The sequence below is a fragment of the Paracoccus sp. BR5-17 genome (assembly GCF_055693925.1).
Genome location: NZ_JBVFUV010000003.1, coordinates 1670482 through 1783366 on the forward strand (window position 1 = coordinate 1670482; position 112885 = coordinate 1783366).

A 112885-nucleotide genomic window follows, 5' to 3' on the forward strand; every position below is an offset into this window, starting at 1 on the left:
TGGGGCTGGCTTGCGCTTGGCGGGGTGCTGGGAATCCTGACGGGCCTCGTGGTGCTGGTGGCGCCTCTGGTGGCGACCATCGGGCTTGCGGTGTTCCTGTGGGTCAGCATCGCCTTCTGGTCGATTGCGTCCGGCATTGTGCAGATCGCGACGGCGATCCGGCTGCGCAAGGAGATCGAGGGCGAGGTCTGGCTGGGCCTGGGTGGGGCGCTGTCGGTGCTGCTGGGGATCGTGGTGCTGTGGTTCCTGATGGCCCGTCCCGTCGAAAGCCTGCTGGCCCTGGGCTGGCTGCTGGGGATCTATGCCGCGATCTTCGGCATCGCCATGATCCTGCTGGGGCTGAAGCTGCGCGGCCGCGCGGACAGCCGCACCGGCCTTCCGGCCTGATGTTCAGGAGGTGATGCCATGTCCCTGCAACGGACCCATAACCGCCCGCCGTTCCGGCCCCGGATCCCCGGCACCGGGCTGAGGTCGGATGACGTGCCGCAGGCGGTGATCTATCGCCCCGCGCGCCCGGTCAAGCAGAGCGGTCCGCGCCCGCGGCCCTGGGTCGTCGAGTTCGACGCCAGGCTGGCCCCCGAAATCGAGCCGCTGATGGGCTGGACCGCCAGTGCCGATCCCTACCGGCCGATCCGGCTGGGCTTCCCGGACCGCGAAAGCGCGGTGGCCTTTGCCGAGCAGAACGATTGGCCTTACCTGGTGCGCGACGACGCCCCCGTGCAACGCAGCGCCACTCCGAAGCCGTTCTGGTGGGAACAGACCGTCGCCAGGAAGTCTGCCGCCCCGCGGGGTGCCCGCCACGGCGATATCGCGCGCCCTGCGGCAGGCAGGCCGGTGTCGCAGGACGGCGCGGACGCTTCGGGGCGACAGGACGACCCGGACGATCCGCACGGCGATCTTGACGATCCGGTGTTCCTGGCGGGTCTTGAATCCTTTCCCGCCTCGGATCCGCCCGCTTGGACGGGCTCTGCCCTGCCGTCGCGCAGCAGGTGCTGATGCGGCAGGCTGACATCCCCCTCGGGGCAGGGGCGCGCCGTCTTCGGCCGGCTGCGGGTTGCCGATGAGCCGGCAGATCGACATCGCCATCATCGGCGCCGGCCTGTCGGGACTGGCGCTTGCCCGGGCGCTGCAGGCCGATGGACGCGACGTGACCCTGTTCGAGGCGCGCGACCGCCCGGGCGGCCGGATCCTGACGCAGCACGGCTTTGACCTGGGGCCGGCCTGGATCTGGCCCCACAACCGCCGGGCGCTGGGGCTGGCGCGGGCCCTGGGGCTGGAAACCTTTCCGCAATATGCCGAGGGGCGGCTGGTATTCGAGGATGCGGCCGGCGCCATCCGCCGGGATCTGGCCCTTGCCACGATGGGCGGTGCGCTGCGTCTTGCGGGCGGTTTGTCCCGCCTGACCGACGCCCTGGCCCAAGGGCTTGGCGCGGCGCTGCGCCTTGGTCATCCGGTTCAGCGCGTGGTTGAGGAGGACAGCCGCATCACCCTGATCGACGGCGGCGGTGCCGCCTGGCACGCGGACCGGGCGGTCTTGGCGCTGCCGCCGCGGGTGGCGGGGCCATTGGGGGTTTCCGTCCCGGACGTGCCGACCTGGATGGCGGGTCAGGCCAAGCTGGTCGCGGTCTATGACCGGCCGTTCTGGCGGGCGATGGGGCTGAACGGCGACGCCATCTCGCACCGGGGGCCGCTGGCGGAAATCCACGATGCCTCGCCTCTGGATCTGGCGCGGGGCGCGCTGTTCGGCTTTGTCCTGCCGGGCGCCGCGCGGCAGCCTGGCTTTCAGGCGCAGGCCCTGGCGCAGCTTGGACGGCTTTTCGGCCCCGAGGCGGCCCGCCCAAGCCAGGTTCTGATCAAGGACTGGAGCGTGGATCCCGCGACGGCCACGCCCGCCGACGCCAGGCCGCTTCCCGCCCATCCCGCCTATCGGCCGATCGCGCCGCGGCACCGCCTGGTCTTCGCAGGAACCGAGACGGCTGCCACCGAAGGCGGCTTTCTGGAAGGCGCGCTCGAGGCGGCCGAGGCCGCGCATCTGCACCTGTCCAGCGTCTCGGCCTGATCGCCACCGGGCGGGCAGGGCGCCGCCCGGGTCTTGCTGGCTCAGTTCTCGGTGGGCGCCGTCGCCTTGAAGGTGTCGTCGGCGGACAGGCTGTCCCACCAGTCCTGCATTCCCGGAACCGACAGAAGCCGCGGGCCGTCCGGGGTCATCGCCGCATAGGCGACCAGCGGCCCCAGCAGATAGTCGGGATAGCCCGGCGTCTCGCCGCCCAGGAACCGCGCGCGGCCCCTGATCTCCATCACCGCCTTTGCCAGCGTCACGGCTTGGTCCAGGCCTGACTGCCGGGCCTGGTCGTTCTTGCCGCCGACCAGATCGGGAAACAGGTGATAGGCGACGAAGCCGATGATCGCGCCATAGCCATAGCTGTTGATCATCGACGCCGCCTCGTCGGCCTTGGCCCGCGCCTTGGGATCGGCCGGCAGGACCGCCGGATCGGGGTTGCGCGCGTCGAGATAGCGCACGATGGCGTCCGTCTCGCGCAGGCGCATCCCGTCGATGTCCAGGACCGGCACCTTGCCGAAGGGGTGGCGGGCCAGATGATCCGGCGTGCGCGTCTCGCCCGCCAGCACGTTGACCGGCACCTGGTCGTAGCCGATGCCCTTGAGGGCCAGCACGCAGCGCACCGTGCGCACATAGGTCGAGCCGCTGAAGCCGTAGAGCGTCGCATCCGTCATGTGAAACCTCGCTTGTGGAAGGGTTGAAGCGTCCCGCCGGGGCAGGGGCGCGCGCGCCCCGCAGACCCCTGGCGGCACCGGCTTGACCGCCCCGGCGGCCTTGCCGGGGCGCGGCAGGCTACATCCAGGTCGCCGGGACATAGCGGAAGGCGTCGCCTTCGGGCAGGATGCGGCCGATGCCTGGGAAGTGGATGTGGCTGCCCGCGACCAGCATCCTGTCCGCCGCCACCATGTCGAAGATGCGCCGCCGCGACGCCGCCGCCTGGGCGGGATCGCTGTCGAAGCCGAAGCCCACATCCGGCAGCGCCGTGTGCACATCCGCCGAATGCAGCGTGTCGGCGATCATCAGCAGCTGCCTGTCGCCGCCGTCGATGCGCAGGACGGAGTGTCCCGGCGTATGGCCCGGCGACAGCATCAGGGTGATGCCGGGCGCGACCTCGGCCCCGTCCGCGATGCGCGTCATGCGATCGCCATAGGCGGCAAAGACCGCCTGCGCCAGCTGGAATGTCGGCTGCGCCTCGGCGGGGGCGCGGGCCATCATCGCGGCATCCGTCCAGAAGCCGGCCTCGACCTCTCCGACCGCAAGCTGGGCGTTTCCGAACACTGCGGTGTCGCCCTGGATCAGGCCGCCCATGTGATCGACATGGGCATGGGTCAGCACCACCAGATCGACATCGTCCGGCGCGACGCCTGCCGCCGCAAGGCCGGGCATCACCCGGCCGAAGCCCGGCCCGAAAGGGGCCTGCTCGCCCATGCCAGCGTCGATCAGGATGGTGCGGTCCGCCGATTGCAGAAGGAAGGCAGACACCGGCGCGGGCGCGGCATCGGGGCCGATGCCGGCCTCGGCCAGGACCCTGTCCACCTCCTCTCCACCCAGGAAGAAGTCCCGTCCCAGCGGAACGATGCCGTCCAGCAGGGCCGTGATGCGGTAATCGCCCAGAGAGGCGCCATAGAGCGCGGCGCCCGCGGGCGCGGCATGGCCCGCGGCCAGGGCCGGCCCGGAACCCGCCCCGACGGCGCCAGCGACCGGCAGCGCGGCGGCAGCTTTCAGCAACGTGCGGCGGTTCATTCGGTCCATCCGGTTTCCTTTCGTGCAAGAACAGTTCGTGTACGCACAGAATGAGACAAAAGGTTTGATTCGGCAACAGGCTTTGCTAGATGCACAGAAATGGAAAACGCGCTCGCCCTTGATGAGATGGTCTGCTTTCAGGCCTACAGGCTTCACCACGCCTTCGGGCGCCATTACCAGGCCGCCTTTGCGGGGATCGGGCTGACCTATGCGAAATACGTCGTGCTCAAGGCCCTGCAGGAACGCGAGAAGATGTCGCTGACCGAACTTTCCGCGCGGCTGGGGGTCGAGCCCAACACCCTGTCGCCCTTGTCCAGGAAGATGGCGGGCTGCGGAACCATCGAACGGGTGCGCGATCTCGAGGATGAGCGGCGCATCGTCCTGCGGCTGACGCCGCGCGGCCTTGACCTGCTGAAAGAGGCCGACGTGATCGCGTCGGACAAGTTCGCCGCCCTGGGCATTTCCGCCGAGGAGACGGCGCAGGCGGTCGCGCTGATGTCCCGCCTGCGGACGGCGCTTGAAGGTTCCGTCCCCTGACCGGAGGCCGCGGCCGCGCTAGGCTGCCAGCCAGCGGCGGGTGCGCCCGTTCCGGGACCGCGGAAGGCTGGCAGCCACCGGGCGGTTCATGCTGTCCGCCAGTGCGATGGCACTGGCGGTTCACTCACTTTTCGGGGGGCAGCAGCCGCAACCGGAGAGCAGCGGGTTTTCAGCTTGGCTGCGGGGTCATTCCGCAGGGCAGGCGGCGCCCGTCTCGATCCAGGCGAGGGTCAACTCGCCGAAGATCTCTTGCGTGCCGGGGGCCGGTTCGCGTCCGGTTCCGGGTTCCCAGCCCCAGCCCACCAAGCCATCCTCGGCGTTGTGTTCGTGCAGTTCCGCCAGGGTTCGCCCGCCGTTCCGCTCGGGGTCCTTGAGCTGCGTGCGGATCTCGGCCACCGTCTTGCCGATCCAGGCCTGCTCGATGGGTGCCAGCATCCAGGGCGAGTGGCCCGGGATCGAGCCTTCCCCGGAGGCGTAGTCCACGTTCCTTTCGCTGTGGCACACGTTGCAGGTCATCCCCGGCGCGCCGAAGTCGCTGTCGCCCCGGACGACCGGCGGTTCATGGATGTGCATGTCCATGCCCTGCCGGGGGGTGTTGTCGGCCGGATGGCAGTTCAGGCAGCGGGGGTGCTGGATGACCTTGGCCATTTCCTGAAACAGCGCCTGCGACCGGGCGGTCTCGTCCGCGACGCTGTCGAACTCGTCAACGGTGCGCAGGCCGTTGACCTCCTCGCTCCAGCCGGCCGATGCGGCGGACAGGGCCAGGATCAGCGCCACGGCCGAGGTTTGCCAGGATCTCATGCGTTCACTCCGGTAATGAAAGGCAGCCGCGTCACGACCTGCCCGGTCAGCGCCCTCCAGGCGTTTCCGACGGCAGGGCCGATGGGCGGCGTTCCCGGCTCGCCGACGCCGGTCGGATCATAGCCGCTGTCCAGGACCTCGACCTCGATCTCGGGCATCTCGGAGATGCGCAACATGCGGTAGCCGTCGAAGTTGTTTTCGGCCACGCGGCCGCCGGGCAGCAGCGTGATCTGGCTGTAGAGCAGCGCCGACAGGCCATAGCCGATGCCGCCCTCCATCTGGGCCCGGATCACGTCCGGGTTCACCGCCACGCCGCAATCGACGGCGCACCAGACCCGGTGGACCCGCGGCATCCCCCCTGGTTCGAGACCTCGGCGATCTGCGCGACATAGGTGTTGAAGCTCTCGTGCAGCGCGATGCCATAGCCGCGATCGCCCTTGACCTTCTGCCCGTCCCAGCCGGCCATCGCGGCCACCCGTTCCAGAACCGCCCGGTCGCGGGCCGCGTCGCCCCGCAGCAGATCCAGCCGTCCCTGCAGCGGATCCTTGCCCGCCGCCTCGAGCAGCATGTCCAGAAACACCTCGGTTGCATAGCCGGTATGGGTATGGCCGACCGACCGCCACCACAGCACCGGAACCCGGCTTTCCATCCGCACCCAAGCGGTGCGGAAGTTGGGAAGCGTGTAGGGCATCTTGGTCGCGCCTTCGTAGGCCGAGGGATCAAGCCCCTTGTCCATCATCTGCTCCATCGGGCCGCCAGCCATGATGGACTGGTTGGCCAGCACGTCCAGCCAGCCGACGATGTTGCCGTCCGCGTCGATCCCGCCGCGCATCCTGTGCACGGTCATCGGGCGGTAATATCCGCCGTGCAGGTCGTCCTCGCGCGTCCACAGCAGCTTCCACGCGCCGTCCCGGCCCGCGGCCTTGGCGATGGCCGCGATTTCCGCGGCCAGATGCGCGTCGGGCTGCGCCCTGCGCCCGAAGCTGCCGCCAGCGAACATGACGTTGATGGACACCTGCGCCAGGTCGATGCCCAGCGTCTTGGCGACGGTCGGCCGGTCGAGCCCCGGGAACTGCGACCCCATCCACAACTCGGCCGCGCCCTCGCGGACCTCGATCACCGCGTCCAGCGGCTCGAGCGGGGCATGGGCCAGGTAGGGGAAGCGGAACTCGGCCTCGATCACCTGCGCGGCGCCCTCGAGGGCGGCGTTGACGTCGCCCGCCTCCTCGGCCACCAGGCCCTCGGTCGCGGCCGCCTCGGCGAAGGCCTGCAACATTTTCTCGGATGACCGGGTCTCGGCCTCGCTATCGTCCCATTCGACCTGAAGGGCCTGCCGCCCCTTCAGCGCCGCCGCCGTCGAGGTGGCATAGACCGCTACGCCGAAGGGGATTTCGCGCACGGCGACGACGCCGGGCACCGCCATCGCCGGGGCCGGGTCGAAGCGCGCCACCCGCGCGCCGAAGACGGGGGGATGGCGGACGACGACGGTTTCCATGCCCTCGCGATAGACGTCCAGCGTGAACATCGCCTGGCCGGTGGACTTGGGCCGGCTGTCCAGCTTGGTGACCTTGGTCCCGATCAGGTTGAACTGCGCCGGATCCTTCAGCACCGGATCCTCGGGCGCGGTCATGGCCGCGGCGCGTTCGGCAAGCTGGCCGAACCGGGCGCTGCGGTCGCTCGCGGCGTGCCGCACGGTGCCCTTCGACACCTCGATCTCGGCCGCGGGGACGCCCCATTCCTCGGCCGCGGCAGCGACCAGCATCGCCCGCGCCGCAGCGCCGGCCTTGCGCATCTGCGAATAGGAATTGGCCATCGCGGTCGAGCCGCCGGTCCCCTGCATCCCGAAGAACAGGTTGGCGTAAAGCTGGTCGTTGGCCGGCGCCGCCTCGGCGCGCATCTGCGCCCAGTCGGCGTCCATTTCCTCGGCCACCAGCGTCGCCAGACCGGTATAGGGCCCTTGGCCGAACTCGATATGCTTGATGAGCACCGTCACCGTGTCGTCTGGCGCGACCCGGATGAAGGCATTGGGGGCGAAGGCGCCCTCGGACGGGGTGTCCTGTCCCAGGATGGCTGCGGCGCCCGATTGCGCCCGCAGCGGCACCGGCAGCGCCACGGCGATCACGAGCCCGGCCGAGGCGGAGAGGAACTGGCGGCGGCTTTGTCTGGTCATCGGATCATGCCTTCAATGCGCGGGCGGCTTCGTGGATCGCCTGCCGGATGCGGACATAGGTGGCGCAGCGGCAGATGTTGCCGGCCATCGCCCTGTCGATGTCCTCGTCCGTCGGCTCGGGGATCTGCATCAGCAGGGCGGTGGCGCTGACCACCTGGCCCGACTGGCACCAGCCACACTGCGGCACGTCGATGGCCGTCCAGGCCGCCTGCACCGCCTGCGATTCCGGCGTGTCCAGCCCCTCGACCGTCTCGACCGAGGCGCCGTCGGCCATCTCGATCGGGGTGACGCAGCTGCGCCGGGTCGTGCCGTCCACCATCACCGTGCAGGCGCCGCATTGCGCGACACCGCAGCCGAACTTGGTGCCGGTCAGCCGCAACTCGTCGCGCAGGACCCACAGAAGGGGCGTATCGCCCGGAACATCGACGGAAACCTCTCGGCCGTTCACGGTAAGGCTGAACATGTTGCTTATCCTTTCCCTTGTGGCAGGCACCCTGTGCCCCGGGGATTGTGAATCGATGCTAGCCCTCTGCCTGGGCGTGGGCAATCCCCGAAAACTGCGGGCCGGAGGGTCCGAAACTTTTTCGCCCTCCGCCTTGTTGTCCCGCGACAGCGAATAAGGAGAGACGCGGATGCAGACGCGCAAACTGGGGTCGCAGGGCCTCGAGGTGTCGGCCTTGGGCCTTGGGTGCATGGGGATGTCGGATTTCTACGGCGGCCGCGACGAGGCCGAGGCGACCGCCACAATCCACCGGGCGACGGAACTGGGGGTGACGTTCCTGGACACCGCCGACATGTACGGCCCCTTCACCAACGAGGTGCTGGTCGGCAAGGCGATCGCCGATCGCCGCGACCGCGTCGTGCTGGCCACCAAGTTCGCCAATGTGCGGGGCGAGAACGGCGAATATCTGGGCATCCGCGGCGACGCGGAATACGTCCGCCAGGCCTGCGACGCGTCGCTGAAGCGTCTGGGGGTGGATCACATCGACCTGTATTACCAGCACCGCGTCGATCCCAACACGCCGATCGAGGAAACCGTCGGCGCGATGGCCGATCTGGTGAAGGCCGGCAAGGTCCGTTACCTGGGCCTGTCCGAGGCCGGCCCCGCCACGATCCGCCGCGCCCATGCCGTCCATCCCATCACCGCCCTGCAGACCGAATATTCGCTGTGGAGCCGCGAGCCCGAGGACGAGATCCTGCCCACGGTGCGCGAACTGGGCATCGGCTATGTCGCCTACAGCCCGCTGGGGCGCGGCTTCCTGTCGGGGCAGATCCGCAGCCTCGACGATCTCGAGCCGGACGACTACCGCCGCTTCAGCCCGCGCTTCCAGGGCGAGAACTTCCAGAAGAACCTGGATCTGGTGGCCGAGATCGAGGGCATGGCCCGCGAAAAGGGCTGCACCCCGCGCAGCTTGCGCTGGCCTGGCTGCTGGCGCAGGGCGACGACATCGTGCCCATCCCCGGCACCAAGAAGCGCGCCCGGCTTGAGGAAAACGTGGGTGCCGTCGACGTGCGGATCTCGCCCGAGGATCTTGCCCGGATCGACCGCATCCTGCCGCCGGGCGCCGCAGCCGGGACGCGCTATGCCGAGCCGCAGATGCAGGCGCTGAACCGATGAGCGCGCCGACCCTGGAAGGCCGGGTCGCGATCGTCACCGGGGGCGGGCGCGGCCTTGGGCTGGCGATGGCGCGGGGCCTGCTGGACGCCGGCGCGCGCGTGGTGGCCACCGCGTCGCGAGAGGGCGCGGAACTGGACGCGCTTGCCGCCCAGGCCGGGTCCGACCGGCTGCGCACCGTCCAGGCCGACGTCACGCGCGAGGCCGACTGCGCGCGGGTGGTGGACCTTGCGATCGACGCCTTCGGGTCCGTCGATATCCTGGTCAACAACGCCGGTCGCGGGATGAAATACGTCAGCGACGACTTCCTGACCCGGCCGACGCGGTTCTGGGAAACCGCGCCCGATGTCTGGCGCATGGTCATCGACACGAATGTGAACGGCCCGTTCCTGATGGCGCGGGCAGCCGTCCCGCACATGATACGGGCGGGGCGGGGACGGATCGTCAACATCACGATGAACCATGCCACCATGCGGCGGCGCGGCTTTTCGCCCTATGGTCCGTCCAAGGCGGCGCTGGAATCCGAAACCGTGATCTGGGCGCAGGATCTGGACGGGACGGGCGTCACCGTGAACGGGCTGCTGCCCGGCGGGGCGACGGCCACCGGCATGATCCCGGCCGGCTTCCCGCAGGCCGAACGCGACAAGCTTCTGGATCCGCAGGTGATCGTGGCGCCGCTGATCTGGCTGGCCTCCGACGCCTCGGACGGGGTGACGGGCCGGCGGATCGACGCCTCTCGCTGGCGGACGGATCTGCCCGATGCCCAGGCCGCCGAGGCGGCGATGGACGATGCCGGATGGACCGCAGCCTAGCGTGCCTGACGCCTGCATGAGGCTGCCCGACCGGGGATCCGCCGAAGGCGACGGCCATGCTATCATCCGGGGGATTCGCCGTGAATCGGGGCCGCGATGGACGAGATCGAGTTGAAGCTGGACCTGCCGCCCGCGGCGGTCGCAGCGCTGAAGACGGCGGGCCTGCTTCCGGGAACGCCCCCGGCTGTCCGCCAGCGGTCCATCTACTTCGACACGCCCAATCACGACCTGGCCGCGGCGGGGCTGACGCTGCGCATCCGCCAGACGGCCGAGACGCGCGTCCAGACAGTCAAGGAGGCAACCACCAGGGCGGCCGGCCTGTTCGCGCGCCCCGAATGGGAAAAGCCCGTCGCCGCCGACCGCCCGAATCTTGACGGCACGCCCTTGCCTGCCCGGCTTGGCGCCAGGGCGCGCGCCTTGGCGCCGGCCTTCACGGTGTCGGTCAGGCGGCGGACCTGGCTGATCGACGAGGCCGGCGCGCGCATCGAACTGGTCATCGACCAGGGCGCGATTCTTGCTGCGGGCCGGCGGATCTCCGTCAGCGAATGCGAGCTTGAATTGAAGGCGGGGCCGCCCGAGGCCCTGTTTTCCCTGGCGCGCCGGCTGAACGACGCGGCCCCCCTGGCGCTTGGGGTGACGACCAAGGCGGAACGCGGCTATCGGCTGCTTGCGGCGGCGGCCGCGGCACACAAGGCCGAGCCGGTGGCGCTGGATGAGGGCATGACGGCGGGGCAGGCGTTCCAGGCCATCGCCCTGTCCTGCATCCGTCAGTTCCGCCTGAACGAGGATCTGGTCCTGGCCACGCGCGGGCCGGAACCTCTGCATCAGGCCCGGGTGGCGCTGCGGCGGTTGCGCTCGGCCTTCTCGATCCATCGGGCCCTGCTGGATGGGGACGCCGCCGCGCTGCGGGACGGCCTGCAATGGCTTGCCGCCACCCTGGGCGAGGTACGCGATCTGGACGTGCTTCTTGAGCGCGCGCCGGACGGCCCGCTGCTGGCGCAGATCCGCGCCGCCCGCGAGGCGGCCCACGACCGCGCCGCCGCCGCGCTTGGATCGCCGCGCGCCCGCACGCTGATGCTGGATCTGGCGGCCTGGCTGCATCACGGGGACTGGCTGACCGATCCGCGGACCCGGGCCGCCCGCGAGGCCCCGGGGCGGCTCTTTGCCTCGTCGGCGCTGGCGCGCTATCGCCGCAAGGTCGTCCGGGCCGGAAGCGGGCTTACCGCGATGGAGGACGAGGCGCGCCACGCCTTGCGCAAGGACGCCAAGAAGCTGCGCTACGCGGCGGATTTCTTTGCCCCCCTGTTCGCCGAGGAGGCGGTCTTCAAGCGGCGCAGGCGCTTTGCCGCGGCGCTTGAGGATCTGCAGGACCAGCTTGGCCGGCTCAACGACCTGTCGGCCGCCCCGGCGCTTCTGGACCGCATCGGCATCGACGCCGCCCCCGCCCGCGCGGCGCTGGTCCCCCAGCACGCCCGAGAGCCGTTGCTGAAGGCCGCAGGCCGCGCCTACCGGAACCTGGCAGCGGCCAAGCGGTTCTGGGACAAGCCTGCCTGATCCCTGCCCATGCCGCCACCCTGCCGGACCGGCGCGGGCGCGTCAGTCGCCCAGGGTGAAGGTCTGCTCGACCACCGCCTCCATCGACACATAGCTCGAGGTGTTGCTGATATGGGGAAGGCCCGACAGCTTCTCGGCCATGATGCGCCGGAAATCGGCCATGTCGCGCGAGCGGACCTTGATGAGATAGTCGAAGCCGCCGGCGATCATGTAGCATTCCTCGATCTCGGGGATGGCGCGGACGGCGGCGTTGAACTGTTGCAGCGCCGCCTCTCGGGTGTCGCTCATGCTGACCTCGACATAGGTGACATGGGTCAGGCCCAGCTTCAGCGGCGACAGGATCGCCCGATAGCCGGTGATAAGGCCGATCTGTTCCAGATGCCGGATGCGCAGTGCCACCGGGGTCTTGGACAGGCCGACCTTGCGGGCCAGTTCGGCCACGGGGATCCGCGCATTGCGGGTCAGTTCGGCCAGGATCCTGCGGTCATGCGCATCCAGCTTCACGGTCATCCCAGGCAGCCCTGCTATATTGTTCCATTCGGCCAGAAACCGTGGCATCTTCAGGCGCACAGCCTAGATCATCTCTGATAACTCCGGCGGATCAGTCAAGGAGTCAGGCATGTCCTCGTCCGTCAGCCCCAGCGTCTTTTCCACCCAGGCCAAGTTCGCGGACGAGGGCGCGCTTCTGCCGAACCTTGTGGCCGGGGCCGCCCTGTCCCCCCAGGCGCGCGCCGCCATCAGCGCCCGCGCCGCCGATCTGGTCCGCCGCATCCGCGCCGAGGCGCGGCCCAGCCTGATGGAGCATTTCCTGTCGGAATACGGGCTGTCCACCCGCGAAGGCGTCGCCCTGATGTGCCTGGCCGAGGCGATGCTGCGCGTGCCCGACAAGACTACCATCGACGCCCTGATCGAGGACAAGATCGCCCCGTCCGACTGGGGCAGGCACCTGGGCGAGGCCTCGTCGCCGCTGGTCAACGCCTCGACCTGGGCGCTGATGCTGACGGGCCGGGTGCTGGACGACGACCAGGCGGGCACCCTGCGCCGCATGGTGCGGCGGCTGGGGGAACCGGTGATCCGCACCGCGGTGGGCCGCGCCATGAAGGAAATGGGCCGGCAGTTCGTGCTGGGCCAGACCATCGCCGACGCCCTGGACCGGGCCAGGACGCGCGAAGCGCAGGGCTTCACCTACAGCTACGACATGCTGGGCGAGGCGGCGATGACCGCCGCCGATGCCGCGCGCTATGACCGTGCCTACGCCGACGCCATCGCCGCCATCGCCGGGGCCTGCGACAAGGGGTCGGTGGAACAGAACCCCGGCATCTCGATCAAGCTGTCGGCGCTGCATCCGCGATACGAGGTCGCGCAGGAGGGGCGCGTGATGCGCGAACTGGTGCCCGTGGTGCTGCGCCTGGCGCGGCAGGCCAAGGCCGCCGGAATGGGCATGAACATCGACGCCGAGGAACAGGACCGGCTGGTGCTGTCGCTGAAGGTGATCGAGGCGGTGCTGTCCGATCCCTCGCTGGCGGGCTGGGACGGCTTCGGCGTCGTCGTGCAGGCCTATGGCAAGCGCGCCGGCCAGACCATCGACTGGCTGCACGACCTGGCCGCCCGGCTGGACCGGCGCATCATGGTCAGGCTGGTCAAGGGCGCCTATTGGGACACCGAGATGAAGCGCGCCCAGGTCGAGGGGCATCCGGGCTTTCCGCTGTTCACCAGCAAGGCCGCCACCGACGTCAGCTATATCGCCAATGCCCGCAAGCTGATCGGCTACGCCGACCGCATCTATCCGCAATTCGCCACCCACAACGCCCATACCGTCGCGGCGATCCTGGAGATGGCCGGCGACATCCGCTTCGAGTTCCAGCGGCTGCACGGCATGGGCGAGCGGCTGCACGACATCGTGCTGCGCGAGACGGGCGGCCGCTGCCGCATCTATGCGCCGGTCGGCGCGCATCGCGACCTGCTGGCCTATCTGGTGCGGCGCCTGCTGGAAAACGGCGCCAACAGCAGCTTCGTGAACCAGATCGTCGATGAAAGCGTGACGCCCGAGGAGGTCGCGCGCGATCCGTTCGACGCTTTGGCGACGGCAAAGGCACCGGCGTCCCTGCTGGCGCCTGCGGATCTGTTCGGCGCCGGGCGCCGCAACTCGGCCGGGTTCGACCTGTCGGACGAACAGACGCTGGCGCGGATCCAGGCCGCCCGCGATGTGGCGCTGTCGGACGTGGCGCCGCTGACCGTCTCGCCCCCCACGGGCGAGACGCATGACGTGGTGAACCCGGCGACGGGGGTGCGGCTGGCCTCGGTCCTGATGGCGGATGCGGCGACCGCGCGCCGCGCCATCGGCGACGCCCGCCCCTGGGCCGTGCCCGCCGCCGAACGCGCCGCCGTCCTGCGCCGCGCCGCCGACCTCTACGAGGCAAGCTTCGGGCCGGTCTTCGCCCTTCTGGGGCGCGAGGCCGGCAAGACCCTGGCCGACGCGGTGGCCGAACTGCGCGAGGCGGTGGATTTCCTGCGCTACTACGCCGCCGAAGGCGAGGCCGATGCCGGCGCCCCGCGCGGCATCGTCGCCGCGATCAGCCCCTGGAACTTCCCGCTGGCGATCTTCACCGGCCAGATCGCGGCCGCCCTGATGGCAGGCAACGCCGTCATCGCCAAGCCCGCCGAGGCCACGCCCCTTGTTGCGGCCCTGGGTGTCGGGCTGATGCATCGGGCCGGCGTGCCGCTGTCGGCGCTGCAACTGCTGCCGGGCCAGGGCAGCGTGGTCGGCGCCGCCCTGTCGGCCGATCCGCGCGTGGCGGGGCTGGTCTTCACCGGCTCTACCGCGACCGCCCAGGGCATCGCGCGCAGCATGGCCGGCCATCTGGCCCCGGGCGCGCCCCTGATCGCCGAGACCGGCGGACTGAACGCGATGATCGTGGATTCGACCGCGCTGCCGGAACAGGCCGTCCGCGACATCGTCACCAGCGCCTTCCGGTCGGCCGGCCAGCGGTGTTCGGCGCTGCGGTGCCTCTACGTGCAGCAGGACATCGCCCCCCATCTGATCGAGATGATCCGGGGCGCGATGGACGAACTGGTGGTGGGCGATCCCTGGAACCTGTCCACCGATGTGGGTCCGGTGATCGACGCCCGCGCCCGCGACGGCATCGCCGATTACGTGGCCGCCAACGGCAACCGCGTGATCCACAGGCTGCACGCCCCCGCGCAAGGCACCTTCATCGGTCCCGTCATGCTGCGGGTAGAGGGGATCGGCGACCTGGAACGCGAGATCTTCGGCCCGGTCCTGCATGTCGCCACCTTCCGCGGGGATCAGCTGGACCGGGTCGTGGCCGACATCAACGCGCGCGGCTTCGGCCTGACCTTCGGATTGCACACCCGCATCGATTCCCGCGTGCAGGAGGTCAGCGAGGCCCTGCGGGTCGGCAACATCTATGTCAACCGCAACCAGATCGGCGCCGTGGTGGGCAGCCAGCCCTTTGGCGGAGAGGGCCTTTCGGGCACCGGACCCAAGGCGGGTGGTCCGCGCTACGTCCCGCGGTTCTTCGCGCCCCAGCCGCCGACCGCGCCGGGCGGCGCCTGGTCGGGGCAGGCGGACGAAGCCCGCCTCCGCGACCGGCTTGCGGGGCACGTCTCCCGCCGGATCGAGGAGCGCCTGATGCCCGGCCCGACCGGCGAACTGAACCGCCTGTCCGCCCACACCCGCCCGCCGGTGCTGTGCTTGGGTCCCGGCGCGGATGCGGTGGCGGCGCAGATGGCGGCCGTCGCGGCGCTGGGCGGCGACGCCCTGGGCGCGGACGGCGCCCTTCCGGCCCAGGCGCTGGCCCGCCTGCCGCCGATGGGCGCCGTGCTGTGGTGGGGGGACGAGGCTTCGGGCCGCGCCTATGCCCAGGCGCTGGCCGCGCGCGAGGGGCCGATCGTGCCGCTGGTCACCGGAATGCCCGACCTGGCCCATGTCGCGCACGAGCGGCATCTGTGCGTGGACACCACGGCGGCGGGCGGCAACGCCGCGCTGCTGGCCGGATAGACGAAACCCGCAGCCTCCGCGCCCTTTCCGGCGCCGGGTTGCGGGCGCTCTCCGGCACCTTCGCCCGGCCGGGGCTTCAGAGGCCCCAGCGCCGCCTGAGGGCGATCAGGTGCAGGGCCGCGGCCGCGGCGCCGCCGCCCTTGTTCTGGCCCTGCGGATCGGCCCGGACCTGGGCCTGGGTCATGTTTTCCACGGTCAGGATGCCGTTGCCGATGCAATGGCCCTGAAGGCCCAGCAGCGTCAGCCCCCGGGAACTGTCGCTGCAGACGGTATCGTAATGGGTCGTCTCGCCCCGGATCACGCAGCCCAGCGCAACATAGCCGTCGAAGCGGTCGCTGGCGGCGGCAAGCGCGATGGCGGTGGGGATTTCCAGGGCGCCGGGAACCTCGGCCAGTTCCACGGTGGCGCCGGCCTGGGCGGCGACGGCGCCTGCGCCCGCGACAAGATCGTTGGCGATGTCGCGGTAATAGGGCGCGACCACGACCAGCAGGCGCAGGCTGCCGTCGATCCGGGGCAGCGGCAGGTGGTGATGTTCGATGCTGGCGGCCATGACGTCACTCCTTGATCGGGCGGGTGGAATGGATCGACAGGCCATAGGCGTCCAGGCCGATCACCCGGACCGGGGCGGAATTGGTCAGCAGGATCAGTTCCGACAGCCCCAGCGCCGACAGGATCTGCGCGCCCAGCCCATAGTGGCGGATCACGTGCGACGACACCTCGTCCTGGCGGGGCAGGCGCGGCTCGATGTCGCGGAACAGCACCACGACGCCGGTGCCCTCGGCGGCGATCTGGCGCATCGCCTGGTCCAGGGTGCCGGCGCTTTCGCGGCCGACGCCCAGCACGTCGTGCAGCGGATCCAGGACGTGCATCCTGACCAGGACCGGGCCGGGCCGGGTCGGATCGCCCTTGGTCAGCACGATATGTTCAGCCCCGGTGGTCTGGTCGCCGAAGATCCGCATCGTCCAGTCGCCGCCGTGGACCGAATGCACCGGCATCCGGGCACGCTCGGTGATCAGGTTGTCGTGGCGGCGGCGATAGGCGATCAACTGGCTGATGGTGCCGATCTTCAGCCCGTGCCTGCGCGCGAAGCGCACAAGATCGGGCAGGCGCGCCATGGTGCCGTCGTCGTTCATGATCTCGCAGATCACGCCGGACGGGTTCAGCCCCGCCAGCCGCGCGACATCGACGGCGGCCTCGGTATGGCCGGCGCGCACCAGAACGCCGCCGTCCCGGGCGCGCAGCGGGAAGATGTGGCCCGGCGTGGCGATGTCGGCCGGCCCCTTGGCGGGGTCGATGGCCACCGCGATCGTGTGTGCCCGATCCTGGGCCGAGATGCCGGTGGTCACGCCCTCGCGGGCCTCGATCGACAGGGTGAAGGCGGTTTCGTGGCGGCTGGAGTTCTTGGCCGACATCAGCGGCAGGCCAAGCGCGTCGATGCGCGCGCCGGTCAGGGACAGGCAGATCAGCCCCCGCCCGTGGGTGGCCATGAAGTTGATCGCCTCGGGCGTGGCCATCTGCGCGGGGATGACCAGATCGCCCTCGTTTTCCCGATCCTCGTGATCGACCAGGATGAACATGCGGCCGTTGCGCGCCTCCTCGATGATGTCCTCGATGGGGGAAATCGCGGCGGACCAGTCGCGCTCGGCCGGGCCGGGGTCGCTGTCAGACATGCGCCGCTCCTGCAAGGGATTGCTTGGGTGACAAAAACCTTCCTCCAGCGTCGATCAGGATGTTCCCCCGGGCCGGTGTTCGGGGCTGCCTGCATCTGCACCGTCAGACCCGCCCAGCGCAAGCCCTGACCGCGACGAGGCCCGCAACGGGCCACGCCTGCAGGCCCCGAAGGGGAACTTGAAGCTGGGTCGGTTCGCGAACGGGGGCGGATCAGCCGCGGCGCGGGCCGGGGCAGGGGGCAGGGCCGATTCTGCCGCACCCGCCGGTTCCGGCGGCGCCAGCCGGGGTCGCGGGGGATTCCCGCATCAGGTCGCGGCCTGCGGGCGGGACGGATCGCGCAGCGCAAGTTCGGTCCTGTTGCGCACCTCGAGCTTGCGGAAGATCGTCGTCATGTAGTGCTTGACGGTCTTTTCCCCGATCTCCAGCCGCTTCGCGATTTCCTTGTTGCAGCAGCCCCGGCGGACAAGCTGGACGATCTCGGTCTCGCGCTTGCTCAGGCAGTCGTCGCGCCGGACGGGGTTGCGGCTGAGATCCGACAGAAGGCGCGCGCCCAGTTCGGGCGAGATGTAGCCTTCCGAGCGGTGGACGCGGCGCACCACGTCCTTGAGGTCCGAGCCGCTGATGCCCTTGAGGACATAGCCGCTTGCGCCCCGGCGCAGGGCCTCGAGGACATCGCTGCTGTCCTCGGAGACGGTGAGGACGATCACCTTCGTGGGGGACCGCATGGCCGTCATCTCGCCCAGGGCGGTCAGGCCGAGGCCGGGGATGCTCAGATCCAGCAGAAGGACGTCCGGCACCCGTTCGCGGACAAGGGCGACCGCCTCGGTGGCGGTGGCGCCTTCGCCCACCACTTCCATGTCGTCCGCCGCAGCGGCGATCACGTGAACGATGCCCTCCCGCACCAGCGGATGGTCATCGACGACGGCGACCCTGATTGACTGTAGCATCGCATACCTCAGAGATCTGTTGGGAAATATCCGGTCAGGGTCACGCCCCGACCGGCCGCACTGTCGATGTTGAGCTTGCCGCCAAGGCTGATGATCCGGTTGCGCAGACCGGTCAGCCCCAGTTGCTGCACGCCCTTGCCGGGGGCATCGGGCCGGATGCCGGGGCCTTCGTCGCTGACGCTGACCACGACGAACTGCCCCTCGCGGCGGATGGTGACCGACTGTCCCTTTCCGCCCGCGTGCTTGAAGGCGTTGTTCAGGCCTTCCTGCACCATCCGGCAGATGGCCAGCTTCACGGGGTTGCCGACCTCGTCCATGTCCGGCTGGATGGTGCAGTCCACCGCGGTCGAGGTCCGGTGGCGGTGCTTCAGGACGACCATGTGGACCGCATCGGCCAGGCCCTTTTCCAGGATGTGCGGCAAGGTCAGGCCCGACACCATGGCGCGGACCTCGGTCATGGCCTCCTCCAGCATCTCGCGCAGGATGCCGTAGTCGCGCGGCCGGTGGTCCTCGCAGGGGAACAGCTCCTCCAGCTTCAGCAGCGAGATCGTCAGCAGCTGCCCGATGCCGTCGTGAAGATCCGCCCCGATCCGACGCAGGTGAAGCTCGGCGTTCTCTGCGCTGAGCGACGAGGCGTGCTGGATGCCAAGGCGCAAGGCGCGGTTGTGTTCCAGCAGCCGCGTCAGCTTGTCCACCTTGGCGCGCAGTTCGGCCTTCTGGCGTTCGATCACGACATCGCCCTGCGAGACGATGACATGGATGCCGGCGACGATCGCCACCAGGATGACCGCCACGACGATCCAGGTCAGGCGCCGGGTCCACTGGAACATCGCCAGGATGGACGTGGTGTCGTAATACAGTTCCCCGACCGCAAGCACGGGTCCCGCCGCGCCGGCCCGAAGCGGCACGTAAACCTCCAGCACCTTCTGGCCGGGATAGGCCGAATGGCCGCCGGACCCGCTGTCGAATTCGACGGCGACGGTCCCGTCGACGGCGCGGGCAAGACCCTCGGTGACCGAAAAGCGGCTGGAGGGGGCGTGCGGGCCGGTGTCCAGCAGGATGCGCCCGTCCGGACCCCAGATCTTCGCGGCCAGAAGGTTCAATTCCGCAGCCGAGTCCGCGACCGCCTGGCCGATGGCCGCTATCGTCGCCTCCGAAAGGCGGCCGTCCTGTTCGAGATCCGGCAGATAGGGCGCGAAAAGCTGCCTGAAATAGGCGCTGGAGCGGTGCCCGATGTCCTGCTTTACGGCCGCTTCGACCCTGAGCGACGTCCATTGCCCCAGAAAGCCGACGCCGGGAATAAGAAGGAACACGCACAGCACATAGAATTGCCGCGACAGACTTAAAGATGTCCACCAAAGGGCCGCGCCAGAAACGCCCATCTTCAACCCGAACCAAAACTCGCAAAAGCCGGGGCCGAAGAACAGGTTCCGGCAAACTTATTCAGCCATGCTATCCGGGTTTTTCAGCAAAACAACGTCTTGTTTCAGGGCAGCTAATTTTTTATAGCTGGCCGGATCTCCTTTTAGTTGATTAATGCAGATTTTCTCTTATTATGATTGCATCTGTTATGTATATATTTTTATAAAAGATCATAGTCTTCCTAGGCTTGTCCGCGGGCCGGTCGTGCGGGCCTGAAACGGCGGCCAAGGTCTTAAGACCAAAGTCCGGTGTTCACCTGGCCTTTTGTCGTCATTGTCACCCGACCTTAATCATTCTTAACCTGCCCCATCAGGGAGAGCATTCCTCCAGACATCGCTGAAACGGACCCGGAACGGGCCATCCAACAGGGCGCCTGTCAGGCGCCGTGATCGCCTGCACCCGGCCGCCAGGACAACGTTGAACGGTTGCCGGAAGTTCCTCCCTGTTTGGTTCCAAGGAAGGGCTCCGCCATGTCAACGAGTTTCCATGTCAATGTTCACGACCTTCAATTCATCCTCAAGCAGATCGAGGTAGCCGAGCTTCATGCAGGCGGCATGACCACGATCGAGGCCATCCAGCAGGTCTACGGGGTTTCGGCCCAGGACGCAGCGCTGATGCCCGTGGGCTTGCGGACGGTGGACGGAAGCGACAACAACCTGCTGCCCGGGCAAGAGAATCTGGGGGCCGGCGGCACCCCGTTTCCGCGACTGACCGATCCGTTCTATCTGAACGATCAGGATGGCGACAGCATTCCGCTGGGACCTAACGCGCCCGAGTTGACGAACACCAATTACGGACTGCCCGGCAACGTGGTGGACGCCGATCCGCGCACGATTTCGAACCTGATCGTGGACCAGACCGCCGGCAACCCGGCGGCCCTTTATGCGGCCCTGAAGGTGCTTGGCACCACCGGGGAAGACGCAACGAAGGCCGTCAACGCCATCACCTCGGCCTATCAGGCGACGCTGGATGCGGCGTCCAGCAACAACGCTGCCACATCGGCTGTCGTCACGGCGCAGGGCAATCTCAATACCGCGGTGCTGGCCCAGAACGCCGCGGTGCAGGCCGATACCAGCGCGGATGCCGCCGTGGCGATGCTGACGAATGCAGCCGCCCAGGCGGATGAGGCAGCCGACGCCGCCCAGGCCGCGCAGGCCGCGGTGGACGCCCTGGCCGTGACCATCCTGGGCGCTCCGCAGGATCCGCAGATCCAGACGCTGTTCGAGACGGCCCGGGATGCGGCAAGCACCGCCGTCCTGCAGGCAGCCGAGGTCATCGACGTGCTGGGCAGCAATGCCTCGCAAGACGCGCTTGCCACCCACACGGCGGCGGTCGATCTGCTGGCGGCGCTTGACGGGCTGTTGGCGGATGATGGAACGGTGGACGGGCAGGACCTGTCTGCCGTCACCCAGGCAGCCAGCGCCTACAGACCCGTTTCGGCAAGCGACGGCACCGCCCGGGACAGCGCCGAGGCCCTGGAACAGGCCAAGACCGAAGCCCAGGCCCATGCCGCCGTGACCGAAGCCGCGCTGTCGCAGGCCAATGCCAATCTCGGCGCCGCCACCGAAGCCTACGACGATGCCCTGGCCGATGCCGGTGCAGCGACTGGCGGCTATCAGCAGGCGCAGGCTTTCCTGGAAACGCTTCTGGACGCCAACGGCCTTGAGGTCGGTCCCGAAGGCGGCATCCGCATCGAGAACGTGTCGCCGGATATCGGGCTGACGCCCTCGTTCAACAACCTGTTCACCATCTTCGGGCAGTTCTTCGATCACGGCCTGGATCTGGTCACCAAGGGCGGCAATGGAACCGTTTACATCCCGCTTGAGGACGACGATCCGCTGATCGCGGGCGCCGACAAGGTCTTCGGCACCGCGGACGATCTTCCATTGCAGCTTCGCTTCATGGCGATGACCCGGGCGACGCCCGACGGCACGTCGCACACCAACATGACCACGGCCTACGTGGACCAGAACCAGACCTATACCTCTCATGCCTCGCACCAGGTGTTCCTGCGCGAACAGGTCCGCGTGAACATCGACGCCGACGGCGACGGCGTCCTTGACGGCTTCAAGGCCTATTCCACCGGGCGCCTGATGGACGGGCAGATGCACGGCACCATCGGAACCTGGGCCGACGTGAAGAAGCAGGCCCTCGAGGTGCTGGGCATCCGGCTTGAGGACAGCGATGTCCACCGCGTGCCGCTGCTTGCCACCGACGCCTATGGCAACCTGCTGCTGGGGCCGAACGGCTATGCCCAGATGGTCATGGCGCCGGTGGGCGACATGACGACCACGTGGCTCAAGGAAGGCACGGCCGAAGGCATCACCACCCAGGGCAGCCTGGCCGCGGGGCCGGCTTTCCTGGACGACATCGCCCACAACGCCGTGCCGGTGGCCGTCGGGGGCGTCCTGCGGCCGGACGGTGACGATGCGGTAGGTTACAAGAACGAGGACGGAACGGCTGGCCCGACCAACTCCCGCGGCCAGAACACGGCCTATGACGACGAGATGCTGGATTCGCATTTCATCACCGGCGACGGGCGCGGAAACGAGAACCTGGCCCTGTCGGCGGTCCATTCGGTCTTCCATGCCGAACACAACCGCATCGTCGAGGAAAACAAGCACACGATACTGGACAGCGGCGACCTGGCCTTCATCAACGAATGGCTGCTGAAGGACATCGACAGGCTTCCCCAGACCCCGGCCGAGATCGATGCCCTGATCTGGGACGGCGCCAGGATGTTCCAGGCGGCGCGCTTCTCGACCGAGATGCAGTATCAGCACATGGTGTTCGAGGAATTCGCCCGGCGCATCCAGCCCGCCGTCGATCCCTTCGTGTTCACCAACACCGCCGACATCGACCCCTCGATCGTGGCCGAGTTCGCCCATGCCATCTACCGCTTCGGGCATTCGATGCTGACCGACACGGTTGACCGGATCGACAGCGACCTGCAGCCGATCAACGGCCCGGACGGCAAGCAGCTGTCGCTGATCGACGCCTTCCTGAACCCCCAGGGCTACATGGCCACGGCGGACAATTTCGACGACATCCAGGGCGCCATCCTGCGCGGCCTGTCGATGGACGTCGGGTCGGAAATCGACGAATTCATCGTCCCGGCGCTGCGCAGCAACCTGCTGGGCCTGCCGCTGGATCTTGCCGCCCTGAACCTGGCGCGGGCGCGCGAAGACCGGCGTCAAGACCCTGAACCAGGCGCGCGACGAACTTTACAACGACTTCGGCGTCGCCGACCTGAAGCCCTATGACAGCTGGAGCCACTTTGCCCAGCATCTGAAGAACCCCATCTCGCTCATCAACTTCGTGGCGGCCTACGGCACGCACGAGACGATCACCGAAGCCGACACGCTGGAAGCCAAGCGCGAGGCGGCCACCCTGCTGGTGCTGGGCGGCGCGGGGGCGCCCGCGGACCGGGTTGCCTTCCTGAACGCCACCGGCGCCTATGCCGGGTCGGCCAGCGATATCACGAAACGGGGCGGCCTGAACGCCGTCGATCTGTGGATCGGCGGCCTGGCCGAAAAACTGAACGAGTTCGGCGGGATGCTGGGATCGACGTTCAACTTCATCTTCGAATACCAGATGGAGCAGCTTCAGAACGGCGACCGCTTCTATTACCTGTCCCGTGTTCAGGGCCTGAACCTTCTGGACGCGCTGGAGGCCAACACCTTCGCCGACATCATGATGCGCAATTCGTCGTTGGGCGACAAATATGCCCCGCACATGTACGGCCACGCCTTCCTGACGCCGGACATGATCCTGGAACTGGATCGGGCCATCGCGCAGCGCGACTATGACGACGAAAGCGACGGCAAGGATCCGGTCTGGGCCGATCCGCTGCTTCAGACCATCGATCCCAAGGTCATCCGCCACTATGACGGCGCGACGCAGGTGCAGGACCGGGGCCGGATGCACGACGTGGGCGGCACCCTGATCTTCCGGGGCGGCGAGCATGTGGTGCTTGGCGGGACCGAAGGCAACGACACCCTCAAGGGCGACCTGGGCATCGATGCCCTGTGGGGCGACGGCGGTGACGACTATCTGAACGCCGGGCAGGAATCGGACCAGGTCTTCGGCGGCGACGGCGACGACATCATCGAGGATCCCTTCGGCGACAACTTCCTGCGCGGCGAACGCGGCAATGACGTGGTCTCGGCGGCGCGCGGCATCAACCTGCTGTTCGGCGGCGAGGGCAAGGACGCGCTCCTGATCGGGCAGGACGCCTCCGAGGCCTTCGGTGGCGAAGGCAACGACTTCATCCTGGGCGGCTCGGGACCCGACAACCTTCTGGGCAACGAGGGGAACGACTGGATCGAGGGCGGCGAGGGCTTCGACGTCATTTCCGGCGACAATTCCGAACTGTTCTTCAACTCGACGATCATCGGGCACGACGTGGCCTGGGGTCAGGGCAACGACCAGGACTATGACTTGGAATCGGGGGACGACATCGCCTTCTCGGGGATCGGCGTCCAGCGGTTCGAGGGGATGTTCGGGTTCGACTGGGCGATCGCCAAGTTCGACGTGGCCGGTGTGAACTGGGATGCGAACATCCCGATCTTCACCTCGGTCCCCGCCGACATCCTGCGCGACCGCTTCGACCTGATGGAAGGCTTCTCGGGGTGGAAGTTCAACGACACCATCCGGGGCGACAACCGCGGCACCGCCGGGGGTGACCTGGATGCCGGCCTGGACTTCGGCGAGCATGTCCTGGACGCCGAGGGACTGGCGCGGATCGCCGGCATGACCGACTGGTTCGGGTCGATGCGCGACACGCTGGCCGCGCTCAGCCCGGATGTCTATGGCGGGGCGGCCAACGCCGGGGTGATGTTCCGCGACGGCAACATCCTGATGGGCGGGGGCGGATCCGACCTGATCCAGGGCCGCGGCGGCTTCGACCTGATCGACGGCGACGCCTGGCTGAACGTGCGCATCAAGATCGTCGTGGACGGCCAGACCTATTCGGCCGAGTCGATGAACGGCTCGACCGCGGCGGCCGGGCCCTTCGCGGGCAAGGTGCTGCACACGGACGCAGAGGGCAAGCCCCGCTTCGACCTCGACCCGGCTTTCGGCGGCCGGTCGCTGCTGTCGCTGCTGCTGGACCGCACCATCAACCCCGGCGACATGTCCATCGTCCGCGAACTGCTTCACGACCAGGCTTCCACCTCGGTGGATACCGCCCTGTTCAGCGGCAGCCGCACCGACTACGTGATCGAGGGCCGCGGCCAGCGGATCGACCTGAATGAGGACGGCGACCTGAACGACGCGGGCGAGAACGTCATCCAGGCCGCCTACGACCTGAACGACGACGGCTTCATCTCGGTCACGGACACGCTCGCGACGCGGGGGGCGCTGTTCGACGACACCGACTTCCTGAAGAACATCGAGCGGCTTCAGTTCGCCGACCGCACCATCGACCTGACCACGCCGATGGGCGTGTTCCTGAACGCCAACCTGTCGCTGCGTCCCCTGACGCTGCCGGCCGCGTCCGGCCTGCCGGGCAACGGCGCGGTGATCGGCCAGTTGACCAGCGACACGGGCGCCGGGACCTTCTCGCTCCAGCCGTCCAGCAGCACCCTGCTGGCCGTCAGCAGCGACGGCCTCATCACGCTGACTGGCGCGCTGGGGCAGAACCAGACCCAGACGATGAACCTGCGCTTCACGGCAGCGGGCGGCGCCTTCCAGGACGAGATCCATCGTGCTGCGGTCGGGCACGACCGGGTCGAACACCATCCTGGGCGGCAGCCTGGACGACATCGTCTATGCCAATTCCGGCAATGACAGCGTCACCGGGGGCGATGGCGAGGACGTGCTCTACGGGCAGGCCGGGACCGATACCTTGGTCGGCGGCGCGGGGGCCGACTTCCTGGCCGGCGGCACCGGCCGCGACAACATCCAGGGCGGGGCGGGGGCCGACCTGATCCGCTTCGCCTGGGGCGACGGCACCGACACGGTGGATGGCGGCGCGGATGCCGACGTGATCCGCTATGACGGCAACGCGGCGGCCAATTCGGTCAGCGCCACCTGGAACGGCACGGTCATCACCTCGATGACCGGGTTCGCCGCCATCGCCGGCGTCGAAAGCATCATGCTGGACCTGGGCGACGGCGCCGACAGGCTGAACTATGGCAGCAGTACCGCCGGCGCGGTCGTGGATCTGACGGCCGGGACGGCTTCGGGCTTCACCTCGGTTCTGGGGGTGGACGACGTGACCGGCGGCAACGGCGGGGACATCCTGCGCGGCAACGGCGGGGCCAACAGCCTGTCGGGCAGTGGCGGCGCGGACCTGCTGATCGCAACCGTTGACGATGTGCGCGACGTCTATACCGGCGGAGGAGGCGTGGACACCATCGACTTCAGCGCCTATTCGACCGGCCTGACGATCGACCTGGCCGTGGCCACTGCCGTCGTCGCCGGCAGCGGCGGAACGAACGCGACCTCGGATACCGTGACGTCGATCGAGAACGTCACCGGAAGCCTCGCCAACGACCTGATCTACGGCAGCGGCGCCGTCAACCGCCTTGCCGGCGGCGAGGGCAGCGACACGATCAGCGGCAATGGCGGCAACGACATCCTGTTCGGCGACGCCGGCAACGATGTCCTGATCGGCGGAACCGGGGCCGATCAGCTTTCCGGCAACGATGGCGAGGATACCTTCGTCTTCGCCGCCCTGAACGCAAGTTCGGTCGCCGCCAGCGACACCATCCTGGACTTCCAGGGCGGCGGCGTCACCGGAGGCGACCTGATCGATCTCCGCGGTCTTGCCGCCTTGTCCTTCGACTTCCTGGGCACGTCGAACTTCACCACCGGTTCGTCGAACCAGCTCCGCTACTCCTTCGACGGGGTCGATACCTATGTCTTCATCGACACCGACAACGACACCGGGGCGGAAGCCCGCATCCGGATCAGCGGCCAGGTCAATCTTGTGGACAGCGACTTCCTGATCTGACGCCCGCCGGTCTTTGCCACAGGGATGCGCCCCCCGGCGGGGCGCATCCTTTCCCTTTGTGGGATCATTGCCGCAGCCCCGGCCTTCGTCGAACCCTCGGCCCAGCGACGGCAGGATGGTGCCCTTGCCGGCCGGCGAAAGACAACAGAAGGGCCATTTCCGACCGGGCATCCCGCCACAGGGCCGGAGGGGACGACAACCCTTCCGGCCGCCGCGGGCGGTGGCCGCGTCACATCGCCTCGTCGCCGGTGACCCGGTTTCTGCCGCGGCTCTTGCTGCGGTAGAGCATCAGGTCCGCCTTAGACAACCATTCCTCGGCCGGCATGTCGGCCTGAACCGGGCCGGCCGCCATGCCGATGCTGACCGTGACCACCGAACTGACCGAGGACCCGGAATGCGGGATCGCCAGGGCCTCGATCTGCCTGCGGATCGCCTCGGCAACCGTCATGGCACCGGCATGGCCCGTGCCGGGAAGGATGCAGGCGAACTCCTCGCCGCCGTAACGTGCGGCGAAATCGCGCCCGCGGCCCATCCGCATTGCCAGGACATCGGCCACCTTCTGCAGGCAGCGGTCGCCTTCCGAATGGCCGTAGATGTCGTTGAACTGCTTGAAATGGTCCACGTCCAGCAGCATCACCGCCAGATTGCCGCCGTCGCGCATGGCCTGGCGCATCGCCTTGCCCAGGTTCTCCTCGAGCATCCTGCGGTTGCCAAGGCCGGTCAGGTGATCCTGCATGGCCAGGCTGGCAAGCTGGTCACGCATCCGCTTCATCTCGACGTGGTTGCCCACCCGGCGCCGCAGCGCCGCCGGCTGGAACGGCTTGGTCACGTAATCGATCGCCCCCGCGGACAGACCCTGAAGCTCGGCCTCGGGGGCGTGAAGGCTGGTGGTGAAGATCACCGGCACGTCCGACAGCGCCTCGTCCGATTTCAGTTTCCGGCAGACCTCGTAGCCGTTCAGGCCGGGCATCAGCACATCGAGAAGGATCAGATCCGGTCCTGCGGCCCGCGCCGCCTCGACGGCATGATCGCCCGACAGGGCAAAGCTGATCTCGTAGTCCCCTTCGAGAGCCGCGCAGGCGATCTCGATATTGGCGATCTCGTCGTCCACCACCAGAATGACGGGCCTGTTGTTCATGCAAGGCTTTCCCCGCCGGCGCCGCATCCCGGTCCATCAGCGCCAGGGCCGCGGCATAATCCAGCCGCTGCAACGCCAGGTGAAGGGGGTGGGACATCCGCGCCGCGTCGTCCAGTTGCATTGCGTCGGCCAGCCGGGCGAATCCCTGACGGGCGGACAGGCTGCGGCGCCTGATCTGGTCGTGCAGGCTGGCCCGCGCGTCGGCCAGGACGCCGGCATCCACCGGTTGCCGCGGCGCCGGGACCACAGGTTCCGCGGCAACGCGATCCTTCAGCGTCTGCGCCGCAGCGATGGCCTGGTCCAGATGGGGGGCCAGTTCGGCCAGCAGACCGGGCACGGGTCCGTCATCGCCACCCGCAAGCGACTGCTCGATCCGTCCGGCGATTTCCGCCACCCGGGCAAGTTCCAGCGATGCGGCGACGCCCTTCAGGCTGTGGGCCAGCCGGTGCGCGTCGTCGTGCCGGCCGCTGCCCGTCATGCGCTTCAGGTCTGATGGGAAAGAGGCGTAGCTGTCCGAGAAGGAGAGGATGAGACGCAGCAACAGCATCTCCTTGCCGTTGACCCTTCCGAGGGCCGCGGCAATGTCGAACGGCGGCAGGACGCCGGGCAGGATCCGCAGGTCCGAAGCTGCCGCCACGGGGGCATCGCTCGCCGCTGGCTGCATCCACCGCGCCAGGGTGGCCAGCAGCCGGGCAGGATCGATGGGCTTTGTCAGGTGGTCGTTCATGCCCGCGACCAGGCAATTCTTCCGTTCCTCGGCAAAGGCGTGGGCGGTCATGGCGATCACGGGCAAGCGGTCCGCGGGCCAGGACTGGCGGATGATCCGCGTCGCCGTGATCCCGTCCATCTCGGGCATCTGGATGTCCATGAGGACGGCGGCATAACCCCCGTCCGCATCCTCGATCATCCGGCAGGCAACCGCGCCGTCGCCCGCGCAATCGACTGCAAGGCCCGCGTCGCTCAGGATCTCGACGGCGATCTGGCGGTTGATCTCGTTGTCCTCGACCAGAAGGATGCGTTGGCCATTGAACCGGGGCGCCGCCGCCGGGTCGGGGCCTGCCGCAATCCCCTGGTTCCCCTCGGATACCAGCTGGTTCAGGGCATCCAGAAGGCTGTCCGCATGGATCGGCTTGCCGAGGAAGCGGCTGATCCCCTTGCCGATGGTCTGCTGCCGCAGGTCGTCGATGTCGTAGGACGTCATCATGAAGACCGTCGGGGTCCGGGCTTCCCCCATGATCGACTGGATCGCCTGAAGGGTCTGAAGCCCGTCCATCCCGGGCATCTTCCAGTCCATGATGATCAGGTCGTGGGGGCGTCCGCCCTGCACCGCGCGCCGGATCAGGGACAGCGCGGGGCTGCCGGAATCGGCCATGTCGATCGTCATTCCCCAGCGCGAGAAAATCTCCTGCATGATCTGCCGGACGATGGGATTGTCGTCCACCAGCAGGATCCGCAGGTTCCGGATCCGGCTGTTCGGGACCGACGGCGCGCGGCCGTGCTGGCTGGCGATCCTGAGGGGGTCGTCACCGTGAAGGTCGAGCCCCGGCCCGGCGCGCTTTCGGCGCCGATCGAGCCGCCCATCTGCTCGACGATCTGGCGGCAGATGGCAAGGCCCAGTCCCGTGCCGCCGAAGCGGCGCGTGATGGAACTGTCGGCCTGCGTGAAGGGCGTGAACATCCGCGACAGCTGTTCCTGGGTCATGCCGATGCCGTCGTCGCTGATGGTGGTCTCGATCGAGGCGATGTCGCCGGTGCGGCCGGTCATCCGCATGGCGATCATGATCGTGCCCTGATCCGTGAACTTGATCGCGTTGCCCAGCAGGTTGACGAGGATCTGGTTGAGCCTCGTGGCATCGCCCACCAGCAGCGCCGGCAGGTCCGGGTCGATCTGCGTCACGATCCGCAGGTTTTTCCTGTGCAGCGGCTCGGACAGCATCTCGACCTGGCGCGACAGCTCCAGGCGCGGATCGAAGACGATTTCCTCGAGGATCAGTTGCCCGGCTTCGTTCTTGGACAGATCCAGGATGTCGTTCACCAGCCGCAGCAAGGTCGTGCCCGCCGCGTTGATCTTGGCGATCCGGTCGCGCTGCCGCGGCTCCAGCGTCTCTTTCTGAAGCAGGTGGCAGAACCCGATGATGGCGTTGATCGGGGTACGGATCTCGTGGCTCATGTTGGCCAGGAACATGCCCTTGGCGCGATTGGCCTGCTCGGCTTCGAGGGTGCGTTCTTTCAGCGTCTCGCCCTTGGCGATCAGTTCCGCCCTCATCCCCTCGATCCTGCGGAACGAGCCGATGACCTTCCCGCTGACCCAGACCAGCACCAGCGTCTGGAACACGACGATCACCGCGTGCAGGGCCACGCGGGCAAGGTTGCCTTCCGTTGCGAACACCGCGAAAGGAAGGAAATAAAACAGCACCAGATGATGCAGGGCGGTCGTCGTCGCGGCGACAACCAGGGCCATGCGGTCGAACCAGGCGATGTTCAACGCAATCATGGCGAAGAAATACATGTGCATGTCCATCTGCCACGGATGGCCTTGCAGCAGCATCACGAACAGCGAGGGCTGGAAGACCAGCAGGACGGCGCTGAGATGGCGCGTGGCCGGTGCGGGCCCGTTTCGCCGCCACGTCAGGTGGTAAATGACCGCCATCGTCACGCCAAGCGCAAGGGCCGTCGCAACCGGCATCGTCCCCGTCAGGGCGGCAACGCCGCCGAACAGGGGGACGTGAAGCCAGAACACATACCTCAACAGAAAGCCGAAGCGCCGCCGGAGGTAGGTCAACGAATCGGTCATGGCGCGGCTCCTTCGCTGGCAGGACCGCATCCTGCAAAGCCCGAGGTCGGAAAGACCAGCCAGGCGCCGTTTTGCCGGGCAAGGGCGGAAAAGCCCGGATCATCCGACCAGGCGACCATGAGGCCCGGGACCATTCCCTGCACGACGATCCCGCCGCCCGAACGGAAGATCGTCTGGATGACGCGCGAAGGCGCCGACACCACCAGATACTGCCCCGACCCTTGCGGCCCCGAGGTCAGGCTCAGGCAGGCCATGACCATCAAACCGGCCACCAGGACCAGACCCGCAGGCCACAGGCAGAGGATGGCCGACACCCGACCGGACGCGGATCCGGCAGAGCGGCGAAGATCGAATGGCTTGGACAAGCTGGCACGCCCGTTGAGAAAGCTTTGCTGATGCGTCCGACCATATCCCGGGACCGCCCCGCACGGGCGGGCAAAGCGTTTTCAATTTTAGCAAGAGGATGCCGTGCCGGACGCGGGTGCCGGGTTCAGGGGGCGCGGTGCTGCAGCCGATCAGCCCGATCGCCGCGGCAGAATTGCTAAAAAGCCGGGATCGGGATCGGCACGGGCTGCGGCTGAGGACACCGCCTCGGGCCGATGAAAAAGGCCGTGCGCAAGGGTTCAGCGCGCCCGGGTGGCATCATCTTCTGGATTTTGTCGTAGCAACTTCAACGCTGGGCGGAAGTCTTGGCTCCGGCGGTAGGGATCGAACCTACGACCAATTGATTAACAGTCAACTGCTCTACCGCTGAGCTACGCCGGAACACGGGGGCCATATAGCAAGGGTCTTGAAGGGCGTCCAGAGGGGAGCGGCGATTTTCCTAAGATGCCGCGAATCTTGCGCCCGGCCCCAGGGGATCCAGGGCCGAGACCGCGCCCAGCTCTGCAAGAGCCAGCAGATGGGCCAGCACGTTGCGTGTCGCGGCCGGCAGAAGGTGGGCGGGGACCTCGTAGATCCGTGCGGCTAGGGTGGCGGCGTCCGCGGGGCCGTCGCGCAGCGCGGCAAGGATCTGGCCGCTGCGCTGGCGGCGGTGGGCGGCAAGTTCGGACAGGCGGGCCTGCGGATCCTCGATCGGCGCGCCGTGGGTGGGCAACAGGCGCCGCGCGCCCGTCTGCGCAAGCCGGTCCAGCGAGCGCAGGTAGTCCCCGAGATCTCCGTCAGGGGGCGAGATGATGGTCGAGGACCAGCCCATCACCAGATCCCCGCAGAACACCTGATCGCCCCAGAGCAGGCTGAGGTGGCCCCCAGAATGGCCCGGCGTGTGCAGCGCTGTAAGGGTCCAGCCGGCGCCCCTGATCACGTCGCCGTCGCGCAGCCTGATGTCGGGGGCAAAGCCCAGGTCCAGCCCCTCACCCCCGCCGACGCCCTGATCGGCAAGCCGCTGCATCAGCGGCGACCGCCCCGACAGCGCATCGCCGAAGGCCAGCACCGGGGCGCCCGTCTCCCGGGACAGCCGCCGCGCGCCGGCGCTGTGGTCCAGATGGGCGTGGGTCACGACGATGTGGCTGATCCGCCCCGGCGCCGCCTGCCTGATCGCTGCAAGATGGTCGGCATCGTCGGGGCCGGGGTCGATGACGGCGACCTCGTCCTGGCCCAGCAGGAAGGTGGTCGTCCCCGGCCCGGTCAGGGGCGAGGGGTTCGGGGCCAGGATGCGCAGCAGGTCTTTCGTCGATCCGTCCATGCCGCTAGCCTTAGCACGACAGGAAAGGGTTGCCATGGCAAATCAGGCCGACGACGGCTGGCTCAGAAGCGTTTTGCCGCGCGGGCTCTACGGCCGGGCGGCGCTGATCCTGTTCCTGCCGGTGGTCGTGGTCACGATGGTCGTCGGCGTCACCTTCCTGCAGCGCCATTTCGAGGACGTCACCCGGCAGATGACGTCCAGCATGGCCCGAGAGCTTGCCTTCATCGCCTCCCGGATCGAGCAGGCGGGCGGCCGGCCCGAGGCGGGCCAGGACATCGCGGTGCCGCTGGACGTGACCATCCGCGAAGCCCCGGAAGGCGGGGCGGGCGACAGCCGGCTGTTCTATGACCTGTCGGGCCGGGTCGTCATCGCGGTGCTGCGCGAAAGCCTGGACGACATCCGCGCCATCGATCTTGCCGGCGACGACAAGCGGGTGGTCGTGACCATCGACGGGCCTGCCGGGCCCTATGCGCTGGCCTTCGACCGCCGGCGTGTCAGCGCCTCGAACCCGCATCAGCTTCTGGTGCTGATGGTCCTGACATCGCTGCTGATGACCGCCATCGCCACGGTCTTCCTGCGCAACCAGCTGCGCCCGATCCGCCGCCTGGCCGAGGCGGCCGAGGAATACGGCAAGGGCCGGATCGTGCCCTATCGCCCGACCGGCGCGACCGAGGTGCGCAGCGCTGGAACCGCCTTCCTGGACATGCGCAACCGGCTGGAGCGCCAGAACGAGCAGCGCAAGATGATGCTGTCGGGGATCAGCCACGACCTGCGCACGCCCCTGACACGGCTGCGGCTGGGTCTGTCCATGATGTCGCCCGACACGCCGCCCGACGACGAGGATCTGCGCGCGATGGAGGCCGACATCGCCGAGATGAACCGGATGGTGGACGCCTTCCTGGACTATGCCCGGGACGACGCCCAGGAAACCCCGGCCAGGCCGGTCCGGGTGGCCGACTTCCTGAACGGCATCGTCGCCGACGCGCAGCGCGCGGGCCAACGCGTCATCCTGCGTGGCCTGGACGGAGAGCCGGACGGCCGGGCCACCTTCCGGTCCGACATGCTGCGCCGCGCGCTCGAGAACCTGCTGGGCAACGCCGCGCGTCACGGAATCCGCGCCGAACTGGACGCGACGCTTGGCCCGCGCAGCCTGCGCATCGGCGTCGAGGATGACGGCCCCGGGATCCCCGACGACAGCCTGGACGCCGCGATGCGGCCCTTCACCCGGCTGGATCCGGCGCGGGGCCGCACCAGCGGGGGCGCAGCCGGGCTGGGCCTTGCCATCGCGGCGGATGTGGCGCGCGCGCATGGCGGGCAGTTGCGGCTGGGGCGGGGCCCGCGCCTGGGCGGGCTGCGGGCCGAGATCGTCATTCCGCGCTGACGCCCGACGCCAAGTCGCGGGCATTTTCCGCGTCATATTGAACGCACGGGGCCACCGCCCTAGATTGACGGGACGCAGGGGCCGTGTGTCGCCATCACGGGGCCACGGTCTCGGGCAGAAAGGAACGCCTATGAACGAATTCGCAACTTCGACCTATCCGGTGCTGCCGCTGCGCGACATCGTGGTGTTTCCGCACATGATCGTTCCCCTGTTCGTGGGCCGCGAGAAATCGGTCCGCGCCCTAGAGGCGGTGATGGAGTCGGACAGCCCGATCCTGCTGGCCGCGCAGAAGGATGCATCGGTCGATGAACCCACGGAAGACGGCATCTTCCGGGCCGGCGTGCTGGCCAATGTGCTGCAACTGCTGAAGCTGCCCGATGGCACCGTGAAAGTGCTGGTGGAAGGGCGCGAGCGCGTCCAGATCACCGACTTCGTGCCCAACGAGGACCACTTCGAGGCCACGGCCATCGTGCTGGCCGAGACGGCGGGCGACCCGGCGACGGTGACCGCCCTGATCCGCACCGTGGCCGAGGAGTTCGAGCGCTACGTCAAGGTCCGCAAGAACATCCCCGAAGAAGTCGTGACCGCCGTGGCCGCGGCCAAGGAACCCGGCAAGCTGGCCGATCTTGTCGCCGGCCACATGGGCATCGCCATCGACAAGAAGCAGGATCTGCTGGACACGCTGGACGTGGCCGAGCGGCTGGAGAAGGTCTATTCGCTGATGCAGGGCGAGATGTCGGTCCTGCAGGTCGAGAAGAAGATCAAGTCGCGCGTCAAGACCCAGATGGAGAAGACGCAGCGCGAATACTATCTGAATGAGCAGATGAAGGCCATTCAGAAGGAGCTGGGCGACGGCGAGGACGGCCAGAACGAGATCGCCGAGCTTGAGGAAAAGATCGCCAAGACCAAGTTCAGCAAGGAGGCCCGCGACAAGGCGGAATCCGAACTGAAGAAGCTGAAGTCGATGTCGCCGATGTCGGCCGAGGCCACGGTCAGCCGCAACTACCTCGACTGGCTGCTGTCGCTGCCCTGGGGCGTGAAGTCGCGCACCCGCAAGGATCTGGTCGCGGCCGAGAAGATCCTCGACGCCGACCACTATGGCCTGGAAAAGGTCAAGGAACGGATCGTCGAATACCTGGCTGTGCAGACCCGCAGCCAGAAGCTGAAAGGCCCGATCCTGTGCCTCGTCGGCCCTCCGGGCGTCGGCAAGACCTCGCTGGGGCGCAGCGTGGCCAAGGCCACGGGGCGCGAGTTCATCCGCATCAGCCTGGGCGGCGTGCGTGACGAATCCGAAATCCGCGGCCACCGCCGGACCTATATCGGCTCGATGCCGGGCAAGATCATTCAGGCCCTGAAGAAGGCCAAGACCACGAACCCGCTGATCCTGCTGGACGAGATCGACAAGATGGGCCAGGACTTCCGGGGCGATCCGGCAAGCGCGATGCTCGAGGTGCTGGATCCCGAACAGAACGCGACCTTCGTGGACCACTATCTTGAGGTGGAATATGACCTGTCCAACGTGATGTTCGTGACCACGGCCAACAGCTACAACATGCCCGGGCCGCTGCTGGACCGGATGGAGATCATCAGCCTGTCCGGCTATACCGAGGACGAGAAGCGCGAGATCGCGCGCCAGCACCTGCTGCCCAAGCAGATCGCGGCGAACGGCCTGCGCAAGAACGAGTTCGAGGTGACGGACGAGGCGCTGACCCATGTGATCCGCTACTATACGCGGGAAGCCGGGGTCCGGGCGCTGGAACGCGAGATCGCCAAGCTGGCCCGCAAGGCCGTGACCGAGATCCTCAAGGGCAAGGTCAAGTCCGTGACGGTGGATGCTGCCAAGGCCGAGGAATACCTGGGTGTGCGCCGCCACCGCTATGGCCTGGCCGAGAAAGAGGATCAGGTCGGCGTGGTGACGGGTCTGGCCTGGACCTCGGTCGGGGGCGACCTGCTGCAGATCGAGGCGCTGCGCCTGCCGGGCAAGGGCCGGATGAAGACCACCGGGAAGCTGGGCGACGTGATGAAGGAATCGATCGACGCGGCCTCCAGCTTCGTGCGCTCGATCGCGCCCGAGATCGGGGTCAGGCCGCCCGAGTTCGACAAGCGCGACATCCACGTTCACGTCCCCGAGGGGGCGACCCCGAAGGACGGCCCGTCCGCGGGCATCGCCATGGTCACCAGCGTGGTGTCGGTGATGACCGGCATCCCGGTCCGCAAGGACGTCGCCATGACCGGCGAGGTGACGCTGCGCGGCAACGTGCTGGCCATCGGCGGCCTGAAGGAGAAGCTGCTGGCCGCGCTGCGCGGCGGCATCAAGACGGTCCTGATCCCGGCCGACAACGAAAAGGATCTGGCCGACATCCCGGACAACGTGAAGACCGGCCTGACCATCATCCCGGTCACCAACGTCCGCGAGGTGCTGAAGCACGCCCTGGTGCGGATGCCCGAGCCGGTGGAATGGGACGAGGCGGCCGAGGAAGCCGCCGCCCGGGTCGCGGCCGGGCGCGACGACCGCCTGTCGGGCAGCGCCGTCGCCCACTGACCGGCTTGCGGCGAGGCGATTGGACAGGGCCGGTTTCCGCTGGCCCTGTTTTCCTATGCTGCAGGCGCGTTGCGGCCATCTTCCCCCCGGCGGAAAGCCGGGCTAGGATCGCGGCATGAAACCTGCATCCGTTCTTCTTCCGCTTGCCCTTCTGGCCGCCCAGCCCGCCCTGGCAGCCGATCCCCTGGTGGGGATATGGCAGACCCAGCCCGGACGGGACGGGGGCTTCGGCCATGTCCAGATCCAGTCCTGCGGCAGCGGGCTGTGCGGGACCGTGGTGCGGACCTTCGATGCCGCGGGGCGGGCCGTGCAGGCCGACGACCTGGGCGCGGCGATCCTGGACAACGTGCGCGCCACCGGGGACGGCGGCTATGGCGAAGGGCGGATCATCAACCCCGAAAGCGGCCGCAGCTACACCGCCCGGCTGACGCTGCGCGGCGATCGGCTGGACGTGGGCGGCTGCATCCTGATGATCTGCCGCAACGCGGGAACCTGGCAGCGGGTCGAATAGCGCCGGCGGGAACCGCCGCGACCCTTGTGCATTCCCCTGGCGCGATGCCGACCCTGACCCCCGACAGCCGGTATATCGTCGTCCGCGGCCGATTGTGGCGGGCGGCCAATCGGCATCTGCCGCCGGCCGATCGGGCCCTGCGGGTCAAGGCGCTGATGCAGGCGCGCCGGGCGGTGAAGGCCGCAAGAGCCGCAGGCGACGACGCGGCCGAGGATGCCGCCCATCGTGCCGTCAACGACGCCAAGATCGCCCTGGGCGAACGGGGACCGGTCTGGTGGACGGACGGCGCCCCGGACATGAACCGCCGGATGGTGCGCAACACGCCCTATGCCGACTGGTTCGCCGCGCTGGACCGGGGCTAGGACAGATCCTCGATGATGTAGTCGTCCCATTCTTCCTCGGTCACCTCAAGCTCGCTGACGGTCCAGCCGCGGACGCTGGCCCCCGCCCGGTGAACCGAATCGCGATCGCCCGAGATCAGGTGGTGCCACCTGTAGAGCGGCCGGCCTTCGTGGCGCAGGCGATAGGCGCAGGTCGAGGGCAGCCACCAGGCGATTTCCGCCAGCTTCCGCGGGGTCAGGACGACGCAATCGGGCACGAAGTCGTGGCGGTTGGCATAGCTGCTGCACTGGCATCTCTCGCCGTCCAGCAGCTTGCAGGCGACGCGGGTGAAGGCAAGCTCGTTGGTGTCCTCGTATTCGATCTTGTTCAGGCAGCACTTGCCGCAGCCATCGCACAGCGCTTCCCATTCGTCGGGCTGCAACTGCGGCAGGGGCAGTTCCCAGAAGCGGTCGCGCATCACGCGCCCGCCAGGACCGCGCGCGCCTGATCCGCGTCGGCGGCGATCTGGTCGATCAGGACCTGCACGCTGTCGAAGCTGGCCTCGTCGCGCAGGAACTCGACCAGGCCCACGGAGAGGTGCTGGCCGTAGAGGTCGCCGTCGAAGTCGAACAGGTGGACCTCCAGGTTCGGCGCGTTGCGGCCGAACATCGGCCGCACGCCCAGGCTGGCGACGCCCTGGCAGGACAGCTTGTCGGGGCCGGTCAGCACGTCCACCACCACCGCATAGACCCCCAGCCGGGGCAGGTGCAGGTCCTGGATCTGCATGTTGGCGGTCGGCCAGCCGAACTGGCGGCCGCGCTTGTTGCCGTGGACCACCTCTCCCTCGATCCGGTGCAGGTGTCCCAGCATCCGTTCCGCGTCGCGGGGGCGCCCCTCGCTCAGCGCGCAGCGGATCGCGGTCGAGCTGTAGTCCTGCCCCCCTGGCCCACCAGCGGCACCGCCGTGACGCCGAAACCCAGCGTCTCGCCTAGGTGGCGCAGGGTGGCGACACTGCCCGCCCGGTCCTTGCCGAAGACGAAATCCGCGCCCACCGTCACATGGCTGATGCCCAGCCCGCCCACCAGCACGTCGCGGGCGAAAGCCTCGGGCGACAGGCCCGCCAGCACGGGGCCGAAGGGCAGTTCGTAAAGCTGTTCGACGCCCAGCCGTGCCAGACGGTTGGCGCGGGATTCGGAATTCATCAGCCGGAAGGGCGGGGCGTCGGGGGCGAAGAACTGGCGCGGATGCGGCTCGAAGGTGACGACGCCCAACGGCGCGCCCGCCTGACGCGCGGCCTCGATCACGGCGCGGTGGCCCAGGTGGACGCCATCGAAGTTGCCCAAGGCGACAGAGGCGCCGCGGGCGCCTGCCGGAAGTCCTGTCCAGTCGCGATGGATCTGCAAAGGGCGCCCCCTGGGACGCCGGGCGCCCCGTCAGTCGAACTTGCGGCTTGGCGCCAGAACGACCGCCTCGCCTTTCAGGACGACCGTATCGCCCACGAGGCAGCGGGTTGCAAGCGTGACACGGCGTTTCGCATGGTCGATGCTGTCCACCGTCACCTCGGCCCGGACCACGTCGCCGGGGCGGACGGGGGCCAAGAACTTCAGCGTCTGGCCCAGATAGACGGTGCCGTGGCCCGGAAGCTGTTCGCCGATCACCGCGGAGACCAGCCCGGCCGTCAGCATCCCGTGCGCGATTCGCCCCTGGAAGATGGTGTCGCGGGCATAGTCGTCGTCCAGATGGACGGGATTGCGATCGGTCGATACCTCGGCGAACAGGTCGATGTCGCGGTCGGTCACCTGCTTTAGCAGATGCCGGGTCATGCCCACCTCGAGATCCTCGATGACGATGGTGCCGCGGGGAAGGTTGTCCAGCATGTTGCATCCCATAGCCAGGGCCGGTCGTTCGCCCTTCTGCATAGCAGGGAAGCGATAGGCCGGCAACAATAATGCCCGGAAAGTGCCTTAAGTATAATTTAATTGCTGTGCAACCTCTGCGGCCTGAAGGCCGCAACTTGGGTCAGCGCAGCCGGCCGATGCTGTATCGCGGCGCCTGGGCGCGGCTGCCCAGCCAGTCCAGCAGCAAGGCGTTGTCCGGGTTCTCGACATCGGGGCCCAGTTCGTCGGCGGCAAGCCCGCCCGTCACGAACAGCGCGTCGATGCCCTGGTCGATGGCACCCTTCACGTCGGTGAAGATGCCGTCGCCCACGGCCAGGATCCGCGCCTCGGGGCTCAGGTCCAGCAACCGCCGCGCCCGGTCATAGATGGGGGCGTGGGGCTTGCCGAAATAGAGCGCGGTGCCCCCCAGCCCCTCGTAGTATTCGGCCAGGGCGCCCGCGCAGTAGATGCGCGTCTCGCCCATGTCCACGATCACGTCGGGATTGGCGCACAGCATCGGCAGGCCACGGTCGCGCGCCTGCATCAGCCGGTCGTGGTAATCGGCCGGGGTTTCGGTCAACTCGTCAAAGGGGCCGGTGGCGACGATCCCCTCGGCCTCGGACAGGGGCACGCGGGCGATCGGCGGGGCGTCGGCGAATTCGGGGGGAATGTCGTTGAAGAAGCCGTCGTCCTTTTCCGTGCCGATGTGCCAGACCTGGCGGCCGACCGCCCCCGAGAACATCGCCTCTTGCGCGGCGTCGCCCGAACTGACCACGCGGTCCCACGCGTCGCGGGGCACGCCCATCCGGTCCAGTTGCGCGATCACGAACTGGTTGGGGCGCGGCGCGTTGGTCATCAGCACGACCCTGCCGCCCTTCCGCCTGAAAGCCTGCAGCGCCTCGACGGCGGCGGGATAGGGCTGCCTGCCGTTGTGCAGGCATCCCCACAGGTCGCAGAACAGGACGTCGTAATCGTCGCTGATCTGCGACAGGGACCGGATGATGCGCGTCATCAGACGGCAAGCACCGGGATGATCTGCTTCTTGCGGCTCATCACGCCGGGCAGAACGACGGAATCGCCCGTCACGGTGACGCCGAAGCTGCGTTCGGCGATCTGGCGCACGAAGTCGTTGGGCACCAGCAGGGTCGATTGCTCGCGCAGGATGTCCACGATGAACAGGAGCACCTGATCGGCGCCATCGGCGGCGGCGACGCGGGGCATGGCCGCCAGCAGCGCGTCCTTGCGCGCCAGCAGCACCTGCGGGGCCGTGGTCTCCAGGACCGAGATGCGAAGCTGCTTGCCGCCCAGTTCGTATTCCTTGCTGTCCATGCGCAGCAGCGCGTCGTCGGAAAAGGCGCTGACATCGGACTTGGCGGCGAACATCTCGGTCGCGAAGTCGGCGATGTTGACGCCCAGATCGGCGGCCAGTTTCTCGGCCACGGCGCGGTCGTGGGGGGTGGTGGTGGGGCTGCGGAACTCCAGCGTGTCCGACAGGATGCAGGTCAGCATGGCGCCCTTGATGCCCTCGGGCGCGTGCGACAGATCATCGCCGATCAGGTCATGCATGATGGTGGCGGTGCTGGCCAGCGGGCGGATGGTGATGTTGATAGGCGCGCGGGTCTTGATGCCGCCCGCCAGCAGGTGGTGGTCGATGATCTCGATCACCTCGGCCTTCTCGAGGCTGGGGGGAAGTTCGGCGGGGTTGTTGGTATCGACCACGACGCATTGATCGCCCTCGGCCACGTCGGCGGCGATCAGGGGCTTTTCCAGGTTCCAGCGCGACAGCATCCACTGCGCTTCGGTGTTGGGTTCGCCTTGCAGGATCGCCTGGGCGGGGGTCTTGCGGATCTGGTTCAGATACCAGGCCCAGATGATGGGAGAGCCGGTCGAATCCGTGTCGGGGGCGGTGTGGCCGAAGACCTTGATCATGATGCACCTTCGCAGCGTCTGGATGTCGCGCGCGTTATAGGTCGGCCCGGCGGCGATGTCCAACGGCGAGGGGCGGGGAAGGATGCGGGGATGGTGCCGGTTGCAGGAATCGAACCCGCGACCTTCTGATTACAAATCAGCTGCTCTACCTGCTGAGCTAAACCGGCATCGCGCACAGCGCACGGTCCGGCGATACCGCGAAGCCGCACGTTCTGCAAGCGCCGCCAAGGCCGCCGAAGCGGTTTGACTGGAGGGACAACTGGGCTAGGTTGCAGGCACACGCCCGGGTTGAGGCGGCGAAAGGGACGGTTCCGACATGCAGATGGTCTTTCACCTGGGGGTTCACGCCACCGATGGGGACAGGTTGCTCAAGACCCTGCTGAACAACCGCGACCGGCTGATGCAGCACGGCACCGACGTCATCACCCCGAACCGCCATCGCGGCCTGTTCGAAGAGGCGCTGATGTCGCTGAGCGGGGGCCCGGCAACGGCCGAGATGCAGCAGATCATGCTGGACGCCGTGCTGAACGCCGACAGTCCCCGGCGCGCGGTTTTTTCCACGCCCACCTTCATGGGGGCGCCCGGCCGGGTCGTGGGCAAGGCGGGCCTTTACCCGCAGATGGGGGCAAGGGCTGCGGCGCTTGCCAACCTGTTTCCCGACCACGAGGCCGAGTTCTTCCTGGCGATGCGCAACCCCGCCTCGCTTCTGGCCGAGGTGCTGCCGATCTTCACGGGGGGCGATTATCACGTGCTGATGCAGGGGCGCCAGCCGCTGGATCTGCGCTGGCGCGAGGCGATCCAGGGCCTGCTGCGCGCCGTGCCCGGGCGGCGGGTGGTGATCTGGTGCCACGAGGACGTGCCACTGATCTGGCCCGAGGTGGCGCGGCTGGCCGGCGACATTCCCCCCGGGGCGCCGCTGAAGGGTACCATGACCTATCTCGAGGAGATCCTGACCCCGGCCGGGCTGGCCGAACTGAAGGATGCGCTGGCGGGGCAGGACCAACTGACCGTCGCCGGGCGCCGCGCCCTGTCCGCGCGGATCATCCGCGATCACGGCCTGCCGGCTGTCCTGGACCTGGACATCGACCTGCCGGGCTGGACGCAGGATCTGGTGGACCGGGTGACGGCGCAGTACCGCGCCGATGCGGCCGAGATCGCCGTCCTGCCCGGCGTAGAGTTCGTGCTGCCCTAGGGCGCCACCAGCCGGTCGTATTGCGCGGCCGTCAGATAGCCCGTGGCCTCGAGGTCGTTGGCCCGCTGCCAGGCGGCGATGGCGTTGCGCGTGCCGGGGCCGAAGACGCCGTCCACGCCGCCGGTGTCAAAGCCCCGCCGCGTCAGCCCCGCCTGCACCGCCTGGCGCTGCGCGACGCCAAGGCCCAGGTCGGCCTCGCTGCCGGCCGGACCCACCGAGGCCGACAGGGCCGCAGGCGCCGTGGCCGTCGCGCCACCGCCGCCGCCGTTCAGGATCTCGTTGGCCTGCGCCGCGGTCAGCGACCCGGTCTGGGCATAGTTGCGGTCGCGCTGCCACAGGCCGATGGCGCGGCGGGTGCCCGGCCCGAAATTGCCGTCCGCGCCGTTAGTGCTGTAGCCGAGGCTGTTCAGCTGCCGCTGGATCTCTTGCCGCTGCTGGCGGGTCAGGCCCAGAGTATCGGCGGACTGGGCGTCGGCCGCCTGGCTGCGCAGGGTGGGCACGGTGCCGCCCAGGCTCTGGATGCGGTCGCGCGCCTGCGCGGCATAGGCGCCGTTCGGGAACTGGCGCAGATAGGTCTGGTAGGCCTCGGCCGTGTCGGCGCTCTGCGCCTGGGCATAGGCGGCGCGGTCCTGTTCCTGCTGCAGATACTGGCGGGCGATCCCGCCCACGATCTCGCCCACGTCCTGCGCATGGACAGGCGTCAGCCCGACTGCGGCGGCGAAGGCTGCGGTAAGCATCTTTCCGACCATCGTAAGGTCCTTTCGCGTTCAGGCCCCGCAGGGGGCGCTGTTGCTATAGCGCAGAGGACGGCTTCGGGTTCCGGCGGCAGGCCCGGGCGACCGGCAAAGAAGAAGGGCGCCCGAAGGCGCCCCCAAGTCCTGACAGGCCCGGAAGGCCCGCCCTGTCCGGCAGGATCCTACTTGATCTTGCCTTCCTTGTATTCGACGTGCTGGCGAACCACCGGGTCGAACTTGCGAACGGTCATCTTCTCGGTCATGGTGCGGGCGTTCTTCTTGGTCACGTAGAAGTGGCCGGTGCCGGCGGTCGAGTTCAGCCGGATCTTGATGGTGGTCGGCTTCGCCATGTCAGTGCTCCTGCTTCGGGGCAATCGCGCGGCGCAGACCCCGGGGAATTCGTTTGAAGCCCGGCTTTTACCCGCACGCGCGGCGAAGTCAACCCGAATCGCGGGAAAATCGCGGGCAGGCGCCGGTTTGCGCGGAGGGCCTGTAAGCCGGATTCTGTCCACCGCCTTCGCGGCTGGATGACCATTCCTCTGGCCCGGCGGTTGCCCGCCGGATCAAGCTGCCTACCCGGACCTGCTGGGGCAAGGCGGCCCTGCGGGGTTGCCCCCGCGCGCGGTCCCTATTCGGCATTGCTCCCGGTGGGGCTTGCCGTGCGGGGCCTGTTGCCAAGCCCCCGGTGGGCTCTTACCCCACCGTTTCACCCTTGCCTGCACGGATGCAGGCGGTCTGTTCTCTGTGGCGCTTTCCCTGGGGTTGCCCCCGCCGGGCGTTACCCGGCACCGTCGCCTCATGGAGTCCGGACTTTCCTCGACGGCGCACCGCCGCGGTCATCCAGCCCTCCGCGCCAGGCGGATATGGCGGGGAAGGGGCCCGGGGTCAATGAAAAACCCCCGCTGGCTGGCAGCGGGGGTTCTCCTGTCGGGGTGCTGGATCAGCTTCTGGCCAGGTTGCGCAGCACGTAATGCAGCACGCCGCCGTTCTTGAGGTATTCGATCTCGACCTCGGTATCGACGCGGGCCTTCAGCTGGATTTCCTTCACCGTGCCGTCGGCATAGGTGATGGTGCAGGGCACCAGCGACAGCGGCTTGAAGTCGCCGGCAAGGCCTTCGATCGACACCACCTCGTCGCCCTTCAGGCCCAGGGTCTTGCGGTTCTCGCCCGGCAGGAATTCCAGGGGCACGACGCCCATGCCGACCAGGTTGGACCGGTGGATGCGTTCAAAGGACTCCGCGATCACCGCCTTGACGCCCAGCAGGTTGGTGCCCTTGGCCGCCCAGTCGCGGCTGGAGCCCGCGCCGTATTCCACGCCGCCGAAGATTACCAGCGGCGTGCCGGCGGCCTGATAGGCCATCGACGCGTCGAAGATGGTCGTCTGCTGCCCGTCCGGACCCTTGGTAAAGCCGCCCTCGACGCCGTCCAGCATCTCGTTCTTGATGCGGATGTTGGCGAAGGTGCCGCGCATCATGACTTCGTGGTTGCCGCGACGAGAGCCGTAGCTGTTGAAGTCTTTGGGTGCCACCTGCCGTTCGATCAGATAGCGGCCGGCCGGCGTGTCAGGCTTGAAGGATCCCGCCGGGCTGATGTGGTCGGTGGTGATCATGTCGCCCAGGATGGCCAGCACCCGCGCGCCGCCGATATCGCTGATGACGCCCGGCCGAGGCGACATGCCGCGGAAATAGGGCGGGTTCTGGATATAGGTCGAACTGGGCGGCCAGTCATAGGTCTCGCTGTCGGTGACCTTGACCGCCTGCCAGCGGGCGTCGCCCTTGAACACGTCGGCGTATTTGGCCTGGAACGCCTCGCGCGTCACGGTCGCGTGGACCAGTTCGGCGATCTCCTGGTTGCTGGGCCAGATGTCCTTCAGATAGACGTCGCGGCCTTCCGGCGTCTGGCCGATCGGGTCGCGGGTCAGGTCGATGTTCAGGTCGCCCGCGATGGCATAGGCCACCACCAGCGGCGGCGAGGCCAGGAAGTTCGCGCGCACGTCGGGGCTGATGCGGCCCTCGAAGTTGCGGTTGCCCGACAGCACGGCGGTCGCGACCAGATCGTTGTCGTGGATCGCCTTGCTGATCGCCGGATCGCCCAGCGGACCCGAGTTGCCGATGCAGGTCGTGCAGCCATAGCCCACCAGGTTGAAGCCCAGGGCGTCCAGGTCCTCTTGCAGCCCGGCGGCTTCCAGGTATTGCCCGACGACCTGCGAACCGGGCGCCAGCGAGGTCTTGACCCAGGGCTTGCGGTTCAGGCCCAGCTGGCGCGCCTTGCGGGCGACCAGGCCGGCCCCGATCATCACATAGGGGTTCGAGGTGTTGGTGCAGGAGGTGATCGCCGCGATCACCACCGACCCGTCGCGGATGCTGTAGTCGGTGCCTTCGACGGGGACGGTCCGCAGCACGTCGCGGACCATCACCTCGCCATCGTCCTGCGCGCCGCCGCGGTAGTCGGCGACCACCTTGCGGAAGGTCGCGGCCGAATCGGTCAGCGGCAGATAGTCCTGCGGCCGCTTCGGACCCGAGATGGCCGGGACGATGGTGCCCATGTCCAGTTCCAGCGTCGAGGAATAGACCGGCGCATAGTCCGCGCCACGCCAGAAGCCGTTCTCCTTGGCATAGGCTTCCACCAGGGCGATGCGGTCCTCGTCCCGGCCGGTGTTGCGCAGATAGCGCAGGGTTTCGTCGTCAATGGGGAAGAAGCCGCAGGTGGCGCCGTATTCGGGCGCCATGTTGGCGATGGTCGCGCGGTCGGCCAGCGGCAGGTTGTCCAGCCCCTCGCCGTAGAACTCGACGAACTTGCCGACGACGCCGTGCTTGCGCAGCATCTGCACGACCTTCAGCACCAGGTCGGTGGCGGTGGTGCCCTCGACCATGCGCCCGGTCAGCTTGAAGCCGACGACCTCGGGGATCAGCATGGACACGGGCTGGCCCAGCATGGCGGCCTCGGCCTCGATGCCGCCCACGCCCCAGCCCAGGACGGCCAGGCCGTTGACCATGGTGGTGTGGCTGTCGGTGCCCACCAGCGTGTCGGGATAGGCGACCAGATCGCCGTTCTGGTCGGTGTCGGTCCAGACCGTCTGGGCCAGGTATTCCAGGTTCACCTGGTGGCAGATGCCGGTTCCCGGCGGGACGACGCGGAAGTTCTTGAACGCGTTCTGCCCCCATTTCAGGAACTGGTAGCGTTCGATGTTGCGTTCGTATTCAAGATCGACGTTGCGCTGGAAGGCGCGCGGATTGCCGAATTCGTCGATCATCACCGAATGGTCGATCACCAGATCGACGGGGTTCAGCGGGTTGATCTTCTGCGCGTCCCCGCCCAGCCCGATGATGCCGTCGCGCATCGCCGCCAGGTCCACGACGGCGGGAACGCCGGTGAAGTCCTGCATCAGCACGCGCGCCGGGCGATAGTTGATCTCGCGCGGGTTCTTGCCGCCCTGCGCCGCCCATTCGCCAAAGGCCTTGATGTCGTCCACAGACACCGAAAAGCCGCCATCCTCGAAGCGCAGCAGGTTCTCCAGCACCACCTTGAGCGAGGCGGGCAGCCTCGAGAAATCGCCAAGCCCCGCCTCGGTGGCGGCGGCGATCGAATAATAGGCATAGTCCTGGCCGCCGGCCGTCAGCGTGCGGCGCGTCCTGGCAGTGTCGGTTCCGATCTGGATGGGCATTGGGGGCCTCCCTGTCTGCGAGATGGATGGGTCGGGCTTGCGTGGCCTTGATTTGCCCGATGGCGCCGGACTGCGCAAGATGCCACACCATAATTTGTATGCAATCGCATACCATACCGGTCGTTGTTGCTCAAGAGGCACGGAGCAAGGGCCGCGCCCGCCTTAACGAAGCCTTGATTTGGCTCTCGTCGAAGCCGGGGGCTATGCAGGGGAACACGTCAACCGCGCATCGGATCCCGAATGCTGACCGAAACGGCAGCCAGACAGGCAAGAACTTTCCTCCACGCGGCCCTCTGCGGGCTGGCCCTGGTTCTGGGCGGCGGGGCAGCCTCGGCTCAGGCCCCGGAACCGCAGGGGACGGGGGCGGCGGGTCTTGTGGCGGCCGCGCCCGAAGCCGATGCGGCGCCGGTCATCGCCGCGCCCAAGGATCCCGCGCGGATGGCGCCCTCGGCGCTGCCCGATGTCCCGGCCGAGACGGGCGGCTTCAACAGCTTCGCCGCCGGCGATCCGGCTGCCGCGCCGCCGCCTCTCAAGGATTACGGCCTCCAGAACGACGCGACGCCGGTGGTGGTCGAGCTGTTCACATCTCAGGGCTGTTCGTCCTGCCCGCCCGCCGATGCGATGCTGGCGGGCCTGTCCGAGGCCCCCGACATCCTGCCGCTGTCCTTCCACGTCGATTACTGGGACTATCTGGGCTGGACCGACAGCTTCGCGCGGCCCGAATTCACGCTGCGCCAGGAACGCTATGCCCGGGCGGCGGGCGAGCGGTCGGTCTATACGCCGCAGATCATCGTCGATGGCCAGGACACCGCCGTGTCGCTGGGGCCGGTGCAGCTGATGGCGCTGATCGACGCCAGCCGCCTGTCGCCCGCCATGATCAGCGTTCACCGCGACACCACGCCCGGGGGCGAGGTGATCGAGCTGATGCCCCTGTCCGACCTGGGCGGCACGGTCCAGATCCTGCTGGTCCGCTATGCCCCCCGGCGCGAGGTCCGCATGACCGCGGGCGAGAACCGCGGCAAGGTCATCACCTATACCAATGTGGTCCTGGGGCTGGACCGGCTGGCCAAGTGGGACGGCGCGGGCGCGCTGCGGATCACCGTCAATCCCGGCGGCTTTGCCGATGACAGCTTCCCCGCCGATACCCGGCACGCCCTGCTGGTCCAGAAAGAGCGCGACAAGGACATGCCCGGTCCGATCCTGGCGGCGATCCGGCTGGACTGACCGCGCCGGGCTTGCCTGCGGCCCCGCGATGCGGGACAAGGACGCCAACCACGCCAACCACGCCAACCACGCCAACGGACAAGGATGATGCGATGAAGGAGCCCAAGGCCTGGGTGCTGCAAGTGCTGGAATGGGGGCCGCTGCTGCTGTTCTTCGGGGTCTTCATGCTGAACCGCGGCGCCCCGGTGGCGCTGTGGGGGCAGGACTACACGCCGCTGGTCTTCGCCACGCTGGTCTTCATCCCGGCGCTTGCCCTCACGACGCTGGTCCGCTGGCGGCTGACGGGAAAGCTGTCGCCCATGCAGATTGCCACGCTGGTTCTGGTGGTGGTCTTCGGGGGCCTGTCGGTCTGGCTGAACGACCCGCGCTTCTTCAAGATCAAGCCGACGATCATCTATCTGCTGTTCGCGGGCCTGCTGGGCTACAGCTTCCTTTCGGGGCGCAACTGGCTGCAGGCCATCCTGTCCGAGGCCCTGCCGATGGACGCGCAGGGCTGGCGCAAGCTGACCGCGCGCATGGCGCTGCTGTTTCTGGGGCTGGCCGTCGCCAATGAGATCGTCTGGCGCGGCATGTCGGAGACCGCCTGGGTCTATTTCAAGACCTTCGGGATGCCGCTGGTGATCTTCGTGTTCCTGCTGGCCAATGCCGGCCTCTATCGCGCCCACGCGATCGAGGTTCCTACCGACGACGCGACGAAATAGCTCACGCGCTGGCGCTGCCCGACGGCGCCGGCCCCGCCAGCAGACGCGACCATCGCGGCTGCGTCCGATCCGGCAGCCGCGTGCGCAGCAGCGACAGGGGCAGAGCCCAGGGCTGCGCCATCGCCGTGCGATAGAAATCGAACAGCCCTTGGCGCAGGTAGGGCGACCAGTGCGACAGGCGCTGCACCGGCCGGTCCGTGGGAAAGCCCATCGCCTCCAAGGCCGACAGGGTGGCGGGATCGTCGATCTGCACGTCCAGCCAGTTCCCCGCGGGCCGGTCCAGCCCCAAGCCGAGAGCCTGCCTGCGGCCGCGATCCAGCCAAAGCTCCATGGCGAAATCGAACAGGTCGTTCTCGCGCGATGTGATGTTCAGGACCTCGGCGGCGCGTCCGGTCGGGCTGTCCAGGGCCACGGCCGCCGTGTCGCGAAATTCCGCCCCCGCCAGCAGCACGACCCGGCCGATGCTGCCCGGCGCCGCGTGGCGCAGCGCCTGCAGGGCCACCCGCGCGCCCAGCGAATGGCCGATCAGCGCCACGGGCCGCCCCGCCAGATCCGCCAGACCGGAAACCAGCGCCCCGGCGGCCCGTCCCGCCTCGCCCGCGCGGGCATAGGCCTGTCCCAGGCTGCCGCGCGCTTCCCAGCCCAGGGCCAGGGCCAGCCCCTCGTCGGGGTCGTCGCCGCCGAAACCCAGGGCGCGGGGCCAGGACAGCACCCGGCGGTGGGCGGGGACGGGGTTCAGCGCCAGGATCAGCCGGTGCGGATCGCAACGGGGCAGGGTGGGGGAATAGCGATAGCCGTGGATCATCACAATCAGCGGCGCGTGGTCGGGCAGGGCGCGGACGGCCTGTGCCAGTTCCCCCGGCTGCGTGCGATCGGCATCGACCTTGACCACCGGCATGACCGCCTCCTGTTGGTGCCGCTTGGGGATGGAGGAAGGATGCAACAGCGGCATGAAAGAACCGTTAAGGCACCGTCACGACGGCGGCCTGCCTGTTGCATGGGCAGGCCGAAAGCGGCCTATTCCGGCGCAGGCCTTTTTCACCATTGAATTTTCCTGCCCTCAGCCTCTATGTTGCCCTCATGCGCCACGCGACCTTCAATTGCGGGTTGTGGACGCTTCCAGTTTCGCAGCGCGGCACCTCTGGCACCGGATCGACGGACGGCGGCATGTGTCACGCGGAAAGACCGCCCGTGGCGCATGATCGTGCGACCGGGTGAAAACCAGACAGCGGCGCGCCCCGGCCTGACGGCCGACGCGCCAACCGTAAGGAACAGACGCGATGACGCGCGCAAGGGACGGCCAGGATCGGAACGGGGGGCATGCCGCCTTTCCCGCCCCCGGGCCGTCGCCCCGGCCGCGCCCGCGTCCCCATCACATCGCAGCCTGCGCCCGGGGGTGCCGACGGCACCGCCCGGTCCCGGCCTGCGCGAAAGATTTGAACATGGCAAAGAAAATGCTGATCGACGCCACCCACCCCGAGGAAACGCGGGTGGTCGTGGTGGACGGAACCAAGGTCGAAGAGTTTGACTTCGAGACCGTAAACAAGCGCCAGATTTCGGGCAACATCTACCTGGCCAAGATCACCCGGGTCGAACCCTCGCTGCAGGCGGCCTTCGTGGATTACGGCGGAAACCGCCACGGCTTCCTGGCCTTTGCGGAAATCCACCCCGATTACTACCAGATCCCGGCCGCCGACCGCGAGGCGCTGATCGCCGAGGAACGCGCCCATGCCGAGGCCCAGGAGGCCGAGGACGCCGCCCGCGCCGGGCGCCGCCGCCCCCGCGCCGAACGCGCCGAGCCGGGCGACGAGGTGGCCAGCGCAGAGGCCGACGGGGGCGAGGCCGCTGGTCCTGCCTCTGACCCAGGCGGGGATGAGCAGGGCGATGCTGCGGCCGGCGACAGGCTGCCCGATGACGAGGGCGAGGGCGAGGAAGCTGCCTCGGCGTCCACGGCCGCCGACAAGGACGAGGAGATCGAATCGGTCGCCGACGAGGATGTGGCCGAGGAGGTGCGCGCGCCCCGCAAGCCCCGCGCCCGGCGCTACAAGATCCAGGAGGTCATCAAGGTCCGGCAGATCATGCTGGTCCAGGTCGTCAAGGAAGAGCGCGGCAACAAGGGCGCCGCGCTGACCACCTATCTGTCGCTGCCCGGCCGCTATTGCGTGCTGATGCCCAACACCGCCCGCGGCGGCGGCATCAGCCGCAAGATCACCAACGTCGCCGACCGCAAGAAGCTGAAGGACATCGCCTCGGAACTGGACGTGCCCAAGGGCGCGGGCCTCATCATCCGCACGGCCGGCAGCCAGCGCACCCGGACCGAGATCCGGCGCGACTACGAATACCTGCTGCGCCTGTGGGAACAGATCCGCGACCTGACCTTCAAGTCGGTCGCCCCGGCGCCGATCTACGAGGAAGGCGACCTCATCAAGCGGACCATCCGCGACCTGTACAATTCCGAGATCGACGAGGTCCTGGTCGAGGGCGAGCGCGGCTACCGCGTCGCCAAGGACTTCATGAAGATGATCATGCCGACCCACGTCAAGGCGGTCCAGCAATACACCGACCAGATGCCGCTGTTCGCGCGCTATCAGGTGGAAAGCTATCTGGCGGGCATGTTCAACCCCGTGGTCCAGCTGAAGTCCGGGGGCTATATCGTCATCGGCATCACCGAGGCGCTGGTGGCCATCGACGTGAACTCGGGCCGCTCGACCCGCGAGGGCTCGATCGAGGAGACGGCGCTCAAGACCAACCTCGAGGCCGCCGACGAGGTGGCGCGCCAGTTGCGGCTGCGCGACCTGGCCGGGCTGATCGTCATCGACTTCATCGACATGGAGGAACGGCGCAACAACGCCGCGGTCGAGAAGCGCCTGAAGGACAAGCTGAAATCGGATCGCGCGCGGATCCAGATGGGCCGCATCTCGGGCTTCGGCCTGATGGAGATGTCGCGCCAGCGGCTGCGCCCGGGGATGCTGGAATCGACCACGCAGCCCTGCGCCCACTGCCACGGCACCGGCCTGATCCGGTCCGACGACAGCCTGGCGCTGACCATCCTGCGCGCCATCGAGGAAGAGGGCACGCGCAAGCGGTCGCGCGAGGTGCTGGTCAAGGCGCCGGTCGCGGTCATCAACTATCTCATCAACCAGAAGCGCGAACATATCGCCCGCATCGAGGCGCGCTATGGCCTGTCCGTCCGTCTCGAGGCCGATCCATCGCTGATCTCGCCCGATTTCGCGATCGAGAAGTTCAAGACCGCCACCCGTCCCGTGGCCGAAACCTCGGGGGCGGTCCTGTCGGTCGATGCCGATCTGATGGCGCAGATCGACGACGAGGACGAGGATCTGCCCGAGGACGGTGAGGCCGAGGCCGAAATCGAGACCGAGGATACGGCCGAGACAGAGGCCGGGGCGGCATCCGCGGAGGATGAGGGCGAAGGCCGCCGCCGCCGCCGCCGCCGCCGCCGCCGCAAGCCGGGCGACCGCCCCGAGGGGGAGGCCGCCGAGGCGGGCGACGAGGGCGAGGACGCATCTGCGGACGCCGAAGCGGTGTCTGCCGAGGCATCGCCGGACACCGAGGACGAGGCCGAGGGCGAGGAGGCCGACACCGGCCAGAACGGCCGCCGCCGCCGCTCGCGCTCGCGCGGCCGCCGGCGCGGTGGCGATCTGCCCCCGGCCGAGGGTCTGCCCGAAGTCGTGGATCTGCGCGACCGCCCCGACGAGCCGGTCGAGCCGCTGCCCGGCCTGAACGCCCGCCGCAAGACGGTCGAGGAAGGCGAGATCGTCCCGCTGTCCGAGATCGCCTCCGAACCGAAACCCGCCCAGCCGCAGCCCGTGGAGTCGCCGGCAGCCGAACCGCAGCCCGAAGCCCTCCAGCCGGCCGAGCCAGTGGCTGAGGAAACAGCGTCGCCCGAACCCGAGGCGCCAGAGGCGGCCGAAGCCGGGCCGGCGGACCAGCCCGAACCCGAAGCCCGTCCCGAACCAGCGCCAGCCCCGCTGGCCGCTGCCGCCGAACAGCAGCCCGGACAGCCCACCGGACGCGAGCCTGCGATGGCGGATGCGGATGCGGGCCGGCCCAAGCGGCGCGGCTGGTGGTCCAGCAAAAGCTGATCCGATGGCATCAGGGGGCGCGGGACACCGCGCCCCTTGCACAAAGGCGTGACGCGATGACCGGTGGCCCCTGCCGCCGCAGACGCTAGACTGCGCGCCATGCTGGGAATCGAACTCGCCACCGCCGCCTTCCTGCCCGCCGCCCTCGTGGCGCTGCTGGCCGGCATCCTGTCGTTCCTGTCGCCCTGCGTTCTGCCGATCGTGCCGCCCTATCTGGCCTACATGACCGGGGTGGGGGTGAACGGCCTGAAGGCCCAGGACCGCAGCGCCGTGCTGCCCGCGCTGTTCTTCGTGCTGGGCCTGTCCACGGTGTTTCTGGTCATGGGCTTCGCCGCCTCGGCCCTGGGGCGGGCCTTCCTGCAGTACCAGGGCTATCTGGCCAAGACCGCGGGCGTCATGGTGATCGTGATGGGACTGCACTTCCTGCACGTGATCCGCATCCCGATCCTGGACCACGAGGCGCGGGTAAACGCGGGCAGGCAGGACGGCGGAGCCTTCGGCGCGTACGTCCTGGGCCTTGCCTTCGCCTTCGGCTGGACCCCCTGCATCGGACCGCAACTGGGCATGATCCTGTCGCTGGCCGCGACCGCGGGCGAACTGTCGCGCGGCACCGCGCTGCTGGCCGTCTATGCCCTGGGCCTCGGCATCCCCTTCCTGCTGGCGGCGATCTTCATCAACCGCGCCATCGGCGTGATGAACCGGATCAAGCCCTGGCTGGGCGTGATCGAGCGGACAATGGGCGTCTTGCTGCTGGTCGTCGGCGTGATGCTGCTGACCGGCGCCTTCTCGGCCTTTTCCTACTGGTTGCTGGAAACCTTTCCCGGCCTTGCCACGCTGGGTTGAAAGGCCCCTGCATTCGCCAGTAGCGCCCGGCGGATTTTCGCGCTATGCTGACCGGCAGACCCGGATCAACCGGGCATATTCTCTGAGGCAGTGACGGCGGTTTTCCCATGACCGAGATGGTCTTCGGCACCACGCCCCTTCGGGCGGGCGACCCTATTCTTCCGCGCTGGTGGCGCACCCTGGACAAGTGGTCGCTGGCCTGCGTCCTGGGCCTGTTCGCCATCGGCATCCTTCTGGGGCTGGCGGCATCTGTGCCCTTGGCGGAAAAGAACGACCTGCCGCGCTTCTACTATGTCCAGCGGCAGGCGGTCTTTGGCGGCATGGCGCTGGTCATCATGCTGGTGATTTCCATGATGTCGCCGCGCCAGATCCGGCGCATCGGCGTCATGGGCTTTGCCGCCGCATTCCTGCTGATCCTGCTGCTGCCCTTCATCGGCGAGGACCACGGCAAGGGCGCGACCCGCTGGCTGTCGGTGGCCGGGATCTCGATGCAGCCGTCCGAGTTCCTCAAGCCCGGCTTCGTGGCGATCTGCGCCTGGTTCATGGCGGCCGCGCAGATGGTGGGCGGCCCGCCGGGCCGGTTCTATTCCTTCGTCACCGCCATGACCGTGGTGGTGCTGCTGGCCCTTCAGCCCGATTTCGGACAGGCCTCGCTGGTGCTGTTTTCCTGGCTGGTGATGTATTTCGTCGCCGGCGCGCCGATGGTGCTGCTGCTGGGCGTCGCCGGGCTGGCGATCGGCGGGGGCATCTTCGCCTACAACGCCTCGGAACACTTCGCCCGCCGCATCAACGGCTTCCTGTCGCCCGAGATCGACCCCCGCACCCAGATCGGCTATGCCACCAAGGCCATCCAGGACGGCGGCTTCTTCGGCGTCGGCGTGGGCGAGGGCAGCGTGAAATGGTCGCTGCCCGACGCGCATACCGACTTCATCATCGCCGTCGCCGCCGAGGAATACGGCACCGTCATGGTGCTGCTCGTGATCGCGCTCTACTGCACCATCGTGGTGCGGTCGCTGCTGCGGCTGCTGCGCGAACGCGATCCCTTCGCGCGCATCGCCGGCGCCGGCCTTGCCTGCGCCTTCGGCGTGCAGGCGCTGATCAACATGGGCGTGGCGGTGCGCCTGCTGCCCGCCAAGGGGATGACGCTGCCCTTCGTCAGCTACGGCGGATCCTCGGTCATCGCATCCGGCATCGCGGCGGGGATGCTGCTGGCCCTGACCCGCACCCGGCCCCAGGGCGAACTGGCCGAGATCCTGCGGCGGGGGCGATGATGCCCCGCGATCCGCAGGGGCGCCGTCTTGCCCTTCTTGCTGCGGGCGGGACCGGCGGCCACATGTTTCCCGCCCAGGCCCTGGCCGAACTGATGCTGGCCGAGGGCTGGCGCGTCCGGCTGTCCACCGACGACCGGGGCGCGCGCTATGCAGGCGGCTTCCCCGACGGGGTGGAACGCAGCATCGTGCGATCCGCCACGACGGCGCGCGGCGGCGTGCTGGGCAAGCTGACCGCGCCGCTGAAGATCGCCGCCGGCGTCGCCTCGGCACGCGGCACGTTGCGCCGCGACCGGCCGGCGGTGGTGATCGGCTTTGGCGGCTATCCGACCATCCCGGCGCTGTCGGCGGCGCTGGCGCTGGGCCTGCCACGCATGATCCACGAACAGAACGGCATCATGGGGCGCGTGAACAGCATCTTCGCCCCGCGCGTGCATCGCGTCGCCTGCGGCACCTGGCCCACCGCCCTGCCGGCGGGCGTCGATGCCCGCCACACCGGCAACCCCGTGCGCCAGGCGGTGCTGGACCGCGCGGCGGCCGCTTATGTCCCGCCCGGCGATGGGCCGCTGCACCTTCTGGTGATGGGCGGCAGCCAGGGGGCGCGGGTGCTGTCGGACGTGGTTCCCGCCGCCATCGCCGCGCTGCCCGACGACATGCGCGCGCGTCTGCGCGTCAGCCATCAGGCCCGGGACGAGGACGCCGCCCGCGTCACCGCCGCCTATGCCGATGCCGGCGTCCAGGCCGAGGTGCAGCCGTTCTTCGCCGACGTTCCCGAACGCCTGGCACGGGCGCAGCTGGTCGTCAGCCGGTCGGGTGCATCGTCGCTGGCCGACATCACGGTGATCGGGCGCCCCTCGATCCTGATCCCCTACGCCGCGGCGGCGGGCGATCACCAGACCGCCAATGCCCAGGCCCTGGCCGAGGCCGGGGGCGCGCTGATCCATCCCGAATCGGTGCTTGACGTGCCCGGCCTCACGCGCGACATCCGCGCGATCCTGAATGACCCCCAGCGCGCCAGCCAGATGGCCGCCGCCGCGCTGTCCCTGGCCCGTCCCGATGCGGCGCGGCGCCTGTATGATCTTGTCACGGAGATTGCCCGATGAACGCCGCCACCAAACTGCCCCATGAACTGGGGCCGATCCACTTCATCGGCATCGGCGGCATCGGCATGTCGGGCATCGCCGAGGTGCTGCTGACGCTGGGCTATGACGTCCAGGGCAGCGACGCGAAGAAGTCCAGGATCACCGACCGCCTGGAGACCCTGGGCGCCCGCGTCTTCGAAGGCCAGCGGCCCGAGAACATCGGGGCGGCGGGCGTCGTGGTGATCTCGACCGCCATCAAGAAGGGCAACCCCGAGCTTGAGGAGGCGCGCCGCCGCGGCCTTCCCGTGGTCCGCCGGGCCGAGATGCTGGCCGAGTTGATGCGGATGAAATCCAACATCGCCATCGCCGGCACCCACGGCAAGACGACCACCACGACGATGGTGGCGACGCTGCTGGACGCGGGCGGCCTGGATCCGACGGTCATCAACGGGGGGTGATCCACGCCTATGGATCCAACGCGCGGGCCGGGGCGGGCGAATGGATGGTGGTCGAGGCCGACGAATCGGACGGCAGCTTCAACCGCCTGCCCGCCGACATTGCTATCGTCACCAACATCGACCCCGAACACATGGAACACTGGGGCAGCTTCGACGCGCTGCGGCAGGGGTTTCTGAACTTCGCGTCAGGGATTCCCTTCTACGGGCTGGCGGTCTGCTGCACCGACCACCCCGAGGTGCAGGCCCTGGTGGGCCGGCTGACCGACCGGCGCGTGGTGACCTTCGGCTTCAATGCCCAAGCCGACGTGCGGGCGATGAACCTGCGCTATGAAGACGGCATCGCGCATTTCGACATCGCGCTGCAGGGCGAAGGGCCCACCGAGACCGGCGATGTCGAGATGATCGAGGGCTGCACCCTGCCCATGCCCGGCGATCACAACGTCTCGAACTGCCTGGCCGCGGTGGCCGTGGCCCGCCACCTGGGCATCAAGAAGGCCGAGATCCGCGAGGCGCTGGCGAAATTCGGCGGTGTCGGCCGCCGCTTCACCCGCGTGGGCGAGGTCAACGGCGTCACCATCATCGACGACTACGGCCATCATCCGGTGGAAATCGCGGCGGTGCTGAAGGCCGCGCGGCAGGCCAGCAGGGGCCGCGTGATCGCCGTCCACCAGCCGCATCGCTTCAGCCGCCTGTCGAACCTGTTCGAGGATTTCTGCACCTGCTTCAACGAGGCCGACGTGGTGGCCATCGCCGAAGTCTATGCGGCAGGCGAGGATCCGATCCCCGGCGCCACCCGCGATGACCTGGTGGCGGGCCTGATCGCCCACGGCCACCGCCACGCCCGGGCCATCCTGGACGAGAACGACCTGGAACGGCTGGTCCGCGAACAGGCCCGGCCCGGCGACATGGTGGTGTGTCTCGGCGCGGGCACCATCTCGGCCTGGGCGAACGGCTTGCCCCAGCGTCTGCAGGGGCGTGCGGCGTGACACAGGTCGGCTGGGTCACGCTGGCGGTGGTGCTGGGCTGGGTGGTCCTGGCGGCCATGCAGCGCCGCCTGCAGCCGCGTCACCGCAACCGCGCCTTCTGGGCGCTGGTCCTGATCGGCATTCCGGTCCTGGGCTGGCTGACCCTGAACGGCGGCCCGATGGCGGGCGTCGCCAGCCTGGCCATCGGCATCGCCGTACTGCTGCGCGCCCCGGGCCGCAGGCCAGGCAGGCGGACCGCGCCACCGGCCGAGTGACGGGGGAACTCGGCAAACAGGTTGCCGGTTAGCCTTTGGCGATCAACCGGGGGGCCGTTTTGGATCAGCCGATCTTCTTTGATACCTGGACCAGTTTTGGCCGCGTGATCCTGGTCGGAACCCTGGCCTATGTCGGACTGGTGGTGATGCTGCGCGTATCGGGCAAGCGCACGCTCAGCAAGATGAACGCGTTCGATCTGGTCGTGACGGTTGCTCTCGGCTCAACCTTGGCGACCGTCCTGCTGAACCGGTCGGTCCCGCTGGCCGAGGGGCTGGCAGCATTCGCCCTGCTGGTCGGCCTGCAATTCGTCATCACTTGGCTGTCGGTGCGCTCTCATCAGGTCCAGGATCTGGTCAAGGCCGAGCCGACCGTGCTGGTCAGCAATGGCAGACCGATGCCCGATGCCCTGAAGCGCCAGCGAGTCACGATGGAGGAGATTCGCGCCGCCTTGCGCCAGTCCGGGCGCGCCGAACTCGCCGACGACGTCACGGTGGTTCTGGAGACGGACGGCTCTCTCAGCGTCCTGACGACAGGCGGCCCCGGTTGACCCGGGACTGTCCTCTGGCTACCAGACCGCGATGATCCATGACCTTCCCGCCCCCCGTGGCACGCTGACCCCCGACCGTCCCCTGGACAGCCTGACCTGGCTGCGCGTGGGCGGCCCCGCCGACTGGCTGTTCCAGCCCGCCGACGAGGACGACCTGGCCGGTTTCCTGCGCGATCTGGATCCTGCCATGCCGGTCTTTCCCATCGGCGTCGGCAGCAACCTGATCGTGCGCGACGGCGGCATCCGCGGCGTGGTGATCCGCCTGGGCCGGGGCTTCAACGGCATCACCGTGGACGGCGATCTCGTGACCGCCGGCGCTGCCGCGCTGGATGCCCATGTCGCGCGGCGCGCGGCGGACATGGGGCTGGACCTGACCTTCCTGCGCACCATTCCCGGCAGCATCGGCGGCGCGGTCCGCATGAACGCCGGCTGCTATGGCAGCTATGTCGCCGATCACCTGGTCAAGGCCCGCGCCGTCACCCGCCACGGCGACCGCATCACCCTGACGCCGCAGGACCTGCGCTTTGCCTATCGCCATGCGGACCTGCCCCCGGGCTGCGTGCTGACCGAGGCGGTCTTTCGCGCCCCGTCCGGCAGGCCCGACGCGCTGCACCAGAAGATGGCCGACCAGCTGGCCCGGCGCGACGAGACGCAGCCGACCCGCGAACGCAGCGCGGGATCGACCTTCCGCAACCCGGCGGGCTTCAGTTCGACGGGGCGGGCCGACGATGTCCACGACCTCAAGGCCTGGTCGCTGATCGACCGCGCGGGGCTGCGCGGCCACAGCTGGGGCGGCGCGCAGATGTCGGAAAAGCACCCGAATTTCCTGCTGAACACCGGCGGGGCCACGGCCGCCGAGCTGGAAGCCCTGGGCGAACTGGTCCGCCGCCGTGTGCTGGAGGACAGCGGCCACGACCTGCAATGGGAAGTCATCCGCGTGGGCGACCCGCTGCCCGGCTCAACCGGCGATTGATTAACGATTCTGGCAACAATCTTTGGCGGATAGCTAAAATTGTCCTTTTGTGATTTCCGCGCATCAGGTATCTTGATTCCATAAGCGCAGATCGGGGCGAACCCGGCAGCGCGGGGACAGGAAAATCCCGGGATCAACCGGGTCGAAAGGCGAAACGTGGCGGGCAGGTCGAGCAGGACAGCCCATACCGTAGCCGTTCTGATGGGCGGACCCTCGGCTGAACGCGAGGTGTCGCTGTCGTCGGGGCGCGAATGCGCGAATGCGCTGCGGGTGGCGGGCTATGACGTGATCGAGGTCGAACTGGGACCGGATCGCGGCGGCGACCTGGTCGCGCGCCTGACGGATCTGCGCTGCGACGTGGTCTTCAACGCGCTGCACGGCCGCTGGGGCGAGGATGGCTGCGTCCAGGGGATCCTGGAATGGCTGGGCCTGCCCTACACCCATTCCGGCGTGCTGGCTTCGGCCCTGGCGATGGACAAGACCCGCGCCAAGGAGGCGCTGCGGGTCGCAGGCCTGCCGGTGGCGCCAAGCGTCATCGCCTGCGCCGACGAGGTCCGGTCCCGCCATGTCCTGCCGCCGCCCTATGTGGTCAAGCCCAACGACGAAGGCTCCTCGGTCGGCGTCTATATCGTCCATGACGGCGCCAACCAGCCGCCGCAGCTGGCCGACACCATGCCCGCCCGGGTCATGGTCGAAGCCTATGCCCCGGGGCGGGAGCTGACCACGGCGGTGCTGGGCGACCGCGCCCTGGGCGTGACCGAGATCGTCACCGAAGGCTGGTACGACTATGCCGCCAAGTATTCCGCTGGCGGATCGCGCCACGTCGTGCCCGCCGACATTCCGGCCGAAATCGGCCGGGCCTGCCTGGAATACGCGGTCCGCGCGCATGACGCGCTTGGCTGCCGGGGCCTGTCGCGCACCGATTTCCGCTGGGACGACCGGCGCGGGCTGGACGGCCTCATCATCCTCGAGGTGAACACCCAGCCCGGCATGACCCCGACATCGCTGGCGCCCGAACAGGCGGCCCATGCCGGGATCGGGTTTCCCGACCTGATGCGCTGGATGGTCGAGGACGCGCTGTGCCAGAAGTGATCGACCATCGCCCGAACCGCCCGCAGCCGCCCGTGGTCCGGCGCGACCCGGCGCCGTCGCGCCTGCAATACCGGCTTGAACGCATGTGGCTGCGCCCGATCTGGCGGCGCACGCTGCGGATCGGCCTGCCGGCCTTCCTGGTTGCCATGACCGCCTGGCTGTGGCTGTCGGACGAGGATCGCCGCGCCATGCTGTCGGACGGCGTGCAGCAGGTCATGGACAAGGTGCAGAGCCGCGAGGAGTTCCTGGTCAGGACGATGGTGGTCGAGGGCGCCTCGCCGGTCGTGGACAGGGCGCTGCGGGCGATGCTGCCGGTCGAACTGCCTGCCTCGAGCTTCGACATCGACCTGACGGCGCTGCGCCTGCAGGTGATGCAGCTGGACGTGATCGAATCGGTGGATCTGCGCGTCAGGCCGGGCGGCATCCTGTCGGCGGTGGTCAAGGAACGCGAACCGGCGATCCTGTGGCGCCATGCCCGGGGGATCGAGATCCTGGACGGGACCGGCCATCGCGTCGCATCCGTCACCGCCCGCGAGGTCCGGCCTGACCTGCCCCTGATCGCCGGCGAGGGCGCCGATCTGGCGGTCCCCGAGGCCCTGGCCCTGATGGACGCGGCCGGGCCGATCCTGCCGCGGGTGCGGGGGCTGGTGCGTCGCGGCGAACGTCGATGGGATCTGGTGCTGGATCACGGCCAGCGGATCATGCTGCCCGCCCACGGCGCGCGCATCGCGCTGGAAGCCGCGATCGCCCTGGACCGCGCCCAGGACATGCTGGGCCGCGACATCAGCGTCGTCGATCTGCGCGATCCGTCGCGCCCGGTGATGCGGCTGGGGATCGACGCACGCAACAGCCTGCGCCAGGCGCGCGGAGAGCCGCTGCTGGGGCCGGACGGCAAGATCGTTCAAGACGAAGAGACGGGGGGCTAGGCGATGGCGGAACTTTACCAGACGCAGCGGGCGATGCGGAACATCCGCAGGGCGGCCCTGCAGCGCGGCGTGATCGGCATCCTGGACATCGGCACGTCCAAGATCGCCTGCCTGGTGCTGCGCTTCGACGGCACCGGCACCTTCCGCGAAACCGACGGCGTGGGGCCGATGGCGGGGCAGGTGAACTTCCGGGTGATCGGCGCGGCCTCGACCCGGTCCCGCGGGATGCGGCGCGGCGAGATCGACGTGATGGCCGAAACGGAACGCGCCATCCGCACCGTCGTCGCCGCCGCGCAGAAGGTCGCGGGCGTGCGCGTCGATCACGTCATCGCCTGCCTGTCGGGCGGGCGCCCGTCCTCTTACGGTCTGGCCGGAGAGATCACGCTCGAGGCCGGGCGGGTCCAGGATCATGACGTCGCCTCGGTGCTGGCGGCCTGCGACGCCCCCGATTTCGGCCGCGGTCGCGAGGTGCTGCACGCCCAGCCGGTGAACTTCGCCGTGGACAACCGCACCGGGTTGGGCGACCCGCGCGACCATGTCGGCAACCGGCTGTCCTGCGACATGCACGTGCTGACGGTGGACGGCGACGTGATCGGCAACCTGACCCAGTGCATCCGTCGCTGCGACCTGGAACTGGCGGGGGTCGCCTCGGCCTCGTATGCCGCGGCGCGCGCCGCCTTGGTCGAGGACGAGCAGGAACTGGGCGCCGCCTGCATCGACTTCGGCGGCGGCGGCACGGGCGTTTCGATTTTCCTCAAGAAACACATGATCTTCGCGGACAATGTTCACATCGGTGGCCAGCTTGTCACGCAGGACATCGCGCAGGGTCTGCGGGTTCCCCTGCCGGTGGCCGAGCGGCTGAAGACCCTGAACGGCGGCGTCGAGGCGACCGGCCGCGACGACCGCGACATCCTGGACCTGGGCCAGGGGGGCGGCGACTGGGACGGCGAGCGCCGCCCGGTCAGCCGCGCCGACCTGATCGGCATCATGCGCCCGCGGGTCGAGGAAATCCTGGAGGGCGTGCGCGAGGTGCTTGATGCGGCGGGCTTCGACGCAATGCCCAGCCAGCAGATCGTGCTGACGGGCGGGGGCAGCCAGATCCCCGGTCTGGACGGCTTGGCCGCGCGCATCCTGGGCCCGAACATCCGCTGCGGGCGGCCGTTGCGCATCGACGGCTTGGCCCACCAGTTCACCGATCCGGGCTTTTCGAGCGCCGTGGGTCTGGCGCTGTTCGCCGCGCATCCCCAGGACGAATGGTGGGACTTCGAGATGCCGGCCAGCAGCTATCCCACCCGCAGCCTGCGCCGCGCCTATCGGTGGTTCAGGAACAACTGGTAGGCGACGAGGCATCGCGATGATCCGATTGAAGCCGCGGCGCGGGATTCAACCGAATGGGCAAGATACCGCCGAAACCCCAGCAAATACCACCATATTTTGGGGAAGGCGGGCTCTTTTTAAGTGACGCAGCGGCGGGTCGCCGCTAGGATTGCACGTGATACGAGGGATTCGACGGGCGGCAGGACAGGACCCGGCGACATAGCAAAAACAGGCGGAACCATGAACCTCAATCTGATGATGAACGACGAAGACGAGCTGAAGCCCCGTATCACCGTCTTCGGTGTTGGCGGCGCGGGCGGAAACGCGGTCAACAACATGATCGAGAAGAAGCTCGACGGGGTCGAGTTCGTGGTCGCCAACACCGACGCGCAGGCTCTTGCCAGCTCGCGGGCGGCCAACCGCATCCAGATGGGCCCCAAGGTGACCGAGGGGCTGGGCGCCGGCGCCAAGCCCGTGATCGGCGCCAAGGCCGCCGAGGAAACCATCGAGGACATCGTCGATCACCTGATGGGCGCGCATATGTGCTTCATCACGGCCGGCATGGGCGGCGGCACCGGCACCGGCGCCGCCCCGATCATCGCCCAGGCCGCGCGCGAGATGGGCATCCTGACCGTCGGCGTCGTCACCAAGCCGTTCCAATTCGAGGGCACCAAGCGGATGCGCCAGGCCGACGAGGGCATCGAGGCGCTGCACAAGGTGGTGGACACGCTGCTGATCATCCCCAACCAGAACCTGTTCCGCATCGCCAACGAAAAGACCACTTTCACCGAAGCCTTCGCGATGGCCGACGACGTGCTGTATCAGGGCGTCAAGGGCGTGACCGACCTGATGGTGAAGCCGGGCCTCATCAACCTGGACTTCGCCGACGTCCGTTCGGTCATGGACGAGATGGGCAAGGCGATGATGGGCACCGGCGAGGCCTCGGGCGAGAACCGCGCCCAGGAAGCCGCCGAACGCGCCATCGCCAACCCGCTTCTGGACGAGGTCAGCCTGAACGGCGCCAAGGGCGTGCTGATCAACATCACCGGCGGCTACGACATGACCCTGTTCGAACTGGACGAGGCCGCGAACGTCATCCGCGACAAGGTCGATGCCGATGCCAACATCATCGTCGGCTCGACGCTGGACCCGGACATGGACGGCTCGATCCGCGTTTCGGTGGTGGCGACCGGCATCGACGCGGCCGCCAGCATGGCCGATGTTCCCGCGCCCCGCCGCAGCATGGCGGAACCGCTGACCCAGAGCCCCGCGCTGTCCCCCAAGACCGACAGCGCGCCGCAGCAGGACGACCTGCCGCCGCGGCGCGTGGCCGCGCCGCTGGTCCAGCCCGCGGCGTCGGCCACTCTCCGGCCCGAAGAAGACATGCCGGCCCCGGCCTATCAGCGCCGCGAACCCGCGCAGACGGCAGCGATGCTGAACGTCAAGGAGGACGCGGGCTTCATCGCGCCCCGTGCCCCGCAGGGTGCCGCGCGCGGCCAGGCCACCCCGGAGACGCTGGAGCGTCTGCGCCGCGCCGTCGAACACAAGGGCGAACGCCAGCAGCCTGCCCCCCAGCCGCAGGAACCCGCGCGCCCGCAAAGCCGCATGGCCGGACTGGGCCGGATGCTGGAACGCATGGCCGGCCATTCCGACCACGGCGCCTCCAAGCCCGCCGCCTCCTCGATCTCGGAACGGGTGAACGAACGGGTGGCGGTTCGGGCCCGCCAGCAGGACACCGATTTCGACGACCTGGCCAGCCCCGACTCGGGTCAGGACAACGTCGAGATCCCGGCATTCCTGCGCCGCCAGGCCAACTAGGCCAGCTGTCGCCGCACCCCTTGGAAAGGCCGCCCAAGGCGGCCTTTTTTCATGGCCGGATCACGGTTTCCGGGCCCCCGCACAAGGCCGCGCTGGACGGCGGCCGGCAATGTTTCACGCCGTTACAATTCGTTAATTGAAGGCCCGCTGTGCTGGCCCTAGGTCATCATCAAGGCGGCAGACGACTGTGCCGCGACGGGATCAAGGCAGGCGGTCATGCAGGCGACGTTGAAAAAGATGGTGGCGTTCCAGGGCGTGGGCCTTCATTCCGGCGCCCCCGCCCGGCTGGAGATCCATCCTGCCCCGGCCGGCCACGGCATCGTCTTCCGCCGCATCGACCTGTCGCCCGCCATCGACATTCGTGCCCGCTGGGACCGGGTGACCCCGTCGAAGCTGTGCACCCTGCTGGACGACGGCGCGGGCACCACGCTGTCCACGGTGGAACATGTCATGGCCGCGCTGGCCGGCACCGGCATCCACAACGCCCTGGTCAAGGTGGACGGCCCCGAGGTCCCGATCCTGGACGGATCGGCCGCCCCCTTCGCCCGCGGCATCCTGCGCGCCGGGATCGCGATGCAGCAGGCCGATCTGCCCGTCATCCGCGTCCTGCGCCCCGTCGAGGTCCGCGAGGGCGAGGCCTTCGCCCGGCTGAGCCCGGCCGATCACCTCGAGATCGACTTCCAGATCGATTTCACCGACGCCGCCATCGGGCACCAGGAAAAGCGCCTGGACATGGCCAACGGCGCCTTCCTGCGCGAACTGGCCGACAGCCGCACCTTCTGCCGTCAGGCGGATGTGGACGCCATGCGCCGCAACGGCCTGGCCCTGGGCGGGACCTATCTGAACGCGGTCGTCGTCGACGGGGCGCGGGTGCTGTCGCCTGGCGGCCTGCGCCACGCCGACGAGGCCGTGCGCCACAAGATGCTGGACGCGATGGGCGATCTGGCCTTGGCCGGGGCGCCGCTTCTGGCGCGCTATACCGGCCATCGCGCGGGCCACGCCATGACCAACAGGCTGCTGCGCGCGCTGTTTGCCGATCCGGCCGCCTGGCGCCGGGAACCCTGTTCGCCGGCGCTGGAACACCGGCTGCCGGGCGCGGGGATTGCCGCCTACGACCTGGCCGCGACCGCCTGGGCTGCCGCCTGACGGGGGCGTTCTTCCGCCCCTTCGGCCTGCCGGTAAAACCCGCGTCAATGTCAACGGATTGCCATTTTGCGCCCCCTGATGTTCTGTGCTAGAGGGTCCGGGCAACCCTGCCGCACAGGGTCGGTTGCAAGGAAGAAGTCTTAGGCAGGGTGAAGATGGCGCGCTCGAAATTCTCGGCTTCCACGATGGCGGCGGCTCTTTGTCTGGTGCTTGCGGGTTGTTCGGGTTCTGAATCCTCGTCCGGCGACAGGGAGAACCTGGATCGTTTCACGGCTGAGGAAATCTACAAGCGCGGCGAGTTCGAGCTTGAGAACAGCCGCCGTCCCGAAGATGCGGTCTTCTATTTCTCCGAGGTCGAACGGCTGTATCCCTATTCCGAATGGGCCAAGCGCGCGCTGATCATGCAGGCCTATTCCAACCACCGCGCCGAGAACTACGAGGAAGCGCGCGGCGCCGCGCAGCGGTTCATCGACACCTATCCGGGCGACGAGGACGCGGCCTATGCCCAATACCTGCTGGCGCTGTCCTATTACGACCAGATCGACGAGGTCGGCCGCGACCAGGGCCTGACCTTCCAGGCGCTGCAGGCGCTTCGCACCGTGATCGAGCAGTATCCCGACAGCGAATACGCCCGCAGCGCGATCCTGAAGTTCGACCTGGCCTTCGATCACCTTGCCGCCAAGGAAATGGAGATCGGGCGCTATTACCTCAAGCGCGGGCATTACGCCGCCGCGATCAACCGGTTCCGCGTCGTGGTCGAGGAGTTCCAGACCACCTCGCAGACGCCCGAGGCCCTGCTGCGTCTGGTCGAGGCCTATCTGGCCCTGGGCCTGACGGACGAGGCGCAGACGGCGGGCGCGATCCTGGGCTACAACTTCCAGTCCTCGCCCTTCTATCAGGACGCCTATCGCCAGCTTCGCGGACGCGGCCTGGAACCCGAGGCGCGCGGCGACAATTGGCTGAACAACGTCTATCGCCAGATGATCCAGGGGCGGTGGCTGTAAGGGCGGGCAGCGCCTGCCCGACCCCCTGAAGGATGACCCATGCTGCGATCGCTCGACATTCGGAACATGTTGCTGATCGACAGGCTGGGCCTTTCCTTCGGGCCCGGCCTGAACGTCCTGACGGGCGAGACAGGCGCCGGCAAGTCGATCCTGCTGGACTGCCTGGGCTTCGTGCTGGGCTGGCGCGGCCGCGCCGATCTGGTCCGGCAGGGCGCCTCGCAAGGCGAGGTGACGGCGGTGTTCGACCTGCCCGCCGGTCATCCCGCCCGCGCGGTCCTGGCGGATGCGGGGATCCAGCTCGAGGATGACGAACTGATCCTGCGCCGGGTGAACGGGGCCGACGGGCGCAAGACCGGCTATGTCAACGACCGCCGCGTGTCGGGGGACGTGCTGCGCCACCTGTCCGAGACGCTGGTGGAACTGCACGGACAGCACGACGACCGGGGGCTGCTGAACCCGCGCGGCCACCGGGCCCTGCTGGACACCTTCGGCGCCATCGACCTGGCCCCGGTCCGAGAGGCATGGGCCGCCCGCCGCGCGGCGCGGCGCGACCTGGAACAGGCCGAGGCCCGCCTGACCGCCGCCCGGGCCGAGGAGGATTTCCTGCGCCACGCCGTCGCCGAGCTGGGCGAGCTGATGCCCCAGGCGGGCGAGGAGGCGGTGCTGGACACCCGCCGCCGCGCCATGCAGGGGGCCATCCGCATCCGCGAGGATGTCGCCCGCGCCCTGAAGATGCTGGGCGGCGAGGGGGCCGAGGGAGCCATGCTGGACGCGACGCGCTGGCTGGAAGGCGCGGCCGACCGGGCCGAGGGGCGGCTGGACGAACCGCTGGCCGCGCTGTCGCGCGCGCTTGTCGAACTGGGCGAGGCGCATCGTGGGGTCGAGGACGCGCTGTCCGCGCTCGACGTGGATCCCGCGCAGCTCGAGGCGGCCGAGGAACGGCTGTTCGCCCTGCGCGCGCTGGCCCGCAAGCACAACGTCCTGGCCGACGATCTGGCCGGGCTGGCCGACGAGTTGCGCGCCCGCCTGGGCCAGATCGACGCCGGCGAGGCGCAGATCGCCGCGCTGCGCCGGCAGGTCGAGGACGCCGAGGCCCGCTATGACGCCGAAGCCGGCGAAGTCACGCGGGCGCGGACCGAAGCCGCCACGGCCCTCGATCGCGCCGTCACCGCCGAACTGGCGCCCTTGAAGATGGAGCGCGCGGTCTTTCGCACCTTGGTCACGGCGGGCGAGCCGGGACCCGAGGGGCGCGACGATGTGGCCTTCACCGTCGCCACCAATCCCGGCGCGCCGGCGGGGGCCCTGGACAAGATCGCCTCGGGGGGCGAACTGTCGCGCTTCCTGCTGGCGCTGAAGGTCTGCCTGGCGCGCGGCAACGACGCGCTTGTGCTGATCTTCGACGAGATCGACCGGGGCGTGGGCGGGGCCACGGCGGATGCGGTGGGGCGGCGGCTCAAGCGGCTGTCCGAGGATGCGCAGGTTCTGGTGGTGACCCATTCGCCGCAGGTGGCGGCGCTTGGCGCCAACCATTTCCGCGTGTCGAAGTCGATCCACGACGACATGACGACCTCGACCGTGGCGGCCCTGTCCCCGGCGGAACGGGTCGAGGAGATCGCCCGGATGCTGTCGGGCGACCGGATCACCGACGCCGCGGCAGGGGCGGCGCGGGCGCTGCTGGGCGTCTGACGGCGCCGCCGCGGCGGATCAGGCGGGGATCACCTTGTCCACCACCGCGCGCAGACGCGCCACGGTGCCGTCCACGTCCTTCAGCTTGTCCAGACCGAACAGCCCCAGCCGGAAGGTCGAGAAGCCTTCACTCTCTTGCACGGCCAGCGGCACGCCGGCTGCGATCTGCATTCCCTCGGCGGCAAACTTCCTGCCCGACCTGATCTCGGGGTCGTCGGTATAGCTGACGACAACGCCCGGGGCGGCGAAATCGGGGGCCGCCACCGATCGCAGCCCGCGTTCGGCCAGCAGGGCGCGAACTGCGCGGCCCAGCCGCCATTGCGCGTCGCGCGCGGCCTCGAAGCCCATCGCGCGGGTCTCCTCCATCGCGTCGCGCAGCCCCAGCAGCGCATCGGTCGGCATCGTCGCGTGATAGGCGTGGCCGCCATCCTCGTAGGCGGCCATGATCGCCCGCCATTTCTTCAGGTCCAGGGCAAAGCTGTTGCTGTCGGTCGCGGCCAGCCGATCAGCGCCGCGTTCCGACAGCATCACCAGCCCCGCGGCCGGCGAGGCCGACCAGCCCTTCTGCGGGGCCGAGATCAGCACGTCCACCCCGGTCGCGGCCATGTCCACCCAGACCGCGCCCGAGGCGATGCAATCCAGCACCATCAGCGCGCCGACCTCGTGGGCGGCATCCGCCAGCGCGGTGATGTAGCCGTCGGGCAGGATCAGCCCGGCCGAGGTTTCGACATGGGGGGCAAAGACCGCATCGGGGCGCGCCTCGCGGATTTTGGCCACCACCTCCTCGACCGGCGGGGGGCGTAGGCGGGCTGGGGCTCGTTTCCGGCGGGGCGGGCCATGACCACGGTGGCCTGCCGTGAAAAGCCGCCCATCTCGAAGATCTGGCTCCAGCGATAGCTGAACCAGCCGTTGCGGACGATCAGCGCGTGCCCGGTGCCGAACTGGCGCGCGACGGACTCCATGGCATAGGTGCCGCCGCCGGGAACGATGGCGACCTGATGGGCGCCATAGACCTCGCGCAGGGTGGCGGACAGGTCGCGCATCACCTGCTGGAACCGCTGCGACATGTGGTTCAGCGACCGGTCGGTGAAGACGACCGAGAATTCGTCCAGACCCTCGGGGTCGATCTCGGGGTGAAGATGGGGCATCGCGCTTTCTCCTGTCCAGTTGGGCGCAGCCTAACGCGTGCCGGGGGCGGCTGCCAGACGGCCAGCGCCGGCAGGATCAGCGGGTCGGGCGGATGCGCTGCCCCCTTGCGGCCCCCCGTCCGGGCGACTACCTTCCCGGCTGCAGCAACATCGCAGGCTTTCCATGCGCATCGGCATCCTTCAATGCGGCCAGGCCCCCGCCGAATTGAAGCGGGACTTGGGCGATTACCCCGACCTCTTCGTGCGGCTTCTGGACGGGCGCGGCTTTCAGTTCCGCACCTGGCATGTCGAGGAGATGGAGTTTCCGCAATCCGTCCACGACGCCGAGGGCTGGCTTCTGACCGGCTCGCGCCACGGCGCATACGAGGATCACGCCTTCATCCCGCCGCTGGAAGGCTTCATCCGGGACGCCTACGACGCCGCCGTTCCGATGGTGGGCATCTGCTTTGGCCACCAGATCATCGCGCAGGCCCTGGGCGGGACCGTGACGAAGCACCCCGGCGGCTGGGCGGTGGGCACGCAGGATTACGACTTCGGCGGCCGGACGGTCCGGCTGAACGCCTGGCATCAGGATCAGGTGGTGGCGCTGCCCCGCGACGCCCAGGTCGCCGCGCGCAACCGGTTCTGCGAGAACGCCGCCCTGATCTATGGCGACCGCGCCTTCACCGTGCAGGCCCATCCCGAGTTTTCCGACGACTTCATCCGCGGGCTGATGGAGGGCCGCGGCAAGGGCCGGGTGCCTCAGGATCTGCTGGACGGCGCCGCCGCCCGCATGGGCGAGGCAAACGGGGCGCAGGTCGTGGCCGACCAGATCGAAGCCTTCTTCAAGCAGCCGCGCGCGGTCAGCAGGGGCGCGGCATGAGCGACTGGATCGACAGGCTGCCCCAGGCCGCCCGCGACTTCGTGGCCGGCCGCAGGCTGGACGAGGTCGAATGCATCCTGGCCGACATCGCCGGGGTGGCGCGCGGCAAGGCGATGCCGGCGTCGAAATTCGCCCGGCAGGACAAGTTCTATCTGCCGAACTCGATCTTCCTGCAGACCATCACCGGGGAATGGGCGGACAATCCGGCGGGCGCCTTTACCGAGCCCGACATGATCCTGACCCCCGATTTCAGCACCGCAACCGCCGCGCCCTGGACCGCCGACTGGACGCTTCAGGTCATCCACGACGCCCACGACCAGCAGGGCAACCCGGTTCCCATCGCGCCGCGCAACGTGCTGAAGCGGGTGGTGGGGCTTTACGCCGAACGGGGCTGGAAGCCGGTGGTGGCCCCGGAGATGGAGTTCTTCCTGGTCGCCCGCAACATCGACCCCAACCAGCCGATCATCCCGCCGATGGGCCGCACCGGCAGGCGGGCCGCCGCAAAGCAGGCCTATTCCATGTCGGCGGTGGACGAATACGGCAAGGTCATCGACGACATCTACGACTTTGCCGAGGCCCAGGGATTCGAGATCGACGGCATCCTGCAGGAAGGCGGCGCGGGGCAGGTGGAAATCAACCTCAACCACGGCGATCCGGTGGCCCTTGCCGACGAGATCTTCTATTTCAAGCGCCTGATCCGCGAGGCCGCGCTGCGCCACGACTGCTTCGCCACCTTCATGGCCAAGCCGATCGAGGGCGAGCCGGGCAGCGCCATGCACATCCACCATTCGGTGATCGACCTGGCGACCGGCCGCAACATCTTTTCCGACGCCAGGGGGGCCGAAACGCCCGAGTTCCTGCATTTCATCGCCGGGATGCAGAAGCACCTGCCGGCGGCGGTGGCGCTGCTGGCGCCTTACGTGAACAGCTATCGCCGCTATGTCCCGGACTTCGCCGCGCCCATCAACCTGGAATGGGGCCGCGACAACCGCACCACCGGGCTCAGGGTGCCGATCTCGTCGCCCGACGCGCGGCGGGTGGAAAACCGGCTGGCGGGCATGGACTGCAACCCCTATCTGGGCATCGCCGCCAGCCTGGCCTGCGGATACCTGGGCCTGATCGAGGGCGAGAATCCGCGTGGCGAATGCCTGGGCGACGCCTACATGTCGTCGCAGGACGAACTGCCCTACAATCTGGGTGACGCACTGGACATCATGGCCGAAAGCGCCGCGATGCGCGGCGTTCTGGGCGAGGATTTCACCGCCGTCTATGAATCGGTCAAGCGCAACGAATACAAGGAGTTCCTGCAGGTCATCAGCCCCTGGGAACGCGAACACCTGCTGCTGAACGTATGAAGCTGCTGTATGCCAACGACCGGCGCGGGGAATATCCGCCCAGCCTCTACGCCCAGACCTGCACGCCGCTCGACCGCTTCCCGCCCCTGAAGGGAGAGGTGCGGGCAGATGTCGCGGTGGTCGGCGGCGGCTACACCGGCCTGTCGGCGGCGCTGCATCTGGCGCGGGCGGGCCGCGACGTGGTGCTGGTCGATGCGCAGCGGGTGGGCTTTGGCGCGTCCGGGCGCAATGGCGGGCAGATCGGATCGGGCCAGCGGCAAGAGGTGGCCTGGCTGGAACGCCAGTTCGGCGCGCCCGCCGCCCGCCGCCTGTGGGACCTGGCCGAGGAGGCCAAGGCCCTGGTGCGGTCACTGGCGGACGAGGCGGGCGTGCCGATCCGCGACGGCGTGGCCCATGCCTGCCGCAACGCCTCCGAAGTCCGCCACAGCGCGTGGATGGCCGCGCATCTGGCGGAACGCTATGGCTATGACAAGGTGCAGGTGCTGGATCGCGAGGCGCTGGCGGCGGAGCTGGGAAGCGCGGCCTATGCCGGCGGGGATCTGGACTGGGGGGCGGGGCATGTCCATCCGCTGAACCTGGCCTTGGGCATGGCGCGGCTGGCCGTGGCCGCGGGGCTGCGCATCTTCGAACAAAGCCATGTCCACCGCATCGAACACGGCAGCGCCACGACCAGAAGCCGGGTCCTGTGCGACACGGGCAGGATCGTCTGCGACCATGTGATCCTGGCGGGGAACGGCTACCAGGGTCGGCTTGACGCCCGGGTGGCCGCCCGGGTCATGCCGATCAACAACTTTATCGTCGCGACCGAGCCTCTGGGCCGCGACTTTCCCGAAGTCCTGCCCCGCCGCATCGCCGTGGCCGACACCAAGTTCGTGGTGAACTACTGGCGGCTGGACGACGAGCGCCGGCTGATCTTTGGCGGGGGCGAAACGGCCACCTATCGCTTTCCGGACGACATCGCCGCGCTGGTTCGCCCGCATCTGCTGTCGGTCTATCCGCAATTGCGCCATGTGCCGATCACCCATGCCTGGGGCGGCACGCTGGCGATCACCATGAACCGGATGCCGCATTTCGCCCGACCGGCGCCGAACTGCCTGTCGGCAGGCGGCTATTCCGGGCATGGGGTCGCGATCGCGACGCTTGCGGGCAAGCTGATGGCGGATGCGGTGGCCGGGCAGTCCGAGGGCTTCGACGTCATGGCCGCCATTCCGGCCCGGCCCTTTCCAGGCGGCGCGATGCTGCGAAGCCCGCTGCTGGTCGCCGGGATGGCCTGGTACGGGCTGCGGGACCGGCTGGGCTTCTAGCGCCCGCCCACGACGCGGCGGCGCTGCAGCGCGGAATCGCGATCCGTCACCCCCAGAAGCGACGAGACCAGCCGGATCGCGGCGTCCTCGTTGGCGCTGCGATGGGCGTCCGCAAGCGAAACCTCCCACATCGCGCCGACGATCGCCGCGCGATCTTCCAGCGACACCCGATCCTTGATGAGACGGGTGAAGCGCACCGTGTCGGGGGCCTCGGCCTCGATCATCTCGGCCACGGCGCGGCGTTCGGCGGCGTCCGCCAGGCCCAGTCCGTGCCGTTCAGCCAGCACTTCGTCGATGCGGCGCTTTTCGGCGGTGCGGTAGTGATCGTCCGCCCGCGCCACCCGGACCAGCAGGGCCGCGATCGCCACTTCGGCATCCTCCGTGGCCAGAGGCTGCGGATCGGAAGCGTCCGTGAAAAGGCGGTCAAGGAGATTGCGGAACATCTGTCAACCTTACGCTCATGAAGTCACCGTTCAAGGACTAACCGAAAGGATAGACTTTTGTTAAACCGGACGTTGACCGGTCATCCGGCCGGTGGAACGCGGCCCTAGTATATCTGGGGAACATACAGGTCGCGCGACAGCACGTCGCGTTCGTAGTCGGGGTTGAACACCCGGTCGGGCAGCGTCACTTCCTCGTGCGGGACCTCCTCGTAGGGGATGAGGCTCAGCAGGTGGCTCATGCAGTTCAGGCGGGCGCGCTTCTTGTCGTTGGCGGGAACGATGTACCAGGGCGCCTCGGGGATGTTGGTGCGTTCCAGCATGTCCTCCTTGGCCTTGGTATAGGCTTCCCAGCGGACGCGGGATTCCAAGTCCATCGGCGACAGCTTCCACTGTTTCAGCGGGTCGTGGATGCGCATCAGGAAGCGGAGCTGCTGTTCCTCGTCGCTGATCGAGAACCAGTACTTCACCAGGGTGATGCCCGACCTGACCAGCATCCGCTCGAACTCGGGGACGTCCTGGAAGAACTGTTCCACCTGGTCCTCGGTGGCAAAGCCCATCACCCGTTCGACGCCGGCGCGGTTGTACCAGCTTCGGTCGAACAGCACGATCTCGCCGCCCGCCGGCAGGTGGGGGACGTAGCGCTGGAAATACCATTGTGTCTTTTCGCGGTCGGACGGGGCGGGCAGGGCCACCGTGCGCACCACGCGGGGGTTCAGCCGCTGGGTGATGCGCTTGATCGCGCCGCCCTTGCCGGCGCTGTCGCGGCCCTCGAAGATGACGACGACCTTCTTGCCGGTATGGGCCACCCAGTCCTGCAGCTTGATGAGTTCGGTCTGCAGCCGCAGCAGTTCGCGGAAATACAGCTTGCGGTCCATCTGCTCGGGCCGGCTTTCACGATAGATCCGGCGGATCTCCTGGGACAGGACGGCGTCTTCCAGCTCGATCTCGCAATCCTCGTCCAGGGTTTCCTGAAGCTCGGCTTCCAGCCAGTCCTTCGGTTCGTCGGTCATGGTGTTCCCCCTTGTCGATGAAGGCCCCTCGTCCAGGGCAGAATGCCGGTGCAGGGGCGGCAGGTTCCCCGCGTTCAGCGGTCAAACCGCGCCGCGCAGGCAGGCGTGACGGCCAGGACGAAATCGCCCTGGCCTCCGTCCACCGTCCCGCACCACTGCCCCGTCACCGTGAACAGGCTGCGCGTGCCGCCGGCGGGCCGATAGGCGATGCGGCGGCCGTCCACGTCGAACAGGTTCAGCACGCCGCCCGGGTTGGTCGCGTAATAGCCCAGCACGCCGCCCCCGGCGGTGATGATGAGCCGCCTTGCGTTGTCGGGGTTCGAGGGGCGGTTCTGCCAGGCGGTCGCCGCATTGGCGGTGTTGCCGGACGAGTTCCAGGCCGCGTTCGGCGAGTTGGCGGGGCTGGCGGGACTGTTCGCCGGATGGCCGGGCCCCAAGTCGAAGGGCAGCCGGGTCTGGTCCAGCACGATCAGCGGCGCGTCCGCCCCGGCCGGCAGGGCCAGGGCAGTTAGGGCGGCGGCCAGGGAGGCGCGTCCCATCCTAGTCGCCGGCAGGCAGGTCGCCGCCGGGGTCATGCCCAAGCCGCATATCCTCGGGCAGGAGGCCCGATCCTTCGGCCCGGTCCCGCATCAGCGCGGCGCGGCCCAGCATCATCAGCGTGACCGGCGTCGTCAGGACGATGCAGAAGGCGATCACGAATTCGTGGAGGATGGCGCGCCCCTCGATGAAGCTGAACATCAGCGCCGAGGCGATGACCGTGGCCAGCGTCCCCCAGCTGGTCGCCAGGGTCGGCGCGTGCAGACGGTCATAGAACGACTCCAGCCGCGCAAAGCCAAGCGCGCCGATCAGCGTCAGCGTCGCGCCCAGCACCACCAGGACGGCCACCGGGATCGCCACGGCCAGCGGAAGGGTTTCCAGCGGCGTCATTCGATCACCTCGCCGCGGAACAGGAACTTGGCCAGGGCGACCGAGGACACGAAGCCGATGATCGAGATGATCATGGCGGCCTCGAAGAAGAAGGCGGTGCCAAGCTGCATCCCCGTCACCAGGAACAGCAGCATGATCGAGACGTAGAGCGAATCGAGCGCCAGCACCCGGTCCTGCGCGCGCGGCCCGCGCAGGATCCGCGTGCCGACAAGACAGGCCGCAAGCGCAAGCGCGATCTGCGCGTAGCCCAGGGCAAGGGTCAGGATCGTCCCGCTCATTCGAATATCTCCATCAGCATCGGTTCATAGGTGTTCTGGATCATGTCGAAGTAGTGATCCGTTTCCGACCCGTCGAAGATGTGCAGGGTCAGCATACCGGTCCCGGTCTCGTATTCCAGCCAGGCCGTGCCGGGGGTGGCGGTCAGGATGATCGCCAGCACCGCCAGGGCGTTGGCGCTGGTGATCTTCAGCGGCACGCGGATGAAGGCGCTCTGCCGTCCGCTGCGGCCCTCGGTCAGCAGAAGCCGTGCTATCGCGACGTTCGACCGGATGACGTCCAGAAACAGGATCCAGGCCAGCCTGGGGATCACCGACCACCGCCGCACCCGCGGCTTGGCCGAATGCAGCGCCGAATAGGCCCAGCCCGCTACAAGCGACAGCGCCGTTCCCAGGATCAGATAGCCCAGCGAGAAGCGCGTCAGCATCAGCCACAGGAAGATCAGGGCGACCGACAGGACCGGATGGGGGAGAAGCCGGGTCATGGCTGAGCCTCGTCGTCAGCAGGGCGGTCGGCCGCGCGCGGCGTGGCAAAGACCCCGTAGGCATAGGCGGCGGTGTCGTGCAGCGCGGTGGCCGTCCCGCCGGTATAGCGCAGCATCGGCTCGGCCCTGAAGCCGATCAGCGCCAGGACCACCAGAAGCGCGATGATCGGGGCGATTTCCAGCGCCAGCACGCGGGGCAGGGGCAGGTCGTTGGCCCAGAAGGTCTGGATGCCGATGCGCGCCATGCCGATCAGCGTCGCGAAGCCCGACAGCATCAGCAGCGCGATGAAGGCCCAGGCGAAGCCCGCGGGCAGCGCCGTCTGTCCGATCAGCGGCTGGATCATGGCGATCTTGCCGATGAAGCCGGGCAGGGGCGGCAGGCCCGCCAGCATCAGCACGCACAGCGCAAAGCAGATGCCCAGCACCGTCATCGCCCCCGGGATCGCCAGGCCGGTATCGGGCACCTCGTCCAGGTCGGTCGCGTCGATGCCGTAGGCGTCGGCGGTCAGGGCCAGCATGGCGGCGATGCCGCCGTCCTCGCGGTTCATCGGCTCGATCAGCAGGAACAGCGCGCCGCTGGCCAGCACCGAGCCGACCATGTAGTACAGCGCGCCCGACAGCATGGCCGGCCCGCCGCCCGCAAGCGCGAAGCCGGTGATGCCCAGCACCGTCCCCGAGGAGATCAGCACCGCATGGGCCGCCATGCGCCCCAGCCCCTGCGAGGCGAGGATCCCCAGCAGCCCGAACAGGACCGTGGCCATGCCCAGGACGATCAGCACCTGGGCTCCGAAGCCCGCCGACGCACCGCCGGTTTCCCCGAACAGCAGCATGGCCAGCCGCAGGATGGCATAGACGCCGACCTTGGTCATGATCGCGAACATCGCGCCCACCGGGGCGGCGGCGGCCATGTAGGTGGTGGGCAGCCAGAAGTTCAGCGGCCAGCTTCCCGCCTTGACCAGGAAGGCCACCGCCAGGATCGCCACGCCCGCGTGCAGCAGGGGCCGGTCCTCGCCCGGCATGGCCGAGACGAGGTTGGCCAGATGCGCCATGTTCAGCGTGCCGGTGACGCCATAGATCAGGGCGACGCCGATCAGGAACAGCAGCGAGGCCGCCAGGTTGATGGCGATGTAGTGCAGCCCCGCCCGGATGCGCAACTGCCCCGATCCGTGCAGCAGCAACCCATAGGATGCCGCCAGCAGGATCTCGAAGAACACGAACAGGTTGAAGATGTCGCCCGTCAGGAAGGCGCCGTTCAGGCCGACCAGCAGGAACTGGAACAGCGAGTAGTAATGCGGCCCCTGCCGGGCCCAGGCCGCCGCCGAATAGACCAGCGACGGGATCGCCAGCAGCGCGGTCAGCACCAGCATCATGGCCGCCAGACGGTCCAGCACCAGCACGATCCCGAAGGGCGCGGCCCAGTCGCCCAGCAGATAGAAGCTGATGCCTTCGGCGTCGCTGATGTCGCCGCCGGTCTTGGCGCGGACCACCAGTTCCGCCGCGATCAGCAGTTGCGCGGCGACTGAGATCAGGCTCAGCCAGAACTTCGCCTGCCGCTGCCGGTCGTCATAGAGCAGCATCAGCGCGCCGGTGACGAAGGGGATCAGGATCGGCGCGATAATCAGATGGTCGCTGATCACTGGCTGCGCTCCTTCCCGTCCACATGGTCGGTTCCCGTCACCCCGCGCGAGGCGATCATCAGCACCAGAAACAGCGCCGTGGTCGCGAAGCTGATGACGATGGCGGTCAGCACCAGGGCCTGCGGCACCGGATCGGCGTAAAGCGTGGGATCGACGAAGCCGCCCTTGGGCATGATCGGCGGCGCGCCGGGCGTCAGGCGGCCCATCGCGAAGATGAACAGGTTGACCGCATAGGACAGAAGGCACAGCCCGATGATGACCTGGAAGCTGCGCGGCCGCAGCAGCAGCCAGATCCCCGAGGCCGACAGGATGCCGATGGCGGCGGAGAGGATGATTTCCATCAGGCGACCTCTTTCTGGGCGGCGATCTCGTCCTGCTCTCGCATCCGGCTGGCGCGCAGCGACTGGTGGGCGATGGCGACCAGCATCAGCACGACCGCGCCCATCACCGTGGCAAAGACGCCCACATCGAACAGCATCGCGGTGGCGGCGGGAACCTGGCCCACGAAGGGCACATCGACGTAGCGCGCATGGGCCGTCAGGAAGGGATAGCCGAACAGCCAGGCCCCCATGCCGGTGGCGGCCGCGCCCAGCAGGCCGAAGCCCATCCAGCGGATCGGCAGGACGGTGATCCGCGCCTCGACCCAGCGGACATTGGTCGCGATGTACTGGATCAGGAAGGCGATCGCCAGCGTCACCCCGGCGGCGAAGCCGCCGCCCGGCAGGTCGTGGCCGCGGAAGAAGAAATAACCCGCGACCATCACCAGGATCGGGAACATCCAGATCATGATGACCGACGGCACATGGAGGTAGTCGGCTAGCGACGGGCTGTCGCCGGTCTGCTGATCGGGCGCCTCGACGCTTTCCGGGGCGGGCCGGAAGCGGCGTAGCAGGCCATAGACGGTCAGGCCCACGATCGCCAGGACGGAGATCTCGCCGAAGGTGTCGAAGGCGCGGAAGTCCACCAGGATCACGTTGACGACGTTGGTGCCGCCGCCTTCGTAATAGGCGTTGCCCAGGAACCAGTCGCCGACATTGCTGATGAGGGGGCGCGTCATCACCGCAAAGGCGATGGCCGCGATCCCGGCGCCGCCGACCACGGCGATCACCAGGTCGCGGGCGCGGCGGAAGCGGGCGGGCAGCAGCCTGTCGCCGGGGATCTCGGACCGGCGCTTGGGCAGCCACCGCAGGCCCAGAAGCAGCAAGACGGTGGTCACGACCTCGACCAGAAGCTGCGTCAGCGCCAGGTCGGGCGACGAGAACCAGGCGAAGGTCAGGCAGGTCACGACCCCCGCCCCGCCCAGCAGCACCAGGGCTGCGAAGCGGTGGTACTTGGCCTGCCAGGCAGCGCCGATCGCGCAGGCGGCGCCGACGATCCACAGCAGCGCGAAGGCCGGGTTGACAGGGTGAAGCCGCAGGTCCTGCGCCAGGGTCAGGGCCGACCACAGCGCGGCCACCGCAGCCGAGATGGCCGCCAGCACCAGCAGCCGCAGCTGCGGCTGCAGCGCCTCGGTGGACATCAGCGCCAGGGTCATGCGCGGCAGGCGCCACGACAGGCGGAACAGCAGCCAGTCATAGATCCGCTGGCCGCGGATGCGGTGCAGCAGGAAGGGGCCCTCGGGGCCGGTGGGAATGGATTTCGCGCTGAAGACATAGATCAGGCTGCCCACCGCCAGGGCAATCATGCTCAGCATCAGGGGGGCGTTGACACCGTGCCAGATGGCGATCTCGTAATAGGGCAGGTCGGATCCCGCCACCGACCGGGCGGCGGCGTTGACCGCCCCGCCCAGAGTCGCGGCCGGCAGGATGCCCACGACCAGGCAGATCAGGACCAGCAGTTCGACCGGGCGGCGCATCCAGGCGGGCGGCTCGTGCGGGGTCTTGGGCAGGTTGGTGGCCTGCGGGCCGAAGAACACCGTGGCGATGAAGCGCAGGGAATAGGCCACCGACAGGGTGCTGCCGACGATGGCGAAATAGGGCAGGGCGTTGTCCAGCCAGGTGCCGTTGTGCCAGTCCACGGCTTCGGCCAGGAACATCTCCTTGGACAGGAAGCCGTTCAGCAGCGGCACGCCCGCCATGGCGCCGGCGGCGACGATGGCCAGGGTCGCGGTGAAGGGCATCGGCCGGAACAGGCCGGACAGGCGGCGCATGTCGCGCGTGCCGGTTTCGTGGTCGATGATGCCCGCCGCCATGAACAGCGACGCCTTGAAGACCGCGTGGTTGCAGATGTGGAAGATCGCGGCCAGGATCGCGCCCGGCCCGCCGATCCCCGCCAGCGCGGCGATCAGCCCCAGGTGGCTGATGGTCGAATAGGCCAGCAGGCCCTTGAGGTCGTGGCGGTATAGCGCGATCGCCGCGCCCAGGATCAGCGTCGCCATGCCGATCCCGGTGACGATGTAGAACCAGGCCGCGGTGCCGCCCAGCACGGGCGAAAAGCGCACCAGCAGAAAGACCCCTGCCTTCACCATGGTCGCGGAATGCAGGAAGGCCGAAACCGGCGTCGGGGCGGACATGGCGCCGGGCAGCCAGAAGTGGAACGGGAACTGCGCCGACTTGGTGAAGGCGCCCAGCAGGAACAGCGCCAGGATGGTGCCGTACCAGGGATGCGCCCGGATCGCCTCGCCCGACCGCAGGATGATCCCCAGGTCATGGCTGCCCGCCGCATGGCCCAGCATCAGCATCGCGGTCAGCAGGCACAGCCCGCCGAAGGCCGTGATGATCAGCGCCGTCCGCGCCCCGTCGCGCGCCGCCGCCCCCTGGTGCCAGAAGCCGATCAGCAGGAACGACATGAACGAGGTCAGTTCCCAGAAGACCACCAGCCCCAGGACATTGCCCGAAATCAGGATGCCCTGCATGGCCCCGGTGAAGGCCATCAGCAGCGCGTAGAAGCGCGGCAGGTTGTCGCTGGCCGACATGTAGTAGCGCGCATAGATCACCACCAGGACGCCGATCGACAGCACCAGCGTCGCGAACAGCCAGGCAGAGGCGTCCAGGCGCAGCGCCAGGTTCATGCCCAGCGAGGGCACCCATTCCAGGCTGGCCCGCATCACCCCGCCGGCGCGCATCTGCGGGACGAAGCCCGCCAGGATCACCAGCCCCGCCGCCATCGCGCCGCTGGACAGCAGCGCCGAGGCGCGGCGCGAGGTTGCGGGCAGGGTCAGCAGGATCAGCGAGGTCGCGAAGGGAAGGCAGGCCAGCAGCAGAAACAGATTGTTCTCGGCCATCTTCGCGTCGCCCTCGCCCTGGTGAAACGGTCATCCTTCCCGGCGCGTGACAGCGGTCCCTGTGCCTCGATAGGGTGAAGACAAGCCTTGCCTGCGATCCGGGGGTTGGGACAGGAATGGCGTCCGGCCCGGACAAGATCAAGACCTGACGGACGCTAATCGCAGGAAAATCACACGTTTTTCGGCAAGCGCGCGGGTTCCGCAAAACGTGATCCGCAAGGTCGCCCAGATGCCGAACCCTGCCGCGCGCACCGGCGTTGGGGGACGGTCCACGCGAATGTCAGACCTGCACCTCGACCTCGCCCATCGGATGCGAGCAGCAGGCCAGGATGTAGCCTTCGGCGATGTCCTCATCGCTGATGCCGCCGTTGTGGACCATGTGGACCTCGCCCGACAGCTTGCGGATCTTGCAGGTGCCGCACAGACCGAAGGTGCAGCCTGACGGGATGTTCAGCCCCGACCGCCGGGCCACCGCCAGCACCGTGTCGGTTTCCGCGCAGGCCGTGGTGACGCCGCTGGCGGCGAAGGTGATCCGGGCCCGGGCGCCTTCCTCGGGGGCGACATCCTCGATCACCGGGGCCTCGGCCTCGGTCCTGACGGGGGCGCCGAAGCTTTCCTGGTGGTAATGGTCCATGTCGAAGCCCAGGGCGATCAGCATGTCGCGCACCGCCTGCATGAAGGGCTCGGGTCCGCAGCAGAACACCTCTCGCTCCAGATAGTCGGGGGCCATCAGGCCCAGCATGATCTGGTTCAGCCGTCCGCGATAGCCGTACCAGGGACCGAAGGTGTCGGGCTCCTCGACCGTGAAATGCAGCTGCAGGTTCGTGGTGCGGTTCACGAACTGCTCCAGCCGGTTGCGGAAGATGATGTCCGAGGGACGCCGCGCCGCATGGACGAAGACGATGTCCGAGGTCTCGCCCGAGTCCCAGGCCCAGGTGGTCATCGACATCATCGGCGTGATGCCCGACCCGGCCGAGATGAACAGGTATTTCAGGGCCGGATGCCTGTGGAAGCTGAAGATCCCCGAGGGGCCGTAGGCCTTGATCCGCATCCCGGGCCTCAGGGTATCCAGCATCCAGCGGGTGCCCACCGACAGGGGCTGGGCCTTCACCGTCACCGAGATCGACAGCGGCCGCGACGGCGAGGACGAGATGGTGTAGGTCCGCTGCACGTTGCCCGCCGCGCCGCGCGCCGGACCGACGGGCAGATCCAGCGTGATGAACTGCCCCGGCTGATAGTCGAACCACGCCCCCGAGGGCGCCCGGAAGGTGAAGGTGGCGGTGTCGGGCGTTTCCGGCACCACCATCGTGCATTCCAGCGGCTCGTCGTCGGACCACGGCTCGGCGGCCCAGTTCAGACGGGGCTTCTTCATGGGCGGGCTACTCGGCCGCGACCGCGTTGGGCGACAGGCGGCGGCCCATCAGCCCGCAATACCAGTCGATCAGGTGGATGACGCCCGCTTCCTGCGTGGGCGAATAGGGGCCGGGCTGATAGGCGGGCGACAGGATCCCCTTCTGGTTTTCCTCGACCACCTGCCGGTCCTCGTCATTGGTGGCCAGCCACACCTCGGTCAGCGTCTGAAGGTCGTAATCGACGCCTTCCACCGCGTCCTTGTGGACCAGCCATTTCGTCGTGACCTCGGTCTCGGTGGGGCTGATGGGCAGGATGCGGAAGACGATGGCGTGGTCGGGCAGGAAGTGGTTCCAGCTGGACGGGAAGTGATAGAACATCAGGCTGCCCGCGTCGTTCCAGGGGATCGTGCCCATCCGGCGCGACACGGCGGCCTTGCCCGACATGGTGAAGCTTTCCTGGTTGTCCATCAATGGCACGCGGGCCATGCGCCACTGCATGTCGGGCGCGTTGGTGAAGCGCGCGGGCAGGCCCGCCGCATCGCAGCGCGCCCAATGGTCGAGGATCTCGGGGCTGGCCGAGTTCGGCCCCTCCATCACCGTCATCAGCGGGTCGTCCGAATAGGTCCGGCACAGCGACGGATGCGAGCCGCCGCAGTGATAGCATTCGCGGTTGTTCTCCATCACCAGCTTCCAGTTGCCCTTTTCGACGATGGTCGAACTGAAGGCGATCTTGCTGTCGGCGATGCCCGAGGGGGCGACATAGCGCATCAGGTTCGCCGCCAGGTCGTTGATCGCCGGCGGGATCTGGGCCAGGCAGATGAAGACCATGCCGCCCAGGTCGATGCAATGGACCGGCTTCAGCCCGTATTTGCCGGCGTCGAAGCCCTCGCCCATGTCGCGGGCATAGAGCAGCTTGCCATCTAGGTCATAGGTCCACTGGTGATAGGGGCAGACCAGCTTGGGGTTGGATCCGTTCGTCTTGGCGCAAAGCCGCTGGCCGCGATGGCGGCAGACGTTGTGGAAGGCCCGCACGCGCCCGTCGCCGCCGCGCACCACGATCACCGGATAGGCGCCGACGTTCAGCGTGACGAAGTTGCCGGTCTTGGGGATCTCGCACGACGGCAGCGCGAACAGCCATTCGCGATACCAGATCTGTTCCAGGTCGTCCTGAAAGGCCTGCTCGCCGCAATACAACTCGCGGGGCAGGGAAAAGCCGGGGGTGCGTCCGGCGATCAGGCTGGCGGTCGAGGTCGTGTTCATGTCTGGACCCATGAGGTGCTGGCGGCTATCGGGGCAGATTACCCTTCGCGGGAAGCAACGCTGGCCGGATTGCGACCTGACGTCGCGCGATTCAGACATCCGGCGCCGGCCGGCGCCTTGCCCGAAGCTGCCCCTGCCAAAAGGGCGCGGGTCGGGGGCCACGGGCGGCACGCTGCGGCAAATAGGCGACAGGCCGCACGAATCGCCTGTCAAGCTTTATCCATATGTTGACGGCTTTGGGCTGTTCATGTCTATATCCTGTGGTCGGAACGCGATTTCGGGACTTTTCGGGACGGGTGGTGGTTGACCATCCCATTCCTTGAAGAACCCCGCCGTTGCACCCGGCTGGCGCGCCCGGCAAGCTGTAGAGCAAGGGGCCAGAGCAGGCCAAGACAGACAACGACACCGGACGGGATTCGGCGAACCGGCCCGCAGGGCGTTCCTGCGGCCTCTCGCCTCTTGTCCCGAAGACAGGAGCATTGGGCATGACCATCATCGTTTATTCCAAACCCGCCTGCGTGCAATGCACCGCGACGACTCGCGCCCTGGATGCGCGCGGGCTTTCCTATGACGTGATCGACCTGACCGAGGATGCCGCGGCGATGGAGCGGGTGACCGCGCTGGGCTATCGCCAGGCGCCGGTGGTGATCGCCGGGGACGCGCATTGGGCGGGCTTCCGGCCCGACATGATCGGCCGCCTGGGCTGAGCGGCGATGGAGGGGGACCTGCGCGGCGACGGCTTGTCCTGCGGGGTGGTCTATTTCTCGTCTGCCTCGGGCAACACGGCGCGCTTCGTGGCGCGTCTTGGCCTGCCCGCGCTGCGGATCCCGATCCGGCCCGCCGATGCGATGCCGCGCCCCGGCGCGCCCTTCGTCCTGATCTGCCCGACCTTCGCCGACGGCCAGGGGCGGGGCGCGGTGCCGAAGCCGGTGATCCGGTTCCTCAACGATCCCGGCCGCCGCGCCCTGCTGCGCGGTGTGATCGGCGCGGGCAACCGCAACTTCGGCGCCACCTATGCGCTGGCGGCCCGCGTCATCGCGGAAAAATGCAATGTCCCCGTCCTGTGGCGGTTCGAGCTGGCGGGGACGGATACCGATATTCAAGAGGTCCGCGCGGGCCTTCATCAATTCCGGGGGATGGAATGCTTGACGGCTTGAAGCCTGAACTGGACTATCACGCGCTGAACGCGATGCTGAACCTGTATGACGCCGACGGGCGCATCCGGTTCGAGGCCGACCGCATGGCCGCCCGGCAGTATTTCCTGCAGCACGTCAACCAGAACACCGTCTTCTTCCACAACCTGGACGAAAAGCTGCGCTACCTGGTGGACGAGGGCTATTACGAAGCCGATGTCCTGGACCAGTATTCGCGCAACTTCCACCGCGCCATCTGGGACGCGGCCTATGCGCGCAAGTTCCGCTTTCCGACCTTCCTGGGGGCCTTCAAGTATTACACCAGCTATACGCTGAAGACCCGCGACGGGCAGCGTTACCTGGAACGCTACGAGGACCGCGTGGTGATGGTGGCCCTGACGCTGGCGCGCGGCGACGAGGCGCTGGCGATGCGCTTCATGGAGGAGATGCTGTCGGGCCGCTTTCAGCCCGCCACGCCGACCTTCCTGAACGCCGGCAAGAAGTCGCGGGGCGAATTGATCTCGTGCTTCCTGCTGCGGGTCGAGGACAACATGGAATCGATCGGGCGGTCCATCAACTCGGCCCTGCAACTGTCCAAGCGCGGCGGCGGCGTGGCCCTGATGCTGACCAACCTGCGCGAGGCCGGGGCGCCCATCAAGGGGATCGAGAACCAGTCATCGGGCGTGATCCCGGTGATGAAGCTGCTGGAGGACAGCTTCAGCTATGCCAACCAGCTTGGCGCTCGGCAGGGGGCGGGGGCGGTTTACCTTAATGCCCACCACCCCGACATCATGCGCTTCCTGGACACCAAGCGCGAGAACGCGGACGAGAAGATCCGCATCAAGACGCTGTCGCTGGGCGTGGTGATCCCCGACATCACGTTTGAGTTGGCGAAAAAGAACGCCGACATGTACCTGTTTTCGCCTCATGACGTGCAGAAGGTCTATGGGGTGCCGTTCTCGGAGATTTCCGTCACCGAGAAATACGCCGAAATGGTCGACGACAAGCGCATCAGGAAGCGCAAGATCAACGCCCGCGCCTTCTTCCAGACCATCGCGGAAATCCAGTTCGAAAGCGGCTATCCCTACATCATGTTCGAAGACACGGTGAACCGCGCCAACCCGGTGCATGGCCGCATCACCATGTCGAACCTGTGCAGCGAGATCCTGCAGGTCAACGAAGCCTCCGAGTTCAACGAGGATCTGAGCTATTCGCACCTTGGGACTGATATTTCGTGCAATCTGGGGTCGCTGAACATCGCCGCGACGATGGACGGCCCCGATTTCGGCGGCACGGTCGAAGCCGCGATCCGCGCGCTGACCGCCGTGTCGGAAATGTCGGCCATCGACGCGGTCCCCTCGATCCGGCGCGGCAACGACGAGGCCCGAGCCGTGGGCCTCGGCCAGATGAACCTGCACGGCTTCCTGGCGCGCGAGCGGATCCACTATGGCAGCCCCGAGGGGGTCGAGTTCACCTCGGTCTATTTCGCGGCCGTGGCCTTCCATGCGATCCGCGCGTCGAACCTGCTGGCGCAGGAGCGGGGGCAGACCTTCAAGGACTTCGAGAAGTCGAAATACGCGGACGGGTCGTTCTTCGACAGATACACCGACCGCGACTGGCTGCCCACGCTGCCGGACGTGGCGCGGGTGTTCCAGGGCGTGAGCCTGCCCACGCGCGACGACTGGGCCGCCCTGAAGGCCGACGTGATGCGGCACGGGCTTTACAACCGCAACCTGCAGGCGGTGCCGCCGACCGGGTCGATCAGCTATATCAACAACTCGACCAGTTCGATCCACCCGATCGTGTCCAAGATCGAGATCCGCAAGGAGGGCAAGATCGGCCGCGTCTATTATCCGGCCGCCTTCATGTCCAACGACAACCTGGAATACTATCGCGACGCCTATGAGATCGGTCCCGAAGCGATCATTGACACCTATGCCGCCGCAACGGAGCACGTGGACCAGGGCCTGTCGCTGACGCTGTTCTTCCCCGCCGAGGCCACGACGCGGGACATCAACCGCGCGCAGATCCACGCCTGGAAGAAGGGCATCAAGACCATCTACTACATCCGCCTGCGACAGACCGCGCTGGAAGGGACCGAGGTCCAGGGCTGCGTGTCCTGCACCTTGTGACGGCTGTCGCACCGGGGGTTTCACACCCCCGGACCCCCGTGGGATATTTTTACACAGAAGATGAGAGGGGTTCTTCGCGATGAAGGATCATGTGATGCAGACCGCCGCGCGCGCGATCAACTGGAACCGGCTCGAGGACGAGAAGGATCTGGAGGTGTGGAACCGCCTGACGGTGAACTTCTGGCTGCCGGAAAAGGTGCCGCTGTCCAATGACGTGCCAAGCTGGGCCACGCTGCGTCCGGCGGAACGCGAACTGACCATCCGCGTCTTCACCGGGCTGACGCTTCTGGACACGGTGCAGAACACGGTGGGTGCGCCCTCGATGATGCCCGACGCGATCACCGCGCACGAGGAAGCGGTGCTGTCGAACATCGCTTTCATGGAGGCGGTCCATGCGCGGTCCTATTCCTCGATCTTCTCGACCCTGTGCCTGACGAGGGAAGTGGACGAGGCTTTCCGCTGGGCCGAGGAAAATCCGCATCTGCAGGCCAAGGCGCGGCTGATCCTGGAGGAATACAAGCCGGGTTCCGACCCGTTGAAGCGCAAGATCGCGTCGGTGTTTCTGGAAAGCTTCCTGTTCTATTCGGGCTTCTACCTGCCGATGTACTGGTCCAGCCGCGCCAAGCTGACCAACACCGCCGACCTGATCCGCCTGATCATCCGCGACGAGGCGGTGCATGGCTATTACATCGGCTACAAGTTCCAGCGGGGGCTTGAGCGCGAGACCGAGGCGCGGCGGGCCGAACTGAAGGACTTCGCCTTCTCGCTGATGTTCGATCTTTACGAGATCGAGGGGCGCTACACGGCCGAGCTTTACGACGGCATCGGGCTGACCGAGGATGTGAAGGCCTTCCTGCATTACAATGCCAACAAGGCCTTGCAGAACCTGGGCTACGAGGCGCTGTTTCCGCCCCAGGTCTGCGAGGTGAACCCGGCGATCCTGGCCGCGCTGTCGCCCGACAGCGAGAACCACGATTTCTTCAGCGGATCGGGGTCGTCCTATGTCATCGGCAAGGCGGTCGCGACCGAGGACGAGGACTGGGATTTCTGAAGATCGCGCAGGACGGCCGGGATCATGTCCGGCAGGTCGTCCGCGATCAGGCCGGTGCCAAAGGTGCGGGCTGCCTTGGCGTGGATCAGCGCGCCCAGGCTGGCAGCGTCCAGCGGCGGCAGGCCGCGCGCCAGAAGGCCGGTGATGATGCCCGCCAACACGTCGCCCGCGCCTGCGGTGGCAAGCCAGGGGATGTCGAAGGCGGAATGGATGCGGGCGCGGCCGTCCGGGGCAGCGATCACCGTGTCGGGGCCTTTCAGCAGGACCACGGACCCGCAGCGGGCGGCCGCCTGGCGCGCGGCATCCAGCTTGGAATAGGCGGGGCCTTGGGCCGGCGTGGCGTCCAGCCGTTCGGCAAGGTCGGGGAACAGGCGGGCGAACTCGCCCATGTGGGGGGTGAGGACGCAGTTGCGGTGAAGCGCCCCCACAAGGTCGGGGTGTTGCGAGAGGGCCGTCAGGGCATCGGCGTCCAGCACCATGGTGCGTCGGGCGGGCAGGGTGGCCGCCAGCAGGGCCGCGGCGCGGTCGATGCCGCAGCCGGGGCCGATGCAGATTGCATTGATGCGTCTGTCCGCCAAGATCTGGCGCAGGCCGTCGCCGCCGTCGATGGCCCGGCGCATCAGCGCATCGGGCTGGCCCGCATGTTCGGCCAAGGCTTCCGCAGGGGGGCAAGCGTGACAAGGCCAGCCCCAATCCGCAGCGCCGCGCGCGCGGAGAGGCGTGCGGCACCCCCTTGGCGGGGCCTCCGGCCAGGATCAGCGCATGGCCGTGGCTGTACTTGTGCAGACTTGCAGAGGAATGTTTCGCGATCCGGTTCGGCAGCAAGGGGCCGATCCGCCGCCCGTCGGGGATGTCGAATCTTGGCCAGATCGCCTGCAGCCGGGCGGGCCGCTGGCCCAAGATGCCAGGATCGCCCTCTCTCCATGGCCGCAGGCCGATGTCCGCCACGACCAATTCGCCGCACAGATCTGCGCCAAGGCCGATCAGGTGGCCGGGCTTGGGGCTGTCGAAGGCCAGGGTCAGCCGGGCGTGGGGTGCAAATTCGCGGTCATCGGGCCTGTCGCCCAGCATCATGCCGCTGTCCAGGCACAGGCCGCTGGGGCAGTCCACAGCCACCAGCCGTTCGCGGAAAAAGCCCGAGTCTCCGCCCGATCCGCCCAGATAGGCGACCAGTGCGGCAATCTCGCCCTCGGGCGGACGGGTCAGGCCAGTGCCGAAGATGGCATCGACACAGATATCGAAACTGCGCGCTGACCGCAGCGCGTCCTCGGTCAGCGGCTCGATCCCATCGATCTCCAGCCACCGCCGCTTCATCTCGGCCGCATCCGGGCTGGGCGTGTTGTCCATCCCCAAGACCCGCGCCCGCCAGCCCGCGCGGTGCAGCAGCCGCGCCGTCACGTAGCCGTCGCCGCCGTTGTTGCCCGGTCCGCACAGCACCGCCGCGCGACCGGCCTTGGGCCAGCGCAGGCGGATCTGGCCGGCGACGGCGCGGCCCGCCCGCTCTATCAACTCCAGCCCCGTGACCTCTCCGCTGGCCATCGCCGCGGATTCGATGGCGCGCATTTGGGCGGTCGTCAGGACTTCGGTGCCTTCCAACATGACGTCTGCCCTTTTATTCATCATCACGCCCAAAAAACGGGCATTAGGCCCTTGCCTCTCGGGTTGCCGGGAAGATCCGGATCATGGGCCGTTTACCCACGCTATGAAACCCGCCAATCAGGCGTCAGGCAAGCCGCGAGGAAGGATCATTGCGATGAAGAAGGTCGAGGCGATCATCAAGCCGTTCAAGCTGGACGACGTGAAGGAAGCGTTGCAGGAAGTGGGCGTGCAGGGTCTTTCCGTCACCGAGGTCAAGGGCTTTGGCCGCCAGAAGGGTCACACCGAACTGTATCGCGGCGCGGAATACGTGGTCGATTTCCTGCCCAAGGTGAAGATCGAGATGGTGCTGCCCGACGACCAGGTTGACGCCGCCATCGACGCCATCATCAACGCTGCCCGGACCGAGAAGATCGGCGACGGCAAGATCTTCGTCTCGCCCGTCGAGCAGGCCATCCGCATCCGCACCGGCGAAACCGGCGAGGACGCGGTCTGAACACAACAAGAACGACATCCCAACAGGATTATCGCGCCCGGCTGGATGACCGGGCCGCATCGACGCAGAAAGGGAAGAAATGACCGTCAACGACGTTTTGAAGCTGCTGAAGGATGAGGAGGTCGCCTATGTCGATGTCCGCTTCACCGATCCCAAGGGCAAGCTTCAGCATGTGACGCTGGATGTCGATCTGATCGACGAGGACTTCTTCGAGGAAGGCTTCATGTTCGACGGCAGCTCGATCGCCGGCTGGAAGTCGATCGACCAGTCCGACATGAAGCTGATGCCGGACCCGGCCTCGGCCTATCTGGATCCGTTCTATGCCGAAAAGACCCTCTGCGTGCATTGCAACGTGGTCGAGCCCGACACCGGCGAGGCCTATGCCCGCGACCCCCGCGGCACCGCGGTCAAGGCCGAGGCCTATCTGAAATCCTCGGGCATCGGCGATGCGGCCTATTTCGGCCCCGAGGCCGAGTTCTTCATCTTCGACGATGTGCGCTATCAGGTGACGCCGCAGAAGGTGTCCTACCAGATCGACTCGGTCGATGCGGCCTGGAACACCGACACCGAATACGAGATGGGCAACCAGGGCCACCGGGCGGCGCACAAGGGCGGCTATTTCCCGGTCAACCCGATCGACGCCGGCCAGGACATCCGCGGCGAGATGCTGTCCACCATGAAGCGCATGGGCATGAGGGTGGACAAGCACCACCACGAGGTCGCCAGCGGCCAGCACGAACTGGGGCTGATCTTCGGCGGGCTGACCGAGCAGGCCGACAACATCCAGAAATACAAGTACGTCATCCATAACGTGGCCCATGCCTATGGCAAGTCCGTGACCTTCATGCCCAAGCCCATGAAGGGCGACAACGGGTCGGGGATGCACGTGAACATGTCGATCTGGAAGGACGGCAAACCGCTGTTTTCCGGCGACAAATACGCCGATCTCAGCCAAGAGGCGCTGTATTTCATCGGCGGCATCCTGAAGCACGCCAAGGCGCTGAACGCGCTGACCAACCCCTCGACCAACAGCTACAAGCGGCTGATCCCCGGCTTCGAGGCCCCCGTGCTGCGGGCCTATTCGGCCCGCAACCGGTCGGGCTGCGTGCGGATTCCGTGGACGGAATCGCCCAAGGCCAAGCGGGTCGAGGCGCGGTTCCCCGATCCCTCGGCCAACCCCTATCTGGCCTTCGCGGCGCTGCTGATGGCGGGCCTGGACGGCATCAAGAACCGGATCGACCCGGGCCCCGCCTCGGACAAGGATCTCTATGACCTGCCGCCCGAGGAACTTGCCGAGATCCCGACCGTCTGCGGCAGCCTGCGCGAGGCGCTGGAGGAGCTTGAGAAGGACATGGACTTCCTGCTGCAGGGCGATGTCTTCACCCGCGACCAGCTTGACGCCTACATCAAGCTGAAGTGGGAAGAGGTCTATGCCTACGAGCATACCCCCCACCCCATCGAATACGCGATGTATTACAGCTGCTGAGGCGTCGCGCCCGTCAGCCGGAAGGCGCCCATCGGGCGCCTTTCCTTCATCCAAGCCGCAGCTTGACCGCGAAATCCAGGAAGCTGCGCATCGCCCCCGTCATCAGCTTGCCCGACGGATAGACCAGGTTCACCGGCAGGTCCGGCAGGGCGTATTCGCCCATCACCACCTCAAGCCGCCCGGTCTCGATGCCGTCGCGGACGACGAATTCCGGCAGCAGCGCAAGACCCCTGCCGTTCAGCGCCATGGAGTGCAGCAGCTCGGTGTTGTTGCTGAAGAAGACCGGCCGCACCGGCTGGCGGATGGTCCGGCTGCCCCGGCGCAGCGGCCAGGTCAGGTTGCCGGGCAGGTTGGTGTAATGCAGGCAGTCGTGGCGCAGAAGATCGGCCGGGACCTCCGGGCGGCCGTTGCGCGCCAGATAGTCGGGCGCGGCCACCAGCATGATGCGGACCGCGTGCAGACGCCGGGCGTGCAGCGTCGAATCCTTGAGATTGCCGATGCGGATCACCGCGTCGAAACCCTCGGCCACGATGTCGTTGGTGCCGTCGTCCAGCACGATCTGCAGATGCACGTCGCGGTGGCGTTCCATGAAGTCCAGAAGATGCGGCTGCAGCACCTTCAGCGTGTACAGGATCGGGCTGCCGATCTTGAGGCTGCCCGACAGGTTCCCCGAGGTGGCCTTGACTGCCTCGGTCGCCTCGTCCAGACGCGCCAGCACATCGCGCAGCGCCTGGCAGTAGGACAGGCCGACGGCCGTCGGCGTGACCTTGCGGGTGGTCCGGGTCAGCAGCCGGACGCCGACCTCGGCCTCGAGATCGGCGATATGCTTGCTGCACAGGCTGCGGGAAATGCCCATGCGCTGCGCCGCGGCCGAGAAGCTGCCCTCGTCGATGACGCTGACAAAGGTGCGGAAGACGTTGATATCCATGCCCACCACCTTGCCCTGCGCCATGCAAAGGAAAACCGCCCCGATGAGGGGGCGGTTCGGGTCGCGACTGTCGCGGATCAGCGGGTATAGGTCGAACGGGGACCGGGCGCCGTGAAGTCGCTGACGACCAGTTCGGCGTCGGGGGCAATGCCCGCGCGCTCGAGTTCCTTGGAGGACAGCACCTCGGCCGCGGGCACGGTCACGGTGCGTTCGGCCTTGACAGGGGCGGTCGGCATGTCCGCATCGGCGTTGCCCGCGTTGTAGCTGGCGGCCTGGGCGGCGCCGGTGGCAAGGATCAGGGCGGTCATGACAGTTGCAATACGTTTCATGGTAATCTCTCAGTTCTTCTGTCGTTTCGATGTCACAGATATAAGCCCCTGAAATGCCGGGATTAGGCCATGAATGCTGTCTTCAGTGTTCAATAATGCTGCACAATCGCAGGTGGTGGCTCACTTCAGCCCCAGCAACCGCACCGCCGCCCGCACCTGTTCGGACACCGGCAGGGCCAGATCGACCACGGCGCCGTCCTCGTCGGGTGCCAAGGGTTCCAGCGTGGCCAGTTGCGACTCCAGCAGCTTCGGCGGGAAGAAATGGCCCGCCCGGTGGGTCAGGCGTTCCGCCAGCAGGTCGCGCGGGCCGTGGATATGCAGGAACCGGACGCGCGGCGCGCCGCTGCGCAGGATGTCGCGATAGGCGCGCTTGAGCGCCGAGCAGCCCAGCACCGAGGATTGCCCGCGAGCCTCGCTGGCGGCGATCTGGTCGGCCAGGGCGTGCAGCCAGGGGTGGCGGTCCTGGTCGTTCAGCGCGATCCCCTCGGCCATCTTGCGGACGTTCTCGGGGGTGGAAGCTGTCGCCCTCGACGAAGGGCCAGCCCATCTGCGCGGCCAGGGCGGTGCCGGTGGTGGTCTTGCCACTGCCCGACACGCCCATGACGACGACGTGCTGGAGCGGGCTCACAGAAGCCACCACCCCAGCAGGGCAAAGCCGAAGCCGATGCTGCCCAGCAGCGTCTCCATCACGGTCCAGGTCTTCAGCGTGGTCTTTTCGTCCATGTTCAGGAAGCGGCCGACCAGCCAGAACCCCGAATCGTTGAAGTGGCTGAGAACGGTCGCGCCGCCGGCGATGGCGATGACCAGAAAGCAGCGGTCCAGTTCCGAAAGACCCGTGGTCGCCGCCACCGTCGGCGCGATCAGGCCGGCGGTGGTGGTCAGCGCGACCGTGGCCGAGCCCTGCGCCACGCGCAGCGCGGTCGAGATGACGAAGGCCGCGACGATCAGCGGCAGGCCCACCGCCTCGAGGCTGCCGGCAAGCGCCTGGCCCATGCCGCTGGCGCGCAGCACGCCGCCGAACATGCCGCCCGCGCCCGTCACCAGGATGATCGCGCAGATCGGGCCCAGGGCGCGGTCCACGATCTTTTCGATCTCGCTGCGGGTGCGGCCGCGGCCCAGGATCGACATGGCAACCAGCAGCGTAATCAGCAGCGCCACGGGCGTCTGGCCCACCAGGCGCAGGACCGCCACCCAACCGGCTTCGCCGTCCACAATCCCCGTGGTGGCAAGCGTGTTCAGCCCGGTGTTGAGAAAGATCAGCCCCAGCGGCAACAGCAGGATCAGCATGACTTGGCCGAAGGCCGGCACCGGCCCGCCCGCCTCGGTCGAGGTCTCGGCCCCCAGGATCGCGGGCACCGGAATGACGAACCGCTTGCCGGCCCACAGCCCGAACAGGTAGCTGCCCAGATACCAGGTCGGGATCGCGACGATCACGCCCACGATCAGCAGCAGCCCGATGTCCGCCCCCAGCAGGTCGCCCGCCGCGACCGGCCCGGGATGAGGCGGCACGAAGGCGTGCATGACCGCGAAGGCGCCGGCCGCGGGCAGCGCGTAAAGCAGCACCGATCCGCCGAAGCGCAGGGCGACGCTGAATATGATGGGCAGCATCACCACAAGGCCCGCGTCGAAGAAGATCGGAAAGCCGAACAGCAGCGACGCGACCCCCAGCGCCAGCGGCGCCCGCTTTTCGCCGAACCGCGCGATCAGGCGGTCGGCCAGCACCTGCGCGCCGCCCGTCACCTCGAGCAGGCGGCCGATCATCGCGCCAAAGCCCACCAGCAGCGCGACCGAGGCCAGCGTGCTGCCGAAGCCCTGCAGAAGGACGTTCATCACCTCGCCCATGGGGATCCCGGAAACCAGGGCGGTGGCAAGGCTGACCAGCACCAGGGCGATGAAGGCGTGCATCTTCAGCCGCATGATGAGGAACAGCAGCAGAAGGATCGCCGCGACCGCGATCAGCAGCAGCGTGGCGGTTCCGAAAACGGGTTCGATGGGTGTCATGGTCTCTCCTCCGAAGGGCGTTAGCGCCATCAAGCGCGCGCCTTGCAAGGATGCCGCCCTGTGTGAAAGCCGCCTTGGGCCGGCTGGGGCAAACTTGTGCAGGCATAAGCATGGCACGGCTTGCCCTTCGGGTCATCCCTGTTTGTGCCTGGCGAGGATCGGCCGGGGTGCCGCGGCGGCATCGTGAAGGCCGGAATGCCAAGCCGTTGCCGCGGCCAGTTCGTGATCCAGTCGGGATCGGCGCCGTGTTCCTGCCACGGGTTGGGGAACCAAAACCGGACGGTAACTGTTTCAACAGATTGTGCTTTACAGAAGCCGGAATCCGACCGACGATGGGTTGTCGGACAGTCGGGCCAACAACCCGCCTGTTGGGGCACGACCAAGGGTAAGCGGCGGCAGAATCGCTCCCGACTGAGGAAGCAGGCATGGCACAAGCGGAAGCGTTGATTCCGAACGATGAGATTCATCCCATCGACATTGTCGAGGCGGTGGCGTCCCACCACGACTGGCAGTTCGACCGCCTGGCCGACGACCAGATCGTGATGTCGGTGGACGGCCAGTGGCGGCGCTATGCGCTGACCCTTGCCTGGTCCGGCCACGAGGAGGTGCTGCGCCTGATCTGCTCGTTCGACCTCGATCCGCCTGCGGACCGGCTGCCGATGATCTACGAGACGTTGAACCTGGCCAACGACCAGGTCTGGGATGGCGGCTTCACCTACTGGTCCAAGCAACGGCTGATGGTCTGGCGCTATGGGCTGGTGCTGGGCGGCGATGTCCTTGCCTCGGCCCGGCAGGTGGACCAGATGATCGGCAACGCGCTGATGGGCTGCGAACGGTTCTATCCGTCCTTCCAGCTGGTTGCCTGGGGCAACAGCAGCCCTGCCGCCGCTCTGGACATCGCCATGGGCGAGGCCTACGGACGGGCATGAGGGGCACAGGCCCCGGCGGGGATGGGGGGCCGGATGGGCGATTTCGACAGGATCAACAGACGCGGCCTGGTGCTGGTCGGCTGCGGGCGGATGGGCGGCGCAATGCTGCGGGGCTGGCTGGCGCGGGGGCTGGAACCCGCTTCGATCACCGTGATCGACCCGCGGATCCAGCCTGAATGGCAGGACAAGGGCCTGCGCCTGAACGCGCAGCCGCCCGCAGATCCCGCCGTCCTGGTTCTGGCCGTCAAGCCGCAGATGATGGCCGAGGCCCTGGGCCATGTGCCGACGCTGTCGGACACGCTGGTGCTGTCGGTCGCGGCGGGCACCACGATCGCCACCTTCGAGGCCGCCTTTCCCGGCGCGCCCGTCATCCGCGTGATGCCGAACACGCCCGCCGCCATCGGGCAGGGCGTCAGCGCGATGATCGGCAACCGCCTGGCGACCGGGGCGCATCTGGATCTGGCCCAGGCGCTGATGGCCGCCGTGGGCCGGGTGGTGCGGCTGGACCACGAGGGGCAGATGGACGCCGTCACGGCGCTGTCGGGCAGCGGCCCCGCCTATGTCTTCCACATGATCGAGGCCATGGCGCAAGCCGGCGAGGCGCAGGGCCTGCCGGCGGCGCTGTCCCTGGAACTGGCGCGCGCGACCGTGGCAGGGGCAGGGGCCCTGGCCATCCACGCCGACGAGGATCCGGCGGTCCTGCGGGAAAACGTCACCTCTCCGGGCGGGACGACCGCCGCGGGTCTGAGGGTGCTGATGGACCCCGACACCGGCCTGCCGCCGCTGATGGCGCGAACGATCGCCGCCGCTGCAGAACGGGGCCGCGAACTGGGGCGGGGACAATGACCATCGGCTTTGACGATTTCCTGAAGGTGGATATCCGCGTGGCCACCATCACCCGCGCCGAACCCTTCCCCGAGGCGCGCAAGCCGGCGATCAAGCTGTGGCTGGACGTGGGGGATCTGGGGGAACGCAAGTCCTCGGCCCAGATCACCCGGCATTACGACCCGGACCGCCTGGTGGGCCGGCAGGTGCTGTGCGTGGTGAACTTTCCGCCCCGCCAGATCGGCCCCTTCCGGTCCGAGGTTCTGGTCCTGGGCGTTCCCGATCGGGACGGAGAGGTGGTGCTGGTCCGTCCCGACCTGGATGTGCCCGATGGTGGAAGGCTTTACTGATGCGCCTGCTTGTGACCCGCCCGATGACCCAGCGCGCCACCCGCGCCATCCGCGACCGCTTCGACGCCACCTTCCGCGAGAACAGCGCCCTGTCCCCGGCCGAGGCCGCCGCCGCCCTGCGCGACTACGACGCGATCATCCCCACATTGGGCGACGCCTTCACCGCCGCCGCCTTCGCCGAGGCGCCGCGCTGCCGGATCCTGGCCAATTTCGGTGCCGGCTATAACCATATCGACGTGCAGGCCGCTGCCGGGGCCGGCGTCATCGTCACCAACACCCCCGAGGTGGTGACCGACGCCACCGCCGACATCGCGCTGATGCTGATGCTGATGACGATGCGCCGCGCCAGCGAGGGCGAACGGATCCTGCGCGCGGGCGGATGGTCAGGCTGGAACCCCACGCAGTTCCTGGGCGGGCACATGACCGGGCGCACGGTCGGCATCGTCGGCATGGGCCGGATTGGCAAGGCCATCGCCCGGCGCTGTCACTTCGGCTTCGGGATGCAGGTGGCGTTCTTCAACCGCTCGGCCGTCGCGGGCCTGGATTTTCCCGCCCGCCAGATCCCCGCGCTGGAAACCCTGCTGGAACAGGCCGACATCGCCGTGCTGGCCGTTCCGGGCGGCCCGGCGACGCGCCACCTGATCGGGGCGGCGCAGCTGGCGGCGCTTGGGCCGCAGGGCTATCTGGTCAACATCGCGCGCGGCGATGTCGTGGACGAGGCCGCCTTGGCCCAGGCGCTGACCACCGGCGCCATCGCCGGCGCGGGCCTTGACGTCTATGAACGCGAGCCGCTGGTTTCCCAGGCCCTGCTGGAGGCCCCCAACGCCACGCTGATGCCGCATCTGGGCACCGCCACCGACGACACCCGCACCGCCATGGGGCTGCGCGCGCTTGAGAACCTGGTGGCCTTCGCCGAGGGCCGCGAGCCTCACGACCGGGTGAACTGAGGTCGCCGGGGTGGAACCCCTCCGGGTCGGGGCCGTTGGTCCCCCGACTGTGGCTTCAAGGAGGCAGACATGAACTGGGATATCATCAAGGGCCAGTGGAAGCAGGCCAAGGGCTCGCTGAAGGAAAAGTGGGGCGACCTGACCGACGACGACCTGGACCGGATCGACGGCAACAAGGACCAGCTGGTGGGCAGGATGCAGGAAAAATACGGCTGGACCAAGGAGGAGGCCGAGCGCAACATCGACGACCACTTCCGCGGCAGGACCTTCTGACCGGCCATCCGTCATCGCAGGACAGGGGTGCCCCTACGGGCGCCCTTTTTCTTTGCCCGCCGGCAGGCTACCACGGCGTCATGCAAAGGGTCAGCTAGCATGATGTATTCCTATATCGTCCGCGATGGCCGCATCCTCCGCCAGGACCGGGGCGCACCGCTGTCCGAGGCGATCTGGATCGACCTGATCGCCCCGGACGAGGCCGAGATGACGCGGATGCGCGGCCTGGGCATCGAGGTTCCGACCCTGGCGGACATGGAGGAAATCGAGATCTCCAACCGGCTTTATCGCGAAGCGGGCGTGGATTACATGACCGCGGTTCTGCCGGGCGAACGCGGCGACGGCAACCGCGTCACCATGCCGGTCAGCTTCATCCTGTCCCCGCAGCGCCTGGTGACGGTGCGCCACCATTCCCCGCGTCCCTTCCTGACCTACCCCGAACGGGGCGAACGGTCGACGCTGGGATGCGGCACCTCGCACCGTCTGTTCATCGGCCTGATCGAGGAGATCGTCGCCCGGCTGGCCGACATCCTGGAAGGCTCCGGGCGGCTTCTGGACGATACCACCCTTGCCGTCTTCGAGACGCCTTCGGCGCGGGGGCAGGGCGACCGGCTGCAGGCCGCGCTGCGCCGCGTCGGCCGCGAGGCCGAGGCCCTGGCCCAGGTGCGCCTGTCGCTGCTGACGATCCAGCGGATGCTGGCCTTCTATGTCTCGACGGCCGATCAGCAGCCGGAATCGGGCCGCCTGCGCCCCGTCGTCAAGGGCCAGATCCGCGATGTTCAGGCGCTGGAGGTCCATGCGGATTTCCTGGGATCGCGCGTCAGCTTGGCCGTGGACACGACGCTGGGCCTCATCAACCTGGAACAGAACAGCACCGTGCGCATCCTGTCGGTCGTCGCGGCCCTGTTCCTGCCCCCACCCTGATCGCCAGCATCTATGGCATGAACTTCGAGTTCATGCCGGAACTGGACGAATGGTGGGGTTATCCGCTGGCGCTGGCACTGATGGCGGCGACGGCCGTGGGGACCTGGCTGGTCCTGCGCTGGAAGCGGTGGCTTTGAGGGGCGCGCGCCGCCCCGTGGGGATAAGGGAATGTCGGGAATACCCTTGCCCGGGTCCCGTCATGCCACTAAGGGGACACGTTCATATCGGGAGGATTTCATGCGCTCGTCCTTGTCCTATCTGCGCTGGCCGCTGATCGTCACCGTTCTTGGGGTGGTTCTGGCTGCCTGGCTGGGCTATCGGTTCACGGGGACCACGGGCGGGATGCTGTCCTTTCTGATGATCGCGGTGGTTCTGGCGATCCTGGAAATCTCGCTGTCCTTCGACAACGCCATCGTCAACGCCAACAAGCTCAAGGAGATGACGCCCGCTTGGCAGCGTCGCTTCCTGACCTGGGGCATCCTGATCGCCGTCTTCGGGATGCGGATCATCTTTCCGCTGCTGATCGTCGTCATCGCCGCCCGGATCGGCCCCTGGGCCGCCATCCAGCTGGCCGCGACCGACCCCGAGGAATATTCCCGCCTGATCACCGAGGCGCATCTGCCCATCGCGGCCTTCGGCGGCGCCTTCCTGATGCTGGTGGCGCTGACCTTCTTCTTCGACCAGTCCAAGGAAGTGGACTGGATCGCCAAGGTCGAGAGGGCGCTGCGGGCCGCAGGCTCGGTCCGGGGGATGGAGGTCGGGTTCGTCCTGGCCATCATCCTGCTGTTCGTCTGGCTGCTGCCGGTGCGCGACGAGCAGGTGTTCATGTTCAGCGCCATGTGGGGGATCGTGACCTTCCTGGCGGTGGACGCGCTGGGCCATGTCATCGACCGCTGGGGCAAGGCGCAAGAGGCGTCGCACACCGCCGCGCAGGCGGGCCTGGGCGGGTTCCTCTATCTCGAGGTGCTGGATGCGTCCTTCAGTTTCGACGGCGTGATCGGCGCCTTCGCGCTGACCCAGAACCTGTTCCTGATCGCCATCGGCCTCGGCATCGGCGCGATGTATGTGCGGTCGATGACCGTCATGCTGGTCGAACGCGGCACCCTGGCCGAGTTCCGCTATCTTGAACACGGCGCCTTCTGGTCGATCCTGATCCTGTCGATCATCATGTTCGGCCAGACCATGTGGCACCTGCCCGAAGTCGTGACGGGCCTGCTGGGCGCGGTCTTCATCGCCACGGCCTTTGCCCATTCGGTCATGTGGAACCGCCGCCACCGGGCCCACGCGCAACACTGAGGGGCGGGCGTCCGCCGGATGCGAAGGCGATCCGGCGGCGCCGCCTTTCTACATCTGGTCGATCAGATCCAGCATGTCGGGCGGGATCTGCTGTTCCTGCAGGGTGAAGCTGCGGCTTTCGCGGTCCTCGGTCACGGTGATGCGATAGATCATCCGGTCGGCGCAGTCGCCGCAGGGCTGGCTGGCAAGCCGGGCAAGTTCGTCGGGCCCGAAGGCCTGGCACAGTTCCTGACGCATCTGTTCGGGCTGGTCCGAGACGTCGATGGTCTTGTGCAGACGCGCGGCGGTGATGCCGCCAAAGCCGCCCTGCGCCGCGATTTCGATGATCATGGCCTAGGTCCCCCGCTGCTGCGGGGAATCTAGGCCTAGATCGCGATTCCGACAAGTTTCCAGGCGCGGCGCAGCATGACCGTCTGGATGCTGCCGCGCCCCGCCAGTTCGATGGCCGCGTCCATCGTCTGATCCGCCCAGTCCGAAAAGCTGGCCATCGGGTTGTTCAGCGTCTGCAGCGCGCGGTACCAGATCCGGCCCGGCAACTCCCACGCCCTGCCCCCCAGATAGGCGCAGAACAGATAGAAGGCGTGGTTGGGGATGCCCGAATTGATGTGAACCCCGCCATTGTCGTCGGGCGTGGTCACGAAGTGATCCATGTGCCAGGGCTGCGGATCCTGGCCCAGCAGGTCGTCGGCATAGGCGGTGCCCGGCGCCTTCATGCTGCGCAGCCCGGCGCCGTTGATGCCGGGGCCCAGGATGCCGCGGCCCACCAGCCAGTCGGCCTGATGCACCTCCTGGCCCAGGGCGCGCTGCAGCGCCAGCGAGCCGAAGACATCGGCGATGCTTTCGTTCAGCGCGCCGGACTGGTTTTCGTAGATCAGCCCGCCGGAATGCTGGATCACGCCATGCGCCATCTCGTGCCCGATTACCGACAATTCCAGGAAGGTGCGGAAGATCTTGCCGTCGCCGGTGCCGTAGGCCATCTGTTCGCCGTTCCAGAAGGCGTTGTTGTAGTTGCGCCGGTGATGGACCGTGGCGACCAGCGGCATCCCCTCTCCGTCCAGGGAATTGCGGCCGTATTCCTCCGCGAACAGCGAAAAGACCCGGCCCGCGGCGTCATAGGCGGTGTCGGCGTCGGCGATGCCGGTGGGGCCGTCGCCTTCCGACCTGACCAGCCTGCCGGGCAAGGCAGCGCGGAACTGGCCGTCATGGATGCGGCGATCGGGGCAGCACAGATCCGTGGCCGGGCTGACCGGAGAGGCAGCGAAAGGCCCGCCCAGCGGCTGCGCCGGGGGCAGGCCGGCACGCGTCAGTTCGGCCCGTTCGTCGCGCAGCTTCTCGGTCTGCTTCAGCAGGGTCCGGGCCATCTCGGCCGTGCCGGGATCGCCGCGCAGGGCCAGCACCCGCAGCATGTAGGGCGGCACGATGCAGGCAAGGGGATGGTGCTGCGAGCCGTTCAGCGAAAAGCACATGAGGCGAATCCCTTTCTGGAAACTCGCCTCATGCTACCATGCGAAGCACCGGAACAAAACTAGAACATCAGGCGATGCGGCGCCCGGTATCGGCGTGGAACAGGTGCAGCGATCCCGGCCGGTAGGCCAGGCGGAGGTTGTCCGACAGTTCGGCGCCCGAGGGCATCGTCACCGTCAGCCGCTCGCCGCCGGTCTGGCCGTGGACCAGCCGTTGCGCCCCCAGTTCCTCGACCGCCAGAACCTCCATCTGGATCGGGCCGTCGGGGCTGACCGCCAGATCCTCGGGGCGGATGCCGACGGTGCCGGCATGGGCGATGCCCGGCAGATAGGGCACGGCGCGGCTGCTGATGAGGTTCATCGCCGGGCTGCCGATGAAGCTGGCCACGAAGGTCGAGGCGGGCTTCCGATACACCTCCAGCGGCGTGCCGATCTGTTCGATCCGCCCGCCGTTCAGGACCACCAGGCGGTCGGCCAGCGTCATCGCCTCGAGCTGGTCGTGCGTCACGTAGATCGAGGTGGTGCCCAGCCGCCGCTGCAGCTCCTTGATCTCGAGCCGCATGGTCACGCGCAGCTTGGCGTCCAGGTTCGACAGCGGCTCGTCGAACAGGAAGGCGGCCGGTTCGCGCACGATCGCCCGGCCCATCGCTACGCGCTGGCGCTGCCCGCCCGACAGGGCGCGCGGCTTGCGGTCCAGATAGGGGCCGATCTGCAGGATCGCCGCGGCCTCGGCCACGCGGCGGTCGATTTCCGCGCGCGGCGTGCGGCGGTTCTTCAGGCCGTAGGCAAGGTTCTGGCGCACCGACATGTGCGGATACAGCGCATAGTTCTGGAACACCATGGCGATGTCGCGATCGGCGGGCTCGACCTGGTTCACCACGCGGTCGCCGATGCGCACGGTGCCTTCGGTGATGGATTCCAGCCCCGCCACCATGCGCAGCAGCGTGGACTTGCCGCAGCCTGATGGGCCGACCAGCACGATGAATTCGCCGTCGGCGATGTCGATGTCCACGTCGCCCACGGCGCGCGTGCCGCCGGCATAGATCTTGCCGACCTTGTCGAGCATGATTGAGGCCATCTGCTGTTATTTCTCCGTCTCGACAAGACCTTTGACGAACAGGCGCTGCATCCCGATCACCACCGCGACCGGCGGCACCATCGCCAGCATCGCCGTGGCCATCACCAGATGCCATTGCGGCAGCCCGTCCACGGCATCCGCCATGCGCTTGATGCCCGCGACGATGGTGTAATAGTCGCTGCTGGTGGTGATGAGCAGCGGCCACAGATACTGGTTCCAGCCATAGATGAACAGGATCACGAACAGCGCGGCGATATTGGTGCGCGACAGGGGCAGCAGGATGTCGCGGAAGAACTTCATGGGTCCGGCGCCGTCGATGCGCGCGGCCTCGGTCAGTTCGTCGGGGATGGTCAGGAAGACCTGGCGGAACAGGAAGGTCGCCGTGGCCGAGGCGATCAGCGGGATCGACAGGCCGGCATAGCTGTTCAGCATCCCCAGGTCGGCCACCACCTGGAAGGTCGGCACGATCCGCACCTCGACCGGCAGCATCAGGGTGATGAAGATGCACCAGAAGGCCAGGTTGCGCAGCGGAAAGCGGAAATAGACGATGGCGAAGGCCGAGGTGATGGAAATGGCGATCTTGCCGCAGGCGATGAGCAGCGCCATGATGAGGCTGTTCAGCATCATCGTGCCGACCGGGGGCGTGCCGCTGGTCGATACGCCGGCGCCCAGCATCTGGCCATAGTTTTCCAGCAGATGCGGCCCCGGCCATAGCGGGATCGTGCCCGACATGAAGTCGGTCGCGCCGTGGGTCGAGGCCACGAAGGCCACCCAGACGGGCAGGGCGACGATGACGACGCCCAGCATCAGCACCAGATGCGCCAGAAGGTTCAGGCCGGGGCGGTTCTCGATCATCAGTAGGCCACCTTCTTTTCCACGTAGCGGAACTGGACCACCGTCAGCGCGATGACGATCAGCATCAGGATCACCGATTGCGCGGCCGAACTTCCCATGTTCTGGCCCACGAAGCCGTCGAAATAGACTTTGTAGACCAGGATGTTGGTGGCCTGGGCGGGGCCGCCCTCGGTGGTGGCGTCGATGACGCCGAAGGTGTCGAACATGGCATAGACGATGTTGACCACCAGCAGGAAGAAGGTCGTCGGCGACAAGAGCGGCAGGGTGATGTCGAAGAAGCGGCGCACCGGGCCCGCGCCGTCGATGGCGGCCGCCTCGCGCAGCGATGCCGGCACCGATTGCAGGCCCGCCACGAAGAACAGGAAGTTGTAGCTGATCTGCTTCCAGGCCGAGGCGATCACCACCAGGGTCATGGCGTCGGTCTTGGAACTGATGTGGTTCCAGTCATAGCCGATCATCTCCAGGAAATAGGGCATCACGCCGATGGTCGGGTTGAAGATGAACCACCACAGGATCCCCGCCACCGCCGGGGCCACCGCATAGGGCCAGACCAGCAGCGTGGTATAGACGCTGGTGGACCGGATCATCCGGTCCACGGCCACCGCCAGCAGCAGCGCCGTGGCCATCGACAGCACCGTGACCAGCACGGCAAAGACCGCCGTGACCTGCAGCGAGTTCAGGTATTCCGGGCTGTTCCACAGCGCCTCGAAATTCGCCAGGCCCACGAAGGTGGTGTTGATGCCAAAGGCGTCCTGGCGCAGGAAGCTTTGCCGCACCGCCTGCGCGGCAGGCCACAGGAAGAAGATGAAGGTGATCGCCAGCTGCGGGCCCAGCAGCAGCCAGGGCAGCAACTGGTTACGAAATAGGGTGCGCTTCATCCGGCCCGCCTTGTCCAATGGCCCGGGGCCGCGCCCGCGCGCGGCCCCGGTGATCTTTACTGGTTCTGGGCCTCGAACTCGGCAAGCAGGGCGTTGCCGCGTTCCACCACGCTGTCAAGCGCGGCCTGGGCGTCCTTGGACCCCGACAGAAGCTGCTCGAACTCCTCGTCGATGATGCCGCGGATCTGGACATAGTTGCCGAAGCGCAGCCCTTTCGAGTTCTCGGTCGGCTCGTTCAGCGTGATCTGCCTGATGCCGGTATCGGCGCCGGGGTTTTCGGCATAGAAGTCGGCCATCTGGTCCATCGCCGCCTGCGTGATCGGCAGATAGCCCGAGAAGGACGCCCAGTCGGCCTGAACCTCGGGCGAGGACAGGTATTCGAAGAACCTGGCGACGCCTGCATATTCTTCCTCGGGGCGGCCCGACAGCACCCAGAGCGAGGCCCCGCCGATGATCGAGTTCTGCGGCGCGCCCTCGACATCGTCGTAATAGGGCAGCATCCCGTAGCCCACCTCGAAGTCGGTGGCGTTGGCGATCACGCCCGCGCGGCTGGCGGAGCTGGCCATGAACATCGCGCAGTCCTGGGAATAGAACATCGGCGCCGCGTTGTCGCCGCCCACCGGGCCGCCATACTTGAAGATGCCCTCGTCGGACAGGCGCTTGAGGTTTTCCCAGTGCTTGACCTGGACCGGCCCGTTCAGCGTCAGGCGGGCGGATGGCCCGCCGAAGCCGTTCTGTTCGGTGCCGATGGGCTGGTTGTGCCAGGCCGACAGGTTCTCGGTCTGGATCCAGCTGATCCACTGGGTCGTGAAGCCGCAGTCGGCCGCGCCGGATTCGCGGATCGTGTTGCTGAACTCCTCAAGCTCGGCCCAGGTCTTGGGCGGGCTTTCGGGGTCCAGGCCGGCTTTTTCGAACAGGGTCTTGTTGTAATAGACGATGGGTGTGGAGCTGTTGAAGGGCAGCGACAGCATGTTGCCGTCGGTGTCGGTGTAATAGCCGACCACAGCCGGCAGATAGGCCTGCGGATCGAAGCTGGCGCCGTAGCTCTGCATCATTTCGTGGACGGGAACGATGGCGCCCTTGGCGGCCATCATGGTGCCGGTGCCGACCTCGAACACCTGGACGATGGCGGGCTGTTCGCCGGCGCGAAAGGCCGCGATGGCCGCCGTCATCGTTTCGGGATAGGTGCCCTTGTAGGACGGCACGATCCGGTATTCGTCCTGGCTGTCGTTGAAGCCCTGGGTGATCTCCTCGAGCTTCGCGCCCAGTTCCCCGCCCATGGCGTGCCACCACTGGATTTCGGTCTGGGCCTGCGCGGCAGACAACGAGGCGATCAGCGCCACGGTGGACGTTGCGAACAGTCTTTTCACGATTTTCCTCCCCTTGTGGAGTTGCGGTTCGCGCCGGGCCTAGCGGACCCGGATGACGCGTCCGCGACATCCTGATGACGGGAAGGTGACACCCTTTGATCGAATGGTCAATCTTGCCGGAAGACCGCCGCGGCAACGACATTTCATGCCGTTGCCGTGAAGGGATTGCGTCAGGCTCCGCGCAGGCGGGCCATCAGCAGGGCCACGGTCGCCTGCAGCAGCGGGTTGACGACGTACTGGGCGACCGGGATCAGGATCATGCCCAGGACCAGCCCGAAGATGCCGTCGAAGAAGGCGGTGACCAGCCAGGCCACGGCGCCCGTCGCCTGCGGCACGGCATGGGCCGCGGCCTCGGCCTGGTGGTGGATCCAGTCATAGGGCCCGGACCAGCCCAGTTCCGCGAACCCGTGCAGCACGATCTGGCCGCCCACCCAGATCATCGCCGCGGTGCCGACGATGGTCAGCACCCTCATGAAGCCCGGCATCACCTTGACGATCCCGCGCCCCAGCGCCGAGGACAGCCCGTTCTGCCGCCTGGCCAGCGACACGCCCACGTCATCGGCCTTCACGATCAGCGCCACGAAGCCATAGACGGCGCCGGTGATGACCACCGCCACCATCGCCAGGATCAGCGCGCGCATCCACAGCGAGTCATCGGCCGGAATGGTGGACAGGGCAATGGTCATGATCTCGGCCGACAGGATGAAGTCGGTCTTGATCGCACCGGCGACCCGGGCTTCCTCGAGCGCGGCGCCATCGCTGTCGGGGTGGACATGGTGTTCGCTGTCGTGCTTGTCGCCATAACCCAGCGCGTGAGCGACCTTTTCCGCCCCCTCGAAGCACAGATAGGCCCCGCCCAGCATCAGCAGCGGCGAGATGGCCCAGGGCGCGAAGGCGGACAGCAGCAGCGCCACCGGCAGCAGGATCACCAGCTTGTTGAACAGCGAACCCCGCGCGATCTTCCAGACGATGGGGATCTCCCGGCTGGCATCGAAGCCGTGGACGTATTTCGGCGTCACGGCAGCGTCGTCGATCACCGCGCCGGCGGCCTTGGCCCCGGCCTTGACGGCCTGCCCGGTCACGTCGTCGATGGATGCCGCAGCGACCTTCGAGATGGATGCCACATCGTCCAGAAGTGCCAGAAGTCCGCTCATCCATCCCTCATCGGCCATGTCGCGCGCGGCCCGTCCCTGGGGCCGCGCCATTCGGTTGTCCGCCAGTCAAACACCCGTGGGCGCAGTTGGTTCAATCCAGGGCGACGTTGGCATCGCGGACCACGGGTTCCCACTTGGCCATCTCGGCCGTGACGTGATCGGCCAGTTCCTCGGGGGTCGAGGCGACGATCGTGGCCGAGAACTTCGCCATCCGGTCGGCCACGGCCGGATCGGCCATGGCGGTCCGGGCGGCTGCGGCCAGCGCCTCGATCGCCTCGGGCGGGGTGCCTGCGGGGGCGAACAGCGCGTTCCAGCTGTAGGTCTCGTAGCCGGGCAGGGTTTCGGCGATGGCGGGCACGTCGGGGAAGCTGGGCGCGCGTTCCGCCGTGGTCACCCCCAGGGCGCGCAGCTTGCCGCTGGAGATATGGCCCGAGGCCGAGGGCAGGTTGTCGAAGATGATCGGCACCTGGTTGCCCAGCACGTCCGTCAGCGCCGGGCCCGATCCCTGATAGGGGATGTGGTCGATCTCGACCCCGGCCATGGCCTTGAACAGCTCGCCCGACAGGTGCAGCGGCGTGCCGTTGCCGGACGATGCATAGGCCAGCGGTTCCTGCTTCGCCAGGTCGATCAGTTCCTGAACGGTCTGGGCGGGCACGTCGGGATGGACCGCCAGCACGTTCGGCACCAGCACCAGCAGCGACACCGGCGCGAAGTCGGCCACCGGGTCATAGGGCTTCTGCTTCAGGATCAGCGGGTTCAGCGCGTGGGTTGCGACCGTCCCCATCAGGATCGTGTAGCCGTCGGGCTCCGCCTGCGCGACCTGCTGCGCGCCCAGCGAACCGCCGGCGCCGCCGACGTTCTGGACGACGATCTGCTGGCCCAGTTCCTGGCTCATCCGTTCGGCGACGATGCGGCCCACGACATCGGTGGAGCCTCCGGCGGCGAAGGGGATCACCAGGGTGATCTGGCGTTCCGGGAACTCGGCCGCGGCGGCCCCGGCAAGGCCAAGCGCCAGGGCAGAGCCCAGCAGGATCCGGCGGGTCAGGGTGGGCATGGTCGTGTCCTCCTTGTTGGGTCAGGCATCGCTTTCGGTGAAGACCTCGTCCCGGCGACGGCGGATCTGGGGCAGAAAGACCAGCACCAGGATCGCCAGCGACAGGATCAGCAGGCCCGCACTGATCGGGCGGGTGACGAAGGTTGTCGGGTCGCCGCGTGACAGGATCATCGCCCGTCGCAGGTTTTCTTCCAGCAGCGGGCCCAGCACGAAGCCCAGCAGCAGCGGCGCGGGTTCGCAGCGCAGCTTGGACAGGACATAGCCCAGCAGTCCGAAGAAGGCGACCGCGAACAGGTCGTAGGGGTTCGAGTTGACCGAATAGACGCCGATCGAACACATCGCCATGATGATCGGGAACAGCACGTAATAGGGCACGGTCAGCAGCTTCACCCACAGCCCGATCAGGGGCAGGTTCAGCACTACCAGCATCAGGTTGCCGATCCACATGGACGCGATGATGCCCCAGAACAGCTGCGGCTGTTCGCTGACCACGTTCGGCCCCGGCACGATGCCTTGGATGATCATGGCCCCGATCATCAGCGCCATCACCGGGTTGGCGGGGATGCCCAGCGTCAGAAGCGGGATGAAGCTGGTCTGCGCCCCCGCATTGTTGGCGGATTCGGGACCCGCCACCCCGGCAAGCGCACCCTGTCCGAATTCCTCGGGGGTCTTCGAGACCTTCTTCTCGATCGTGTAGGAGGCGAACGAGGCCAGGATCGCCCCGCCCCCCGGCAGGATCCCCAGGACCGAGCCGATGCCGGTGCCGCGCAGGACGGGACCGACCATCTGGCGGAACTCGTCGCGGGTGGGGAACAGACGGCTGATGTTCTTGGTCATCACCTGCCGGTCGTGTTCGTCTTCGAGGTTGCGCAGGATCTCGGCGATGCCGAAGACGCCGACGGCGACGGCCACGAAGTTCAGCCCGTCCGCGAACTGGGTCATGCCCATCGTGAAGCGGGGCGCGCCGGTATAGACGTCGGTGCCGACCATGCCCAGAAGCAGGCCCAGCACCACCATCGCAAGGGCCTTCAGCACCGATCCGTGGGCAAGCGCCACCGACATCACCAGGCCCATGACCATCAGGCTGAAATATTCGGCCGCGCCGAACTTCAGGGCGATGGTGGTCAGGGGCGGGGCGAAGATCGCCACCAGGAAGGTCGCCACGCTGCCCGCGAAGAACGACCCCAGCGCGGCGGTGGCAAGGGCGGTGCCCGCGCGCCCCTTGCGCGCCATCTGATAGCCGTCGATGGCGGTCACGGCGGAACTGCTTTCGCCGGGCATGTTGATGAGGATGGCGGTGGTCGAGCCGCCGTATTGCGCGCCGTAATAGATGCCCGCCAGCATGATCAGCGACGATACCGGTTCAAGCTGGAAGGTGATGGGCAGCAGCATGGCGATGGTGGCGGTGGCGCCGATGCCCGGCAGCACGCCGATCAGCGTGCCCAGCAGCACCCCGATCAGGCAGAACCCCAGGTTCGCCAGCGACGAAGCCACGCCGAAGCCCATCGCCAGGTTCGAGATCAGATCCATGCGCGCGCCCCTACCACGGCAGCCAGGGGCCGAAGCGCCGGAAGGGCAGGCCCAGGCCATAGGAAAACACCAGCGTCGCCAGGATCGTGACCGTGACGGCCAGGATCAGCGCCGGCAGCGGGCGCATCCGCACCGAGGCCTGCGACGCGATCAGCGTGGTGACGAACAGCGCGGGCACGAAGCCCAGGCCGCGGACGGTGAGGCCGAAGAAGATCGGCGCGGGCAGGATGAACAGGATGCCCCGCCAGGCGAAGCGGGTGATGGGTTCGTCATCCGCGCGCCCGAAGGCCTTGAACAGGGTCACCGCGCCCAGGATGAACAGCAGGCCGGACAGGACCATCGGGAAATAGCCCGGCCCCATCCGCAGCGAGGTTCCCATCTCCAGGCCCCATCCCTGCCAGGCGAAGAAGGCCGCGATGGCCATGAACAGCAGGCCCGCGGCGATATCCGTGCCGTCTTTCGGTTTCGTGGACATGGTCCCCCGCGTGTCAGATGGCCCGCCGCCGCCGCACGGAGCGGCGGCGGGCACATGGGTCAGTCGGCATAGACGCCCGCGGCCTCGATCACCGGCTTCCAGCGGGCGATCTCGGATTCCAGCTTGGCCTTCAGCGCCTCGGGGGTGGCATCCTCGGCCGGCGAGGGCGCGGTGCCCAGGTCGGCCATGGCCTTGATCACGCCCTCGTCGGCAAGGGCCTTCTGCAGCGATTCCGACAGGCGCTGGTTGATCTCGGCCGGGGTGCCCTTGGGGGTGTAGATGCCGTGCCAGATGCCGAACTGCATCGTATCCAGCCCGCTTTCGGTGGCGGTGGGCAGGTCGGGGAACAGCTCCAGACGTTCCGGCGTGGTCACGGCATAGGCCTTGATCGTGCCGGCCTTGATCTGCTGGGTGGTGTTGGTGGTCTGGTCGCACATGATGTCGACCTGGCCGCCCAGCAGGTCGGTCATCGCCGGCCCGGTGCCCTTGTAGGGGACGGTGACCAGCTGCGCCTCGAGCGCCTGCATCAGCAGCATCCCGCACAGGTGGCTGGCCGCGCCGATGCCGGCATTGGCCAGCGTCAGGCCGTCGGCATTGGCCTTGACGTATTCGATGAAGGCCGGAAAGTCCTCGGGCTCGAAATCCTGGCGGGCGGTGACCACCATCGGCACCTCGGTCACGAGGCCCACATATTCGAATGCGTCCAGCGTCTCGTAGGGCAGGTTGCGATACAGCGTGTCCGAGGTCGCCATGCCGATGTGGTGCAGCAGCACCGTGTATCCGTCGGGTTCCGCCTTGGCGACATTGGCCGCGCCCAGCGTGCCGCCGGCGCCGCCGATGTTCTCGATCACGATCTGCGGGCCCAGGTCCGCCGACATCCGTTCGGCGACCAGCCGCGCCACGGTGTCGGTGGGTCCGCCGGCCGAGAATGGCACGACCATCGTGATCTGGCGTTCGGGATAGTCCTGCGCCCAGGCTGGCGCAGACAGGATCGTGGCGGCGAAAAGCCCCGCCATCATCTTCGTCAGGTTCATGTGTCCTCCCAGACTGCTGCGGCGCCTCGGGGCGCCGTCGTGGTGCAGACGCATTTGTGCAGTTTGGACCGGGCGACACAACGGTTTTCTGCCCGAAACCCTTCCGATACGAAGATTTTACGTCCCCCGCCGCATGACGCGGCGTCACCCCCGAGAGAGCGCCGCAACCGGGTCCAGCCGCGACGCGTTGCGCGCGGGCAGAAAGCCGAAGGTGACGCCGATCAGCGTCGAACTGACCAGGGCTGCGATCATCGCGCCCGGCGACTGGATCATCGTGAAGCTGGTGGACAGCCGGTCGAACAGCAGGTTGAAGCCCAGCGCCGCGGCGATCCCCAGCACGCCGCCGATCATGCAGACCAGCACCGCCTCGATCAGGAACTGGCGCAGGATGTCGCCGCGCCGCGCGCCCACGGCCATGCGAAGCCCGATTTCGGACACCCGTTCCGTCACCGACACCAGCATGATGTTCATCACCCCGATGCCCCCCACCACCAGCGAGATGACGGCAATGGCCGAGATCAGCAGGGTCAGCGCCCCGGTCGTGCTGGTGATGGTCTGGCGGATCTGGTCGGTGTTGACGATGAAGAAGTCCCTGGTGCCGTGCCGCTGGGTCAGGAACCGGGTGACGGCAGCCTCGGCGGCGGCCATGTCGGCGTCGTCGGCGATCCGCAGCGTCAGGCTGGACAGCGTCGTGGTGCCCAGATAGCGCGCCTGGACCGTCGTATAGGGGGCATAGAGCCGCAGCGTCTGGCTGGCGCCTGGCCCGCGCGAGGCGATCTCGGCCACGCCGATCACACGCATCATGGCGTTGCCGGCGTAGATGACCTGGCCCACGCCGCCGTCCTCGCGGCCGGGGAACAGGCTGTCGCGGGTGTTGGTGTCGATCACCACTTCTTGCGCCATGCGGTCGATGGCCCGGGCGTCGAAGCCGCGCCCGGCGACGATGGCCGATCCGGTGACGGTGAAGTAGTCGTCGCCCACGCCGCTGATCTGGGCATTGGCCTCGGTCGCGCCGAAGCGGACGGTGGCGGTGGTCGCGGTGCCGGGCGTGGCCGCCGCCACGAAGGGCAGCCGGGCCAGCGCCTCGGCGTCCGAGGCCACCAGCGTCTTGATCCGGCCCGACCGCATGTCCCCGAAGTCGCGCCCGGGAAACACCTCGAGCGTGTTCGTCCCCAAGGACGAGATGTTGGCCAGAACCTGCTGGCGAGAGCCTTCGCCCAACGCCACCACCGACACGACCGAGGCGATGCCGATGATGATGCCCAGCATGGTCAGGAAGCTGCGCAGCTTGTGGGCGCGCATCGACACAAGCGCCATGCGCAGCGCCTCGCGGAAGGCGCTGCCGGGCAGGGCGGGGACGGGGCGGGGCGCCGGTTCGCGCCGGGCGGGCGCGGGGTCGGGCTGGTTGCGGCGGTCGGCGATGATGCGGCCGTCGCTGATCTCGATGATGCGGCGGGCGCGGGCGGCGACCTTGGGATCGTGGGTGACGACGATGATCGTGCGCCCGTCGCCGTTCAGTTCGTCCAGGATGGACAGAACCTCCTCGCCGCTGCGGCTGTCCAGGGCGCCGGTCGGTTCGTCGGCCAGGATCACGCTGGCGTCGTTGATCAGCGCCCGCGCGATCGACACCCGCTGCTGCTGGCCCCCCGACAGCGCCGAGGGCCGGTGGCCCAGCCGCGCGCCCATGCCCAGCCGGTCCAGAAGCCGCGCCGCCCGCGCCCGGCGTTCGGCGGCCGCTTCGCCGCGATAGACGGCCGGGATCTCGACATTGCCCAGCGCGGTCAGTTCCGGCAGCAGGTGGTAGCGCTGGAAGATGAAGCCGAAGCGTTCGCGGCGCAGCGCCGCCAGGGCGGTGTTGTCGAAGCCGCCGATGTCTTGGCCGGCGAAGCGGTAGCTGCCGGTGCTGGGCCGGTCCAAGCAGCCCAGGATGTTCATCAGCGTGGTCTTGCCCGATCCCGAGGCGCCCACGATCGCCACGTATTCCCCCGGCATGATCGACAGGTCCACGCCGCGCAGGACGGTCAGGCTGCCTTCGCCCTGGACATAGCTGCGGCCGATGCCCGACAGCTGGATGATCGGCTGCCCGTCCACGGATCAGCCCCGCATCCCGCGCATCCCGCTCAGCGGGTTGCGCCCCGACGGCCCGCCGTCCCCGTCGCTGCTGCCCGTCACGATCCTCTCGCCCTCCTGCAGGCCGGCGGTGATCTCGGCCATGACCTTGTCGTTCAGCCCGACGCTGACCGCCCGTTCCTGAAGCGATCCGTCGCTGCCCTGCACCTGCAGCCGGTACTGCCCGTCGGCGTCCGGCGCGCCAAGCGCGATCGAGGGCACCGTCAGCACGTCTTGCGCCTGTCCCAGGACGATGTGGACCTCGGCCGTCATGTAGGTGCGCAGCAGCCCGTCGGAGTTGGGCACCGTGAAGCGGCCGTTGTAGTAGATCGCCTCGGACGTGGCGCTGCCCGACCCGGTGGCGCCGCCCAGGCTGGGGTCGTTGACGATGGATTCCGGCGCC

Annotated in this window: 98 protein-coding genes, 2 tRNA genes, 1 other RNA gene and 8 pseudogenes (2 of these 109 running past the window's edge); 50 read left to right on the forward strand and 59 right to left on the reverse strand. The window is 68.0% G+C overall.

The genetic code is table 11. The annotated features are described in order from the left end of the window. The 3 genes from ACZ1HC_RS09740 to ACZ1HC_RS09750 all read left to right on the forward strand — a co-directional run. A protein-coding gene (locus ACZ1HC_RS09740) for an HdeD family acid-resistance protein (RefSeq protein ID WP_472699799.1) crosses the window boundary here: on the forward strand, positions 1-387 show its 3' portion. The gene continues 222 nt to the left of window position 1, outside the view; 387 of the gene's 609 nt are visible here — the last part of the coding sequence; its start codon lies beyond the left edge, outside the window; it ends in the stop codon at positions 385-387. A gap of 18 nt (positions 388-405) precedes the next feature. Continuing rightward, complete coding sequence (locus tag ACZ1HC_RS09745) at positions 406-996, forward strand: NADH dehydrogenase ubiquinone Fe-S protein 4 (protein WP_472699800.1); 591 nt, start codon at positions 406-408, stop codon at positions 994-996. A 64-nt stretch (positions 997-1060) separates the two neighbouring features. After that, entirely contained in the window at positions 1061-2059 is a 999-nt protein-coding gene (locus tag ACZ1HC_RS09750) for a flavin monoamine oxidase family protein (protein ID WP_472699801.1), read from the forward strand. A 41-nt stretch (positions 2060-2100) separates the two neighbouring features. On the opposite strand, the gene ACZ1HC_RS09755 is transcribed toward ACZ1HC_RS09750, so the two are convergent. Then, positions 2101-2733, reverse strand: coding sequence for a glutathione S-transferase family protein (locus tag ACZ1HC_RS09755; protein WP_472699802.1), 633 nt, complete (start codon positions 2731-2733; stop codon positions 2101-2103). Between the two features lie 118 nt (positions 2734-2851). Then, positions 2852-3811: an MBL fold metallo-hydrolase gene (locus ACZ1HC_RS09760; RefSeq protein WP_472699803.1), complete on the reverse strand. Its 960-nt coding sequence runs from the start codon at positions 3809-3811 to the stop codon at positions 2852-2854. Between the two features lie 90 nt (positions 3812-3901). On the opposite strand from ACZ1HC_RS09760, the gene ACZ1HC_RS09765 reads away from it, so the two are divergent. Further along, positions 3902-4339 (forward strand): MarR family winged helix-turn-helix transcriptional regulator, encoded by a 438-nt coding sequence (locus ACZ1HC_RS09765; RefSeq protein WP_472699804.1) that lies wholly within the window; start codon positions 3902-3904, stop codon positions 4337-4339. 186 nt (positions 4340-4525) lie between these two features. Here the strand turns inward: ACZ1HC_RS09765 and ACZ1HC_RS09770 are convergent, their stop codons facing one another. The 3 genes and pseudogenes from ACZ1HC_RS09770 to ACZ1HC_RS09780 form a co-directional block, all read right to left on the reverse strand. Continuing rightward, positions 4526-5140 carry an Isoquinoline 1-oxidoreductase subunit gene (locus ACZ1HC_RS09770; protein ID WP_472699805.1) on the reverse strand — a complete coding sequence of 205 codons (615 nt, stop codon included), beginning with the start codon at positions 5138-5140 and terminating at the stop codon, positions 4526-4528. Continuing rightward, positions 5137-7310: pseudogene (locus ACZ1HC_RS09775) on the reverse strand (xanthine dehydrogenase family protein molybdopterin-binding subunit). Before ACZ1HC_RS09775 ends, ACZ1HC_RS09770 begins: the two are co-directional and overlap by 4 nt. Before the next feature lie 4 nt (positions 7311-7314). Then, positions 7315-7773, reverse strand: coding sequence for a (2Fe-2S)-binding protein (locus ACZ1HC_RS09780; RefSeq protein WP_472699806.1), 459 nt, complete (start codon positions 7771-7773; stop codon positions 7315-7317). Between the two features lie 235 nt (positions 7774-8008). Here ACZ1HC_RS09780 and ACZ1HC_RS09785 point away from each other — a divergent pair. From ACZ1HC_RS09785 to ACZ1HC_RS09795, 3 genes and pseudogenes are all read left to right on the forward strand, one after another. Then, positions 8009-8928: pseudogene (locus tag ACZ1HC_RS09785) on the forward strand (aldo/keto reductase). Next, on the forward strand, positions 8925-9737 hold the full coding sequence (locus ACZ1HC_RS09790) for an SDR family NAD(P)-dependent oxidoreductase (protein ID WP_472699807.1): 813 nt from the start codon (positions 8925-8927) through the stop codon (positions 9735-9737). The pseudogene ACZ1HC_RS09785 and the gene ACZ1HC_RS09790 overlap by 4 nt, the downstream one beginning before the upstream one ends. 96 nt (positions 9738-9833) lie before the next feature. Beyond that, entirely contained in the window at positions 9834-11291 is a 1458-nt protein-coding gene (locus ACZ1HC_RS09795) for a CYTH and CHAD domain-containing protein (RefSeq protein ID WP_472699808.1), read from the forward strand. A gap of 42 nt (positions 11292-11333) precedes the next feature. On the opposite strand, the gene ACZ1HC_RS09800 is transcribed toward ACZ1HC_RS09795, so the two are convergent. Continuing rightward, complete coding sequence (locus ACZ1HC_RS09800; RefSeq protein WP_472699809.1) at positions 11334-11801, reverse strand: Lrp/AsnC family transcriptional regulator; 468 nt, start codon at positions 11799-11801, stop codon at positions 11334-11336. Between the two features lie 109 nt (positions 11802-11910). On the opposite strand from ACZ1HC_RS09800, the gene putA reads away from it, so the two are divergent. Beyond that, complete coding sequence (gene putA, locus ACZ1HC_RS09805; RefSeq protein ID WP_472699810.1) at positions 11911-15312, forward strand: bifunctional proline dehydrogenase/L-glutamate gamma-semialdehyde dehydrogenase PutA; 3402 nt, start codon at positions 11911-11913, stop codon at positions 15310-15312. Between the two features lie 76 nt (positions 15313-15388). Here the strand turns inward: putA and ACZ1HC_RS09810 are convergent, their stop codons facing one another. The 4 genes from ACZ1HC_RS09810 to ACZ1HC_RS09825 all read right to left on the reverse strand — a co-directional run bounded on the left by ACZ1HC_RS09810 (position 15389) and on the right by ACZ1HC_RS09825 (position 19243). Next, the gene (locus ACZ1HC_RS09810; protein ID WP_472699811.1) at positions 15389-15862 is read right to left on the reverse strand and encodes a 6,7-dimethyl-8-ribityllumazine synthase; all 474 of its coding nucleotides are present in this window, start codon (positions 15860-15862) and stop codon (positions 15389-15391) included. Positions 15863-15866: 4 nt separating this feature from the next. Further along, the gene (gene ribB / locus ACZ1HC_RS09815; protein WP_472699812.1) at positions 15867-16982 is read right to left on the reverse strand and encodes a 3,4-dihydroxy-2-butanone-4-phosphate synthase; all 1116 of its coding nucleotides are present in this window, start codon (positions 16980-16982) and stop codon (positions 15867-15869) included. Positions 16983-17288: 306 nt separating this feature from the next. Beyond that, positions 17289-17930 (reverse strand): response regulator, encoded by a 642-nt coding sequence (locus ACZ1HC_RS09820; protein WP_472699813.1) that lies wholly within the window; start codon positions 17928-17930, stop codon positions 17289-17291. 8 nt (positions 17931-17938) lie between these two features. Beyond that, positions 17939-19243, reverse strand: a complete 1305-nt coding sequence (locus tag ACZ1HC_RS09825; protein ID WP_472699814.1) for a sensor histidine kinase — start codon at positions 19241-19243, stop codon at positions 17939-17941. A 579-nt stretch (positions 19244-19822) separates the two neighbouring features. Between ACZ1HC_RS09825 and ACZ1HC_RS09830 the strand changes: the two genes are divergently transcribed. Genes ACZ1HC_RS09830 through ACZ1HC_RS09840 form a run of 3 tightly spaced genes read left to right on the forward strand, consistent with a single transcriptional unit; the run spans position 19823 to position 26310 of the window. After that, on the forward strand, positions 19823-22615 hold the full coding sequence (locus ACZ1HC_RS09830) for a peroxidase family protein (protein WP_472699815.1): 2793 nt from the start codon (positions 19823-19825) through the stop codon (positions 22613-22615). Between the two features lie 55 nt (positions 22616-22670). After that, a complete protein-coding gene (locus ACZ1HC_RS09835) occupies positions 22671-25142 on the forward strand; it encodes a calcium-binding protein (protein WP_472699816.1) in 2472 nt (823 codons plus the stop codon). Further along, the gene (locus ACZ1HC_RS09840) at positions 25060-26310 is read left to right on the forward strand and encodes a calcium-binding protein (protein WP_472699817.1); all 1251 of its coding nucleotides are present in this window, start codon (positions 25060-25062) and stop codon (positions 26308-26310) included. Before ACZ1HC_RS09835 ends, ACZ1HC_RS09840 begins: the two co-directional genes overlap by 83 nt. Before the next feature lie 229 nt (positions 26311-26539). Here ACZ1HC_RS09840 and ACZ1HC_RS09845 read toward each other — a convergent pair whose 3' ends face one another. The 7 genes and pseudogenes from ACZ1HC_RS09845 to ACZ1HC_RS09875 form a co-directional block, all read right to left on the reverse strand. Further along, entirely contained in the window at positions 26540-27139 is a 600-nt protein-coding gene (locus tag ACZ1HC_RS09845; protein ID WP_472700821.1) for a diguanylate cyclase, read from the reverse strand. 18 nt (positions 27140-27157) lie between these two features. Beyond that, positions 27158-27475, reverse strand: a pseudogene (locus ACZ1HC_RS09850) (response regulator); the annotation flags it as partial. A gap of 265 nt (positions 27476-27740) precedes the next feature. Next, a pseudogene (locus ACZ1HC_RS09855) lies at positions 27741-28859 on the reverse strand (response regulator); the annotation flags it as partial. Next, a complete protein-coding gene (locus tag ACZ1HC_RS09860) occupies positions 28829-30241 on the reverse strand; it encodes an ATP-binding protein (protein ID WP_472699818.1) in 1413 nt (470 codons plus the stop codon). The pseudogene ACZ1HC_RS09855 and the gene ACZ1HC_RS09860, both read right to left, overlap by 31 nt. Beyond that, positions 30238-30606, reverse strand: coding sequence for a hypothetical protein (locus ACZ1HC_RS09865; RefSeq protein ID WP_472699819.1), 369 nt, complete (start codon positions 30604-30606; stop codon positions 30238-30240). The genes ACZ1HC_RS09860 and ACZ1HC_RS09865 overlap by 4 nt, the downstream gene beginning before the upstream one ends. Before the next feature lie 325 nt (positions 30607-30931). Then, positions 30932-31006, reverse strand: a tRNA-Asn gene (locus tag ACZ1HC_RS09870). Between the two features lie 58 nt (positions 31007-31064). Then, positions 31065-31925 carry an MBL fold metallo-hydrolase gene (locus ACZ1HC_RS09875; RefSeq protein ID WP_472699820.1) on the reverse strand — a complete coding sequence of 287 codons (861 nt, stop codon included), beginning with the start codon at positions 31923-31925 and terminating at the stop codon, positions 31065-31067. Between the two features lie 34 nt (positions 31926-31959). Here ACZ1HC_RS09875 and ACZ1HC_RS09880 point away from each other — a divergent pair, with 34 nt between their 5' ends. The 4 genes from ACZ1HC_RS09880 (at position 31960) to ACZ1HC_RS09895 (ending at position 36721) form a co-directional block, all read left to right on the forward strand. Beyond that, on the forward strand, positions 31960-33306 hold the full coding sequence (locus ACZ1HC_RS09880; protein WP_472699821.1) for an ATP-binding protein: 1347 nt from the start codon (positions 31960-31962) through the stop codon (positions 33304-33306). A gap of 130 nt (positions 33307-33436) precedes the next feature. Next, complete coding sequence (lon, locus tag ACZ1HC_RS09885) at positions 33437-35848, forward strand: endopeptidase La (protein WP_472699822.1); 2412 nt, start codon at positions 33437-33439, stop codon at positions 35846-35848. A gap of 115 nt (positions 35849-35963) precedes the next feature. Then, a complete protein-coding gene (locus ACZ1HC_RS09890; protein WP_472699823.1) occupies positions 35964-36359 on the forward strand; it encodes a DUF2147 domain-containing protein in 396 nt (131 codons plus the stop codon). 44 nt (positions 36360-36403) lie between these two features. After that, positions 36404-36721 (forward strand): hypothetical protein, encoded by a 318-nt coding sequence (locus ACZ1HC_RS09895; RefSeq protein ID WP_472699824.1) that lies wholly within the window; start codon positions 36404-36406, stop codon positions 36719-36721. Here ACZ1HC_RS09895 and ACZ1HC_RS09900 read toward each other — a convergent pair. The 6 genes and pseudogenes from ACZ1HC_RS09900 to ACZ1HC_RS09925 all read right to left on the reverse strand — a co-directional run bounded on the left by ACZ1HC_RS09900 (position 36718) and on the right by ACZ1HC_RS09925 (position 40653). Then, positions 36718-37158: a YcgN family cysteine cluster protein gene (locus ACZ1HC_RS09900; protein WP_472699825.1), complete on the reverse strand. Its 441-nt coding sequence runs from the start codon at positions 37156-37158 to the stop codon at positions 36718-36720. The genes ACZ1HC_RS09895 and ACZ1HC_RS09900 overlap by 4 nt on opposite strands. Further along, positions 37158-38083 (reverse strand): annotated as a pseudogene (locus ACZ1HC_RS09905) (bifunctional riboflavin kinase/FAD synthetase). Before ACZ1HC_RS09905 ends, ACZ1HC_RS09900 begins: the two are co-directional and overlap by 1 nt. A 30-nt stretch (positions 38084-38113) precedes the next feature. Next, positions 38114-38557 (reverse strand): MaoC family dehydratase, encoded by a 444-nt coding sequence (locus ACZ1HC_RS09910; RefSeq protein ID WP_472699826.1) that lies wholly within the window; start codon positions 38555-38557, stop codon positions 38114-38116. A 142-nt stretch (positions 38558-38699) separates the two neighbouring features. Beyond that, entirely contained in the window at positions 38700-39569 is an 870-nt protein-coding gene (locus tag ACZ1HC_RS09915; protein ID WP_472699827.1) for a TIGR01459 family HAD-type hydrolase, read from the reverse strand. Beyond that, on the reverse strand, positions 39569-40486 hold the full coding sequence (locus ACZ1HC_RS09920) for a manganese-dependent inorganic pyrophosphatase (protein ID WP_472699828.1): 918 nt from the start codon (positions 40484-40486) through the stop codon (positions 39569-39571). Before ACZ1HC_RS09920 ends, ACZ1HC_RS09915 begins: the two co-directional genes overlap by 1 nt. A 91-nt stretch (positions 40487-40577) precedes the next feature. Next, positions 40578-40653 (reverse strand) — tRNA-Thr (locus ACZ1HC_RS09925). A gap of 149 nt (positions 40654-40802) precedes the next feature. Here ACZ1HC_RS09925 and ACZ1HC_RS09930 point away from each other — a divergent pair. Next, positions 40803-41678 (forward strand): hypothetical protein, encoded by an 876-nt coding sequence (locus ACZ1HC_RS09930; protein WP_472699829.1) that lies wholly within the window; start codon positions 40803-40805, stop codon positions 41676-41678. On the opposite strand, the gene ACZ1HC_RS09935 is transcribed toward ACZ1HC_RS09930, so the two are convergent. The 4 genes from ACZ1HC_RS09935 to acnA all read right to left on the reverse strand — a co-directional run bounded on the left by ACZ1HC_RS09935 (position 41675) and on the right by acnA (position 46076). Further along, the gene (locus ACZ1HC_RS09935) at positions 41675-42427 is read right to left on the reverse strand and encodes a peptidoglycan-binding domain-containing protein (RefSeq protein WP_472699830.1); all 753 of its coding nucleotides are present in this window, start codon (positions 42425-42427) and stop codon (positions 41675-41677) included. The genes ACZ1HC_RS09930 and ACZ1HC_RS09935 overlap by 4 nt on opposite strands. A 167-nt stretch (positions 42428-42594) precedes the next feature. Further along, on the reverse strand, positions 42595-42762 hold the full coding sequence (rpmG, locus tag ACZ1HC_RS09940; protein ID WP_089389030.1) for a 50S ribosomal protein L33: 168 nt from the start codon (positions 42760-42762) through the stop codon (positions 42595-42597). 127 nt (positions 42763-42889) lie between these two features. Next, positions 42890-43264: RNase P RNA component class A (gene rnpB / locus ACZ1HC_RS09945), an RNA gene on the reverse strand. Between the two features lie 88 nt (positions 43265-43352). Continuing rightward, positions 43353-46076, reverse strand: coding sequence for an aconitate hydratase AcnA (gene acnA / locus ACZ1HC_RS09950; protein WP_472699831.1), 2724 nt, complete (start codon positions 46074-46076; stop codon positions 43353-43355). Positions 46077-46316: 240 nt separating this feature from the next. On the opposite strand from acnA, the gene ACZ1HC_RS09955 reads away from it, so the two are divergent. Both ACZ1HC_RS09955 and ACZ1HC_RS09960 read left to right on the forward strand, forming a co-directional pair. After that, positions 46317-47300: a DUF1223 domain-containing protein gene (locus tag ACZ1HC_RS09955; protein ID WP_472699832.1), complete on the forward strand. Its 984-nt coding sequence runs from the start codon at positions 46317-46319 to the stop codon at positions 47298-47300. Between the two features lie 92 nt (positions 47301-47392). Continuing rightward, on the forward strand, positions 47393-48001 hold the full coding sequence (locus tag ACZ1HC_RS09960) for an inner membrane-spanning protein YciB (protein WP_472699833.1): 609 nt from the start codon (positions 47393-47395) through the stop codon (positions 47999-48001). Position 48002: 1 nt separating this feature from the next. On the opposite strand, the gene ACZ1HC_RS09965 is transcribed toward ACZ1HC_RS09960, so the two are convergent. Then, positions 48003-48899, reverse strand: coding sequence for a hypothetical protein (locus tag ACZ1HC_RS09965; RefSeq protein WP_472699834.1), 897 nt, complete (start codon positions 48897-48899; stop codon positions 48003-48005). A 544-nt stretch (positions 48900-49443) separates the two neighbouring features. Here ACZ1HC_RS09965 and ACZ1HC_RS09970 point away from each other — a divergent pair. The 15 genes and pseudogenes from ACZ1HC_RS09970 to recN all read left to right on the forward strand — a co-directional run bounded on the left by ACZ1HC_RS09970 (position 49444) and on the right by recN (position 67505). Next, positions 49444-52104: an Rne/Rng family ribonuclease gene (locus ACZ1HC_RS09970; protein WP_472699835.1), complete on the forward strand. Its 2661-nt coding sequence runs from the start codon at positions 49444-49446 to the stop codon at positions 52102-52104. Between the two features lie 99 nt (positions 52105-52203). After that, a complete protein-coding gene (locus ACZ1HC_RS09975; RefSeq protein ID WP_472699836.1) occupies positions 52204-52947 on the forward strand; it encodes a cytochrome c biogenesis CcdA family protein in 744 nt (247 codons plus the stop codon). A gap of 107 nt (positions 52948-53054) precedes the next feature. Next, on the forward strand, positions 53055-54218 hold the full coding sequence (gene ftsW, locus ACZ1HC_RS09980; protein WP_472699837.1) for a putative lipid II flippase FtsW: 1164 nt from the start codon (positions 53055-53057) through the stop codon (positions 54216-54218). Beyond that, positions 54218-55318 (forward strand): UDP-N-acetylglucosamine--N-acetylmuramyl-(pentapeptide) pyrophosphoryl-undecaprenol N-acetylglucosamine transferase, encoded by a 1101-nt coding sequence (locus ACZ1HC_RS09985; RefSeq protein WP_472699838.1) that lies wholly within the window; start codon positions 54218-54220, stop codon positions 55316-55318. Before ftsW ends, ACZ1HC_RS09985 begins: the two co-directional genes overlap by 1 nt. Continuing rightward, a pseudogene (murC, locus tag ACZ1HC_RS09990) lies at positions 55315-56741 on the forward strand (UDP-N-acetylmuramate--L-alanine ligase). Before ACZ1HC_RS09985 ends, murC begins: the two are co-directional and overlap by 4 nt. Beyond that, on the forward strand, positions 56738-56995 hold the full coding sequence (locus tag ACZ1HC_RS09995; protein ID WP_472699839.1) for a DUF2484 family protein: 258 nt from the start codon (positions 56738-56740) through the stop codon (positions 56993-56995). The pseudogene murC and the gene ACZ1HC_RS09995 overlap by 4 nt, the downstream one beginning before the upstream one ends. Before the next feature lie 59 nt (positions 56996-57054). Further along, complete coding sequence (locus ACZ1HC_RS10000; protein ID WP_472699840.1) at positions 57055-57543, forward strand: DUF421 domain-containing protein; 489 nt, start codon at positions 57055-57057, stop codon at positions 57541-57543. Positions 57544-57574: 31 nt separating this feature from the next. Next, positions 57575-58516 carry a UDP-N-acetylmuramate dehydrogenase gene (gene murB, locus ACZ1HC_RS10005; RefSeq protein ID WP_472699841.1) on the forward strand — a complete coding sequence of 314 codons (942 nt, stop codon included), beginning with the start codon at positions 57575-57577 and terminating at the stop codon, positions 58514-58516. A 201-nt stretch (positions 58517-58717) separates the two neighbouring features. After that, complete coding sequence (locus ACZ1HC_RS10010) at positions 58718-59608, forward strand: D-alanine--D-alanine ligase (RefSeq protein WP_472700822.1); 891 nt, start codon at positions 58718-58720, stop codon at positions 59606-59608. Then, complete coding sequence (locus ACZ1HC_RS10015; protein WP_472699842.1) at positions 59596-60534, forward strand: cell division protein FtsQ/DivIB; 939 nt, start codon at positions 59596-59598, stop codon at positions 60532-60534. The genes ACZ1HC_RS10010 and ACZ1HC_RS10015 overlap by 13 nt, the downstream gene beginning before the upstream one ends. Positions 60535-60537: 3 nt before the next feature. Further along, positions 60538-61872 (forward strand): cell division protein FtsA, encoded by a 1335-nt coding sequence (gene ftsA, locus ACZ1HC_RS10020; protein WP_472699843.1) that lies wholly within the window; start codon positions 60538-60540, stop codon positions 61870-61872. Between the two features lie 219 nt (positions 61873-62091). After that, positions 62092-63669 carry a cell division protein FtsZ gene (ftsZ, locus tag ACZ1HC_RS10025; RefSeq protein ID WP_472699844.1) on the forward strand — a complete coding sequence of 526 codons (1578 nt, stop codon included), beginning with the start codon at positions 62092-62094 and terminating at the stop codon, positions 63667-63669. A gap of 216 nt (positions 63670-63885) precedes the next feature. After that, the gene (gene lpxC, locus ACZ1HC_RS10030) at positions 63886-64815 is read left to right on the forward strand and encodes a UDP-3-O-acyl-N-acetylglucosamine deacetylase (RefSeq protein ID WP_472699845.1); all 930 of its coding nucleotides are present in this window, start codon (positions 63886-63888) and stop codon (positions 64813-64815) included. 155 nt (positions 64816-64970) lie between these two features. Further along, complete coding sequence (locus ACZ1HC_RS10035) at positions 64971-65819, forward strand: outer membrane protein assembly factor BamD (RefSeq protein ID WP_472699846.1); 849 nt, start codon at positions 64971-64973, stop codon at positions 65817-65819. Between the two features lie 39 nt (positions 65820-65858). Continuing rightward, positions 65859-67505, forward strand: coding sequence for a DNA repair protein RecN (gene recN / locus ACZ1HC_RS10040; protein ID WP_472699847.1), 1647 nt, complete (start codon positions 65859-65861; stop codon positions 67503-67505). Positions 67506-67523: 18 nt separating this feature from the next. Here recN and ACZ1HC_RS10045 read toward each other — a convergent pair. Next, positions 67524-68653 (reverse strand): annotated as a pseudogene (locus ACZ1HC_RS10045) (aminotransferase class V-fold PLP-dependent enzyme). Between the two features lie 163 nt (positions 68654-68816). Here ACZ1HC_RS10045 and ACZ1HC_RS10050 point away from each other — a divergent pair. The 3 genes from ACZ1HC_RS10050 to ACZ1HC_RS10060 are packed head-to-tail and all read left to right on the forward strand — an operon-like array spanning position 68817 to position 72174. Further along, a complete protein-coding gene (locus ACZ1HC_RS10050) occupies positions 68817-69515 on the forward strand; it encodes a type 1 glutamine amidotransferase (RefSeq protein ID WP_472699848.1) in 699 nt (232 codons plus the stop codon). Further along, on the forward strand, positions 69512-70870 hold the full coding sequence (locus ACZ1HC_RS10055; RefSeq protein ID WP_472699849.1) for a glutamine synthetase family protein: 1359 nt from the start codon (positions 69512-69514) through the stop codon (positions 70868-70870). Before ACZ1HC_RS10050 ends, ACZ1HC_RS10055 begins: the two co-directional genes overlap by 4 nt. Further along, on the forward strand, positions 70867-72174 hold the full coding sequence (locus tag ACZ1HC_RS10060; protein WP_472699850.1) for an NAD(P)/FAD-dependent oxidoreductase: 1308 nt from the start codon (positions 70867-70869) through the stop codon (positions 72172-72174). Before ACZ1HC_RS10055 ends, ACZ1HC_RS10060 begins: the two co-directional genes overlap by 4 nt. Here ACZ1HC_RS10060 and ACZ1HC_RS10065 read toward each other — a convergent pair. From ACZ1HC_RS10065 to ACZ1HC_RS10115, 11 genes are all read right to left on the reverse strand, one after another. Continuing rightward, positions 72171-72617, reverse strand: a complete 447-nt coding sequence (locus ACZ1HC_RS10065; RefSeq protein ID WP_472699851.1) for a tellurite resistance TerB family protein — start codon at positions 72615-72617, stop codon at positions 72171-72173. The genes ACZ1HC_RS10060 and ACZ1HC_RS10065 overlap by 4 nt on opposite strands. Positions 72618-72721: 104 nt before the next feature. Continuing rightward, a complete protein-coding gene (gene ppk2 / locus ACZ1HC_RS10070; RefSeq protein ID WP_472699852.1) occupies positions 72722-73627 on the reverse strand; it encodes a polyphosphate kinase 2 in 906 nt (301 codons plus the stop codon). 74 nt (positions 73628-73701) lie between these two features. Further along, on the reverse strand, positions 73702-74166 hold the full coding sequence (locus tag ACZ1HC_RS10075) for a hypothetical protein (RefSeq protein WP_472699853.1): 465 nt from the start codon (positions 74164-74166) through the stop codon (positions 73702-73704). Between the two features lies 1 nt (position 74167). Beyond that, positions 74168-74554 carry a monovalent cation/H(+) antiporter subunit G gene (mnhG, locus tag ACZ1HC_RS10080; RefSeq protein ID WP_472699854.1) on the reverse strand — a complete coding sequence of 129 codons (387 nt, stop codon included), beginning with the start codon at positions 74552-74554 and terminating at the stop codon, positions 74168-74170. Next, positions 74551-74832 (reverse strand): K+/H+ antiporter subunit F, encoded by a 282-nt coding sequence (locus ACZ1HC_RS10085; protein ID WP_472699855.1) that lies wholly within the window; start codon positions 74830-74832, stop codon positions 74551-74553. The genes mnhG and ACZ1HC_RS10085 overlap by 4 nt, the downstream gene beginning before the upstream one ends. Next, on the reverse strand, positions 74829-75314 hold the full coding sequence (locus ACZ1HC_RS10090; protein WP_472699856.1) for a Na+/H+ antiporter subunit E: 486 nt from the start codon (positions 75312-75314) through the stop codon (positions 74829-74831). The genes ACZ1HC_RS10085 and ACZ1HC_RS10090 overlap by 4 nt, the downstream gene beginning before the upstream one ends. After that, on the reverse strand, positions 75311-76951 hold the full coding sequence (locus tag ACZ1HC_RS10095) for a monovalent cation/H+ antiporter subunit D (RefSeq protein WP_472699857.1): 1641 nt from the start codon (positions 76949-76951) through the stop codon (positions 75311-75313). The genes ACZ1HC_RS10090 and ACZ1HC_RS10095 overlap by 4 nt, the downstream gene beginning before the upstream one ends. Beyond that, on the reverse strand, positions 76948-77292 hold the full coding sequence (locus tag ACZ1HC_RS10100; protein WP_472699858.1) for a Na+/H+ antiporter subunit C: 345 nt from the start codon (positions 77290-77292) through the stop codon (positions 76948-76950). Before ACZ1HC_RS10100 ends, ACZ1HC_RS10095 begins: the two co-directional genes overlap by 4 nt. Next, positions 77292-80174 (reverse strand): monovalent cation/H+ antiporter subunit A, encoded by a 2883-nt coding sequence (locus tag ACZ1HC_RS10105; protein WP_472699859.1) that lies wholly within the window; start codon positions 80172-80174, stop codon positions 77292-77294. Before ACZ1HC_RS10105 ends, ACZ1HC_RS10100 begins: the two co-directional genes overlap by 1 nt. A gap of 280 nt (positions 80175-80454) precedes the next feature. Further along, the gene (locus tag ACZ1HC_RS10110) at positions 80455-81546 is read right to left on the reverse strand and encodes an FAD-binding oxidoreductase (protein WP_472699860.1); all 1092 of its coding nucleotides are present in this window, start codon (positions 81544-81546) and stop codon (positions 80455-80457) included. A 7-nt stretch (positions 81547-81553) separates the two neighbouring features. Then, positions 81554-82786, reverse strand: coding sequence for an aromatic ring-hydroxylating oxygenase subunit alpha (locus ACZ1HC_RS10115; protein ID WP_472699861.1), 1233 nt, complete (start codon positions 82784-82786; stop codon positions 81554-81556). A gap of 485 nt (positions 82787-83271) precedes the next feature. Here ACZ1HC_RS10115 and nrdH point away from each other — a divergent pair, with 485 nt between their 5' ends. The 4 genes from nrdH (at position 83272) to nrdF (ending at position 87102) form a co-directional block, all read left to right on the forward strand. Continuing rightward, positions 83272-83493 (forward strand): glutaredoxin-like protein NrdH, encoded by a 222-nt coding sequence (gene nrdH / locus ACZ1HC_RS10120; RefSeq protein WP_167622460.1) that lies wholly within the window; start codon positions 83272-83274, stop codon positions 83491-83493. A 6-nt stretch (positions 83494-83499) separates the two neighbouring features. Then, positions 83500-83943: a class Ib ribonucleoside-diphosphate reductase assembly flavoprotein NrdI gene (gene nrdI / locus ACZ1HC_RS10125; protein ID WP_472699862.1), complete on the forward strand. Its 444-nt coding sequence runs from the start codon at positions 83500-83502 to the stop codon at positions 83941-83943. Continuing rightward, on the forward strand, positions 83928-86051 hold the full coding sequence (gene nrdE, locus ACZ1HC_RS10130) for a class 1b ribonucleoside-diphosphate reductase subunit alpha (RefSeq protein ID WP_472699863.1): 2124 nt from the start codon (positions 83928-83930) through the stop codon (positions 86049-86051). Before nrdI ends, nrdE begins: the two co-directional genes overlap by 16 nt. 94 nt (positions 86052-86145) lie before the next feature. Beyond that, positions 86146-87102, forward strand: coding sequence for a class 1b ribonucleoside-diphosphate reductase subunit beta (gene nrdF / locus ACZ1HC_RS10135; RefSeq protein ID WP_472699864.1), 957 nt, complete (start codon positions 86146-86148; stop codon positions 87100-87102). Here nrdF and ACZ1HC_RS10140 read toward each other — a convergent pair. Together ACZ1HC_RS10140 and ACZ1HC_RS10145 are read right to left on the reverse strand one after the other, a co-directional pair. Continuing rightward, a complete protein-coding gene (locus ACZ1HC_RS10140; RefSeq protein ID WP_472699865.1) occupies positions 87051-87755 on the reverse strand; it encodes an ADP-dependent NAD(P)H-hydrate dehydratase in 705 nt (234 codons plus the stop codon). The genes nrdF and ACZ1HC_RS10140 overlap by 52 nt on opposite strands. A gap of 334 nt (positions 87756-88089) precedes the next feature. Next, positions 88090-88725: pseudogene (locus ACZ1HC_RS10145) on the reverse strand (NAD(P)H-hydrate epimerase); the annotation flags it as partial. 130 nt (positions 88726-88855) lie between these two features. On the opposite strand from ACZ1HC_RS10145, the gene ACZ1HC_RS10150 reads away from it, so the two are divergent. Next, positions 88856-89194: a P-II family nitrogen regulator gene (locus ACZ1HC_RS10150; RefSeq protein WP_472699866.1), complete on the forward strand. Its 339-nt coding sequence runs from the start codon at positions 88856-88858 to the stop codon at positions 89192-89194. 79 nt (positions 89195-89273) lie between these two features. Next, positions 89274-90680, forward strand: coding sequence for a type I glutamate--ammonia ligase (gene glnA, locus ACZ1HC_RS10155; RefSeq protein ID WP_472699867.1), 1407 nt, complete (start codon positions 89274-89276; stop codon positions 90678-90680). A gap of 46 nt (positions 90681-90726) precedes the next feature. On the opposite strand, the gene ACZ1HC_RS10160 is transcribed toward glnA, so the two are convergent. The 4 genes from ACZ1HC_RS10160 to ACZ1HC_RS10175 form a co-directional block, all read right to left on the reverse strand. After that, complete coding sequence (locus ACZ1HC_RS10160) at positions 90727-91608, reverse strand: LysR family transcriptional regulator (protein ID WP_472699868.1); 882 nt, start codon at positions 91606-91608, stop codon at positions 90727-90729. A gap of 77 nt (positions 91609-91685) precedes the next feature. After that, positions 91686-91916, reverse strand: a complete 231-nt coding sequence (locus tag ACZ1HC_RS10165) for a hypothetical protein (RefSeq protein WP_472699869.1) — start codon at positions 91914-91916, stop codon at positions 91686-91688. Between the two features lie 141 nt (positions 91917-92057). Next, the gene (locus ACZ1HC_RS10170) at positions 92058-92429 is read right to left on the reverse strand and encodes a gluconokinase (RefSeq protein WP_472699870.1); all 372 of its coding nucleotides are present in this window, start codon (positions 92427-92429) and stop codon (positions 92058-92060) included. Positions 92430-92561: 132 nt separating this feature from the next. Beyond that, the gene (locus ACZ1HC_RS10175) at positions 92562-93938 is read right to left on the reverse strand and encodes a GntP family permease (RefSeq protein ID WP_472699871.1); all 1377 of its coding nucleotides are present in this window, start codon (positions 93936-93938) and stop codon (positions 92562-92564) included. Between the two features lie 425 nt (positions 93939-94363). Here ACZ1HC_RS10175 and ACZ1HC_RS10180 point away from each other — a divergent pair, with 425 nt between their 5' ends. From ACZ1HC_RS10180 to ACZ1HC_RS10215, 8 genes are all read left to right on the forward strand, one after another. Further along, entirely contained in the window at positions 94364-94867 is a 504-nt protein-coding gene (locus ACZ1HC_RS10180; protein WP_472699872.1) for a type III secretion system chaperone family protein, read from the forward strand. Positions 94868-94900: 33 nt separating this feature from the next. Further along, on the forward strand, positions 94901-95713 hold the full coding sequence (gene proC / locus ACZ1HC_RS10185; protein ID WP_472699873.1) for a pyrroline-5-carboxylate reductase: 813 nt from the start codon (positions 94901-94903) through the stop codon (positions 95711-95713). Then, positions 95710-96042: a tRNA-binding protein gene (locus ACZ1HC_RS10190; RefSeq protein ID WP_472699874.1), complete on the forward strand. Its 333-nt coding sequence runs from the start codon at positions 95710-95712 to the stop codon at positions 96040-96042. Before proC ends, ACZ1HC_RS10190 begins: the two co-directional genes overlap by 4 nt. Then, the gene (locus ACZ1HC_RS10195) at positions 96042-96989 is read left to right on the forward strand and encodes a 2-hydroxyacid dehydrogenase (protein ID WP_472699875.1); all 948 of its coding nucleotides are present in this window, start codon (positions 96042-96044) and stop codon (positions 96987-96989) included. Before ACZ1HC_RS10190 ends, ACZ1HC_RS10195 begins: the two co-directional genes overlap by 1 nt. 69 nt (positions 96990-97058) lie before the next feature. Beyond that, positions 97059-97262 (forward strand): CsbD family protein, encoded by a 204-nt coding sequence (locus ACZ1HC_RS10200; RefSeq protein WP_472699876.1) that lies wholly within the window; start codon positions 97059-97061, stop codon positions 97260-97262. 99 nt (positions 97263-97361) lie between these two features. Further along, on the forward strand, positions 97362-98186 hold the full coding sequence (locus ACZ1HC_RS10205; protein WP_472699877.1) for a CorA family divalent cation transporter: 825 nt from the start codon (positions 97362-97364) through the stop codon (positions 98184-98186). Between the two features lie 17 nt (positions 98187-98203). Beyond that, positions 98204-98323, forward strand: coding sequence for a CorA family divalent cation transporter (locus ACZ1HC_RS10210; RefSeq protein ID WP_472699878.1), 120 nt, complete (start codon positions 98204-98206; stop codon positions 98321-98323). Positions 98324-98423: 100 nt separating this feature from the next. After that, complete coding sequence (locus tag ACZ1HC_RS10215; protein ID WP_472699879.1) at positions 98424-99482, forward strand: DUF475 domain-containing protein; 1059 nt, start codon at positions 98424-98426, stop codon at positions 99480-99482. A gap of 48 nt (positions 99483-99530) precedes the next feature. On the opposite strand, the gene ACZ1HC_RS10220 is transcribed toward ACZ1HC_RS10215, so the two are convergent. The 13 genes from ACZ1HC_RS10220 to ACZ1HC_RS10280 all read right to left on the reverse strand — a co-directional run. Further along, the gene (locus tag ACZ1HC_RS10220; RefSeq protein WP_472699880.1) at positions 99531-99812 is read right to left on the reverse strand and encodes a protealysin inhibitor emfourin; all 282 of its coding nucleotides are present in this window, start codon (positions 99810-99812) and stop codon (positions 99531-99533) included. Positions 99813-99847: 35 nt separating this feature from the next. Then, on the reverse strand, positions 99848-100948 hold the full coding sequence (locus tag ACZ1HC_RS10225; RefSeq protein WP_472699881.1) for a M4 family metallopeptidase: 1101 nt from the start codon (positions 100946-100948) through the stop codon (positions 99848-99850). 67 nt (positions 100949-101015) lie between these two features. Beyond that, on the reverse strand, positions 101016-102023 hold the full coding sequence (locus ACZ1HC_RS10230) for a sn-glycerol-3-phosphate import ATP-binding protein UgpC (RefSeq protein ID WP_472699882.1): 1008 nt from the start codon (positions 102021-102023) through the stop codon (positions 101016-101018). Positions 102024-102029: 6 nt separating this feature from the next. After that, complete coding sequence (ugpE, locus tag ACZ1HC_RS10235) at positions 102030-102878, reverse strand: sn-glycerol-3-phosphate ABC transporter permease UgpE (protein WP_472699883.1); 849 nt, start codon at positions 102876-102878, stop codon at positions 102030-102032. After that, entirely contained in the window at positions 102878-103756 is an 879-nt protein-coding gene (ugpA, locus tag ACZ1HC_RS10240) for a sn-glycerol-3-phosphate ABC transporter permease UgpA (RefSeq protein WP_472699884.1), read from the reverse strand. Before ugpA ends, ugpE begins: the two co-directional genes overlap by 1 nt. A gap of 56 nt (positions 103757-103812) precedes the next feature. Further along, a complete protein-coding gene (gene ugpB / locus ACZ1HC_RS10245) occupies positions 103813-105126 on the reverse strand; it encodes a sn-glycerol-3-phosphate ABC transporter substrate-binding protein UgpB (protein ID WP_472699885.1) in 1314 nt (437 codons plus the stop codon). A 170-nt stretch (positions 105127-105296) separates the two neighbouring features. Beyond that, on the reverse strand, positions 105297-106280 hold the full coding sequence (locus ACZ1HC_RS10250; RefSeq protein ID WP_472699886.1) for a DUF808 domain-containing protein: 984 nt from the start codon (positions 106278-106280) through the stop codon (positions 105297-105299). 91 nt (positions 106281-106371) lie between these two features. After that, a complete protein-coding gene (locus ACZ1HC_RS10255; protein ID WP_472699887.1) occupies positions 106372-107334 on the reverse strand; it encodes a Bug family tripartite tricarboxylate transporter substrate binding protein in 963 nt (320 codons plus the stop codon). Positions 107335-107355: 21 nt separating this feature from the next. Further along, a complete protein-coding gene (locus ACZ1HC_RS10260) occupies positions 107356-108864 on the reverse strand; it encodes a tripartite tricarboxylate transporter permease (protein WP_472699888.1) in 1509 nt (502 codons plus the stop codon). A gap of 10 nt (positions 108865-108874) precedes the next feature. After that, the gene (locus tag ACZ1HC_RS10265; protein WP_472699889.1) at positions 108875-109339 is read right to left on the reverse strand and encodes a tripartite tricarboxylate transporter TctB family protein; all 465 of its coding nucleotides are present in this window, start codon (positions 109337-109339) and stop codon (positions 108875-108877) included. Positions 109340-109398: 59 nt separating this feature from the next. After that, positions 109399-110373, reverse strand: a complete 975-nt coding sequence (locus ACZ1HC_RS10270; protein WP_472699890.1) for a tripartite tricarboxylate transporter substrate-binding protein — start codon at positions 110371-110373, stop codon at positions 109399-109401. Positions 110374-110517: 144 nt separating this feature from the next. After that, a complete protein-coding gene (locus ACZ1HC_RS10275) occupies positions 110518-112464 on the reverse strand; it encodes a MacB family efflux pump subunit (protein ID WP_472699891.1) in 1947 nt (648 codons plus the stop codon). A 3-nt stretch (positions 112465-112467) separates the two neighbouring features. Next, a protein-coding gene (locus ACZ1HC_RS10280) for an efflux RND transporter periplasmic adaptor subunit (protein WP_472699892.1) crosses the window boundary here: on the reverse strand, positions 112468-112885 show its 3' portion. It continues 770 nt past the right edge of the window; only the last 418 of its 1188 coding nucleotides appear in the window; its start codon lies beyond the right edge, outside the window; its stop codon occupies positions 112468-112470.

Bases quoted from the DNA above. Each gene is read 5' to 3' on its own strand.
- ACZ1HC_RS09745 (WP_472699800.1), top strand. From the start codon at position 406: ATGTCCCTGCAACGGACCCATAACCGCCCGCCGTTCCGGCCCCGGATC.
- ACZ1HC_RS09750 (WP_472699801.1), top strand. From the start codon at position 1,061: ATGAGCCGGCAGATCGACATCGCCATCATCGGCGCCGGCCTGTCGGGA.
- ACZ1HC_RS09755 (WP_472699802.1), bottom strand. From the start codon at position 2,733: ATGACGGATGCGACGCTCTACGGCTTCAGCGGCTCGACCTATGTGCGC.
- ACZ1HC_RS09760 (WP_472699803.1), bottom strand. From the start codon at position 3,811: ATGGACCGAATGAACCGCCGCACGTTGCTGAAAGCTGCCGCCGCGCTG.
- ACZ1HC_RS09765 (WP_472699804.1), top strand. From the start codon at position 3,902: ATGGAAAACGCGCTCGCCCTTGATGAGATGGTCTGCTTTCAGGCCTAC.
- ACZ1HC_RS09770 (WP_472699805.1), bottom strand. From the start codon at position 5,140: ATGAGATCCTGGCAAACCTCGGCCGTGGCGCTGATCCTGGCCCTGTCC.
- ACZ1HC_RS09780 (WP_472699806.1), bottom strand. From the start codon at position 7,773: ATGTTCAGCCTTACCGTGAACGGCCGAGAGGTTTCCGTCGATGTTCCG.
- ACZ1HC_RS09790 (WP_472699807.1), top strand. From the start codon at position 8,925: ATGAGCGCGCCGACCCTGGAAGGCCGGGTCGCGATCGTCACCGGGGGC.
- ACZ1HC_RS09795 (WP_472699808.1), top strand. From the start codon at position 9,834: ATGGACGAGATCGAGTTGAAGCTGGACCTGCCGCCCGCGGCGGTCGCA.
- ACZ1HC_RS09800 (WP_472699809.1), bottom strand. From the start codon at position 11,801: ATGACCGTGAAGCTGGATGCGCATGACCGCAGGATCCTGGCCGAACTG.
- putA (WP_472699810.1), top strand. From the start codon at position 11,911: ATGTCCTCGTCCGTCAGCCCCAGCGTCTTTTCCACCCAGGCCAAGTTC.
- ACZ1HC_RS09810 (WP_472699811.1), bottom strand. From the start codon at position 15,862: ATGGCCGCCAGCATCGAACATCACCACCTGCCGCTGCCCCGGATCGAC.
- ribB (WP_472699812.1), bottom strand. From the start codon at position 16,982: ATGTCTGACAGCGACCCCGGCCCGGCCGAGCGCGACTGGTCCGCCGCG.
- ACZ1HC_RS09820 (WP_472699813.1), bottom strand. From the start codon at position 17,930: ATGCTACAGTCAATCAGGGTCGCCGTCGTCGATGACCATCCGCTGGTG.
- ACZ1HC_RS09830 (WP_472699815.1), top strand. From the start codon at position 19,823: ATGTCAACGAGTTTCCATGTCAATGTTCACGACCTTCAATTCATCCTC.
- ACZ1HC_RS09860 (WP_472699818.1), bottom strand. From the start codon at position 30,241: ATGACCGATTCGTTGACCTACCTCCGGCGGCGCTTCGGCTTTCTGTTG.
- ACZ1HC_RS09875 (WP_472699820.1), bottom strand. From the start codon at position 31,925: ATGGACGGATCGACGAAAGACCTGCTGCGCATCCTGGCCCCGAACCCC.
- ACZ1HC_RS09880 (WP_472699821.1), top strand. From the start codon at position 31,960: ATGGCAAATCAGGCCGACGACGGCTGGCTCAGAAGCGTTTTGCCGCGC.
- lon (WP_472699822.1), top strand. From the start codon at position 33,437: ATGAACGAATTCGCAACTTCGACCTATCCGGTGCTGCCGCTGCGCGAC.
- ACZ1HC_RS09890 (WP_472699823.1), top strand. From the start codon at position 35,964: ATGAAACCTGCATCCGTTCTTCTTCCGCTTGCCCTTCTGGCCGCCCAG.
- ACZ1HC_RS09895 (WP_472699824.1), top strand. From the start codon at position 36,404: ATGCCGACCCTGACCCCCGACAGCCGGTATATCGTCGTCCGCGGCCGA.
- ACZ1HC_RS09900 (WP_472699825.1), bottom strand. From the start codon at position 37,158: ATGCGCGACCGCTTCTGGGAACTGCCCCTGCCGCAGTTGCAGCCCGAC.
- ACZ1HC_RS09910 (WP_472699826.1), bottom strand. From the start codon at position 38,557: ATGCTGGACAACCTTCCCCGCGGCACCATCGTCATCGAGGATCTCGAG.
- ACZ1HC_RS09915 (WP_472699827.1), bottom strand. From the start codon at position 39,569: ATGACGCGCATCATCCGGTCCCTGTCGCAGATCAGCGACGATTACGAC.
- ACZ1HC_RS09920 (WP_472699828.1), bottom strand. From the start codon at position 40,486: ATGATCAAGGTCTTCGGCCACACCGCCCCCGACACGGATTCGACCGGC.
- ACZ1HC_RS09930 (WP_472699829.1), top strand. From the start codon at position 40,803: ATGCAGATGGTCTTTCACCTGGGGGTTCACGCCACCGATGGGGACAGG.
- ACZ1HC_RS09935 (WP_472699830.1), bottom strand. From the start codon at position 42,427: ATGGTCGGAAAGATGCTTACCGCAGCCTTCGCCGCCGCAGTCGGGCTG.
- rpmG (WP_089389030.1), bottom strand. From the start codon at position 42,762: ATGGCGAAGCCGACCACCATCAAGATCCGGCTGAACTCGACCGCCGGC.
- acnA (WP_472699831.1), bottom strand. From the start codon at position 46,076: ATGCCCATCCAGATCGGAACCGACACTGCCAGGACGCGCCGCACGCTG.
- ACZ1HC_RS09955 (WP_472699832.1), top strand. From the start codon at position 46,317: ATGCTGACCGAAACGGCAGCCAGACAGGCAAGAACTTTCCTCCACGCG.
- ACZ1HC_RS09960 (WP_472699833.1), top strand. From the start codon at position 47,393: ATGAAGGAGCCCAAGGCCTGGGTGCTGCAAGTGCTGGAATGGGGGCCG.
- ACZ1HC_RS09965 (WP_472699834.1), bottom strand. From the start codon at position 48,899: ATGCCGGTGGTCAAGGTCGATGCCGATCGCACGCAGCCGGGGGAACTG.
- ACZ1HC_RS09970 (WP_472699835.1), top strand. From the start codon at position 49,444: ATGGCAAAGAAAATGCTGATCGACGCCACCCACCCCGAGGAAACGCGG.
- ACZ1HC_RS09975 (WP_472699836.1), top strand. From the start codon at position 52,204: ATGCTGGGAATCGAACTCGCCACCGCCGCCTTCCTGCCCGCCGCCCTC.
- ftsW (WP_472699837.1), top strand. From the start codon at position 53,055: ATGACCGAGATGGTCTTCGGCACCACGCCCCTTCGGGCGGGCGACCCT.
- ACZ1HC_RS09985 (WP_472699838.1), top strand. From the start codon at position 54,218: ATGCCCCGCGATCCGCAGGGGCGCCGTCTTGCCCTTCTTGCTGCGGGC.
- murB (WP_472699841.1), top strand. From the start codon at position 57,575: ATGATCCATGACCTTCCCGCCCCCCGTGGCACGCTGACCCCCGACCGT.
- ACZ1HC_RS10010 (WP_472700822.1), top strand. From the start codon at position 58,718: ATGGGCGGACCCTCGGCTGAACGCGAGGTGTCGCTGTCGTCGGGGCGC.
- ftsA (WP_472699843.1), top strand. From the start codon at position 60,538: ATGGCGGAACTTTACCAGACGCAGCGGGCGATGCGGAACATCCGCAGG.
- ftsZ (WP_472699844.1), top strand. From the start codon at position 62,092: ATGAACCTCAATCTGATGATGAACGACGAAGACGAGCTGAAGCCCCGT.
- lpxC (WP_472699845.1), top strand. From the start codon at position 63,886: ATGCAGGCGACGTTGAAAAAGATGGTGGCGTTCCAGGGCGTGGGCCTT.
- ACZ1HC_RS10035 (WP_472699846.1), top strand. From the start codon at position 64,971: ATGGCGCGCTCGAAATTCTCGGCTTCCACGATGGCGGCGGCTCTTTGT.
- recN (WP_472699847.1), top strand. From the start codon at position 65,859: ATGCTGCGATCGCTCGACATTCGGAACATGTTGCTGATCGACAGGCTG.
- ACZ1HC_RS10050 (WP_472699848.1), top strand. From the start codon at position 68,817: ATGCGCATCGGCATCCTTCAATGCGGCCAGGCCCCCGCCGAATTGAAG.
- ACZ1HC_RS10055 (WP_472699849.1), top strand. From the start codon at position 69,512: ATGAGCGACTGGATCGACAGGCTGCCCCAGGCCGCCCGCGACTTCGTG.
- ACZ1HC_RS10060 (WP_472699850.1), top strand. From the start codon at position 70,867: ATGAAGCTGCTGTATGCCAACGACCGGCGCGGGGAATATCCGCCCAGC.
- ACZ1HC_RS10065 (WP_472699851.1), bottom strand. From the start codon at position 72,617: ATGTTCCGCAATCTCCTTGACCGCCTTTTCACGGACGCTTCCGATCCG.
- ppk2 (WP_472699852.1), bottom strand. From the start codon at position 73,627: ATGACCGACGAACCGAAGGACTGGCTGGAAGCCGAGCTTCAGGAAACC.
- ACZ1HC_RS10075 (WP_472699853.1), bottom strand. From the start codon at position 74,166: ATGGGACGCGCCTCCCTGGCCGCCGCCCTAACTGCCCTGGCCCTGCCG.
- mnhG (WP_472699854.1), bottom strand. From the start codon at position 74,554: ATGACGCCGCTGGAAACCCTTCCGCTGGCCGTGGCGATCCCGGTGGCC.
- ACZ1HC_RS10085 (WP_472699855.1), bottom strand. From the start codon at position 74,832: ATGAGCGGGACGATCCTGACCCTTGCCCTGGGCTACGCGCAGATCGCG.
- ACZ1HC_RS10090 (WP_472699856.1), bottom strand. From the start codon at position 75,314: ATGACCCGGCTTCTCCCCCATCCGGTCCTGTCGGTCGCCCTGATCTTC.
- ACZ1HC_RS10100 (WP_472699858.1), bottom strand. From the start codon at position 77,292: ATGGAAATCATCCTCTCCGCCGCCATCGGCATCCTGTCGGCCTCGGGG.
- ACZ1HC_RS10105 (WP_472699859.1), bottom strand. From the start codon at position 80,174: ATGGCCGAGAACAATCTGTTTCTGCTGCTGGCCTGCCTTCCCTTCGCG.
- ACZ1HC_RS10110 (WP_472699860.1), bottom strand. From the start codon at position 81,546: ATGAAGAAGCCCCGTCTGAACTGGGCCGCCGAGCCGTGGTCCGACGAC.
- ACZ1HC_RS10115 (WP_472699861.1), bottom strand. From the start codon at position 82,786: ATGAACACGACCTCGACCGCCAGCCTGATCGCCGGACGCACCCCCGGC.
- nrdH (WP_167622460.1), top strand. From the start codon at position 83,272: ATGACCATCATCGTTTATTCCAAACCCGCCTGCGTGCAATGCACCGCG.
- nrdI (WP_472699862.1), top strand. From the start codon at position 83,500: ATGGAGGGGGACCTGCGCGGCGACGGCTTGTCCTGCGGGGTGGTCTAT.
- nrdE (WP_472699863.1), top strand. From the start codon at position 83,928: ATGCTTGACGGCTTGAAGCCTGAACTGGACTATCACGCGCTGAACGCG.
- nrdF (WP_472699864.1), top strand. From the start codon at position 86,146: ATGCAGACCGCCGCGCGCGCGATCAACTGGAACCGGCTCGAGGACGAG.
- ACZ1HC_RS10150 (WP_472699866.1), top strand. From the start codon at position 88,856: ATGAAGAAGGTCGAGGCGATCATCAAGCCGTTCAAGCTGGACGACGTG.
- glnA (WP_472699867.1), top strand. From the start codon at position 89,274: ATGACCGTCAACGACGTTTTGAAGCTGCTGAAGGATGAGGAGGTCGCC.
- ACZ1HC_RS10160 (WP_472699868.1), bottom strand. From the start codon at position 91,608: ATGGATATCAACGTCTTCCGCACCTTTGTCAGCGTCATCGACGAGGGC.
- ACZ1HC_RS10165 (WP_472699869.1), bottom strand. From the start codon at position 91,916: ATGACCGCCCTGATCCTTGCCACCGGCGCCGCCCAGGCCGCCAGCTAC.
- ACZ1HC_RS10170 (WP_472699870.1), bottom strand. From the start codon at position 92,429: ATGGCCGAGGGGATCGCGCTGAACGACCAGGACCGCCACCCCTGGCTG.
- ACZ1HC_RS10175 (WP_472699871.1), bottom strand. From the start codon at position 93,938: ATGACACCCATCGAACCCGTTTTCGGAACCGCCACGCTGCTGCTGATC.
- ACZ1HC_RS10180 (WP_472699872.1), top strand. From the start codon at position 94,364: ATGGCACAAGCGGAAGCGTTGATTCCGAACGATGAGATTCATCCCATC.
- proC (WP_472699873.1), top strand. From the start codon at position 94,901: ATGGGCGATTTCGACAGGATCAACAGACGCGGCCTGGTGCTGGTCGGC.
- ACZ1HC_RS10190 (WP_472699874.1), top strand. From the start codon at position 95,710: ATGACCATCGGCTTTGACGATTTCCTGAAGGTGGATATCCGCGTGGCC.
- ACZ1HC_RS10195 (WP_472699875.1), top strand. From the start codon at position 96,042: ATGCGCCTGCTTGTGACCCGCCCGATGACCCAGCGCGCCACCCGCGCC.
- ACZ1HC_RS10200 (WP_472699876.1), top strand. From the start codon at position 97,059: ATGAACTGGGATATCATCAAGGGCCAGTGGAAGCAGGCCAAGGGCTCG.
- ACZ1HC_RS10205 (WP_472699877.1), top strand. From the start codon at position 97,362: ATGATGTATTCCTATATCGTCCGCGATGGCCGCATCCTCCGCCAGGAC.
- ACZ1HC_RS10210 (WP_472699878.1), top strand. From the start codon at position 98,204: ATGAACTTCGAGTTCATGCCGGAACTGGACGAATGGTGGGGTTATCCG.
- ACZ1HC_RS10215 (WP_472699879.1), top strand. From the start codon at position 98,424: ATGCGCTCGTCCTTGTCCTATCTGCGCTGGCCGCTGATCGTCACCGTT.
- ACZ1HC_RS10220 (WP_472699880.1), bottom strand. From the start codon at position 99,812: ATGATCATCGAAATCGCGGCGCAGGGCGGCTTTGGCGGCATCACCGCC.
- ACZ1HC_RS10225 (WP_472699881.1), bottom strand. From the start codon at position 100,948: ATGTGCTTTTCGCTGAACGGCTCGCAGCACCATCCCCTTGCCTGCATC.
- ACZ1HC_RS10230 (WP_472699882.1), bottom strand. From the start codon at position 102,023: ATGGCCTCAATCATGCTCGACAAGGTCGGCAAGATCTATGCCGGCGGC.
- ugpE (WP_472699883.1), bottom strand. From the start codon at position 102,878: ATGATCGAGAACCGCCCCGGCCTGAACCTTCTGGCGCATCTGGTGCTG.
- ugpA (WP_472699884.1), bottom strand. From the start codon at position 103,756: ATGAAGCGCACCCTATTTCGTAACCAGTTGCTGCCCTGGCTGCTGCTG.
- ACZ1HC_RS10250 (WP_472699886.1), bottom strand. From the start codon at position 106,280: ATGAGCGGACTTCTGGCACTTCTGGACGATGTGGCATCCATCTCGAAG.
- ACZ1HC_RS10255 (WP_472699887.1), bottom strand. From the start codon at position 107,334: ATGCCCACCCTGACCCGCCGGATCCTGCTGGGCTCTGCCCTGGCGCTT.
- ACZ1HC_RS10260 (WP_472699888.1), bottom strand. From the start codon at position 108,864: ATGGATCTGATCTCGAACCTGGCGATGGGCTTCGGCGTGGCTTCGTCG.
- ACZ1HC_RS10265 (WP_472699889.1), bottom strand. From the start codon at position 109,339: ATGTCCACGAAACCGAAAGACGGCACGGATATCGCCGCGGGCCTGCTG.
- ACZ1HC_RS10270 (WP_472699890.1), bottom strand. From the start codon at position 110,373: ATGAACCTGACGAAGATGATGGCGGGGCTTTTCGCCGCCACGATCCTG.